The sequence below is a fragment of the Sorangiineae bacterium MSr12523 genome, from assembly GCA_037157775.1.
Classification (GTDB): domain Bacteria; phylum Myxococcota_A; class Polyangia; order Polyangiales; family Polyangiaceae; genus Pendulispora; species Pendulispora brunnea.
On the sequence record CP089982.1, the window covers coordinates 11,002,976 to 11,115,850 of the forward strand.

109 protein-coding genes (2 of these 109 only partly in view) are annotated in these 112,875 nt (G+C 64.9%); 58 read left to right on the forward strand and 51 right to left on the reverse strand.

The genetic code is table 11. The features are described 5' to 3' along the window. The 4 genes in view from LZC95_43420 to LZC95_43435 are tightly spaced (at most 33 nt apart) and all read left to right on the forward strand, a layout consistent with a single transcriptional unit that may run on beyond the window. Window positions 1–472, forward strand: the 3' portion of a protein-coding gene (locus LZC95_43420) for an ABC transporter permease (GenBank protein WXA93291.1). Its footprint begins 323 nt before the window's first position; the window shows 472 of its 795 coding nt (coding positions 324–795); its start codon lies beyond the left edge, outside the window; its stop codon occupies window positions 470–472. After that, window positions 469–1,263 carry an ABC transporter ATP-binding protein gene (locus LZC95_43425; protein ID WXA93292.1) on the forward strand — a complete coding sequence of 265 codons (795 nt, stop codon included), beginning with the start codon at window positions 469–471 and terminating at the stop codon, window positions 1,261–1,263. The genes LZC95_43420 and LZC95_43425 overlap by 4 nt, the downstream gene beginning before the upstream one ends. After that, a complete protein-coding gene (locus LZC95_43430) occupies window positions 1,260–2,030 on the forward strand; it encodes an ABC transporter permease (protein ID WXA93293.1) in 771 nt (256 codons plus the stop codon). Before LZC95_43425 ends, LZC95_43430 begins: the two co-directional genes overlap by 4 nt. 33 nt (window positions 2,031–2,063) lie before the next feature. Continuing rightward, entirely contained in the window at window positions 2,064–3,107 is a 1,044-nt protein-coding gene (locus LZC95_43435) for an ABC transporter substrate-binding protein (protein ID WXA93294.1), read from the forward strand. Window positions 3,108–3,118: 11 nt separating this feature from the next. Here the strand turns inward: LZC95_43435 and LZC95_43440 are convergent, their stop codons facing one another. Beyond that, on the reverse strand, window positions 3,119–3,880 hold the full coding sequence (locus tag LZC95_43440) for an anti-sigma factor (protein ID WXA93295.1): 762 nt from the start codon (window positions 3,878–3,880) through the stop codon (window positions 3,119–3,121). 2 nt (window positions 3,881–3,882) lie between these two features. Next, window positions 3,883–4,407: a sigma-70 family RNA polymerase sigma factor gene (locus LZC95_43445; protein ID WXA93296.1), complete on the reverse strand. Its 525-nt coding sequence runs from the start codon at window positions 4,405–4,407 to the stop codon at window positions 3,883–3,885. Between the two features lie 256 nt (window positions 4,408–4,663). Here LZC95_43445 and LZC95_43450 point away from each other — a divergent pair, with 256 nt between their 5' ends. Together LZC95_43450 and LZC95_43455 are read left to right on the forward strand one after the other, a co-directional pair. After that, window positions 4,664–5,290, forward strand: a complete 627-nt coding sequence (locus LZC95_43450) for a DUF1826 domain-containing protein (GenBank protein ID WXA93297.1) — start codon at window positions 4,664–4,666, stop codon at window positions 5,288–5,290. Between the two features lie 22 nt (window positions 5,291–5,312). After that, a complete protein-coding gene (locus tag LZC95_43455) occupies window positions 5,313–6,638 on the forward strand; it encodes an MFS transporter (protein ID WXA93298.1) in 1,326 nt (441 codons plus the stop codon). 304 nt (window positions 6,639–6,942) lie between these two features. Here the strand turns inward: LZC95_43455 and LZC95_43460 are convergent, their stop codons facing one another. The 3 genes from LZC95_43460 to LZC95_43470 all read right to left on the reverse strand — a co-directional run bounded on the left by LZC95_43460 (window position 6,943) and on the right by LZC95_43470 (window position 9,259). Further along, entirely contained in the window at window positions 6,943–7,155 is a 213-nt protein-coding gene (locus LZC95_43460; protein ID WXA93299.1) for a hypothetical protein, read from the reverse strand. Window positions 7,156–7,341: 186 nt separating this feature from the next. After that, window positions 7,342–8,373 (reverse strand): hypothetical protein, encoded by a 1,032-nt coding sequence (locus LZC95_43465; GenBank protein WXA93300.1) that lies wholly within the window; start codon window positions 8,371–8,373, stop codon window positions 7,342–7,344. Window positions 8,374–8,548: 175 nt separating this feature from the next. Then, the gene (locus tag LZC95_43470; GenBank protein WXA93301.1) at window positions 8,549–9,259 is read right to left on the reverse strand and encodes a queuosine precursor transporter; all 711 of its coding nucleotides are present in this window, start codon (window positions 9,257–9,259) and stop codon (window positions 8,549–8,551) included. Between the two features lie 167 nt (window positions 9,260–9,426). Between LZC95_43470 and argG the strand changes: the two genes are divergently transcribed. From argG to LZC95_43490, 4 genes are all read left to right on the forward strand, one after another. Continuing rightward, window positions 9,427–10,782: an argininosuccinate synthase gene (gene argG, locus LZC95_43475; protein WXA93302.1), complete on the forward strand. Its 1,356-nt coding sequence runs from the start codon at window positions 9,427–9,429 to the stop codon at window positions 10,780–10,782. A gap of 144 nt (window positions 10,783–10,926) precedes the next feature. After that, entirely contained in the window at window positions 10,927–12,795 is a 1,869-nt protein-coding gene (locus LZC95_43480; protein WXA93303.1) for an alpha-L-fucosidase, read from the forward strand. 273 nt (window positions 12,796–13,068) lie between these two features. Then, on the forward strand, window positions 13,069–13,608 hold the full coding sequence (locus LZC95_43485) for a hypothetical protein (GenBank protein ID WXA93304.1): 540 nt from the start codon (window positions 13,069–13,071) through the stop codon (window positions 13,606–13,608). Window positions 13,609–13,785: 177 nt separating this feature from the next. Next, window positions 13,786–14,235 (forward strand): hypothetical protein, encoded by a 450-nt coding sequence (locus LZC95_43490; protein ID WXA93305.1) that lies wholly within the window; start codon window positions 13,786–13,788, stop codon window positions 14,233–14,235. A 9-nt stretch (window positions 14,236–14,244) separates the two neighbouring features. Here the strand turns inward: LZC95_43490 and LZC95_43495 are convergent, their stop codons facing one another. Further along, window positions 14,245–15,435 (reverse strand): ROK family protein, encoded by a 1,191-nt coding sequence (locus LZC95_43495; GenBank protein WXA93306.1) that lies wholly within the window; start codon window positions 15,433–15,435, stop codon window positions 14,245–14,247. 117 nt (window positions 15,436–15,552) lie between these two features. Here LZC95_43495 and LZC95_43500 point away from each other — a divergent pair, with 117 nt between their 5' ends. From LZC95_43500 to LZC95_43535, 8 genes are all read left to right on the forward strand, one after another. After that, complete coding sequence (locus LZC95_43500; GenBank protein WXA93307.1) at window positions 15,553–16,626, forward strand: Gfo/Idh/MocA family oxidoreductase; 1,074 nt, start codon at window positions 15,553–15,555, stop codon at window positions 16,624–16,626. Beyond that, complete coding sequence (locus LZC95_43505) at window positions 16,623–17,543, forward strand: TIM barrel protein (GenBank protein ID WXA93308.1); 921 nt, start codon at window positions 16,623–16,625, stop codon at window positions 17,541–17,543. Before LZC95_43500 ends, LZC95_43505 begins: the two co-directional genes overlap by 4 nt. Window positions 17,544–17,545: 2 nt before the next feature. Next, the gene (locus LZC95_43510) at window positions 17,546–19,054 is read left to right on the forward strand and encodes a sugar ABC transporter ATP-binding protein (protein ID WXA93309.1); all 1,509 of its coding nucleotides are present in this window, start codon (window positions 17,546–17,548) and stop codon (window positions 19,052–19,054) included. Then, window positions 19,051–20,025, forward strand: coding sequence for an ABC transporter permease (locus tag LZC95_43515; GenBank protein ID WXA93310.1), 975 nt, complete (start codon window positions 19,051–19,053; stop codon window positions 20,023–20,025). The genes LZC95_43510 and LZC95_43515 overlap by 4 nt, the downstream gene beginning before the upstream one ends. Before the next feature lie 27 nt (window positions 20,026–20,052). Beyond that, complete coding sequence (locus tag LZC95_43520; GenBank protein ID WXA93311.1) at window positions 20,053–21,102, forward strand: substrate-binding domain-containing protein; 1,050 nt, start codon at window positions 20,053–20,055, stop codon at window positions 21,100–21,102. 56 nt (window positions 21,103–21,158) lie between these two features. Further along, window positions 21,159–21,368, forward strand: coding sequence for a hypothetical protein (locus LZC95_43525; protein WXA93312.1), 210 nt, complete (start codon window positions 21,159–21,161; stop codon window positions 21,366–21,368). A 66-nt stretch (window positions 21,369–21,434) separates the two neighbouring features. Next, a complete protein-coding gene (locus tag LZC95_43530) occupies window positions 21,435–21,578 on the forward strand; it encodes a hypothetical protein (GenBank protein ID WXA93313.1) in 144 nt (47 codons plus the stop codon). Window positions 21,579–21,650: 72 nt separating this feature from the next. Further along, window positions 21,651–22,472, forward strand: coding sequence for a tryptophan 2,3-dioxygenase family protein (locus LZC95_43535; protein ID WXA93314.1), 822 nt, complete (start codon window positions 21,651–21,653; stop codon window positions 22,470–22,472). Between the two features lie 157 nt (window positions 22,473–22,629). On the opposite strand, the gene LZC95_43540 is transcribed toward LZC95_43535, so the two are convergent. Continuing rightward, on the reverse strand, window positions 22,630–22,788 hold the full coding sequence (locus tag LZC95_43540) for a hypothetical protein (protein ID WXA93315.1): 159 nt from the start codon (window positions 22,786–22,788) through the stop codon (window positions 22,630–22,632). Between the two features lie 19 nt (window positions 22,789–22,807). Beyond that, a complete protein-coding gene (locus LZC95_43545; protein WXA93316.1) occupies window positions 22,808–24,400 on the reverse strand; it encodes an L-lactate permease in 1,593 nt (530 codons plus the stop codon). Window positions 24,401–24,863: 463 nt separating this feature from the next. Here LZC95_43545 and LZC95_43550 point away from each other — a divergent pair, with 463 nt between their 5' ends. Continuing rightward, a complete protein-coding gene (locus LZC95_43550) occupies window positions 24,864–26,546 on the forward strand; it encodes a DUF885 domain-containing protein (protein ID WXA93317.1) in 1,683 nt (560 codons plus the stop codon). Continuing rightward, on the forward strand, window positions 26,546–27,007 hold the full coding sequence (locus LZC95_43555; protein ID WXA93318.1) for a hypothetical protein: 462 nt from the start codon (window positions 26,546–26,548) through the stop codon (window positions 27,005–27,007). The genes LZC95_43550 and LZC95_43555 overlap by 1 nt, the downstream gene beginning before the upstream one ends. On the opposite strand, the gene LZC95_43560 is transcribed toward LZC95_43555, so the two are convergent. The 10 genes from LZC95_43560 to LZC95_43605 all read right to left on the reverse strand — a co-directional run bounded on the left by LZC95_43560 (window position 27,004) and on the right by LZC95_43605 (window position 38,121). After that, window positions 27,004–28,701 carry a hypothetical protein gene (locus LZC95_43560; protein ID WXA93319.1) on the reverse strand — a complete coding sequence of 566 codons (1,698 nt, stop codon included), beginning with the start codon at window positions 28,699–28,701 and terminating at the stop codon, window positions 27,004–27,006. The two genes, LZC95_43555 and LZC95_43560, sit on opposite strands and share 4 nt — an antisense overlap. Window positions 28,702–28,831: 130 nt before the next feature. Beyond that, a complete protein-coding gene (locus tag LZC95_43565) occupies window positions 28,832–30,121 on the reverse strand; it encodes a hypothetical protein (GenBank protein WXA93320.1) in 1,290 nt (429 codons plus the stop codon). A gap of 156 nt (window positions 30,122–30,277) precedes the next feature. Next, the gene (locus LZC95_43570; protein ID WXA93321.1) at window positions 30,278–30,898 is read right to left on the reverse strand and encodes a LysE family translocator; all 621 of its coding nucleotides are present in this window, start codon (window positions 30,896–30,898) and stop codon (window positions 30,278–30,280) included. A 132-nt stretch (window positions 30,899–31,030) separates the two neighbouring features. Continuing rightward, window positions 31,031–31,882, reverse strand: a complete 852-nt coding sequence (locus tag LZC95_43575) for a pirin family protein (GenBank protein WXA93322.1) — start codon at window positions 31,880–31,882, stop codon at window positions 31,031–31,033. A 45-nt stretch (window positions 31,883–31,927) separates the two neighbouring features. Next, window positions 31,928–32,386 carry a MarR family transcriptional regulator gene (locus tag LZC95_43580; protein WXA93323.1) on the reverse strand — a complete coding sequence of 153 codons (459 nt, stop codon included), beginning with the start codon at window positions 32,384–32,386 and terminating at the stop codon, window positions 31,928–31,930. Then, a complete protein-coding gene (locus LZC95_43585) occupies window positions 32,386–32,886 on the reverse strand; it encodes a gluconokinase (protein WXA93324.1) in 501 nt (166 codons plus the stop codon). The genes LZC95_43580 and LZC95_43585 overlap by 1 nt, the downstream gene beginning before the upstream one ends. Then, window positions 32,883–34,301: a Si-specific NAD(P)(+) transhydrogenase gene (sthA, locus tag LZC95_43590; GenBank protein ID WXA93325.1), complete on the reverse strand. Its 1,419-nt coding sequence runs from the start codon at window positions 34,299–34,301 to the stop codon at window positions 32,883–32,885. Before sthA ends, LZC95_43585 begins: the two co-directional genes overlap by 4 nt. 33 nt (window positions 34,302–34,334) lie before the next feature. Beyond that, window positions 34,335–34,772 carry a GatB/YqeY domain-containing protein gene (locus LZC95_43595; protein ID WXA93326.1) on the reverse strand — a complete coding sequence of 146 codons (438 nt, stop codon included), beginning with the start codon at window positions 34,770–34,772 and terminating at the stop codon, window positions 34,335–34,337. Window positions 34,773–34,918: 146 nt separating this feature from the next. Next, window positions 34,919–36,865 (reverse strand): glycoside hydrolase family 97 protein, encoded by a 1,947-nt coding sequence (locus LZC95_43600; protein WXA93327.1) that lies wholly within the window; start codon window positions 36,863–36,865, stop codon window positions 34,919–34,921. A 116-nt stretch (window positions 36,866–36,981) separates the two neighbouring features. Continuing rightward, entirely contained in the window at window positions 36,982–38,121 is a 1,140-nt protein-coding gene (locus tag LZC95_43605) for an NADH:flavin oxidoreductase (GenBank protein WXA93328.1), read from the reverse strand. A 103-nt stretch (window positions 38,122–38,224) separates the two neighbouring features. Between LZC95_43605 and LZC95_43610 the strand changes: the two genes are divergently transcribed. After that, the gene (locus LZC95_43610; GenBank protein WXA93329.1) at window positions 38,225–39,121 is read left to right on the forward strand and encodes a LysR family transcriptional regulator; all 897 of its coding nucleotides are present in this window, start codon (window positions 38,225–38,227) and stop codon (window positions 39,119–39,121) included. A gap of 145 nt (window positions 39,122–39,266) precedes the next feature. Here the strand turns inward: LZC95_43610 and LZC95_43615 are convergent, their stop codons facing one another. Next, on the reverse strand, window positions 39,267–39,626 hold the full coding sequence (locus tag LZC95_43615; protein ID WXA93330.1) for a four helix bundle protein: 360 nt from the start codon (window positions 39,624–39,626) through the stop codon (window positions 39,267–39,269). 219 nt (window positions 39,627–39,845) lie between these two features. Here LZC95_43615 and LZC95_43620 point away from each other — a divergent pair, with 219 nt between their 5' ends. Both LZC95_43620 and LZC95_43625 read left to right on the forward strand, forming a co-directional pair. Continuing rightward, window positions 39,846–41,090 (forward strand): saccharopine dehydrogenase NADP-binding domain-containing protein, encoded by a 1,245-nt coding sequence (locus LZC95_43620; GenBank protein ID WXA93331.1) that lies wholly within the window; start codon window positions 39,846–39,848, stop codon window positions 41,088–41,090. A 10-nt stretch (window positions 41,091–41,100) separates the two neighbouring features. After that, window positions 41,101–41,541 (forward strand): antibiotic biosynthesis monooxygenase, encoded by a 441-nt coding sequence (locus LZC95_43625; GenBank protein ID WXA93332.1) that lies wholly within the window; start codon window positions 41,101–41,103, stop codon window positions 41,539–41,541. Here LZC95_43625 and LZC95_43630 read toward each other — a convergent pair. Both LZC95_43630 and LZC95_43635 read right to left on the reverse strand, forming a co-directional pair. Beyond that, window positions 41,529–42,413 carry a PaaI family thioesterase gene (locus tag LZC95_43630; protein ID WXA93333.1) on the reverse strand — a complete coding sequence of 295 codons (885 nt, stop codon included), beginning with the start codon at window positions 42,411–42,413 and terminating at the stop codon, window positions 41,529–41,531. The genes LZC95_43625 and LZC95_43630 overlap by 13 nt on opposite strands. After that, the gene (locus LZC95_43635; GenBank protein ID WXA93334.1) at window positions 42,414–43,205 is read right to left on the reverse strand and encodes a GNAT family N-acetyltransferase; all 792 of its coding nucleotides are present in this window, start codon (window positions 43,203–43,205) and stop codon (window positions 42,414–42,416) included. It abuts the gene before it with no gap. 25 nt (window positions 43,206–43,230) lie between these two features. Here LZC95_43635 and LZC95_43640 point away from each other — a divergent pair, with 25 nt between their 5' ends. Next, window positions 43,231–44,208: an alpha/beta fold hydrolase gene (locus LZC95_43640; GenBank protein WXA93335.1), complete on the forward strand. Its 978-nt coding sequence runs from the start codon at window positions 43,231–43,233 to the stop codon at window positions 44,206–44,208. 16 nt (window positions 44,209–44,224) lie between these two features. Here LZC95_43640 and LZC95_43645 read toward each other — a convergent pair whose 3' ends face one another. Next, on the reverse strand, window positions 44,225–44,677 hold the full coding sequence (locus LZC95_43645; protein ID WXA93336.1) for a hypothetical protein: 453 nt from the start codon (window positions 44,675–44,677) through the stop codon (window positions 44,225–44,227). A 267-nt stretch (window positions 44,678–44,944) separates the two neighbouring features. After that, on the reverse strand, window positions 44,945–45,763 hold the full coding sequence (locus tag LZC95_43650; protein WXA93337.1) for a hypothetical protein: 819 nt from the start codon (window positions 45,761–45,763) through the stop codon (window positions 44,945–44,947). Between the two features lie 243 nt (window positions 45,764–46,006). Between LZC95_43650 and LZC95_43655 the strand changes: the two genes are divergently transcribed. Both LZC95_43655 and LZC95_43660 read left to right on the forward strand, forming a co-directional pair. Beyond that, window positions 46,007–46,846: a phosphate/phosphite/phosphonate ABC transporter substrate-binding protein gene (locus tag LZC95_43655; protein WXA93338.1), complete on the forward strand. Its 840-nt coding sequence runs from the start codon at window positions 46,007–46,009 to the stop codon at window positions 46,844–46,846. Continuing rightward, window positions 46,843–47,655 carry a hypothetical protein gene (locus LZC95_43660; GenBank protein WXA93339.1) on the forward strand — a complete coding sequence of 271 codons (813 nt, stop codon included), beginning with the start codon at window positions 46,843–46,845 and terminating at the stop codon, window positions 47,653–47,655. Before LZC95_43655 ends, LZC95_43660 begins: the two co-directional genes overlap by 4 nt. 162 nt (window positions 47,656–47,817) lie before the next feature. Here LZC95_43660 and LZC95_43665 read toward each other — a convergent pair whose 3' ends face one another. The 5 genes from LZC95_43665 to LZC95_43685 are packed head-to-tail and all read right to left on the reverse strand — an operon-like array spanning window position 47,818 to window position 50,888. Then, window positions 47,818–48,117 (reverse strand): antibiotic biosynthesis monooxygenase, encoded by a 300-nt coding sequence (locus tag LZC95_43665; GenBank protein ID WXA93340.1) that lies wholly within the window; start codon window positions 48,115–48,117, stop codon window positions 47,818–47,820. A gap of 16 nt (window positions 48,118–48,133) precedes the next feature. After that, a complete protein-coding gene (locus LZC95_43670) occupies window positions 48,134–49,231 on the reverse strand; it encodes an STAS domain-containing protein (protein WXA93341.1) in 1,098 nt (365 codons plus the stop codon). Next, a complete protein-coding gene (locus tag LZC95_43675) occupies window positions 49,228–49,719 on the reverse strand; it encodes an STAS domain-containing protein (protein ID WXA93342.1) in 492 nt (163 codons plus the stop codon). The genes LZC95_43670 and LZC95_43675 overlap by 4 nt, the downstream gene beginning before the upstream one ends. A gap of 24 nt (window positions 49,720–49,743) precedes the next feature. Then, window positions 49,744–50,319, reverse strand: coding sequence for a serine/threonine-protein phosphatase (locus LZC95_43680; GenBank protein WXA93343.1), 576 nt, complete (start codon window positions 50,317–50,319; stop codon window positions 49,744–49,746). Then, window positions 50,316–50,888, reverse strand: a complete 573-nt coding sequence (locus LZC95_43685; GenBank protein WXA93344.1) for an ATP-binding protein — start codon at window positions 50,886–50,888, stop codon at window positions 50,316–50,318. Before LZC95_43685 ends, LZC95_43680 begins: the two co-directional genes overlap by 4 nt. A gap of 284 nt (window positions 50,889–51,172) precedes the next feature. On the opposite strand from LZC95_43685, the gene LZC95_43690 reads away from it, so the two are divergent. Further along, a complete protein-coding gene (locus tag LZC95_43690; GenBank protein WXA93345.1) occupies window positions 51,173–52,024 on the forward strand; it encodes a thrombospondin type 3 repeat-containing protein in 852 nt (283 codons plus the stop codon). 106 nt (window positions 52,025–52,130) lie between these two features. On the opposite strand, the gene LZC95_43695 is transcribed toward LZC95_43690, so the two are convergent. The 5 genes from LZC95_43695 to LZC95_43715 all read right to left on the reverse strand — a co-directional run bounded on the left by LZC95_43695 (window position 52,131) and on the right by LZC95_43715 (window position 56,528). After that, window positions 52,131–52,337 carry a hypothetical protein gene (locus LZC95_43695; protein WXA93346.1) on the reverse strand — a complete coding sequence of 69 codons (207 nt, stop codon included), beginning with the start codon at window positions 52,335–52,337 and terminating at the stop codon, window positions 52,131–52,133. Window positions 52,338–52,680: 343 nt separating this feature from the next. Then, window positions 52,681–53,823 (reverse strand): hypothetical protein, encoded by a 1,143-nt coding sequence (locus tag LZC95_43700; protein WXA93347.1) that lies wholly within the window; start codon window positions 53,821–53,823, stop codon window positions 52,681–52,683. Between the two features lie 207 nt (window positions 53,824–54,030). Then, window positions 54,031–55,173, reverse strand: a complete 1,143-nt coding sequence (locus tag LZC95_43705) for a hypothetical protein (GenBank protein WXA93348.1) — start codon at window positions 55,171–55,173, stop codon at window positions 54,031–54,033. Continuing rightward, window positions 55,173–55,535 (reverse strand): MarR family transcriptional regulator, encoded by a 363-nt coding sequence (locus LZC95_43710; GenBank protein ID WXA93349.1) that lies wholly within the window; start codon window positions 55,533–55,535, stop codon window positions 55,173–55,175. Before LZC95_43710 ends, LZC95_43705 begins: the two co-directional genes overlap by 1 nt. 204 nt (window positions 55,536–55,739) lie before the next feature. Next, the gene (locus LZC95_43715) at window positions 55,740–56,528 is read right to left on the reverse strand and encodes a chlorite dismutase family protein (protein WXA93350.1); all 789 of its coding nucleotides are present in this window, start codon (window positions 56,526–56,528) and stop codon (window positions 55,740–55,742) included. A gap of 27 nt (window positions 56,529–56,555) precedes the next feature. Here LZC95_43715 and LZC95_43720 point away from each other — a divergent pair, with 27 nt between their 5' ends. The 5 genes from LZC95_43720 to LZC95_43740 all read left to right on the forward strand — a co-directional run bounded on the left by LZC95_43720 (window position 56,556) and on the right by LZC95_43740 (window position 60,851). Continuing rightward, window positions 56,556–56,879, forward strand: a complete 324-nt coding sequence (locus LZC95_43720) for a DUF962 domain-containing protein (GenBank protein ID WXA93351.1) — start codon at window positions 56,556–56,558, stop codon at window positions 56,877–56,879. A 107-nt stretch (window positions 56,880–56,986) separates the two neighbouring features. Beyond that, the gene (locus LZC95_43725) at window positions 56,987–57,865 is read left to right on the forward strand and encodes an SPFH domain-containing protein (protein WXA93352.1); all 879 of its coding nucleotides are present in this window, start codon (window positions 56,987–56,989) and stop codon (window positions 57,863–57,865) included. A gap of 6 nt (window positions 57,866–57,871) precedes the next feature. After that, the gene (locus LZC95_43730) at window positions 57,872–58,471 is read left to right on the forward strand and encodes a hypothetical protein (GenBank protein ID WXA93353.1); all 600 of its coding nucleotides are present in this window, start codon (window positions 57,872–57,874) and stop codon (window positions 58,469–58,471) included. Between the two features lie 272 nt (window positions 58,472–58,743). Beyond that, window positions 58,744–59,550 carry a hypothetical protein gene (locus tag LZC95_43735; GenBank protein ID WXA93354.1) on the forward strand — a complete coding sequence of 269 codons (807 nt, stop codon included), beginning with the start codon at window positions 58,744–58,746 and terminating at the stop codon, window positions 59,548–59,550. A gap of 428 nt (window positions 59,551–59,978) precedes the next feature. Further along, entirely contained in the window at window positions 59,979–60,851 is an 873-nt protein-coding gene (locus LZC95_43740; protein WXA93355.1) for a hypothetical protein, read from the forward strand. Between the two features lie 3 nt (window positions 60,852–60,854). Here the strand turns inward: LZC95_43740 and LZC95_43745 are convergent, their stop codons facing one another. Further along, window positions 60,855–64,088 carry an acetoacetate--CoA ligase gene (locus LZC95_43745; protein ID WXA93356.1) on the reverse strand — a complete coding sequence of 1,078 codons (3,234 nt, stop codon included), beginning with the start codon at window positions 64,086–64,088 and terminating at the stop codon, window positions 60,855–60,857. A 58-nt stretch (window positions 64,089–64,146) separates the two neighbouring features. On the opposite strand from LZC95_43745, the gene LZC95_43750 reads away from it, so the two are divergent. Further along, entirely contained in the window at window positions 64,147–65,079 is a 933-nt protein-coding gene (locus LZC95_43750; GenBank protein ID WXA93357.1) for an SDR family oxidoreductase, read from the forward strand. Here LZC95_43750 and LZC95_43755 read toward each other — a convergent pair. Both LZC95_43755 and LZC95_43760 read right to left on the reverse strand, forming a co-directional pair. After that, window positions 65,045–66,328 (reverse strand): hypothetical protein, encoded by a 1,284-nt coding sequence (locus tag LZC95_43755; protein WXA93358.1) that lies wholly within the window; start codon window positions 66,326–66,328, stop codon window positions 65,045–65,047. The genes LZC95_43750 and LZC95_43755 overlap by 35 nt on opposite strands. After that, window positions 66,325–66,744 carry a hypothetical protein gene (locus LZC95_43760; GenBank protein WXA93359.1) on the reverse strand — a complete coding sequence of 140 codons (420 nt, stop codon included), beginning with the start codon at window positions 66,742–66,744 and terminating at the stop codon, window positions 66,325–66,327. Before LZC95_43760 ends, LZC95_43755 begins: the two co-directional genes overlap by 4 nt. A 173-nt stretch (window positions 66,745–66,917) precedes the next feature. On the opposite strand from LZC95_43760, the gene LZC95_43765 reads away from it, so the two are divergent. Then, window positions 66,918–67,802, forward strand: a complete 885-nt coding sequence (locus LZC95_43765) for a GNAT family N-acetyltransferase (GenBank protein WXA93360.1) — start codon at window positions 66,918–66,920, stop codon at window positions 67,800–67,802. 4 nt (window positions 67,803–67,806) lie between these two features. On the opposite strand, the gene LZC95_43770 is transcribed toward LZC95_43765, so the two are convergent. After that, on the reverse strand, window positions 67,807–69,402 hold the full coding sequence (locus LZC95_43770; GenBank protein WXA93361.1) for a L,D-transpeptidase: 1,596 nt from the start codon (window positions 69,400–69,402) through the stop codon (window positions 67,807–67,809). A 79-nt stretch (window positions 69,403–69,481) separates the two neighbouring features. Between LZC95_43770 and LZC95_43775 the strand changes: the two genes are divergently transcribed. Both LZC95_43775 and LZC95_43780 read left to right on the forward strand, forming a co-directional pair. Then, window positions 69,482–70,498: a putative zinc-binding metallopeptidase gene (locus LZC95_43775; protein ID WXA93362.1), complete on the forward strand. Its 1,017-nt coding sequence runs from the start codon at window positions 69,482–69,484 to the stop codon at window positions 70,496–70,498. Between the two features lie 170 nt (window positions 70,499–70,668). Next, the gene (locus tag LZC95_43780; protein WXA93363.1) at window positions 70,669–72,303 is read left to right on the forward strand and encodes an alpha-L-fucosidase; all 1,635 of its coding nucleotides are present in this window, start codon (window positions 70,669–70,671) and stop codon (window positions 72,301–72,303) included. Window positions 72,304–72,310: 7 nt separating this feature from the next. Here LZC95_43780 and LZC95_43785 read toward each other — a convergent pair whose 3' ends face one another. Beyond that, window positions 72,311–72,976 (reverse strand): NIPSNAP family protein, encoded by a 666-nt coding sequence (locus LZC95_43785; GenBank protein ID WXA93364.1) that lies wholly within the window; start codon window positions 72,974–72,976, stop codon window positions 72,311–72,313. Window positions 72,977–73,074: 98 nt separating this feature from the next. On the opposite strand from LZC95_43785, the gene LZC95_43790 reads away from it, so the two are divergent. Next, window positions 73,075–73,680, forward strand: a complete 606-nt coding sequence (locus LZC95_43790) for a TetR/AcrR family transcriptional regulator (GenBank protein WXA93365.1) — start codon at window positions 73,075–73,077, stop codon at window positions 73,678–73,680. A gap of 146 nt (window positions 73,681–73,826) precedes the next feature. On the opposite strand, the gene LZC95_43795 is transcribed toward LZC95_43790, so the two are convergent. After that, window positions 73,827–74,186 carry a YkgJ family cysteine cluster protein gene (locus LZC95_43795; GenBank protein WXA93366.1) on the reverse strand — a complete coding sequence of 120 codons (360 nt, stop codon included), beginning with the start codon at window positions 74,184–74,186 and terminating at the stop codon, window positions 73,827–73,829. A gap of 38 nt (window positions 74,187–74,224) precedes the next feature. On the opposite strand from LZC95_43795, the gene LZC95_43800 reads away from it, so the two are divergent. After that, on the forward strand, window positions 74,225–75,088 hold the full coding sequence (locus LZC95_43800; protein WXA93367.1) for an alpha/beta hydrolase: 864 nt from the start codon (window positions 74,225–74,227) through the stop codon (window positions 75,086–75,088). Between the two features lie 5 nt (window positions 75,089–75,093). Next, window positions 75,094–76,074, forward strand: coding sequence for an ATP-grasp domain-containing protein (locus LZC95_43805; GenBank protein ID WXA93368.1), 981 nt, complete (start codon window positions 75,094–75,096; stop codon window positions 76,072–76,074). 141 nt (window positions 76,075–76,215) lie between these two features. Here the strand turns inward: LZC95_43805 and LZC95_43810 are convergent, their stop codons facing one another. Then, complete coding sequence (locus LZC95_43810) at window positions 76,216–76,761, reverse strand: HPF/RaiA family ribosome-associated protein (GenBank protein ID WXA93369.1); 546 nt, start codon at window positions 76,759–76,761, stop codon at window positions 76,216–76,218. 335 nt (window positions 76,762–77,096) lie between these two features. Between LZC95_43810 and LZC95_43815 the strand changes: the two genes are divergently transcribed. The 4 genes from LZC95_43815 (at window position 77,097) to LZC95_43830 (ending at window position 82,508) form a co-directional block, all read left to right on the forward strand. Then, complete coding sequence (locus tag LZC95_43815) at window positions 77,097–78,173, forward strand: YihY/virulence factor BrkB family protein (GenBank protein ID WXA93370.1); 1,077 nt, start codon at window positions 77,097–77,099, stop codon at window positions 78,171–78,173. 4 nt (window positions 78,174–78,177) lie between these two features. Continuing rightward, entirely contained in the window at window positions 78,178–79,203 is a 1,026-nt protein-coding gene (locus LZC95_43820; protein ID WXA93371.1) for an aldo/keto reductase, read from the forward strand. Between the two features lie 172 nt (window positions 79,204–79,375). After that, the gene (locus tag LZC95_43825) at window positions 79,376–80,782 is read left to right on the forward strand and encodes a hypothetical protein (protein WXA93372.1); all 1,407 of its coding nucleotides are present in this window, start codon (window positions 79,376–79,378) and stop codon (window positions 80,780–80,782) included. Between the two features lie 16 nt (window positions 80,783–80,798). Then, window positions 80,799–82,508, forward strand: coding sequence for a hypothetical protein (locus LZC95_43830; GenBank protein ID WXA93373.1), 1,710 nt, complete (start codon window positions 80,799–80,801; stop codon window positions 82,506–82,508). Window positions 82,509–82,514: 6 nt separating this feature from the next. Here LZC95_43830 and LZC95_43835 read toward each other — a convergent pair whose 3' ends face one another. Together LZC95_43835 and pgi are read right to left on the reverse strand one after the other, a co-directional pair. Further along, entirely contained in the window at window positions 82,515–84,923 is a 2,409-nt protein-coding gene (locus tag LZC95_43835) for a penicillin acylase family protein (GenBank protein WXA93374.1), read from the reverse strand. Between the two features lie 9 nt (window positions 84,924–84,932). Beyond that, window positions 84,933–86,603 carry a glucose-6-phosphate isomerase gene (pgi, locus tag LZC95_43840; protein WXA93375.1) on the reverse strand — a complete coding sequence of 557 codons (1,671 nt, stop codon included), beginning with the start codon at window positions 86,601–86,603 and terminating at the stop codon, window positions 84,933–84,935. Window positions 86,604–86,663: 60 nt separating this feature from the next. Between pgi and LZC95_43845 the strand changes: the two genes are divergently transcribed. From LZC95_43845 to LZC95_43875, 7 genes are all read left to right on the forward strand, one after another. Continuing rightward, complete coding sequence (locus LZC95_43845; protein ID WXA93376.1) at window positions 86,664–87,236, forward strand: cytochrome P460 family protein; 573 nt, start codon at window positions 86,664–86,666, stop codon at window positions 87,234–87,236. Between the two features lie 142 nt (window positions 87,237–87,378). Further along, a complete protein-coding gene (locus LZC95_43850; protein ID WXA93377.1) occupies window positions 87,379–88,230 on the forward strand; it encodes a hypothetical protein in 852 nt (283 codons plus the stop codon). Between the two features lie 18 nt (window positions 88,231–88,248). Then, on the forward strand, window positions 88,249–88,875 hold the full coding sequence (locus LZC95_43855) for a MotA/TolQ/ExbB proton channel family protein (protein ID WXA93378.1): 627 nt from the start codon (window positions 88,249–88,251) through the stop codon (window positions 88,873–88,875). Window positions 88,876–89,019: 144 nt separating this feature from the next. Beyond that, complete coding sequence (locus tag LZC95_43860) at window positions 89,020–90,588, forward strand: hypothetical protein (protein ID WXA93379.1); 1,569 nt, start codon at window positions 89,020–89,022, stop codon at window positions 90,586–90,588. Window positions 90,589–90,841: 253 nt separating this feature from the next. Next, the gene (locus LZC95_43865) at window positions 90,842–91,336 is read left to right on the forward strand and encodes an RNA polymerase sigma factor (protein WXA93380.1); all 495 of its coding nucleotides are present in this window, start codon (window positions 90,842–90,844) and stop codon (window positions 91,334–91,336) included. Continuing rightward, window positions 91,333–92,106 (forward strand): hypothetical protein, encoded by a 774-nt coding sequence (locus LZC95_43870; protein ID WXA93381.1) that lies wholly within the window; start codon window positions 91,333–91,335, stop codon window positions 92,104–92,106. The genes LZC95_43865 and LZC95_43870 overlap by 4 nt, the downstream gene beginning before the upstream one ends. An 18-nt stretch (window positions 92,107–92,124) precedes the next feature. After that, window positions 92,125–93,456: a sigma 54-interacting transcriptional regulator gene (locus LZC95_43875; protein ID WXA93382.1), complete on the forward strand. Its 1,332-nt coding sequence runs from the start codon at window positions 92,125–92,127 to the stop codon at window positions 93,454–93,456. A gap of 6 nt (window positions 93,457–93,462) precedes the next feature. On the opposite strand, the gene LZC95_43880 is transcribed toward LZC95_43875, so the two are convergent. Both LZC95_43880 and LZC95_43885 read right to left on the reverse strand, forming a co-directional pair. After that, window positions 93,463–94,278 (reverse strand): hypothetical protein, encoded by an 816-nt coding sequence (locus LZC95_43880; GenBank protein WXA93383.1) that lies wholly within the window; start codon window positions 94,276–94,278, stop codon window positions 93,463–93,465. Between the two features lie 77 nt (window positions 94,279–94,355). Then, the gene (locus LZC95_43885; GenBank protein WXA93384.1) at window positions 94,356–94,895 is read right to left on the reverse strand and encodes a hypothetical protein; all 540 of its coding nucleotides are present in this window, start codon (window positions 94,893–94,895) and stop codon (window positions 94,356–94,358) included. Window positions 94,896–95,023: 128 nt separating this feature from the next. Here LZC95_43885 and LZC95_43890 point away from each other — a divergent pair, with 128 nt between their 5' ends. Both LZC95_43890 and rnc read left to right on the forward strand, forming a co-directional pair. Beyond that, on the forward strand, window positions 95,024–95,329 hold the full coding sequence (locus tag LZC95_43890; GenBank protein ID WXA93385.1) for a 4a-hydroxytetrahydrobiopterin dehydratase: 306 nt from the start codon (window positions 95,024–95,026) through the stop codon (window positions 95,327–95,329). Next, window positions 95,326–96,114 (forward strand): ribonuclease III, encoded by a 789-nt coding sequence (gene rnc / locus LZC95_43895; protein WXA93386.1) that lies wholly within the window; start codon window positions 95,326–95,328, stop codon window positions 96,112–96,114. Before LZC95_43890 ends, rnc begins: the two co-directional genes overlap by 4 nt. Before the next feature lie 241 nt (window positions 96,115–96,355). Here the strand turns inward: rnc and LZC95_43900 are convergent, their stop codons facing one another. From LZC95_43900 to LZC95_43910, 3 genes are read right to left on the reverse strand one after another with little or no spacing between them, the layout of a single operon-like run. Beyond that, window positions 96,356–97,285 carry a peptidyl-prolyl cis-trans isomerase gene (locus tag LZC95_43900; GenBank protein WXA93387.1) on the reverse strand — a complete coding sequence of 310 codons (930 nt, stop codon included), beginning with the start codon at window positions 97,283–97,285 and terminating at the stop codon, window positions 96,356–96,358. A gap of 23 nt (window positions 97,286–97,308) precedes the next feature. Next, window positions 97,309–97,806 (reverse strand): hypothetical protein, encoded by a 498-nt coding sequence (locus LZC95_43905; protein ID WXA93388.1) that lies wholly within the window; start codon window positions 97,804–97,806, stop codon window positions 97,309–97,311. Between the two features lie 55 nt (window positions 97,807–97,861). After that, window positions 97,862–99,106 carry a hypothetical protein gene (locus LZC95_43910; GenBank protein ID WXA93389.1) on the reverse strand — a complete coding sequence of 415 codons (1,245 nt, stop codon included), beginning with the start codon at window positions 99,104–99,106 and terminating at the stop codon, window positions 97,862–97,864. A gap of 189 nt (window positions 99,107–99,295) precedes the next feature. On the opposite strand from LZC95_43910, the gene LZC95_43915 reads away from it, so the two are divergent. From LZC95_43915 to LZC95_43940, 6 genes are all read left to right on the forward strand, one after another. Then, on the forward strand, window positions 99,296–100,846 hold the full coding sequence (locus LZC95_43915; GenBank protein ID WXB00268.1) for a serine/threonine protein kinase: 1,551 nt from the start codon (window positions 99,296–99,298) through the stop codon (window positions 100,844–100,846). A gap of 107 nt (window positions 100,847–100,953) precedes the next feature. After that, window positions 100,954–101,688 (forward strand): helix-turn-helix domain-containing protein, encoded by a 735-nt coding sequence (locus LZC95_43920; GenBank protein WXA93390.1) that lies wholly within the window; start codon window positions 100,954–100,956, stop codon window positions 101,686–101,688. A 51-nt stretch (window positions 101,689–101,739) separates the two neighbouring features. Continuing rightward, on the forward strand, window positions 101,740–101,988 hold the full coding sequence (locus tag LZC95_43925) for a hypothetical protein (protein WXA93391.1): 249 nt from the start codon (window positions 101,740–101,742) through the stop codon (window positions 101,986–101,988). Next, complete coding sequence (locus LZC95_43930; protein ID WXA93392.1) at window positions 101,988–104,903, forward strand: ATP-binding protein; 2,916 nt, start codon at window positions 101,988–101,990, stop codon at window positions 104,901–104,903. The genes LZC95_43925 and LZC95_43930 overlap by 1 nt, the downstream gene beginning before the upstream one ends. A gap of 9 nt (window positions 104,904–104,912) precedes the next feature. Then, the gene (locus LZC95_43935) at window positions 104,913–106,295 is read left to right on the forward strand and encodes a sigma-54 dependent transcriptional regulator (protein WXA93393.1); all 1,383 of its coding nucleotides are present in this window, start codon (window positions 104,913–104,915) and stop codon (window positions 106,293–106,295) included. A gap of 111 nt (window positions 106,296–106,406) precedes the next feature. Further along, entirely contained in the window at window positions 106,407–107,402 is a 996-nt protein-coding gene (locus tag LZC95_43940) for a serine/threonine protein kinase (GenBank protein WXA93394.1), read from the forward strand. 21 nt (window positions 107,403–107,423) lie between these two features. Here LZC95_43940 and LZC95_43945 read toward each other — a convergent pair whose 3' ends face one another. The 4 genes in view from LZC95_43945 to LZC95_43960 are tightly spaced (each overlapping or abutting the next) and all read right to left on the reverse strand, a layout consistent with a single transcriptional unit that may run on beyond the window. Then, window positions 107,424–109,106 (reverse strand): ATP-binding protein, encoded by a 1,683-nt coding sequence (locus LZC95_43945; GenBank protein WXA93395.1) that lies wholly within the window; start codon window positions 109,104–109,106, stop codon window positions 107,424–107,426. Further along, window positions 109,103–110,419 carry an ABC transporter substrate-binding protein gene (locus LZC95_43950; protein WXA93396.1) on the reverse strand — a complete coding sequence of 439 codons (1,317 nt, stop codon included), beginning with the start codon at window positions 110,417–110,419 and terminating at the stop codon, window positions 109,103–109,105. The genes LZC95_43945 and LZC95_43950 overlap by 4 nt, the downstream gene beginning before the upstream one ends. Then, window positions 110,416–111,753, reverse strand: coding sequence for a hypothetical protein (locus LZC95_43955; protein WXA93397.1), 1,338 nt, complete (start codon window positions 111,751–111,753; stop codon window positions 110,416–110,418). Before LZC95_43955 ends, LZC95_43950 begins: the two co-directional genes overlap by 4 nt. Then, a protein-coding gene (locus LZC95_43960; protein ID WXA93398.1) for a PBP1A family penicillin-binding protein crosses the window boundary here: on the reverse strand, window positions 111,750–112,875 show its final stretch. Its footprint extends 1,358 nt past the window's final position; only the last 1,126 of its 2,484 coding nucleotides appear in the window; its start codon lies beyond the right edge, outside the window; it ends in the stop codon at window positions 111,750–111,752. Before LZC95_43960 ends, LZC95_43955 begins: the two co-directional genes overlap by 4 nt.

Genomic DNA, 112,875 nt, shown 5'->3' on the forward strand with positions numbered 1-112,875 from the left:
GCCGATGGTCGTCGTGTGGCTGGGTACCTCGTGGGTCAGCAAGGCGGTCATCGCAGCGTATTTGACGTTCTTCCCCGTAACCATCCACGTGCTGCGCGGGCTCAAGTCGGTCGAGCGCGATGCCGTCGCCCTCATGGAATCGTACGCGGCCACCCCGGCGCAGATCTTTTTCAAACTGCGCCTGCCCGCGTGCTTGCCGTACCTGTTCACCGCCCTGCGCATCTCGGCGACGGCCAGCGTCATCGGCGCGGTCGTGGGCGAGTTGCCCGTGGGAAGCCAATACGGCATGGGCGTGGTCATCATCAACGCCGCCCAATATTACAACTGGCGCCCGGCCAACCTGTGGAGCGCGATCTTGATTTCGGCTTTGATTGGTATTGCCTTTTACGCGCTCGTCGCCTTGGCGGAGCGCCTGATTGTCACGTGGAAGCCCCTTTCTTCCGATGCTTCCGAGGGTGAGGCCACGGTATGAGTTTCGTGATCGAAGTCGATGGCGTCAGCAAATTGTATGGCAGTGGCAAAAGCCAGGTTCGCGCCTTGGTCGATGCGACCTTGAAGATTGCCCCGGGCGAATTCATCTCCCTGATTGGCCCCTCGGGATGCGGCAAATCGACCTTGCTGCGGCTCATTGCCGATCTGCATCAGCCCACGCACGGAACGATTCGCATCAATGGCAAGTCCCCGCGCCAGGCCCGGCTCGATCGCGAGTTCGGCATGGTGTTCCAATCGCCGGTGCTCTACGAGTGGCGAACGGTTTTGCGCAACGTGCTTTTGCCGCTCGAGATCATGGGCGTGCCCGCCGCCGAAGCGAAGGAAAAGGCGCGGGCGATGTTGCGGCTCGTGGGGCTCGGCGCCTTCGAGAACCACCACCCGTGGCAGCTGTCCGGCGGCATGCAGCAGCGCGTGGCCATCGCGCGGGCACTCGTGTTCCACCCGCCCATTTTGATGATGGACGAGCCCTTCGGCGCCTTGGACGAGCTCACGCGCGAGCGCTTGAACAACGAGCTTTTGAATCTCTGGCAAAGCCAGGAAAAGTCGACCGTGGTGTTCGTCACTCACAGCATCCAGGAGGCCGTGTTCCTGAGCAGCCGCGTGGTGGTCATGTCCCCGCGCCCCGGGAAGATCGAGACCATCGTCGACATCGGTCTGCCGCGCCCGCGCACCGGCGAAATGCGCGATCAGCCGCGCTTTTTGGAGCTGGTGAAGCAAGTGCGCCAGGCGTTGCGCGAGGACGAACCGCTTGCCGTAGGGGCAGGAGCATGAAGAGCAACTGGATGCGGGAGTACCTCCCCGCGGCATTCATGTTCGTATTGGCCATCGCCGCGTGGGAGGTGCTGGTGTGGGCGCTGCACATCCAGTTTTATCTTTTGCCGGCGCCGCACGTCATCGTGGAGACCTTGACGGAGCATTATCCTTTGCTCGTCGAGGCAGGGCTTTTCACGTTTCAAGAAGCCCTGATGGGATTTGCCCTCGGGTGCGGGCTCGGTGTGCTGGCCGCCGCCGTCGCGAGCCGATGGCCCGCCGCGTCGGAAATCGTGCTGCCCTATGCGATTGCCACCAGCGCAGTGCCGGTGATTGCACTCGCACCGCTGGCCATCGTCTGGTTCGGCGTGGATCAAGGGTCCAAGGTCGCCATCGTCACCATGATGACGTTCTTTCCAACGTTCATCTCGGCGTTGCGTGGCTTTTTGAGCCCCTCGGCATCGTCCGTCGAGCTGATGCGTAGTTATGCCGCGTCGGACGTGGAAATCTTCCTGAAATTGCGACTTCCCGCGAGCTTGCCGTACATTTTCACGGCCTTCAAAGTGTGCACCACGCTGTCGATGATCGGCGCGGTGGTAAGCGAATACTTCGGCGGACGCGCCGCGTCGCTCGGTGTGTACATCAAGAGCCAAGCGAGCCTGTTTCACACCCGAGAAGCATGGGCCGCCATCTTCGTGGCGTGCGCATTGGGGATAGCCTTTTACTTATCGATGGCATTGCTGGAGCGACTAGTCGTACCGTGGCACGTCACGTTCCGGCGGAACTAACGTCGCAGGCGAAAATACCGGAGGGAGTACGCTATGAGTCGAGGATCCATTTTGTTGGCTGCATCGGTCGCGTTTGGCGCGATGGCCTTGTCGGCCGCCGGATGTTCCAAACAGGACAAGGCGACCGGTGAGAGCAGCAGCGCGGTCGACAAAGGTGACAAGGTTCGCCTGCAGCTCAAGTGGATGACCCAGGCCCAATTCGCTGGATATTACGCGGCCAAAGCCAAGGGCTTCTATATGGAGGAAAAGCTCGACGTATCCATCCTTCCGGGCGGCCCGGACATCGTCCCCGAGCAAGTCGTCGCCGGCGGCGGCGCGGAGTTCGGAATCGATTGGCTCCCCAGCCTTCTTTCCGCGCGCGAGCAGGGCACGCCGCTCGTGAACATTGCCCAAGTGTTTCAACACAGTGGCATGCGCGAGGTGGCCTTCAAGACGTCGGGCATCAAGACGGCCGCCGACTTGAAGGGCAAGAAGGTGGCCGTGTGGTTCGGCGGCAACGAGTTCGAGTTGCTCGCGACCTTGGACAAGTACGGCGTCGACCGCAACAAGGACGTGACGTTGGTGCAGCAGCCGTTCGATATGAACCTGCTGGTCACGAAGCAGGTCGAGGCCGCCGCCGCGATGACCTACAACGAATACAAGCAGGTGCTCGACACCGGCGTAAAGCCCGACGACCTGGTGGTCATCGACTTCAATCAAGAGGGCACGGCCATGCTCGAAGACGGGATTTTCGCCCGCGAGGATTGGCTGGCCAAGGATCCGAAACACAAGGACATCGCCGCACGCTTCCTGCGCGCGTCGCTCAAAGGCTGGGCGCACTGCCGCGACAATGCGAGCGAGTGCGTCGACGTCGTGCTGAAGCAAAGCCCCACCCTCGGCAAGGATCACCAGGCGTGGATGATGGCCGAGGTCAACAAGCTGGTGTGGGGTCCGCCGGCGGGCCCGGAGCCGGGCTTGATGGACAAGGCGGCGTTCCGGCAGACCGCGGACATTGCCTTGAAGTTCAAGGTCATCAAGAAGCCCGCCGAAGACAGCGCCTTCACCCACGAGGTCTGGGAGCTCGCGAAAAAGAAGTAGCGCGGGGCGCTCTAGATCTGCCGGCGGATCTGATCGGCCAGCGGATGCAGAACCCCCGCCGACGTGCGGCCGACGAGGCTGTAGCCCATACCTTTGTCGGCCCACGCGAAGCCGTTGACCTCGCCCACCGTGTGCTGCGACATCGGGCTGTCCTGCTCGAGGACCATCGGCCGCACGAGCATCACCAGGCGCGTGCCGTGGTCGTCGTCGTACATGAAGAGGCCCGCGGGCCCATGCGACGTGGCCACGAGCCGGCCGCCCATGAAGCGATACCCGGCTTTGGCGAGATCCGGCACGGCGATGCGGTGCTGCAGGCGCTGCGACACCCAGCCGAGGAGCTCCTCGCGGCCGTCGGCGCGGATCTCGACGGGGCGCACGGGATCCGGTTCGTAGACCGCGTAGCTCTCGGCGGCCTCGCGCGCCAACGACGCGACGCCCGCCGATCCCGGCACCACCGCGTCGTGCAGCGACCAGCCTGCTGCACCGCCCAAGGCGAGAAGAAAGACGGACACCGCCGCGAGCCGCCACGAGCCCGCGTACGAACGCCGCCGCGCTTCCATCAAGCGCGCGAGATGGAGCCGGGGCGGAATCGGTTCTTGGGCCACGGGAGCGAACGCTTCACGCAAGGCGTCGCGCTGATGCGAATAGCCCTCGACGCGCTGCGCGATATCCGGATGACGGTCGAGGTATTCGTTCACCTCGGCACGCCTCACCGGATCGAGCGCCTGGTCGACGTACGATTGAAGATCTTCTTCCGTGATCGGACGGCTCACGTTCATTTGATCCTCCGCAAATTCGAAGGGTGCTCCACGGGCGGCGCGGCGTCGCCCTCCATACTTCGTAACAACTTATCGCGTGCGCGCGACAAGCGCGACATCACCGTGCCGATAGGAATGCCCAACACTTGAGCCGCGTCCGCGTACGAGAGCTCCTCGACGGAAACCAGAAGCAGCACACTGCGTTGCTCTTCCGGTAACTCCGCGAGAGCACGCACCAAATCGCGATGGATCCATTGGTTTTCGTGCGTTGCGGGGGCATGCGTCATGGCTGACTCACCCAGGTCGTCATCCACCGGGCGTCGCACCTTCTGGCGCAGGCGGCTGATCACCAGGTTGTGCAGAATCGCGAATACCCACGTTCGGGTGTCGCTGTCGGCGCCCCGTTCATGCCAATGGGCGATGGTGCGCTCCAGGCAATCCTGCACGAGATCGTCCGCGAGCACGGCATCGCGCACCAGCGCCCGCGCATAGCGGCGCAACGCAGGAATCAATGGCTCGACCAGGAGCATGATGTCTGTCATGGATCCACCGCCGCCCAATCATCACGGCACCTGCACGCGCGCCGCGACGCCGATCCTCCTCACTGTACCGAGGCACGGACGAGATCGCGACGTTGGATCTCGCGCTCCGCTTGCAGCACCCGACGGATGGGCCCTAGTTGGACACCTGAAGCAAAGCCCGAGATGTGCCCCCTGCCCCACAACGCCAGGCGGCGCGTCATCGGCACACATGCAATCAAGTTGCATTAGAATCGGGTGTGCGGCTAAGGTCCGGCCGGTGAGTTACACGATGGTGGAGACCCCTGATGGGCTCGACGGGATCCTCGACGCGGGAATCAACGTCGCGATTTGGCGGCGCAGCCTCTCGAAACCGCTTCGAGCCTGGCTGCAGGACATCGCGTCCGTGCAGCCCTTTTCGGTGCAAACGGTTCTCGATGCGCGCGCGCCGCAATGGGAGCCGCTGCTCGCGCCGCTTCCCGAGGGCGCCCGGCGTGTGGAGTTGCAGCAGGATATTCGGCTGCTCTTCGAGCGATTCGTCGGGCTCACGCACACGAGCGCGGTGCGTGCGTCGTTGGCGGTGGTCACCACGAACAACTGCGGCAAGTTCCACGTGGACTACGTCGGACTGCGCCTCTTGTGCACCTACGCGGGCCAAGGCACCGAGTGGGTGCCCGAACACGCGGTGAACCGCTCGGCGATGGATCGACCGTGGGACGACCTCGCCACGATCAACCGCGCCATCGTGCCCGATGCGCGGCGCGTGCGACGAACGCAACCGGGGCAGGTGCTGCTCTTGAAGGGCGCGAAATTCCCCGGCAACGCCGCCCACGGCGCCGTACATCGGTCGGCGCCCATCGAACATCGCGGTTCACGCCGCATCGTTCTCGTGTTCAACGAGGCCTGAAGCGTAGTAGGCATTCCAGCCAATGAACGACGTCGCCGCGCGCATGGATCGATTGCCCATCACGCGGACGCACCGCATGGCCACGTTCGCCGTCGGGCTCGGCCTCTTCTTCGACGTGTACGAAATCTTTCTCGCGGGTGTGCTCAGCCAGGTGCTGGTGCGTGATTTCCACATGCCCAAGGACTGGCTCCCATGGCTTCTCGGCTCGGGTTTTCTCGGCATGGCCATTGGCTCCAGCACGCTCGGGCGCCTGGCCGATCGCGTGGGACGCCGGCGTGCATTCTTGCTCGGCCTCTGGGTCTATTCGCTGTTTTCTTTGGCCGGGGCGTTCAGCACGGGGCCGGTCATGCTCCTGGTGACGCGCTTTCTCGCCGGCATTGGCATCGGCGCAGAGCCTCCCCTCGCCGATGCGTACATGGGCGATCTGCTGCCGGCCAAGGAGCGAGGCCGCTACACGGCGTGGGCCTACACGTTGGCCTTCTTCGGCGTGCCCGCCGTCGGCTTTCTCGGGCACGGCCTGACGCCGCTCGCGCCATTGGGCATTGCCGGTTGGCGGTGGATGTTCGTCCTCGGCGCGCTGGGTTCGATTATTCTCTATCCGTTGCGGCGGCGCCTCCCCGAGTCACCGCGCTGGCTCGAATCGGTGGGGCGGCACGACGAGGCGCGCGAGCTCGTGGCACGCATCGAGGCCGAGGCCACGGGAGCGCTCCCCGAGCCGGAGGCGAGCCGCGGTGCCAAGCCCGAGGAGATCGGTCGGCTGCGCGATCTTTTGGTGCCGCCGTGGCGCCGCCGTCTGGGTATGATGACGATGTTTCAATTGCTGCAGCCGTTTGCCTATTATGGATTCGGCACGCTCGTACCGCTGGTGCTCACGGCGAAGGGATATCCCATGAAGTCGCTGCAGTTCAGCGCCGTCACGTTTCTTGGATATCCCATTGGCTCCGTGATTTCTCTTCCCATCATCGAGCGCTTCGAACGCAAATACGTGGTCGCGGGCGCCCTCACCTTGATGGCCATTTTCGGTATTGCCTTTGGCACTGCGGCGTCCACCGCCTGGGTGCTCGTTCTAGGATTTCTCTACACCACGACGAGCAACGTCTTTTCCAACGGCTACCACATCTACCAGGCCGAAATTTTCCCCACCAAGCTTCGCGGCGCGGCCTGCGGGTCCACCTACGCCCTGTCGCGAATCTCCAGCGCGGCCATGCCCTTCGTCCTCGTCCCCATCTTGGACGCACACGGTCCCGCCGTTCTCTTCGTGGTGGTCGCCTCGGTCATCGCGCTCAACGCGTTGAACATCACCGTACTCGGCCCCCGCACCACCGGCCGCGCCCTGGAGCATATTTAGCAATCCACCGTTCCGGACCTATGGAAGATAAGCGCGCAAACGTCGACTGATTTCGAGGAGGGTCGAACGCGGTACGGTGCCCGCTGGTTTTGGATCGAACCGGTCCCACGGCACGGCTCTGAGCAGATGCACCATTGCAAATTCGTCGTCGACGGGGATCGCGAGAGGGTGCGCCTGCTCGATGAGCGGGCAAACGATCACGGTTTCCGCTTGGGCGAGAATGCTCGATTGAAGCACGAGGAATCGTTCGCGCTTGCCTTTGACGAAACCAATCGGACGTGTCGAAACGAGGACGTCGCCGCGTTTAGCCATGCGCCTTTTCCCAAAGAGAGAGGATTCGGCGGTCCAGGGCGCGATCCTTGTCGGTCATCGCGGCCACCATTTCCTCGATGCGCCTGCGCTCGCGGACCTCGAGAGCCTCCTCGACGAGTTCACGAAGGATCGTGGCCTCGGTGCTCTTGGCACTCGTAGCCAATCGCTTCACACGGGCGCGCACTTCGGGCGTCAGGCGTACCATCGTTCGAGCGGTTTTCATCCTACCCATCGTAACATGAGCAACATACGAAGCATCAATTCTGTTGCTCGGTCCGACATCGCGAATGGCGGCGGTGCGGTCGCGGGCCCGCAGGCATTGCATGCGTATCGCGGCTTCGAGCGGCACGGCCTCGGAACCGTCGGGGCATCGCGCGATTTAGCCCGGCGCCTACTTCAGCGCGCTCTTCGCCTGTTCCGGTGGTTTCGTCTTGGTCAAATCGTCCATTGCCACCTTGGTGACCTTGCCCAGTTTCACCTTGATGGATCGCTCTTGGCGGAGGGTTCCCAATTCGGCCACCACCACGTGATGGCCCGGATCGAGCTCGATGAGGTCCCCGTCTTCGTAACCTTGGGGCAACGGCTCTTCGTCGACGGAGATCTTCGAGCCTTGGGCTGCCTCGACGAGAATGCCTCCCAGCTTCTTGCGCGCTTCGGCGAGGCGCTTGCTCGCGACCTTCTTCTTTTCCTGGGTCACCGAAGGGTCTTTCAACGCGGCGTAGGTGTGCAGGTGGCGGGCGGCGTCGAGGTTTCTTCCCGTATCCAATTCGGATAAGGCCAGATTCCATAGAATCTTTGGGCTCGGATAAATCGTATACGCCTGTTTGAACGCGAGCCATGCGCCGGCCACGTCCCCCACGGTGTGGCGCTTCACGCCCTCTTCCTGACGAGCCTCGGCCTCCGCACGGAGCTTCTCCATCGTATCGTCGCCGTGCGGCTGGCACTGCACACCGATATGGCCCGCGGCCGTCGGCGAGAACGTCTTCAGCACTTGCAGCCGGCTGGCCAGCCGCCCGAGGCCATCGATCGAGGCGAGAAGCACTTCGCTATCTTCATTGTCGCGGGCCTGGTTCACCGCGGCGATGTAGTCGTTGAGAGCCTCGCACGGATATTTGAGCTGCTCTTCACAAAGGGCGATGTGAAAGCGGATGCTCGGGGTCATCTTGATCGCGCCGGCGCGCTGAAGCTTCTCGCGTGCGCCCGCCCAGTTTTGGGCTTCTTCGTCCTTGATGGCATCGGCAAAGAGAGTGCGCGAGGTCTCCAGATCGATCTCCGAAGCCCCCGCCGCCGTCGCCGGGGGCCCTGCCGCGGGGGCGTGCTTCACGCAGCCCGCGATGGCCAGCGTGGCCAGCACCAAGGAAACGAGGCTCGATCCCGAGGAGAAGCGTCGCTTGTCGTGTGTCACGCGCTGGCGTTCGGGCATCGCGGCTACCCCTCCGAAGATACTTCTTTTGAATTGCGCGGAAAGTGACAGGTGAAGCTTATCCCGACGAAGCCGAAAAAACACAATTTTAAATGGGTAAGGACCGCGCCGACGCCGCGCAAGATGCGCCAGTGGTCACTGCGCTATCCGCGGACGCCCCGGCCTCGTCGCGCGTTCAGGCTTTCAGTGAGAACGGAGTGAAGTCCGTGGCCCGATCGTAATAGTCCTCGTCCTCGGCGCGTTTGAGCCAGGCCACGATCCGGTAGGTCAATGGGGTAAACACCACTTCGACCCCCACTTTCAGCAGGAATTGCACGGCCATGATCATCGGCAATTTGTCGTCGGGGATGACACCGCTTCCGTAAAAAGCCAATGGATAAAAGAGGAGGGAGTCGACCGCCTCGCCGCAAAGGGTGGAGCCGATGGTGCGCATCCAGAGGTGTTTGCCCCCTGTCCGAATCTTCAATTTGGCAAGAACGTACGAATTGACGAATTCCCCACACCAATACGCCACCAGCGACGAAGACGCGGTACGCCAAGTCGAGCCAAAGGCAATCTCGTAGGCGTCTTGGTTCTTCCAGAACGGCGCCGGCGGCAACTTCACGATCACGAAGGCCATGAATGACGCAAAGGCAAGCCCGGCGAACCCCGCCCAGATGACGCGCCGCGATCGCGCAAAACCGTACACCTCCGTGAGCACGTCCCCGAAGACATAGGAAACAGGAAAGAACAGCGCGCCGGCACTGAAGGTAAGCGTTCCTAGAATGGGCGCATCGACCTGCGCAATCTTGGCCGGGCCAATGAGGTTCGAACACACGAGGATGATCACGAAAGCGACCATCACGAACTCGTAGTAGCGGTAGCTGCGGGGTGTGGGGCTGCGCATGGCCAATGTCGGGAGGTTTTCCAGCCCACCCGCGGCCGGGGGTCAAGAAGAAGCTGAAGCGAGCACGGGCCTCGAACGCGGGCTTATGTAGGTGCCTGAATGCGATGCCGAGCACGACCAGGATGAGCCGCGTCAGCCCGCCCAAAATGATGTAAACAGGGCCCACCATGAGCCGCATCTATCGATCGCTGCCCCCCGCTGGAACCCGAATTGGCCTCGCATTCTCGGGCGGATTGGACACGCGCGCCGCCGTCGCGTGGATGTCGCGCCAAGGGCTCGACGTGTTCGCGTACACCGCGGACCTCGCCCAACCGGACGAGAAGAACTGTGCGGATATCCCGCCCATCGCCACGGAACACGGCGCACGCGCGGCCAAGTTGATCGACTGCCGCGAGTCGATGGTGCGCGAAGGGCTCATCGCCATCCAATGCGGCGCCTTCCACCTGTCCTCGGGCGGCAAGAAATACTTCAACACCACGCCGCTCGGCCGGGCCGTCACCACCACGGCCATCGTGCGGGCCATGCGCGAGGACGGGGTCAACGTCTTCGGCGACGGCAGCACCCACAAGGGCAACGACATCCAGCGGTTCTACCGGTACGGCATCCTCGTGAACCCCGAGCTGCGCATCTACAAGCCGTGGCTCGATCCGGCGTTCGTCTCGGCCTTCGGCGGCCGCACGGAAATGAGCGAGTACCTCATCTCGCTGAAGCTCCCCTACAAGATGGGGACCGAAAAGGCGTATTCGACCGACTCCAACGTGCTCGGCGCCACGCACGAGGCGAAGGATCTCGAACGGCTCGACGTGGGCATGAACATCGTGGAGCCCATCATGGGCGTCGCCCACTGGAAGAAGGACGTCGCCATCGAGGCGGAGAAGGTCACCGTCGAGTTCGAGGCGGGTTGGCCCTCGGCCATCAACGGCGACCGGTTCTCGTCGTCGTTCGAGCTCTTTGCATTGTGCAACCAAATCGGCGGCCGGCACGGTCTGGGCATGAGCGACCAGATCGAAAACCGCGTCATCGACGCCAAGAGCCGCGGCATCTACGAGGCGCCGGGCATGGCGCTGCTGCACATCGCCTACGAGCGGCTTTTCTCGGCGATTCACAATGAGTCGACCACGGATCTCTACATGACCTTGGGCCGGCGCCTCGGGCGTCTGCTTTACGAGGGCAAGTGGTTCGATCCGGAGGCGATGATGCTGAAGGACGCGCTCACGCGCTGGGTTTCGCCGACCGTCACCGGGAAGGTCACCCTCGAACTGCGCCGCGGCGACGACTACACCTTGCTGGCCACGCAGGCGCCGCACATGTCCTACGATCCGGACAAGCTCTCGATGGAGAAGGTCGCGGACCCGGCGTTCACGCCGGAGGATCGCATCGGCGCCCTCGAGATGCAGAACCTCAACGTGGGCGACAACCGCGCGCTCCTTCTGCAGTGGATGAATGCGACCCACGGGCTCTCGGCCGGTGAGGGGGACAAGGTGATCGCGCTGCTGGGCGGTGGCACGGACGAGACGAAGTAACACTCCGCCAACGATTCGAGCGAGCTCCCGCCGGTCTTGCACCGGTCGGGAGCTTTTTCTTTACGGTTGAGCTTGTAAAAGATGGGATGACTGCCGCGGCCTCGAGTATGGAGGGGAAAACCCATCCCTTCCGCGAGGTCACCCATGAAGCATGGTTTCTCGAGGTATTTTCGCGCATTAGGCTCTTTGCCCGCGCTGCTCGGCGTGCCGCTGCTTTTCTACGGCTGTCAAAGCGGTGCCTTCACAGAGGACGAAGGCGCCATTCATCCGATGAATAGGTCGCAGGAGCTGGCGGCCAGTGGACCGGGAACCAACTACGCCATCGACGATCCCTTCACCGCGGCACGCACGGCGTGGTGGCGACAGGATCGCTTCGGGATGTTCATCCACTTCGGCGCGTATTCTCACTACGAGGGCGAATACACGTCGCCGAGTGGAAGCGTTTGCAAGAACGCCGAATGGATCAAACGGGAGTGCAACATCCCGATGAGCGAATACGAGCAATTCGCGAAGACGTTCAACCCGAGCGGGTTCGACGCCAATGCAATTGCGTCGTTGGCCGCCGATGCCGGGCAACGCTACATCGTCATCACCTCGAAGCACCACGAGGGCTATGCGATGTGGCCGACCAAGGTCAACACGTGGAACCTGAGGGACCACTCGGCATTCGACAAGACACGCGACATCTTGGCCGAGCTGAAACGTGCCTCGGATGCTCGCGGGGTCAAACTCGGCTTCTATTATTCCATTTGGGATTGGCACGATCCCGATTTTCCGAATGCATCGACGTTTCCCAAATACAAAGAGCGCATGTATGCGCAGTTGAAGGAACTGATCACCAATTACCATCCGGCGATTCTCTGGTTCGATGGCGAGTGGGACACGACCAATCCGTACAATCCCTGGAAGGCCGAGGATGGCGAGCAGTTGGAAGCGTACTTGCGCGATCTGGATCCCAATTTGATCATCAACAACCGGGTCGGAAAGCGGCGCGTGGCGGACGGCGATACGGGCACACCGGAGCAGGAGATTCCCAATGAGCCGGTGCTCGGTCAGTTGTGGGAATCGTGCATGACCATCAATGGGAGCTGGGGGTACGCGCGGCACGATCAAAATTGGAAATCGGTGACCGATCTGACGCGCAAGCTGACCACCATCGCGAGCCGTAGTGGCAATTATCTTTTGAACGTGGGGCCCGATGCGCTCGGGCGGGTGCCCGCCGAGGCGGCAACCAGGCTGCGCGGTATGGGCAGTTGGCTACGCGCCAATGGGCAATCGAATGCGGTGTACCAAGCGGAAAGCCCCGGCGTGGTGGACGAGCCTTCGTGGGGCGTGGTGAGCCGCCGCGGGAACAAGCTTTATGCATCGGTGTACAATTGGCCGGCGTCGGGCGGCTCGCTGACCTTGCATGCGCGGACATCGTTCAACGTGACGGGAGCGCGGGTGCTGGGCAGCTCGCAAACGGTGAATGCAACGCGCTCGGGCGATACCGTGACGATTCGCCCGAACGGCGGCCGCGTGGGCGATCCCACGGTCATCGAAGTGGGGATTGCCACGGCCGCCCCAACGCCGGCCGGGAGCGGCACGGGATTGTCGGCGCAATTCTGGCCCAATGCGAACTTCTCCGGCGAGCCGACCGTGCGCCGCACGGATGCGCGGGTCAATTACAATTGGAAATTCACGGGTTCGCCGGCGTCCCAGATCCCCGCGGAGACGTTCTCCTCGCGATGGACCGGGAGCATCGAGCCACGCTATTCCGAAGCGTACACGTTCATCGCGATGTCCGACGATACCGTGCGGCTGTGGATCGATGGGCAGCTGGTCATCGACAATACGTCGCCGCACGGGCCGCAGATCGATCGCGGGACGGTGACTCTCCAGGCGGGGCACCACCACACGATTCGTCTCGAGCAGACGGAGCGCGGCGGCGAGGCATCGATGAAACTGCTTTGGATGAGCCCGAATACCCCGCAGGAGATCGTGCCGGTGACCCAGCTCTATCCGTCGCCGTAAGCTTTCTTTCGGCGCGCTTTTTTGAAGTAGCAGATGGGAGCTCGGCCCGGGTCGAGCTCCCTTTTCATTGACAATTCACGCCGTGCGCTGGCGCAAGATGACGGGACAGGTAACCACACGTGAGAACCTCGGCATGAACGCACGGATACGCCCGCGAGGTGGATCGCACCACGTCCCCTACGAAGTGCGACGTTCTTGGAACTTGGACATTCACTGCAGATTGGCTTTCGGCTTGCAGTACCGAAAAGCGACTTCTTAGGAGGCTTTATCTCAATGTCCATGTTCTCGCGCATTGCGACCATTTCTTTTCTTTTCGCCACCCTCGCTTCTTCGATCGTCGCCTGCAGCAGCAACGACGACGACGGTCCCGGTCAACCGACGCCAAAGCCCGATAGCGGGACGGATGCCGGGAGCGACAGCGGCGATCAAAAGCCCGACGGCAGCGGCGGCGGCAACCCTCGCGAAAAGATCGTGAAGGCTTGCACCGACTACACCGACGTGTTCGGCAAGGCCTACGCCCGTTGCGGTGGCAACTATCAAGAATTCTACGACTTGTTCATGGCAAAACTGGGCGGTCCTGGGTGCCCGAAGGTCGTGGGTATTCGCAACGAAACCGAACTTCGCGGGCAGTGCTTTCCTTCGTTGGGCACCGTATCGTGCTCGGATCTCCTGAGCGATCCCCCCAGGATCGACGCGAGCTGCCAGGGACAGTTGCTCGTGAATCAGAGATTGATGCAGGGAAGCCTCGCGCCTCAGGACGCGACGGAAGGGCTCGTGATGCCCTCGTTGGAGCGGCTCATCGAGGAGCGGTAACGAAGGAACAAGGACGTTGGCGCGTGCCGTCCTCGAAGGCGGCACCGCCATGCACACGTTCCTCGTCTCGACATGAACACGCGATTACACTGACGGCCCTTTTCGCGCTTTTCGTTGAATTACAATATGGCGTTCCAATTGCAGTACCGAGAGACACCTTCTTGGAGGCTTCTTTCAATGTCCACGTTCGTTCGCTTATCGAGTCTTTCTTTTCTCTTTGCAGCTTTGCTTTCTTCGATGAACGGGTGCAGCAGCAGCGATGACGATGCCAGCGTCCGGCGCGCATGCATCGATCTCGGCGACGCCGTCGTCGATGCGTATGTGCGCTGCGGGGTATCCCGCCAACAGGCTTACGATGCGTATTACCAGCAGGCCGGCGCGAATTGCTCGCGCGTGGTCGAGATTCGCGACGAGGGCCAACTTCGTCAGTCGTGTTTGCCCTATCTGCAGAAGATCACGTGTCTCGAACTCAGCGGAAACTACCCCTCCTCTTGTCAGGGGCAGCTGATGACGAATTCCGCCGATTTGCACGGGGGAAGCCTCGAATCGAGCGCCGTTTCCGTCGATGGCGGGCCGCTCTCGTCGCTCATGAGTAGCGCTTCCGGGGAGCTTCGGGCGAGCCCCTGAATCGGTGAATCACGCGCCCGCGGCGAGGGCGCGGTCGACGGCATCGGGCGAGAGAATGTGCTCGATGACCATGACGGCCGCACCGATCACGCCGGCGCGGTCTTCCAATTCGCTGCGCGCGATGCGCAAATGGCGCGTGGCCAGCGGCAGGGAGCGGCGATAAAGCTCCTCGCGCACGCCGGCCAGCAGCTGTTCGTGCGCGTGGGCCACGTCGCCGCCGATGACGATGACCCCCGGATTGACCAAGTTGACGGCGGCCGCGAGTACCTGACCGAGGGCGCGGCCGGCTTCGCGCACCAGCATGGCCGCATCGCGGTTGCCTCCGCGCGCGAGCTTCACCACGTCGCGGCTGGTGGCCGCGGGAATGCCCATGGCGGTGAGCGCGCGCGCCATGGCGAGACCGCCGGCAACCGCCTCGAGGCAACCGACGTTGCCGCAGTGGCAGGTGGCGTCCTCGCGATTCGTCACTTGAATATGGCCGATGTCGCCGGCGGCACCTTGCGCGCCGCGATGGATGGCGCCCCCTGCGACGATGCCGCAGCCGATGCCCGAACCGACTTTGACGAACAGAAGATGCGCGGCGTCGCGCCAGTGCATCCAGTGCTCGCCAATGGCCATGATGTTGACGTCGTTGTCCACGAGCACGGGCACATCGTGGTAACGCGAGAGCCAATTCGGGATGGAGAAGCCATCCCACCCCGGCATGATGGGCGGGTGCACCGCCTGCCCCGTCGCGAACTCGACGGGCCCGGGTACGCCGATGCCAATGCCGCGCACCTCGTTCATGTTACGACCGGAGCGATCGACCAAGTCGGCGAAGCGAGCGCGCACCCAGGTGAGGACGTGCTCCGGCCCCTTGGCAATCTCGAGATCCGTCGCCAGCTCGATGAGCGGGCGCCCAGCGAGATCCGCCACGGCCAGCCGGCAATGGGTCACGCCCAGATCGGCCACGAGCACCAGGCCCGCGTTCTGATTGAAGGCAAAGACCGCCGGGGGGCGCCCACCCGTCGACGGATTTTCGCCGGCGTCGACGATGAGATCGCGCGCACGCAAAAGATCGAGGCGCTGAGCCACCGTCGAGCGGGCGAGGCCGGTGACCTCGATCAACTCGGCGCGGGTCGTCGCACGACCTTGTCGAATGACCTGCAGGAGTGCCCCGGAGCCGGTGACCGGCTGATTGACTGAACGCTCCCGCAACATCGGTTCGAGGACATAAGCCAAACCGCGGCCGCGCTGTCAAGCCGAAGGTCGCCGCCTTTTGACTTAGCGCATCACAACTTATGCTTTACAACACGCAAAAGTACCAGTACGAGTAGCATGATGAACTCGACCTTTCGCGTGGCCATTGCCGGAGCAGGGTTCGTGGGGCGCATCCATGCACGGTCGGCAAGGCTCGCGGGGGCGCGCCTGGTCGGCATCTCGGCATCCAGCGCCGAACGCGCGCGCGCGGCCGCCACCGAGTTGGGCGTGGAGCACGCGTTCGGATCGTCCGAAGAGTTGGTGACCGCGCCGGACGTGGACGTGGTCCATATCTGCACGCCCAACCATCTGCACGTGCCCCTCACCGAGGCCGCCCTCGCCGCGGGCAAGCACGTCATCTGCGAAAAGCCGCTGGCCCTCGATGTAGCGGGCGCCGAACGGCTCGTTCTCGCGGAGAGCGCGAGCCGCATGGTGACGGCCGTCCCCTTCGTGTACCGATTCTATCCGCTGGTGCGCGAGCTGCGCCGCCGCGTGCAGACCGGCACCCCGGGCGCACTGCATTTGATCCACGGCACCTACCTGCAAGATTGGCTGCTCTTGCCGGGCGATTCCAACTGGCGCGTCGATGCGGAGCTCGGCGGCCGCTCGCGCGCCTTCGCGGACATCGGCTCCCACTGGTGCGATCTCGTCGAATTCGTCACCGGCCACCGCATCGTGCAGCTCTGCGCGGACATGGGGCGCGCCCACACCGGGCGCCCCACCGAGGACTTCGTCACCATGTTGTTCGACACGGACCGAGGCGCGCGCGGCTCGGTGGTGGTGAGCCAGGTTTCCGCAGGCCGAAAGAACCGCCTCGCGATCGAGCTCTCCGGGCAGCACGAGACGCTGGTCTTCGACCAAGAGGCGCCGGAGAGCGCGTGGATCGGCAGGCGCGACGGCGACCACGTCATCCGGCGCGATCCCGGACAGCTTTCCCCGGAAGCCGCACGCTACGTGGTGGCGCCGGGTGGCCACCCGCAAGGTTACGCCGACGCCTTCGATGGCTTCGTTCGCGACGCCTACCAAGCGATGCGCACGGGAGACGTACCCAACGGACTTCCGCGCTTTGCCGACGGCCTGCGCGCCGCACGCATCGTGCAGGCGGTCATTCGCTCCGCCGAGACCCGCACATGGCAAGAGGTACCCGTATGAAGCTCGGCTTTCTCACCGCCTGCCTCCCCGGCCTTTCGCTCGAACACATCGCCGCGTGGGCACAGGCCCATGGCTACGAGTCGCTCGAGGTGGCCGCGTGGCCGCTCCAGGGCGATCGTCCCTTCACCGCCACGCACATCGCGGCGGAGAACATGGGCGATGCGGAGATCGCGCGGGTGCAAGGCATCGCGCAGCGGCACGGACTGACCCTCTCGTCGCTCGCATACTACGACAACAACCTGCACCCCGATCCGGCGGAGCGCGCGCGCGTGCATGCGCACGTACGCTGTTGCATCGACGCGGCGGCGTCGCTCGGCGTTCCCACGGTGGGCACCTTCGTCGGGCGCGATCCCACGCGAAGCGTGAGCGAGAACCTGCGCGAAGCCGAGCGCGTTTTTCGTCCCTTGGTGGAACACGCAGGCGCGCGCGGCGTGAAGATCGTCATCGAGAACTGCGTCATGGAGGGCTGGCACCCGGACGGTTACCCGGGCAACCTCGCCTACTCGCCCGAGCTCTGGGAGTGGATGTTCGACGTGGGGCTCTACCTCAATTTCGATCCATCGCACCTCGTCTGGCTCGGCATCGATCCCATTGCTGCCGTGCGGCCGTACATCCATCGCATCGCGCACGCACAGGCCAAGGACATCGAGACCTTCCCTGCCCTGCAGAACCGCTACGGCTTCTACGGCAAGATGCGCGATCGCAAGGATGCGTGGGACATGGGCTGGTGGCGTTACCGCGTTCCCGGTTTGGGGCAGGTCGACTGGGTGCGCTTGGTCGATGTTCTCTATGAGGGCGGCTTCGACGGTGCGCTCTCCGTGGAACACGAAGACCCCGTGTGGGGCGGCACCGAAGACAAGGTGAAGACGGGGCTCGAGATTGCGCACCGCACGTTGCGCCCGCTGGTGGTGCGCTGAACATGGAACGCGCGGGAGGTCCCCTCCTCGAGGTTCGCGGCCTCACCAAGCGGTACCCGGGCGGGACCGCCCTCGATGGCGTCCATTTCGACGTTCACGCGGGCGAGGTGCATTGCCTCCTTGGCGCCAATGGCGCGGGCAAGTCGACGCTCATCAAATGCGTCTCCGGCGCCGTCGAGCCCACGAGCGGGGAAATCCTTCTCGACGGAGTTCCCCTGCCCGCGGGCAGTCCTTCGGCCTCGCTCGCGCGGGGCGTGGCCACCATTTACCAGGAGCTGGATCTCGCGCCCGATCTCACGGTGGCCGAGAGCATCTACTTCGGCCGCGAACCCTGCCGCGGTCCCTTTTTGGATCGCCGCGCCATGCGCGCGGGTGCAAAAGAGGTGCTCGCCCGCCTCCGGCACGAAGATATTTCCGTCGATGCGACGGTGGGCGAGCTCCGCCCGGCGTTTCAGCAGATCGTCTCCATTGCGCGAGCGCTGTCGGCCAAGGCGCGCCTGCTCATTTTGGACGAGCCGTCGGCCATCTTGGATGCGTCGGAAATCGAGGCGCTTTTCGCGGTGGTGCGAAGCCTCCTCGAGCAGGGGACGAGCGTCATCTTCATTTCGCATTTGCTCGGCGAGATTGCCACCATCGGCCATCGCGTGAGCGTCCTGCGCGACGGGCGCACCGTGGCATCGGGCCTGCCCGCGTCGACCCCGGCGAGCGAACTCATTTCCCTCATGGTCGGCAACGCGGCCAAACCGGCCATCGCCAACCGAGGCAGCGCGCTCCTCGAGAAAAAGAACATCGTGCTTTCGGTGCGGGACGTCCACCGCGCCGGCGTGGGGCCGATTCGTTTTGATCTGCACGCGGGGGAAATCCTCGGCATCGCGGGCCTCGTCGGCGCGGGCCGCACGGAGTTGCTTCGCTTGATTTACGGGCTCGATCGCACGGAGGGTGGCGAGGTCCTCGTGTCCGGCGCTTCGCTGCCGCGCGGCCGCCCCGACTGCGCAATCGATGCCGGCATGGGCTTCATCCCCGAGGATCGCAAGGCACAAGGCCTGCTCCTCGATTGGGGTCTCGCGGCCAATGCGTCGCTGGCGGCGCTCCCGCAGGTTTCGCGCTTCGGCTGGATCGATGTGGCCGCCGAGCAAACGCGCGCCCGGGGCCATTTGGACGGCATTGCGACCAAGTACGCCAACATCGAGCAGCCTGTACGGGAACTTTCGGGCGGCAACCAGCAAAAGGTCCTCTTCTGCCGGTGGTTGTTCCACGAGTGCCGGATTCTCCTGCTCGACGAGCCCACGCGGGGGGTCGACGTCGGCGCCCGCGCCGAGATCTACCGCGTCGTCGGCGAGCTGGCCGCGAAGGGCATGGCGGTCATCGTCGTCTCGTCGGACCTTTCGGAACTCGTTGCAGTATGCACGCGAATCCTGGTGATGCGGGAAGGTGCCGTGGTCGCCGAAGTGGACGGCGCCGAGGCGACCGAGCCGCTCTTGCTTCGTCATTGTGTGGAGGCCACGGCATGAACGCCGCCAACGCGATCGCACCGAGAAAACCGGCATCGAGGTCCGAGCAAGTTCGGCTCCGCCGCATCCAAGATTTCGCCCTCACGTTGGTGCTCGTCCTTCTCGTGGTGGCGGGTGGCGTGCTGCGCGGCGAGCGCTTTCTCAATTACGAGAACCTCAAGGCCACGGTCACCCAGGCGAGCGCCGTGGGCATCCTCGCCATCGGCATGACCTTCATCATCGCCACGGGCGGCATCGACCTGTCCGTCGGCTCGGTCCTCGCGTTCGCGGCCATCGCCGGCGGAAAGCTCGCCGGCGGGGGCGATCTCGCCTTCATCGCGGCAGCCCTTCTCGCGGGCACCGCCGCGGGTGCGGCCAATGGCATCGCCGTCGCTTACGGCAAGGTCGTTCCGTTCATCGTCACGTTGGCCATGCTCACGGTCGCACGCGGAACGGCGCTGTGGATGAGCGACAAGACGCCCATTCCGGTGGGCGAGCTCGAGACCCTCCGCTGGTTCGGCGCCGGCCAGGTACTCGGTGTTCCCGTGCCCGCGTGGGTGCTGCTCTTGGTCGCCGCCATCGGCTGGGTGATCCTCAATCAGACGCGCTACGGCCGCTACGTCGTCGCCGTCGGGAGCAACCGCGAGGCCGCACGTATCGGCGGCGTGCGCGTGCAGCGCGTGCTGCTCAGCGTGTACGCGATCACGGGGTTGTGCGCCGGGCTCTCGGCCACGCTCCTCACCGGGCGGCTCGCCTCCGCCTCCCCCATCGCCGGCAATTTCTACGAGCTCGACGCGATTGCCGCGGTGGTCATCGGCGGGACGAGCCTCGCCGGCGGGAAGGCCACCGTCGTGGGCACCGTGCTCGGTGTCCTCACGTTCGCGGTCATCTTCAACTTGCTCACGCTGCTCGATATGCGCATCGAGATTCAGCAAATCGTCAAAGGCATCATCATTTTTGCGGCCGTGCTGGTGCAGCGCAAGGGCGCGTAGCCAAAGGCCCCATGCGAGGAGACAATCATGCTTGCCCACCGTCGATTCTTGCTCACGGCTTTCGCATCGTTCGCCATCATGGGCTGCGACAAGGCGCCCGCCAAAGGCTCTCCCGAGGGTGAGCGCGTCGCAGCCACCTCGCCAAACGCGACCGCCGCGGTCACCGAAGAAAAGTCGGCACCGGGCAAGCCGGTGAAGGTCGCCTTCAGCGCACCGGGCGCCGACCACGGCTGGCTCGCGGCCATCGTCAAGAATGCGCGCGAGGAGGCCAAGCGCCTCGGCGACGTCACCCTGGAGGTCTCGGAAGGAGCCACCGATCCCGCGTCGCAGGCCTCGCAAATCGATGCCCTCGTGGCGGGAAAACCCGACGTGCTCGTGGTGCTTCCCACCGACGGACAAGCCCTCACGCCCGCCGCGCAAGCCGCGATGCGTGCGCACATTCCCGTGGTGGCCGTGGACCGCGAGCTCGCGAGCCCCTCGGCGTACCGCACCTGGATCGGCGGCGACAACTACGGCATCGGCTTTTCGGCGGGCAACTACATCGCCGAGCAACTCAATTGCAAAGGCAACGTGGTCGAGATCCAAGGCATCGCCGGCATTTCGGTGACCGAGCTGCGCACCAAAGGCTTCAACGACGCCATCAAGCGCTGCAACAACGGCGTCCAGGTCGTCGCGCGCCAGGCTGCGAACTTCCTCCCCGACAAGGGGCTCGAGGTGATGGAGGCTATCCTCCAGGCGCAAAAGAAAATCGATGCAGTCTACACACATGATGACGACATGGCGATGGGCGTGGTCTCCGCGATCCAGAACGCGAAGCGCGACAAGGAGATGTTCGTCACCGGCGCCGGCGGCTCGAAGCGGGCGATGGATCTCGTGAAAAATGGCAGCCTTTACCGTGCGACGTTCCTCTACAACCCGTCGATGGCCGCCTCGGCGATTCGACTTGCCCGTCTCATCGGACAAGGCAAAGGCCTGCGCGATCTCACCGAGCCCGAGGTGCCGAGCCGCATCCAAGTGCCGGCCACGGCGGTGACGAAAGAGAACGTGAACACGTTCCTAACGTTCGGTTACGAATAAAAAGGTACGTACGAAATTTTGAACGGAGCGCCGGGACGTGGGCACCTGTGCTCCCGATGGAACGTCACAAGCACCTTCTATGGATCGCACTGAGCCTCGTTCCTGCGCTTGCAGGCTGCCGCGTCAATGCCAGCACCGTGGAGGCGAAAGCTCCGCCGCCGCAGTCGTCCCACCGGCATGGGGTCGCCTCCCAGGTCATGCAAGCCTCGAACGACCAGTGCCAAGGGGAGACGCCCACGGGGCAGCCGCAAACGCCTGCGGAATGACGCGGCCGCAAGCGGTGCTACAGTTCGAGGATGTGTCTGATCTGCATCGAGTTCGACAAGCACAGCATGACCCTCAAAGAAGCGCGGCGCGCGCTCGGTGAAATGCGGGTAAAGCTCGACGCAGCGCACCTCAAAGAGGTGGAGTCGAAGCTCGACGAAGCCGAGGCCGCTCGCCCCACTCCAGCGCCAGCTTCGCGAAGCACGCCCTAGGGGCGACGCTCGATAGCGCGTCATGCGAAAGGGCTTGCCCACCTCCAAGGTGGGGTGGTTCCTTGCTGAACCATGACCGCTGAAAAGCCCCCGACCACGGCGCAAGATCCCTCGGCCTCCACGCAGGCGGCGCTGACGTACGCTTCGTATCTGGCACTGGACGAAGTCCTCGGTGCGCAGCGCCCGCGGTCCGACGAGCACGATGAGGTGCTCTTCATCGTGATCCATCAGGTCTACGAGCTATGGTTCAAGCAGATCCTGCATGAGTTGGAGTACCTGCAGGAGCGGCTCGAAGTCGGCGACACCCCGCATGCCGTGCGGACGCTGCGCCGGATTCTCACCATCCTCAAGGTGGTCGTTCATCAGATCGACGTGCTGGAGACGATGACGCCCAGCCAATTCACGAGCTTCCGCGCCCGGCTGGAGGCCTCGAGCGGCTTTCAATCGGCCCAGTTCCGCGAGCTCGAGGCGGTGCTCGGCCGCCGGGACGAGCGTGTCTTCAAGCATTACCCCGAGGGCAGCACCGCGCGCGAACGGATCGCCAAGGCGATGTCTCGCCCCTCGTTGTTCGATTCGTTCGTGAGTTACCTGGTCAACCAGGGCTACCCGCTGTCGACCGAGCGCGATGTCACCCAGCCGAGGCAGCCCTCGCCCGAGCTCCAGCAGGTCCTCTTGCGCGTGTACCGAGACGACGCCGGCCCGGCCAACGTGGCCGAGCTCTTGGTGGACTTCGACGAGGGGCTCCAAGAATGGCGCTACCGCCACGTGAAAATGGTCGAACGCACGATTGGCGACAAGGCGGGCACCGGCGGCTCCGCCGGCTCCGCCTACCTGCGCAAGACCTTGTTCACCCCCATGTTCCCCGACCTCTGGGCCGTCCGCAGCGAACTGTAAACCCAGGGAAGGATTCACAGGGAGGCGGGGAGGCGGGGAGTTTTTTTGTGTTCACTCGGCCCAGTGAGCGAAGTGAAACCCCAAAAAAGCCCTCTGCGCTGCTTCGCGCCGGAACTCCTTCCCGCCTTCCCGCCTTCATGTGAAATTTCTCTGGCTTCTAGAACGAGACGAGCGCCGCTCCGGCCGCGAGCGCGAGGATGAGCAACCCTGCGACGATCATGGCCGGTTGATTGTAGGTAACTGCGCCGAGATAGAGCACGGCAAAGTCGACCAAGATGGCACCCAATACGGTTTGCTGCATTTTGGCTCGGTTCATGGCCACCTCCGACTTTGGTTCATTGCAGGAAAAGCCGCACTTCCAGACCTGCCAGGAGCACGATGAGGAGGCAATACGGAATGGTACGCTTCATCACCTCGCCCTCCTTGCCGGAAAGTCCCACCATGGCCGTTCCGACGAGAACTTTCGCCGGGGCGATGGAGCTGCCCAGCGAGCCACCAATGGATTGAATGCTTGCGATGGTCACCGTTTCAATGGCCAATGCGCGGGCGCTCTCCATTTGAAGGGCGCCGAACATCACGTTGGAATTCGTATTGCTTCCGGTCATGAACGTGCCCAGCACGCCGATGAACGGCGAGAAAACGGCAAAGGCCGAGCCCGTACCTGATGCAATCGCGCGGCCGAGCAGGGCCGTCATGCCCGCGTCGGTCATGATGAGCGCCATCATCACCATAGTACAGATACCGACACTGGTACCGATGCATTGCTTGTACGTGAGTTTGGCCGCGGTCGTGAGCATGTTCGGACGCCAGCGACCACTTGCGCGGCAAATGGCATACGAAATGCCAATAGCCAGAAGAATGAGCGGCGCGGGATGCCGCATCAATTCGATGACTGCATAATTCTTCTGAGCTTTCGTGATGTAGCCGAGCGCTGTCTGCACGCCCGGATAATCGAGGCCCAATCCGAATTTGACCTTCTTGAGAGCGGGAATCTGCGAAAGCAGGCTCAAGGCGATAACGACGTAGTACGGCAAAAAGGCAAAGTGAAAGTTACCCTCCTCTTTTCCGCTCTTCGCCTCCTTAATGTCTTTATCGTCTTTGTCATTTTCGGAAGCAGTAATCTCGGCTCCGTTTTTACCAAGTAGCGCAAGGCGGGCCACGAACCAGCCGACGCCACATCCAACCAGCCCGGGAAGGATCGATGCCAATTGCGGAACGCCGCCTACGTTCGCCAGCCAGATGGCCAGCGCAATGCAGACTCCCATCACGGTGATTCCAAGGGCACCGCGGCGAATGGCCCCAAATCCGCCCTGTAAATGCGCGACGGCGAAGCCCGTGGCCACCACCGGCACCGCGAAAAGCATGGCCATGTGCGGCCCGATGACCTCGCCGTGGATACCGGTTACCAATTGAATCGTATAATACGACGACCCGAGCGAGCCGTACGTCACCGACCACGCATGGCCGACCAGCACAATGGCGACCGCGTGCACCGCAGGAAATCCCATTGAGACGAGGAGCGGCGTCACCACCGCCACCGGCACCCCGAAACCAGCGACGCCCTGCATGAAGCCTGAAAATGCCCAGCCCACGACGAGCGCTTGCCCGAGGGGATTGGACACCACGCGACTCATGGTGCGTCCGATGACCTTGATGCTCCCCAAACCGTCGACGACGTTGTAGAGGAGCACTGCCGCCCAAATCACGGTGAGCACGAAAAGGCTCAAACTTAGGCCTTTTGCGCTAGATATCGCCAGTGAGCGATAACTGGTTCCGAATTGACCGAGGGCGAGCGTCGCGGCGACGAGGCATGCTGCAGCCCCTGCGCGCGGCGCACTCCAACGGCGGGCCATGATGAGCACCAGCAAGACGCCAATCGGCAGCGAAGCCAGTGCAACGCCCAGTGCAGTCAGCGGAGGGCTTTCCATTTTGATTTATTGAACTCTAATCCCATATTGCGCACGCAAACAAGTATCGATTCCTTATTTACTTGTACGACGCATGGAGACGCAGCTCAGCGGATTGTGCGGCGCACACCGCCACGAATTCCAATCAGCATTGATGTGCGCCTCAGCGATTCCGGAATGCTCCTTTCGCCGAACAGTGAACCGAGCGCAGACTGAGAAATCAATGGCAGGATGAGGCTTTCGAAGACGCCAAAGCTTTCGCGGCCCGCAAGATCAGGCGCCTCTCGGCCAGTCGTGCGTTTGAGCCCATCAACGCCCAGCGGTCCGCGCAGGACGTGTGGTATGGGAGAGTCCGATGAGGTTATCAGGCCGTTCGCTTTGGATTTTCCCGCTTCTTTTCCTTGGTGCCTGCGCTCAGAGCTCTCCGCCGACGGCCCCCTCCTCGGCCACGTCCGCCACGACGCAGGGTGTTCCCACTTGGATTGTGCGCAGCAACGAGGCGGCGCGCCCCTTTCTCGAGGTGAGCGCAAAATACCGCCCCGAGAGGGCCACGTCCTATGGATTGGAAGGTTACGATGACCAGGTAACCGACCTGCTCGACAAGCACGAGGAGCGCCAGCGCGCGGACCTCGCCCGGGTGAAGACCTCGCTGCAGTCCAAGCTCGCCGCGGAAACCGATCCCCTGGTCAAACAGGATCTCGAGATCCTCGTGCGTGCCGCCGACCTGCGCATGCGCGCCTCGGAAACGCACCAGCGTTACGAGGTCCCCTTCTATCGCGTGACGGAACGCATCTTCGACGGGCTGCGCGTTCTTCTGGAGGACCGGATCCCGCCGGCGCGACAGAAGCTCGCATTGCCTCGTTTGCGCCGCTACGCGGGGCTCGAGCCGGGGAGCAGGCCCTTCACGGAGCTGGCGCGTACCGAGACATCCAACGCAATGGCCAACCAGGGGACGAGGCTTGCGCCGTCCCGCATCGACGTCGAGAAGGAGCTGCAGAACAGCCCCGTTCTCCTCGATGGAATCGAGAAGCTATTTCAAAAATACCGCATCGATGGCTATCAGCAGCCCTTCGCGACGCTGAAGCAGCAAATTGCGGCGTATCAAGATTACCTTCGCAAAGAGGTTCTGCCGCGCACGCGCACCGATTTTCGAATGGCACCCGAGGTCTACGCCGTGGAGCTGGAAGCCTTTGGCGTGGACATGAAGCCGGAGCAACTCATTGCCCTGGGGCATGCGGGGTTCGATGCGCTTCAAGCCGAAATGCAGAAGGTCGCCGCACAGGTCGCGCGGGCACGCAACCTACCCAGCTCCGACTACCGCGATGTCATTCTCGCGCTGAAGAAGGAACAGATTGCGCCGAACGACGTGCTGTCGACGTACCGAAAGCGGCTCACGGAGGTCGAAGCGATCATTGCGCGCGAGCACTTGGTCACGTTGCCGACGCGCCCGGCGGTCATCCGGCTGGGGAGCGAAGCGGAAAACGCGGCGCTGCCCGCGCCGCACATGAGCGCCCCGCGGCTCATTGGAAATACCGGTGAGAAAGGCGAATTCATTCTGCCGACCAGCGTCCCGCCGCCGCCGGGTGGCAAGGCGAGCGACGCGCGCATGGACGACTTCAGCTACGAAGCCGCGACGTGGACCCTCACCGCGCACGAGGCGCGGCCGGGTCACGAGTTGCAGTTCGCATCGCTGGTGGAGCGAGGCATCCCCGTGGCACGGGCCATCTTCGCCTCGAACAGCGCGAACGTCGAAGGCTGGGGCCTCTATTCGGAGTACATCACGTACCCGTTCATGCCGCCGGAGGGGCAGCTCGTGTCGCTGCAGTTCCGTCTGCACCGCGCGGCGCGCGTCTTTCTGGACCCCGAGCTGCAGCAGGGCAAATGGACACCGGAATCCGCGCGCGCCTTCTTGCAGAAGGAGGTGGTTCTCTCGCCCGGGTTCGCCAACTCCGAGGTCGAGCGGTACACGTACAAAATGCCGGGGCAGGCGACGTCGTATTTCTATGGGTACACGCGCATGCTGGAGCTCCGGCGCGAAGTGGAGACGCGGCTGGGCCCGAAGTTCGACGCGCAGAAGTTCCACGACTTCATTCTGCAGCAGGGGCTCTTGCCGCCGAACCTGCTGCGCGAGGCCGCGCTCAAGGAATTCACGGGAGGGCACGGCTGATGGTGCGCGCGTTGGGAGTCGCCGTCCTTTGTCTGGCCGGTGTGGGCTGCGTGAGGGAGGCCAAGCCGGTGACCTTCTCCGTCAACGCGGGGGCGACGTCCTTCGGTGACAAGGGACCGATTCGCATTGCCATCTGGGATGCGGAGCAGCTCGCGCGCGCCGAGAAGACGGGCGATTGCACCGTCTCGAACACGGGCGAGACGAACTGCCCGCCGGGGGTCGCCAAGGCCACCCCGGAGGAGCGCACGGTCACGCGCGAGGAGCTCGCGAAGGGCGTGACCATCGTCAGCAAGACGGTGACCGTCGGCGAACGCTACCGCGTCGACGTCCACGGCCCCGCGCCCGACGGCTGCAACACCACGACGGGCAGGGAGGGCGGCGTCGCCTCGAACGACGCCGTCCAGATCACCAAGCTGGATCTCGCGCAGACCGAAATGGCCTGCCGCCCGCCGCGCAATTAGATCCGCGACGTCAGAGCGCTCGCGGGCACGAGCTGCTTGCAGCGGTCGCCGCAGTCCTTTTCCAGGCTGCAGCACAAGGAGCAGATGGTCCCGGCGTGGAAGGTGCAACCGGCCATGTCGGGACGCTCGTACGCGCCACCGCAGACGGTGCAGGTCATGGTGACGCCGGAGAGCAGCCCGTCGACCATGAGCGGCTCGGGAAGATCGTCTTTGCGCGCGATGTAGTAGCGGCCCTTGGTGACGACGGCCGCGATGGGCGAGAGGACGAACGCGAGCCCCAGGGCAATGAACGGGGAGAAGGCCTGCGCCGTCTGACCGAAGACATTGAAGAACGCGAGGATCGAGACGATGGACGCGACCACCATGGAGCCGAAGCCCACGGGGTTGAAGTTGTAGAGGTGCGCGCGCTTGAACTCGATGAACGAGGGACTGAGCTTCAACGGCTTGTTGATCATCAAGTCGGCGGTGACCGCACCAATCCAGGCGATGGCCACGTTGGAGTAGAAGCCGAGCACGGCGTTGAGGAAGCCAAAGACGCCCATCTCCATGAGCGCGAGCGCGATGCCCACGTTGAGAAAGATCCAGATGACCCGGCCCGGGTGCCAATGCAGCACGCGCGAGAAGAAGTTGGACCACGAGAGCGAGCCGGAATACGCATTGGTCACGTTGATCTTGAGCTGCGAGAGCACCACGAAGAAGCCGGCCAAACCGACGGCAATGGGCGTGGCGAAGGTGCGGAACCCGGCAATGTACTGTTCGATGGGCTCGCCCGCTTTCACCAGCCCGACGCGATCGGCCACGTAGAACGCCAAGAACGCGCCGCCGAGCTGTTTGAACGCGCCGAGGAACACCCAGCCGGGACCGGCCGCGAGCACGGCCGCCCACCAGCGCACCGAGTTCTCCTTCGTTTTGTCGGGCATGAAGCGCAGGTAGTCGACCTGCTCACCGATTTGCGCAATGAGCGATAGGGCCACCCCGGCGCCGAGCCCGAATCCGAGCGTGCTGAAACCGCTACCGCTGGGCGAGTTGCCCGCGAAGTGCGTCCACTCCGCGTATTTGCCCGGCTCCTTGATGGCAATGGACACGAAGGGCGCGAACATGAGCACCAGCCATATCGGCTGCGTCCATACCTGTAGGCGCGACAGTGCCGTCATTCCATAGACGACCAATGGAATCACCACCACGGCCGCAATGAGGTACCCAATGGGAAGCGGAATGTGGAGTGCGGCTTCCAGTCCCTGCCCCATGATGGAGCCTTCGAGCGCGAAGAAGATAAAGGTGAAGCTCGCGTAGATGATGGACGTCAATGTGGACCCGAAATAGCCGAACCCGGTACCGCGGGTCAGAAGGTCCATATCGATGGAGTACTTCGCGGAATAATACGCAATGGGCACTCCGGTTACGAAGATGACCACGGCGGCCACGAGGATCGCGGCCAGCGCATTGGTGAATCCATGGGTGATGGCAATGGATCCGCCAATGGCGAAGTCGGCGAGGTAGGCAATGCCGCCGAGGGCCGTGGTGGCGACCACGTACGGCGTCCATGTGCGGAAGGACTTCGGCGCATAACGCAGGGAGTAATCCTCCAACACGGTATTTTCCGTCCACCCATTGTATTGGCGTCCCTTTTTTCCGGGCTCGGCCTTGGTGGTGGTGGACTCCCCGCCGACGAACGCGCGATCGACCTTTTGCATGTGCAATGCTCCCGTGAGATCCAACGGGGGAGCGTATGGGCCGGCGTATTTCTCGCTTGTTTCCTCCAATTTGCGCGGAGGTATTTCCATCGACGAATCGCCATCGAGTCTCGACGGCGCTCGGCCGGCGCTATTTCGCAGCGTCGAGATGATTGGCGCAGAACTTCGTCGCCTCGTCGAGCTGTTCGCCAAGGTGCGTGAAGTGGCCACCATGCGTGACCACCAGCTGGTTGCGAATCCCCACGGTCTCGAGCTCACGGCTGAACGCGACGGCTGGAGCGTGAAGATCGAACTCGTCGGTATCTCCCACGGTCAAATAGATATGGTCGCTGAATGGCCTCAGCGCGGCGACGCGCTGGGGATCGCGCAGCCAGGTCGCCGGGACATTCGGCAGCCAACGCTGGAACACGGAGTCGATGACCGCGCCCGACCCGTCGAACCCCCAATCGTAGCCATGCGCGTTGGGAGACCAATCCGCGGAATAGCTCACGAAGTTTCCCGGGCCGTCGAACTCGCGCTCGACACGCTGCCATCCCAGGATCCAGCGCGGCACGGTGTGGCCGATCCACACCGTGAAGTCGAGGGCGTCGGGGGATGATGCACCGATCGCGCTGAACAGCTCGGGGTGGCGAAGCCCGTAGGACATCGCATTGAATCCACCCGTCGAGTGGCCCACGAGCCCCCGGGCCGTCCTCCGCGGCAACGTGCGGTAGTGCGCGTCGATGTACGGGACCAGATCTTTGGCAAAGAACGTGTCCCAGGCACCGGTGATCGGGCTGTCGACCAGGTACGTCGAGCCAGTTTTGGTGCTGGTATCGACCATGACGACGATGGCGGCGTCCGAGGACACGGCGGCGCGCCCGAGGATCTGCTGGTCCGTTCCTCCTAGACCGGGCAGCGCATAAATCACCGGATAGCGTCGCGCCGGGTGATCGGCATAATCGCGCGGCACGCGGACACAGGCCCGGCGCGACGTTGGATTGCCGACCGTACCTGCGACCATCGGGGCCTCGATCCGCTCCAAGGTGAGCCCGGGGCCCTGACATCGTTCGGGTTCCGGCGGGTGCGCCACGGCGAGCGTGATCGGCGGAGCGGTAACCGCGGCATCCGTCACGTCGAACGGAGCCGAGATCCCCTGAAGCGCACCACCGCCGCCGAGGACCGCCATCACGCCGGCATGGCCGACGTCGAGGGTTACCGAGAGCAAGAACCGGCCGCGACCAGGGTGCACGGTGAATGTCGCCCCCTGGGCCGCATCGACGTCGCCGACCACCGTACCGCGAGCCGCCAGGTCGCGTATCAGGCGCACCGGCAACCGATCGGTATCCATCGTATGCTTTTCGTCGACGGTCATCCACGTCACGAACAGCTTGCCGCGCGTGGCCGCGACGCCCGGAGCGACCGTGACGTGACCGGTCACCGACGAGGGCGGGGGGGTAGCTGTGGGAGGCGAGTTGTGACAAGCAACGAGCAGAACAGCGAATAAGCTCCAACGAGTCATTGCGCGGGAGGGTCGCACAATCGTCGATGGGATTCTCGTAATTCCTTGTTAATTGTCGCTATCCGAGCGCGAGCGTCAACGAATCGCAATGAGGACGGCCGCCGTGGCCATCACGACGCCGCTCACGCGATCCACGATGCGCATGGCGGCGGGCGTTCGGAAGAACTTGCGCGCGTGGCCGGCCAGGAGCACGTAAAACACGTTGACCAGGGTCACGATGACCATCGCCACGGCGAGCAGAGCGCCGAGGTCGAACAGGGTCGCGTGGGAAAGGTCCACGATGCTGGGCAGCAGCGCCAAATAGAAGAGCATCGTCTTTGGATTGCTCAGCGAAAGCGAGAGCCCGGCAAAGACCAGCCGCGCGCCCTCCCCGGGAACGACTTTGCCTTCGGCCTCCGGATCCGCGGCCTCGCGGCGGGTCCCCCAGAGCTTCACGGCGAGATAGATCAGGTAGGCGATGCCCGCGTACTTGATGGCCATGAACACCGGCTGGGCCTTTTCGGCCAAGGTGGCCGCCCCCATGGCGGCGCACGAAAGCCAGACGACCTCACCGCAAAGGATGCCCAGGTGGAGCATGGGAGCACCGCGATAACCGCGACCGAGAACACGTGCGACGACGGTCATCGTCGTGGGACCCGGCACGACGGCCGCGACGCCCAGGGTAACCGCAAACAAAGCGAGCGAAGATCCGAGCATGAGAGCCTCTTTGTCGCCCAAGCTTTCCTTGGGCTCGAGGCAGACAATGAGGTTCGGCGCCTCGAGCGACAACGAAGAAACGTGGAGCAACACATAAGGTGGCCTTATGCGAAGCCGCGAACGAGCTCGGAATTACCGTGCACTCTGGAGCGCGGCCGCCACCCTGCGGATCCCTTTTTCGCCGTCGATGAGCGCCGAAACGCTCGTGTGCACCGAGTAAGAACCGCAGATCAACGGATAAGGATGCTTGGTGGCGGATCCGAGCACGAACTCCGTCTCACCCTCGGCGCGAAGCTCCAGGGCGCCATGGCCCTCTTCGAAAATGCCCATTTGGGGTGCAGCGGCGCGACGAAGCAGATCGCCGGCAGCGTGCAGCTTTCCTTCGTTGACCGCCACCCACACGACATCGTGACCGGTGGGCGGTTGATAGTGCCACGTCTCCCCGTCCTGCAGTCGAACATGCAGATAATGGATCGGGCTAACCTCCGCGATGGGACTTCGCAGCTGTTCGTGACGGCCAAGCAGCACTCGCACGCGACCGTCGGTCTCGATCGCGCTCGCGTCGATGTACTGACTCCGCGCGGGCTGGAGCTCGAGGCCAGCCGGCAATGCGACCCAAAGCTGGTATCCGCGAATCTTCCCTCCTGGATGAGGCTTGCCGCCATGCCAGACACCGCCTCCCGCTTGCATCCATTCGACGCTGCCTGGCCAAAGCTGTCCGGACTTTCCCGTGGAGTCCCAGTAGTCGACGCTGCCCTCCAGCAAGGTCGTGTGCGTTGCGATTCCGGAGTGCGGATGATCGGGCATGCCCGGAGCCCTGAACTTCTCCATCTCGAAGTAGTCGAGAAAGACGAACGGCTTGACGAGTTCGCCCAGGTCGCCCGGGCTCATGAGGCGGGTGATGGGCCCGTGCGTATTCCCCAAGGTGCGATGCACGATGCGCCGGGCTTGCGCCCGTACGGGTGTGACGTTCGACGAGATCATGACTCGAATATCTTGGTACCAAGATACTTGATGTCAAGATATCGGTCAGGTTTCGCCGTCGGGCGCGAGGACATCCACCGACGTGCCAAGCTTTTTCAGCAGGTCGATGATGCTCCGGCGTTCGGCTTTGGTCAGCCCACTCGCGGCGGCTTCCAGCGCAGCTTCATGATGGGCGAACACCTCTTCGATATGGGAACGGCCCTGGGGCGTGAGGCGAACGATGCGACTTCGTCGATCGGCCGGGTCGAGGCCTCGCGCGACCAGACCGCGCGCCTCCAGCCTATCGATGGCGATGGTGATCGAGCCGCTCGTGAGATCGATCCGGCGACCGATCTCGTTCACCTTCTGAGGACCTTTGTGGAGGAGAAGCTCGAGAATGGCAAAGTCGGAGATCCCCAACCCGAAAGGGACGATGCTCTTCGTTGCATACCGAGCAAGCGCGCGATGCGCCTTCATCAAGACGAGCCAGACGTGGACGCCCGACGTTTTCGAGTCTTTTCCCATTACGGGTTCACACCCAACGCGCGCACGATGCTGGAGACAATCTCGTCGGGCGTGCCTTGGATGGAGACATCCACGATATTTTCGTCGGCTTGGGGCGGCTCCAGATCGCGGAATTGGCTATCGAGCATGTGCTCTTTGAAGAAGTGCCCTTTTCGCTCCGACAATCGCTGCGCGATCGTCTCGCGGTCGCCGTTCAAGTAGACGATGCGCAATGCCGGGCGGCCCTGGCGCAAGAAATCGCGGTAGCGGCGCTTCAGGGCCGAGCAGGTCACCACCGCCGATTCGCCCTTGGCGATGCGCGCGTCCGCATAATCGGCAATGCGCTGCAACCACGGTTTGCGATCGTCGTCGTTCAGCGGGGTGCCGGCCGCCATTTTGGCGATGTTCTCTGGCGGATGGAATTCGTCGGCCTCGCCGTACGCGCAGCCCAAACGCTGGGCCAGGTTTTTTCCCACCGTCGTTTTGCCGCTGCCCGATACGCCTGCGACGATGACGATCATTCGGAGGGCTCCGTCACCGCCGCGTCCTCGCTGCGGCCCACTTTGTTGTACCCGTCGAGGGCGGCCACTTTGTAGCACTCGGCAAAGGTCGGATAGTTGAAAACGTTGCCCACGAAGTAATCGATGGTGCCCCCGAACGCGAGCACCGCCTGGCCGATGTGCACGAGCTCCGTGGCGCTGGTGCCGATGATGTGCACGCCGAGAAGGCGCCGCGTTTCGCGATGAAAGAGCAATTTGAGCAATCCCGAATCGTCGCCCAACATGACGCCCCGGACGATTTCGCGGTAACGCGCAATGCCGGTTTCGTAGGGAATGCCCTCGGCGGTGAGCTCCTCTTCGTGGCGGCCCACCATGCTGATCTCGGGAACCGAATAGATGCCGAACGGCAGAAGCTCCGGCATCGACGCCGCCGTGAGGCCGAAGGCATGGCACGCTGCGAGGCGCCCTTGCTCGGACGAGGTGGACGCGAGCGCGGGGAAGCCGATCAAATCGCCCACCGCATAGATGTGCGGCACCGTCGTGCGGAAATGCTTGTCCACCTTCACACGCCCGCGCGCATCGGCCTCGAGTCCAGCTTTGTCGAGCTGCAGGGTGGCGCTGGTGCCCACGCGGCCCACGGAATAGAGGAGCACCTCGCTCACGATTTTCTTGCCCGATTTGAGCGTGGCCACCGCGCGCTGCGGGCCCTCGACCTGCACTTTGTCGACTTCCTCGCCGAGGCGAAGGGTCGCGCCCATACCGCGCATTTGGTACGAGAGCGATTCGGCAATTTCGGAATCGACGAAGTCGAGCAGGCGCGGGCGCTTGTCGACCAAGGTGACCTTGACGCCCAGCGCCGCGAACATGGACGCGTACTCGATGCCGATGACCCCGGCGCCCACCACGGTCATCGTGCGGGGTAATGCATTGAGCCCGAGCACGTTGTCGCTGGTGATGACGGTTTGCCCATCGACGTCCACGTCCGGCGGGCGCGCGGCCTCCGTTCCCGTCGCGAGCACGATGAACTTGGCCCTCAGGTGCGTCGTGCCGTTGTCGCTCTCCACCTCGACGTCGTGCGGGCCGATGAAGCGCCCGCGCCCGCGCAGCACGGTGATGCCGTTGCGACGCAGTTGATCGCGCACCACCTCGGCCTGCGTTTTGAGCACGTGCTCGCAGTGAAAGATGAGGTCCGCAATCGTGAGGTCCTCCTTCACGTGGTACGACTGCCCGTAGAGTTGGCGCTGCCGCAGGCCGGTGAGGTGCAGCACGGCCTCGCGGAAGGTCTTCGAGGGGATGGTGCCGGTGTTCATGCACACCCCACCGAGCCGCGGGCTATGTTCGCAAAGGGCTACTTTTTTGCCGAGCTTTGCGGCTTGCACCGCGGCGCGCTGTCCACTGGGGCCGCTACCGATGACGAGCAAATCGAGGTCGAGCATCGCCGACCATTGTCGATGCGTTGCGGTAGCGGATCAACCGCCGCGAAGCTGTTTGATCGCCTTGGCAACGTCCGTCCCGGCCGCATTCGCGCCCGTCGATTTCAAATGTTTCATCGCCACACCGGTGGCCTGCCCCTCGCTTTTCGCGCCGCGGATCGCATCGAGAACCGGGGCCAGCGCCTCGGCGATGGCCTCGACGCTCATGCTCGCCGGCAAGAAGGACTGGAGAAGTGCGATTTCCTTCTGCAGGGTGGCCCGCTGCTCGGGGGCTTCGGCCATCGAGAGCGTTTCCTCGTTCGACTTGATGAGCTTTCGCAGCACGGCCACCGCATCGTCATCGGTGACCTCGCGCTCGCTTCGCACGCCAGCCATTTGAATCTCGCCGAGCGCCAGGCGCAAAATGTTGGAAGCTTCGGAATCCTTCGCCTTCATCGCCTCGAGCGCACGCGCTTTGATGGTGTCGACCAGCATGCCCCACGTCATAGCAGGGGTTAGGGGTTAGGGGTTAGGGGTTAGGGTTTTGGGAGGAGGCGGTTCGGGTAGGGGTTAGGTTCGATTCCCTAACCCCTTTCCCACCCACCAACCCATGCCCGTGCCCGTGCCCGTGCCCGAGCTCTCTACTTCGTGATCCGCGCCACGAAGCCCCCGCGGGCCAGCAGTTCCACGTCGATGACATCCGCCGCAGTCACCTGCCGCGTCGAGCTCGTGAGGTGGCGCGGCTCGGCTCCGTCATGGATGAGCGTAATCCCATGCGACCCTTCCCCCAGGAACGACAGGTCGAGCTTGAAGGTCTGCGGCGTCTCCAACCCGCTGATGCCGCCCACGTACCAGCCATCCTTCCCACGCCGCGCGAGCACGACGAGCTTGCCCGGCTCCCCGCCGAGCCACTTCGTGTCCTCCCACGCCGACGGCGCCGCCTTGAGGAAGTCGCGCGCGAAATCCGGAAGCGCGTGGTACGAGGCGACCGAATCGGCATAGTGCTGCAGCGACGACTCGAAGACGACCGACAGCGCGAGCTCGTGCCCGTCGGTGGTGAGACGCGGATAGCGATGATCGGTAAAGGTCACCGGCGTGTAATCCATACCGCCCACGACATTGCGCGTGTACGCGAACACGGTATTTTCCCAGGCCGCCTTTTGCGGATAATCGGAGCGGAATTTGTATTGCTCCGCACCGGGCACGCCCTCCATGGTCATCAAATTGGGATACGTGCGCGACCATCCACGCGGCAACGTGCAGCCGTGCACGTCGACCATCAAATGGTAATCGGCGGCGTCGCGCAGCAATTCGATGTATTGCTGCATGCGGTCCTGTTTGTCACTTTGCCAGAAGTCGACCTTGACGCCCTTCACGCCCCATTGCTGCAATTTGGCGAATTCGGCCCGTCGCACGTCGCGGATGTGCATGAGATCGCGCGGCTGCTCGGTGACGTCATTGTGCGGGCCACCGGAGTTGTACCAGAGCAAAATGCCAATGTTCTTCTCCTTGGCGTGCGCCAACACACGTTGCAGCGCGGCCGGGTCCATTAAGTTCCAATTCGCGTCGATGAGCGAATACTCCCACCCCATCTCCGCCGAAAGATCGATGAACGACTTGAGCGCAGTCTCGTTGCGGGGGCTATCGTCGTCGGACCACCAGCTCCAGGACACGCGCCCGGGTTTGATCCAGCTCGCATCACCGATCTTCGAGGACGCGGAAACGTCATCGATCAAGGTCGATTCGGCAATGGTCTTCGGCGAGGGTCCGGTGACCAGCACGCGCCACGGCAAGGTCCAGGGGAGCGTCGACTCGGGCTCCACCGCGCCGACGCCCTTTCCTTCGCCGGCATCGGAATAGCGAATGCGGTATTGCCCATCGGGCGCGGCCGATTGGAGACGCGTGCCCGCATTGGCCTCGGAGATGTCCGCCTCGCTGAGGAGCAGCCACTCCGAGCCGACCTGAAAGAGCGCGGGGAATGCCCATCCCGATTCGGTCGGCGAGGTCGCGCCCGCGGTGGTGCCGAGGTAAAGCTCCTCGTACGCCGGCGAATAGCGCGTGGGAACCTGCATGGGCGTGATCCACGCGTTCGAACCGGAGGGAACATGGAAGCCTGTGGTCTCTTCGAGGAGCTTGTGCGGCGTCGCATCCTGCTCGGGGAAGCGATAACGGAACGCGAGACCGTCGTTGGTGACGTGCACGACGATCTCGACGCGGGCCCCCTGCGCATTGGCAAATGCAAAGACTTGCTCGCGCGCCCGATGGTGAATCGCACGCCTCTTTCCGTGCGCCGCCGTGTAATCGTCGTTCGAGATCACGGCGGGGCCGGCATAGAGGAACTCCAAGCCGTCGACGAAGCTCTGATCATCGCGCCGAACCCCGAGCGGCGACGAAAGGAGCACGTCGTGACGTGCTCCATCGTGATGGCGGCTAACGGAGTACGTCAGCACGCCAGAGTCATTTCGCAGTTCGAATTTCAGCTCGCCGTTCGGCGACGACACCGTCCATTGATCCTGACGGGACGTGCACGAGGCAGCCGCACCAGAGACGAGGAGCGCGCACCCAACTACCCGAATGAAGGAATGCATGCGCGCATCCTAAAGCAAATCATCCTATCTTTAAGCTTCAATTAACGGCTGCGTCATCACGCAACACGTCAAAACATGCCGCGTCATTATCACAACCGCGCAACATCATCGGATGATTAGCGGGCTTCCAGTTGTGCCGCCCGCCATGACGCGGCGTTCTCCAACGAGGCGGCGGGGTGAAGGATCGCGGGGTCGAACGTGTCGAACGGTCGGCCTTGGGCGAGACGCGCGGGCCAATCCGGATTGGCGATGGCGGCCCGTCCGAGCGCGAGGATGTCGGCGTGTCCATCCTCGAGCGCGCGCGCGGCGCGGGTGCCGTCGTGCAAGCTGCCGTTGGCAATGACGGGGAGGTGCGTGGTTTCTCGCGCGAGCTGCGTGAGCGTGCGTCCCTCGCGCAGGCTCGCGGAGAAGGCGAAGTCGCGGCCTTCGGCGGCGATGTGAAGGTACGACGCGCCGGCGTCGCGCAAGGCGGCGAAGATGAAGCGCGCTTCTTCGGCGCCTCCGGGCCACGTGTACGATTTGTCGTTCACCTTGGCCTCGGAGAGGCGCACGCCCACGACGAAGGCGGGACCGACGGCGCGGACGATGGCGCGCACGACGTCGGCGGTGAAGCGAACGCGATTCTCGACGGGGCCGCCATACGAGTCGGTGCGGGTGTTCGTGTACGTCGTCAAAAATTGGTCGAAGAGGTACCCATTGGCGGCGTGGATCTCGACGCCGTCGAACCCCGCCTCGCGTGCTCGAAGCGCAGCGCGCACGAAGGCCTCCGTGATATCGCGGAAGTCGTCTTCCACCATGGGGCGCGGCGTGGCGTAGGGCCCTTGGCCACCGTATTCGGGCATTTTCTCGCCCTTTGGCGTGATGGCCGAGGGGGCCACGCTCTGCGTGCGGTAACGATTGCCCTGCACGAGCGCGCCAGCGTGCATCAACTGGACGAAGATCTTCGCCCCTGCCGCGTGGACGTCGGCCACGATGGGGCGCCACGCATTGGCCTGCTCGTCGGTCGCGAGGCCAGGCTGGCGATCGTAGGCTTGGCTGTGGGCGAGATCGGGGTAGTTGCCTTCGGTGATGATCAGGCCAAATCCGCCTTTGGCGAAGTCCGCGTAGTAACGCCTCATCGCGTCGGTGGGGACGCCATCGCCGGCCGTGCTGACGCGGGTCATCGGCGCGACGGCGGCGCGGTTGCGCAACGAGAGGCCGGCGAGCGCGGACGTAAAAGGGGCAAGGGCTGCGTGCGTGTTCGACGAGAGCGACATGGTTTCCGTTCCTCCGATGCCTGAGAAGGTGACGCTCGGAGACGCGGTTTACAATCGCGCCTATTGTTGACGTAGTGTTCGCAAAATGGAAACAGTGTGAGGTATGGATCGGGTTCGGGCGCTCGCATGGTTTTGCAAGGTGGTGGAAGAGGAGAGCATCTCCCAAGCGGCGCGCACGTTGCGGGTCTCGAAGGCAGCGGTCAGCAAGGTGCTGTCGTCGCTGGAGGAGGAGCTCGGGGTCACTTTGCTTCACCGCACGACGCGGACGGTTCGGGCCACGGCGACGGGGAGGGTAGTGTACACGCACGCGCGCACGGTGCTGGAGCAAATGCGTGAGCTCGAGGCTGCGGCCAACGCGGAAAAGGCGGAGCCGAGCGGCACGTTGCGCATCACTGCGCCCGTCGCCTTCGGGCATTTGCATTTGCGCGCGCACATCGCGGCCTTCATCGCGAAGTACCCCTCCGTTCGCATCGAGTTGGTTCTCACCGACCGTTATATCCGTCTCGCCGAAGAGGGCTTCGACGTCGCCATCCGCGTAACCCGTTCCCTCGACGACGAAGACGTAGTCGCCATTCCTCTCGCCCGCACGCGCATGATCGCGTGCGCCTCCCCCGAGTACCTCTCCCGCGCCGGCAAACCGCGCAGCCCGCGCGATCTGCCGCGCCACACGTGCATCAGCTACTCCGCCCCGGGGGTGACCGGTCGCCTCCCCTGGCACTTCGACGACGAAGCCGTCCTGCTCGATCCTGCGATTCGCGTCGACAACAGCGTCCTCCTCTGCGACCTCGCCCGCGCAGGAACCGGAATCGCGTTTCTTCTCTCTTTCGTGTGCGCGTCGGATTTGAAGAGCGGAAACTTGATTTCTTTGTTCCCCAAAGCGAAGACCGAAGAGAGCACCGTCTTCGCGTTGTACCCGTCACCGGGCCATGCGACGGCGAAGATTCGGGCTTTCATGGAGTATCTGAAGAGTGCTTATGGGGGAATGGGAGAATGGGCATGAGGCTCATCGTGCACGTGTCGCGTGATCGTGATCGTGATCGTTCCTCGTGATCGTGATCGTTCCTCGTGATCGTGATCGTGATCGTGATCGTGATCGTGATCGTGATCGTGCACGCGCACGCGCTCGTGCACGAAGACTCGACCGGTCATCGGCACATCTTCGTCAGCATCGCCACGATACGTACGAGCAGGTGCTTGCATTGCCGAGCGTCCACCTCGCTGATGTAGCCTGCGACCAGACAGACGTCTATCAAGGCCGCGCATTCCATCGCTGAACCTCGTGCGATGGCATGGAATCGGGCACGGTCCGCGACCGTCGGCTTTCCTACACCCTCCGCTACGTTCAGCGGAATCGACATCGCTGCCGTTTTTAGCTGTGCCTTCAGCTCACTCTCGCCTCGCGGGAGGGCGGACATCAATTGAAACGCCAGACGAAGGAAGTCCAAGGCGAGGCGGTAGACGTCTAAATTCTCATGGTCGAGTCGCGGGAGGCTGTCTTCGTTCATGGCTACTCCATCGACCGCGGTACTCGGCCGGTTGCCTCTTCGTGCACGAGCGCGTGCGCGTGCACGAGCACGAGCACGTGAGACGATCACGATCACGATCACGATCACGTGGTCGTGGTCGTGGTCGTGATCGTTCCTCGTGCGCGTGATCGTGTTCGTGGTCGTGCTGCGTGTTCGTGCCCGATTCACAGCGCGACGACTTCATGCGATACAAAAGGGATGGCCATTGACTCGGGAAGACGCTTCGATGTCGTCGTGTTCGGGGCTACGGGATTTACGGGGAAGCTCGTGGCGGAATATTTGGCGAGGGGGGAAAGAGCGAAGCGGCTTCGGTGGGCGATTGCGGGGAGGGATAAGAAAAAGCTGGAGAACCTGAAGGCGGAATTGGTGCGCGTCGATCCGGCGCTGGGGGATGCGCTCGGGATACTCGTGGCCGATTCGTCGGATCGTGGATCGCTCGATGAGATGGCGCGGCAGACCAAGGTGGTGGCCACCACTGTGGGGCCCTATGTGACGTATGGGCGGGAGCTCGCGTCGGCGTGTGCCGAGAATGGGACACATTATGCGGATTTGACGGGGGAAGTTCCCTTCATTCGCGAGAGCATCGATCGGAACCATGCGCGCGCACGCGAAACGGGGGCGCGCATCGTCCATAGTGCGGGGTTCGACTCCATTCCGTCCGACATGGGCGTATTCATGCTGCACCAGCATTTCGCGGCGCAGGACCAAAAGCTTGCGCGCGCGTGGTTCTTCGTCGAGGCGCTCAAGGGTGCCATGAGCGGAGGCACCGTGGCGACCATGACCACGATCTTCGAAGGAGCCTCGCGTGACCGCAACATGAGACGCCTTCTCATGAATCCCTATGCGCTATCCGATGGAGAACGAGGACCGGATTCGGACCGCTACAAGATTCGCTTCGAATCACGCATTGGCAAATGGGTTTGCCCTTTTCTCATGAGCGCCATCAATACACGCAACGTCCATCGCTCGAATGCGCTACTCGGATATCCCTATGGACGCGATTTTCGATATTCGGAGGAGATGAGCACCGGCAGTGGCCCCGCCGGCTTTGCGCGGGCCACCGCCATCTCCGGGGGAATGGCCACCTTTGCCACCTTGGCGGCGACCAGCGTCGGGCGGCGCGTGATCAAACCGTTTCAGCCCTCCCCCGGGGAAGGCCCCTCCGCGGACGCCAGGGAGGCGGGCTTCTTCAAGATTCGCATCATCGGCGAAAGCGAAGCGCGCTCGGGCGAGACGCCCGTCCGGGCCGATGCGGAGATCCATGGACATCGCGATCCTGGTTACGGCGAAACCGCGTTGATGCTCGCCGAATCCGCCCTTTGCCTGGCGCTGGACCCCTTGGAATCCAAGGGCGGGGTACTCACCACCTCGGCGGCCATGGGAACGCATCTTTTGGAACGCCTGCGTGCGGCCGGAATGACATTTCGCGTCGCCCCGCGCTAAGGGATCCACCATGCGATGCACGACGCTGCTCACGTCCCTCTTGCTTTCGTGCGCCGTACTCGCCACGGCGTGCGCCTCCACTCCATCGGCGACCTCACCCGGAACGGTCACCTCATCACCGAGCACCGCATCGAAGAGGCTCATCGCCCGCGTGTGGCACGGCCGAACGGCGGCGAACAAGGCCGACGAATACGCACGCTACCTCGATGAGAACGGCGTGAAAAAGATCCTCGCCATCGAGGGCAATCGTGGATGCCAAATGTTTCGCCGCATCGACGGTGAAGTCGCCGAGTTTTTCGTCATTTCCTATTGGGAAAGCCGCGATGCCATCAAGAAATTCGCGGGCGCGGACATCGAAAAGACGCACAATCTGCCGCGCGATCCCGAGTTCCTCCTCGAGCTCGAACCGCAGGTGCGGCACTTCGACGTCATTGTCGGTCAATCGCCATAGCGGTATGCCACGGTCCCGAACGCGTGCAGCGTCTCGCCCGTGCGCCCCAACAGCGCGACATCGGACCAACACATGCGCGCATCCGCCGCACGAACCGTGGCGCGCGCGAGCAAACCATCGCTCGGCAACGGCGCCACGAAATGGGCACTCAGTGAAACCGTAGCCCCCGCCGCGCGTGCCGATGGCGTGGCCACCGTCCACGGCGACGTAGCCCCCGCCACATCGAGCAACGTCAGCGCAGCCCCCTCGTGGATGGCCCCCGTGCGATCCCGGTTCGCCTCCGGCGCACCCAACGTCATGTCCACCCGCCCCGGCCCGGCCGCGGCGATGCCCAGCTCCCGCGATGCGATGAACGGAATCGTGCGGAGCGCCGAACGAAACGCATCCAACAAATGCGGATTCCCCTCCCCGATCGGCGCCACGATGCCGCGCCCGCCCGTCTCGCCCGCAGCGGGCCCCAGCCGCACCACCGACGAAGCCCGCGCCGTGATCGCGCCGTCTTCGCCCGCGATTTCCGTCTCCAGAAAGACCAACTCGCGCACATGCCGCACCGCACGCGTCGTCGCGGTGAGCGAGCTTCGCGTCGAGCGCACGTACGCGACGTCCAGCGAAACGATGCTCGACGGCGCGTCGAAATCCCCCGCCACGGAACGCACCACCGCCTGCGACCCCATGGTCACCAACGAAGCAATCGCACCACCGTGCATGCCCACCTTACCCGAAGCCGAGGACCGCAGAGCACCGCCCGCACCGTGGCGATCATCGTGCGGAAAGAGAAGGCTCACCGATTCGGAATCGGCCGCCTGCACCTGCACGGCTAGCTCACGCCCAAAAGGGCTTTCACCAATCCACGTGGCAATCCGCTCGATCATTTAGCCACTATAAGTCGATAAGCGCTCCACGGTGCGAAATCCCATGCGTTCGAGAATCGGTGCCGATGACTCGGCCCGGGCGAGGCTCGTGGCCAAACGGAGGCCGCGTGCGCGTGCGTCGCGAAGCCGTGCCGCCACCAGCGCGCGGTACAAACCGTGGCGCCGAAAATCGGGCAGCACCACCGCACCAAGCAAATACGCGGAGTGTCCCAAATCCAGATAACCCGCGACGGCGGCAGGCCGGCCCTGGTAGCGCCCCAAGTAGAAGCGTTGCGACCTGTCGTTCTCCTGCATGATCCGCCGGTGAGCTTTCTCGAGCGGCCCCTCCTCCACGTTCCATCCGGTGGCCATCACCCGCGTGTATAGCTCGAGGGTCGAGTCATCCACCTCCTCGATGGTTACATCCCGCGGCATCGGCACATCCTCCGCCGGAAAGGGCACCTCGGGGCGCGGGGTCTCGAGGAACATCGCGCACGATGCGGAGCGGATCAGACCGGCGCGTTCCAAACGCGCGCCCAGATCGGCCGGCCGCGACCGCGCGCCCACCAGCCAACGAAACTTGACGCCGAGACGCCGGTACTCGCCCACGGTCGCTTCGATGATGGAGTCGACCTCGTTCTCGGGAAGCTCCGAGCACACCACCTCGTTGAAGCCTCCCTGACGAAACGACGGCGTAATGAGCTGAAACCAGCCGGGTCGCTCGATCCGGCGCATGTCCGGCAGTTGCACGAGCGCCCGGCGTGGACCTTCGACAATCTCGCGCAGCAGCACATCCTCCGATCCGCCAGCCATGCGAGCAGCGTATCATGCAGGGAAAATGTCTCTTTCCGGCCACTACTGGACCATCGCCCCGTTCGTTTCGCACGTTGCCCGACGCCCCCGTCCCGTAGCGGCGGGTGCGTTGACCGCCGTCGAACCATGGAGCGCCGTCGTCGCGAACGATGCGTTCGGCGACATCCGTCTGCTTGGCGAGCTTCGCCGCGCTTCCCATCGCTCGCCGCGTCCTCGGGCGCTCCTGGTGGTGATTCATGGCTTGGGCGGCAGCAGCGAGAGCCACTACATCCGCCCCGCCACGCGCGCCGCGCAGGATCTGGACATCGCGTGCCTATGCCTGAATCTGCGCGGGGTGGGCGGAGGCGCCGCCGAGGACTTCTACCACGCCGGACTCTGGCAAGACGTGGACGCCGCCCTGGCCAACGGCACACTTGCAGAATACACGGACATCTACATGTTCGGCTATTCGATGGGCGGCCACGTCGGCCTTCGCTACGCCACCGAGAAACTCGACCCTCGCGTGCGCGCCGTGGCGGCGGTCTGCTCACCGCTCGATCTGGATCGCTCGGCATCGGCCATCGACCGGCCGGCGCGCTGGATCTACCGCCAGCACGTGTTGCGCGGGCTCAAGCGCATGGTCGCTCCGGTGGTGCGCCGCAAGAAGATTCCCATTTCGATCACGGAGATGCTCAGCATCTCCACCCTGCGCACATGGGACCGGCGCATCGTGGCGCCGCACCATGGATTCGACAGCGCGGAGGACTACTACGCCAAGGCGAGCGTGGCATCGCGCCTCGCGCACTTGCAACGCCCCGCACTGCTCGTGGCCGCGCCCGCCGATCCCATGGTGGAGTCCAACACCGTGCGGCCGGCGCTCGAACATGCGCCGGCGCTGCTCGATGTTCGGTGGGCCAGCCGCGGAGGCCACGTCGGCTTTCCGCGTTCGCTCGATCTCGGGGAGCGCGGGCCGTTGGGGCTCGAGCACCAGGTGCTTGCGTGGCTCTTACGCCAAGGCCCGTGATCGCGATTCAGCTTACTTAGACGGTGAAATCCCCGGTGAACGCATCGGGGCTCGACGCGAGCAGCACGTAGCAGTACCGAGCGCGGGATGGATGCGCGCAATGCTCGATGGCGTTCGCGAAGGCCTCGATGAGGGCAATGCCGCCCACGGGCCGAGGTGAACTCTCACTCCGGGTAGCCGCGCCCCGCAAGGCGTACGCGCGCTGCGCGGCGCGCTCCCAATCGGGCTTCCAGCCTTCCGCCTGATCGAGGTTGTCGGCCGTCGTGCATTCGATGCAATCGAAGCAGTTCATCCCGTAGTCGCGTTGCTGATCCTCGAAGTCTTGCGGGCTGCAGGCAATGGCATCCACCGTGCGGGCACCGCATCGGAAGAAGACATAAAGCCGGGCAGGTTCGAGGTTGGGCAGCTCATCTCCGTCCGAATCCGCGACGGAGTAGGCTTTTTTTAGATTGTTGGAGGTTGCAATCATTCGACTTTCTCCAGGTCGAGTACCTCCCAACAAGATGCATGACGATGGCTGGCGGCGGCAAGTCGCCCGCGCATTGCGCAGTTCGAAATGTCGCCGCGCATACGGCAATTTCCAATGGCATCATGCCGAGCCGCCATTCCGCCGCGTATTCCCAACATCGAACATCACGGCGTCGTTCGGGATGACATCGCACTTCAATCTACCGAACGATGCCCCGTTCTCCGTTCATTCGGTGGTCAGGCGCGAAATTTCCAAATCGAGTGACCGCTAGCCGACATTCACCGGATCGGCGGCCCACACACCGTGCAGCGTACAGTGCTCGTGCGCGGTCACCGACTTCACGCCCTGGGGCAGACGGAAATTGACCTTCGGCGGCGCGGGATCCAGCGGCCGGAACTCGCGCAAGCCGACCACCTCGCCGTTCTCGTTCTTGAGGTAAATCGTCGTCACGTAGTGCAGGCCCTGCTCGCCGCCGTCGATGTCCAAACCGGCGTCGATCACGCCGGAATCGCGGTCGCCGGCATCCTTGTCGATGCCCGCATCACGACGGCCCCCATCGCGACGTCCACCGCCCCCTCGGCCGGCGTCCTCCTCGATGTCCGCATCCAGATCGACGCCTGCGTCCTCGTCGATATCCGCATCGAAGCCGCCGCCTGCATCGAAGCGACCGCCCGCATCGTAGCCACCGCCCGTGCCCGCATCCAAAGGCGGAATGGACATCATGTGCTCGACCAAAACGGTCACGACATTGTCCTGGACCTCGACCTGCGGGACGTGGCTGCGTTCCTTGCCCGCCCATTTGCCGGGCGCGGCGGCCGTATAGACCGGCCCGAGCGACTCGAGCTCACGCACGAGCGCTTCCCATTTTGCCCTGCGCTCGGCAGAGAATTCCTCGCCATCGACGGCGGGCCCCGCATTGCCGCCGGGAATGTACTCGTCACCGTCGGTGTAGTCGCCACCTAGGGATGACGATTTGGTCGAGCATGCCGCAAGAAACCGGGCAATTCCCAGTGCTCCAAGTCCAAGGCCAACGCTGCCCCCGAAAAAGGCGCGGCGCGTGAGTGTAGGTTCGGTAGGACGTGCCATGGCGGGCAACTAGTTCATGGCCCATGCCACGACCGACGAATCGTCTCGCAGGCGCCCAAACGCCTTGTAACAACCGTGGCACCGGCATTAGAGGTAGCACACAGCGGCACATGACCCCCGGGGACTGGCAGCCCCCCCGAGGGGATATCGATCCATGAGACACGCACGGCCCTTACCCATCATCTCATACCGTTGTTACATGGGCCCTCGGCCGTCTAGATTCGCGCGGAAAAGTCGCGCACGATGAGCAATATGGTGTCCGGCACCGGGCAAAAAGGGCAGATGAAGCGACTGGTATTTGCCCTTGCTTGGCAGGGAAGCTCGGAGCCGGTGGGTGAACGATTCGGCGAGCTCACGACGTGGCTGAGTGAGCAGACCGGTTTTGCCATCACCCCGCGCATGTCGCTCTCGTACGTCGAGTTGGAACGAATGGTTCGCACTGGGCAAGCGCACCTTGCTTGGCTGCCGCCGCTCGTCTACCTGCGGCTCGAGCGCGAGAAGCAGGTCGCGCATCTGGTCAAGAGCGAACGCGCCGGCCACGCCAGCTTTCACGCGGCCATGATCGTGCGCGCCGACTCGCCGATTCGCTCGCTCGAGATGCTGCGCGGTTCGCGCGCGGCCTGGGTCGACCGCTGGAGTGCCTCCGGCTATGTCATTCCGCGCGCGACCTTGGCCGCCAAAGGCTTCTCCCCGCGCGATCTCTTCCGCGAGGAGCGCTTCTACGGCTCGCACGAGGCCGTGGTCGGGGCGGTGCTTTCGGGGCGCGCCAACATCGGCGGTACCTATGCGCAGCTCACCGAGCAAGGCCGGCTGCTACGCGGCGCCTGGACTCCGATTCGCGGTGGGGAAGCCGGTATTCGCGTGCTCATGACCGTCGGGGCGATCCCCGGCGACGTCGTCGCAGCCCACGCCTCCTTGGACGACACGGAGCGCGACAAGCTCACGCAGGCGCTCCTTGCCATGCCCAAGGACGCGCACATGGGTAAGATCATGCGCCGCATCTTCGGCGCCGAAGGGTTCCAGGACGGTCCACTCACGGGTTACGAAGTCTTACGGGGGGCCATCGAGGACGAATCGAAATGAAAACGATCGCGTGCGGGTTGGCTTTGACTCTCGCTCTGGTGGGTGCCTGCGGAGGTGCTTCTTCGCCGCCTCCCTCGTCGTCACCTTCGCAAACCTCCGCCGCGAACACGCCAACGCCGCCCGCTCCAGCGCCTGCGGAGCCCGCACCTGCGCCCGCAGCAACCGGAGCAGCCGTCGCGCCCGAGGAGAAACCCGATCCGCATGCGAAGATCGTCGACGCCATCCGCAAGGATGCCATCGCGTGTTACTCGGCCGGCAAGAAGTCCAACCCCACGATGAACGAAGGCCACGTCGTTCTCAACGTGGCCGCGCGCGACGGCCGCGCATCGTGCGTGATTCCCAGTGAAGGCGCCGGCCTCTCGAGCGAGGTCGAAGCCTGCCTCGCGACCCGCCTCTCCCGCGAACCGATGCCCGCAGGAGAAACGCGTTTGGCCATTCCCCTGGAGCTCAAAGACGGCGCCATCGAGCTATCCAAAGAGCAACCGCGCTCCGGCGCCGCGGGCATCGAGAGCCTCGAGACCCACGGCGTGGACCGCGCGGGCATCGTGGTGATGAAGCTCATGGAGCAAATCAACGAGTGCGTCCTCGACGGCATGGCCAAAAAGCCGGGCCTGGTGGGCTTCTTCTACGTCCACGCGAAAATCGACCCGCGCGGAAACGTGGCCTGCGCCATCGCCAATCGCGGCAATGACATTCCCGAGGACATTCTGACCTGCGCCACCGACAAAGTTTCCAAATGGCATTTCCCCAAACCGAAACACGGTTCGGGCAGTGTAACCATTCCAATCAAAGTCGGAAAAAAGCTCTAACCGCCGAAACGGCAGTCGCAGCGTTTCGACAGAGAGAGTTCACAGGGAGGCGGGGAGGCGGGGAGTTTTTTTTGTTGGGACCCGATGTCTCACGTTGGACGACGTGGATCTCCATGAACAACCAAATCTCCCCGCCTCCCCGTCTCCCTGTGAATCTCTTCTTCAGCCTTCGATGGACGCGAAATATTTGATGACGAAGGGCTCGGCGAGCCGCTGTTCGAGTGTCGAGGCGAAGCGCTGGAAGTGCGGCGTCTCGAAGTGCGCATTCAGCGCGGCGCGGTCCTTCCACTCCTCGACGACGGCAACGCGGTGCGGATTTTTGCCTTCCACGTACGGCTGATAGGAAATGCAGCCCGGCTCGGCAATCGAGGCTTCCTGCAGCGCGACCAGCTCGTCCAGCAGCTTTTTCTCCTGCCCCGGCTTGGCATGCAAATAAGCAATGACGGTCAGCGTATTGGACATGGCATTCCTCCGTGAATCAGCGCAGCGTATACCGAAGCGCCGACTCCAAGGTACTGAATGACGAGAGCTCCGCCAGATCGAGCTCGAGCCCCACGATGGTTTGGGCCATGTCCGGTGAAATGCCCGAAATTACGCAGCGGGTGCCCAAAAGACGCGCTGCCCGCACCACCTTGAGCAAGTGATCGGCTGCGCTCGTATCCATCGCATCGACACCGGTGAGATCCAAAATCGTAAAGCGCGCCTGCGTCTTCACGATGGCGTCGAGCAAGCTCTCCATCATTTGATTGGCGCGGACATTGTCGACCAATCCAATCACCGGAAGGGCCAACACCCCCTCCCAGAGCTGCAAAATCGGTGTGGACATGGCCCGGATCGAATCCTCCTGACGGCGGATGATCTCGAGTTTGTCCAACAGCGTTTGCTCGGCTTGCTTCCGATCGTGGATCTCTCGTTTGAGCCGTTCCTCGGCCTGTTTGCGCTCGTGGACCTCTTGCTTCAGCCGGTCGAGCGCCGCGTCCAGATCGGCACGCGTGGCCTTGTCGGCCGAGATCAGCGCCTCCAGCTGCCCTTCCACCGTGCGATCCGAAGGGCGCGCCACGAATTCGTCCCACGCATCGCCCTGCGTGGTGAACGCCGTCTGGTCGGCCCAACAATTCTCGCCGAAAAGGCGCTTTGCGTACGCGGCGAAGCGGCCGGCCAGGGAGCTCGAGCCCCAGGAGACTCCAAGCGCGCGCTGGTAGACGCTCTCCCAACTGTTCCTCGCGCGAAAGCGCAGCTCCTTCTTTTCGCGGTCGAGTGCGACGAGCTCCCAATGCCCGAGCCCCAAAAGAGGCGCGACGCTGCAGATGGCGCGCAATCCCTCTTCGAAGCTCGATGCGCGATCCATGAATTGGGACCACTCGGCCTCCGCCGTGGCCTCTCCCGATCCATACAGCGCGAGGTTCAAGCGATCCGTGCCGACCATCCTGTGGATGGCCGACATGAACCGAGCCATCGTCGTCTCGGTCCAGAGGGACATGACGGGATGGCCCGATGCAAGCACGCGTCCCCCATCCATGTCCCATTCGAAGCGCAGACCGCCGACGGAGATCGCGGGATGGCCGTTGTCGTTCATGGACGCGATGGCCTTCCTGGCCCTCGCCCGCCGGCCGCGAGATCGGCCAGCGACACAGGCTCCTCGATGTCGCGGCGGCGGGCCAGGGCTCGCACGTCGAGATCGTCGTCGGGGCGCTGCAGGGTGACCTTCACGCCGAGCATTTCCAACGCGACCTCCGCGCTGGGTGCCGTGCGCATGGTGCGCAAACGCACGCCCATGGTTTCCAACGTCTGCGCCGTCTGCGCGCTCATGCCCGAGATGACCGTGGGCGTGCCCATCAACTTGGCCGCCGACGCCAGCTTCGACAAAACGAAGCAAAGGTGGCTATCCAAGGTGAAGACACCGGTGATGTCCAGCACGAGGCCTTCGGAGCGCTGGCGGTGGATGATGTCGAGAATCTCCGACGTGGCCCGCTCGGCGGTCTCGTCTCCGATATCCCCTTGAAGGGTGACGAGGAGTCGATTCCAAACTTTCAAAATCGGAATTCCGCTCGGCGTGGCAGGCATGGCTCTCTCTCGTTGTTCCCGTTTTTAGGCCGATTTTGGCTCCGCGTCGACGACGACCACGGTGGCATCGTCGTGCCCGAGGCCATGGCGCATCATGATTTCACTGCAGGTTCGCTCGGGCGATAAGCCTTGGAAGTCCGTCAGCGCGTAGTGCGGGGCCACACCGTCCGACGTGAGGACGATGCGATCCGCACGCTGGAGCTTCGAGGTGAACGAGCGCACCCGGCGCAGCCGTGCACCGAGCACCCCCTCCCCGAGCACTGCAGGCACGCGCGTGGGACCGCAGCGGAAGAAGACGTGCCCCACGCCGCAACCCTCGAGGTCATCGTCTTTCAGAAGGCACAAAATGGCCGCGGCCCCCCGGGTGCCGGCGAGGCCCTGGTGTAGGTCGAGCATCACGGACTCGATGCCGCCGTCGAGCGGCGCCTGCTCGAGGTGGCGCGTGGCGATGTCGGCCACTCGCGCAGCAGCGCTACCGTGTCCAAGCGCATCGACGATGCCCACCAGGGTGACCCGATCCGTATGGCGCACGACGGGGCAGTCACCGTTTTGCGTTTCCCCGATACGGGGACGGGTGAGCGTGCCGATGCTCCACTTCACAAGGTCACCTCGACCGAGATCTTGGTGCCGGCCGCCGAGGTCTGAACGTCGAAGCCATCCGACAGACGCTTCACGCCGGTGATGCCCTTGCCCAATCCCGTCCGGCTTCGGTACCGGCCCGAGAGGATTTCTTCCAAATTGGGAATTCCAGAGCCACGGTCCGTTGCGAAAATCTTAATCTTCGGCCGCGGCACCCGCTCGCTGACCATCTCGATCTGCCCGCCCGGGGTGTAGTTCACGATGTTGCGCGCCAGCTCGCTCACGATGGTGACGACACGTTCCGTCGCCACCGGACGGGCGCGCATCCGCTCGCAGAGCAACCGTGCATGACCACGCGCCTCGGCGATGTCACGTTCCTGTGCGATGGCCACCAAGGTTGGCGTGTTGGGATGGTGCTCTGCAGCCAGTGCATCGAGCTCCGCCCATACCTTCTCCTGGAGCGATGGCTCGACGAACAACTTGATGCCCACCTCGAGCTTCGGATACAGCCCCATGAGGCTCGAGCCGTTGAGCGTCTCGGGCGTGAGTTTGCACTCCCGCAGCGCGCGCGACAAAACGCCTTGCGCCATGATGGGGGAGATGTAGCGAGTGAGAATCGCCACAACTCGATCGTGAATAGTCGGTGAAGGGGGCTCGCGCACAACCATGTCCCGGAATGGAAACGGTGCTCAAATCATGAGCACCCGTCCCTCCCGCCGACCGATAAGGGCAACCCGTCCAAGCCTTCAGTCTATGTATCACCACTTCACCGAATCAACTCTTCCTTTTTCGTCACGTTCTCCTTCGCATTTCGGAACGCCTTTCCTGGTGTAGTGTGCGCATTTCTGCTTGCATGTCGCTTCTGTAAGCTCACATGCTCGAATCTCGGTTTTCACCCATCTTCCCGGCCTCGCTTGGACTCTTTTTGATCGTTGGCGCGGTGGCGTGCTCGAAAGGTCCCGATGGCGCCAACCAAGACGGACCCGGAACATCGGAGGACCTCGATGGCGACGGCGTCGTCAACGCGCGCGACAACTGTCCCGGCGTTCGCAATGCCGACCAGGCGGATCGCGATCTCGATCGGATTGGTGACGCCTGCGACTGCGATCCCGGCGATGCGCAGCTGGCCAGCTACCGCATGGCAGCGGGGCCCGAGAATTTTTCGCCACCCGCGGGATTCGTGCGCGAACACTGGACGCTGTCCGATGGCGCGCTGCTGCAATCACGACTCGCGGCCGGCGCAAGCGACGTGGCGTTCTTGAAGGGCGGGCCGATGAGTGAGGTTTGGGCGCGCGTGACCTCCGCCTCGACGGAGATTGACAATTTTGGCGGGAAGAATTTGCGCCAAATTTTTCTTCTCTTCGGCGCCTCCGTCGACGCCTCGCCCGGCCACGCGTTCGAGGCGGAAGGATGCGGCATCGAGGTGGACAGCGCGCAGAATCCGCAGACGCAACTTTCCGTCCTTCGATTCGGTGGGTCGGCAGACGCCATCACCATCACGCCACTGGCCCGTGTGTCCCGTGCACCGGTGAACGTCAAAGAAGTATTTCAATTGGAAATGAACGTGCGCGCCGGCGCGATCGCTTGCAGCCTCACGTTCGGCGACGGCGGAACGGTCAGCGTTTCCGCGACCGGATTGAGCGCCGTGCAGGGCTCGGTCGGCCTTCTCACCCGCGAGACGAAGGCGCGGTTCACCGAACTGCGCGTCTGCCGCTACGACCAGTGATCCGGTCGTAGATGAAAACTCGGTTGCGAAACGTCACTGCGGCCCCCAGGCATCTCAACTGATGTCTCCCCGCCGCAGTACGAAACGCGTTATGGAGGATAAAGGCTCAATTCGGATAAAGCGCGACCACGTCCTTCGGGGGTCGCTCAATCGCTTTCACCGGGCTCGTGAGGACTTCCTCCTCGGGCTCGGGTTCACCTGAAATGAAGCATATCTGTTCGCCCACGTGCGGATCACCCGGCTCGGATATGGACGCGATGCCGCCGACTTCGGTGAATCGAATGCCGGAGCTTACGCGTTTTCCTACGGCCATGTGATCAGGGAGGAACCGTCGCGTGCGCAGGTCACGCACAGCCACACAAACGCCGTCTCGGCAGTGGTATTCGCTGTTGTGTGTGACGAAGACGCGATGGCGACGCCTTTCGAGGCCGCTAAATTTTTCGTATCTGTCCGGCTGACTCAACATGCTCACCTCCGTTCTCCCCGGCTGTTCCAGCCGCCCTTCGCGCCGAGATGAAGCAGATATCGATCCACGCGCATCGGCTACACGACTACATGGGAACGCCAAGGAAAATGGCGTAGAGCCCGTGACGATGTGCCGCAGTGGGGCATCGGATGCGCGCGGTCAGCGCAACGCTACTCTGATTTCGCCCGGATTAATTCCGGCTCGCGCAGCGCATCGCGCAGGCGAGATCGCCATTGCAATGGCAGGGATCGTTCGACGGCGCCGGCGCCTCGGTGGGCGCCTGCGCAGCCTTCGACCGGCGTGAGCCGTGGCGATGCTTGCGGCTCTTCGACTTCACCGCCTTGGTCACCGTCGCTTCGGACGCGGCGGCCGTTACCTCCGCAGCGGGCGGGGGCGCAGGCACCAAGCTATCGAGCTTGGGCTCCTCTTCGTTCGGCGCGGGCGCTGCGGGTGGCGAAGACTGCATGGCGGCCGCTTGCGCCGCAGCGAGGCGGCTCGCGTCCTTGGTGGCAGCCCACTTCAACGCGGAGCGCATGCCGAACGCGACGCCCACGAGTAGGAAAAGGCCCAATACGGCAAACACGACGACGCGCCCGGTTCGTGGTGCAGGCTTCGGAACGTCGCGGGTGACCGCAAGCGGTGGTTCGCTCGAGCTCACGGGCTTGACCAGCTGCACCGAGAGCTTCGAGCCGCTCGGCATGAGCCGATGCAGATCGATGAGGCCCGAGTGATCGCACTCGCCGTCGATCGCAGGAACCGCGGCGAGCTCCTTTTCGGAGCGCGGACCGATGGTCACGACCTGCGAGCGCTCTTTCTCGGCCAGCGCAGCCAGCGAGAACAGGATGGAGGTCGAGTTGCGCGCCCCCGTGGACGGATTCGATTCGGGCGCCGGAGGCACCGCGGGCATGCTTCCCGACGGCTTGCTCGCGGGCGGCGTGCTCGCAGGGGCCGCGGCCTCGGCGGGCTTCGCACCGGCATTGCCGAACATCGGCATCGTCGTCTTGCTGCTGAACTGCGCGGCCGGCGGCGGCGACTCCACCGGGCCAGACTCCCTGGGACTGGAGGCCTCTCCGTAACTCGGGGTCATCCGCTGCGCGAGCGCGCGAAGCTCGCTCACGTCCTCCATCGGCGCAGTGTTCTCGAAGGACATACGCCCCATACGCGACGTGTCCTCGGAAATGCGCTCCGCGGAGGTGCGCACCTCGGCCGGACTCGGACTGGAGGCGGGCGGACTCTCCTCGCTCGATGTCGTCTCCGTTTCGGCGGATTCGCCCGACACGAGCAACGATTCACCGCACACGCGGCATCGAATGCGCGCCGTTCGACCGCGCATCTTCTCATCCCGGATCGAATACTTTTGCCGGCAATTAGGGCATCGGATGATCATGGTGGTCCCAGGTAAGACCCGGGTGCAAAAACCATGTCCGGGGGTGCCAGGTGACCGAACCAGGGAAATCCCCGAGGATTTGCGCTTGCGCCGAACGAGCGCTCGATGCCTCCGAGCGACGATGAGGCGCGCGCGATCCGTCGCCCTTTCCGTTTACTTATCCGTGAGCGAAAGCGTCCCCTCGCCCACGTTGATCCAGTAGACGTGGCGCTCATCGACGGCGATGCGCTTGGGGTGCTTCTGCCCGCGAATGAGCGTGGCCGTCGTTCCGCCGGTCTTGGCCACCCGGTACACCGCGCCATCTTCCGCGTCGTAATTCACGAAGAATACCGATTTGTCGTCCAGCGCGAGGCCAACGGGAAACGAGAATCCACTGGCCAAGGTTTCCACCGCGGTCCCAGGGCCCGATGGGCCTTCCAGCTTGATGCGGCGAATGGTGCCCATATTCTCGCCCGGGCTATCGGACCAATAGAGATAATTGCCATCGCTCGCGGCCGCCCAGGCGTAAACGACTTTGGCAACTTCTTTGGGCTCGCCGCCACCGACCGGCGCCTTCACCAAACGACCCGCCTCGGGCCAATAGACGTATTTCGCATCCGCCGCGATGAACAAGACGCGCGCCGAGCGATCGCCGGTGGCCACCTTCGTGGGCTTTCCGCCCGCGGCCGGAATACGCATCACATCGACCTTCGCCTTGTCGTCGGCGGCCGCGAGGTAATACAGATTCGTGCCGTCGCTCGCCACCGCGGGATCCGCCAGCGCAAGGGCCTTCGGTGCAACCTGCGCCGCGGCCGCGCCGCTCGCATCCGCCCCAACTTTCACCAGGCGATCCGCCGCGCCATTCGGCTTGTCGCCCCCCGTGGCGAAGAACACGTCGTCCTTCACGATCACCGGGGTGCCGGCCGAGCGGAGCTTCGTCGCCACGCGCACCGGCTCACCTCCCGCGGGCACCGGCACGCGCAGAAGATCGAGAACCTCGTTCTGGTCTTTGTCGCCCGACAGCGCATCCATCACGAACGCGGAGCCGCCGGAAACCGCGAGACCTTTGGGCTTCTTGAAACGCGCAACCACGGTGCGCGTGTGCACCTTTTCCGCTTGGGCAGGCGACTTGGGGAGCGGGGTGGCCGATGCCGCATTCGTGCTGGCACTCGCCGCAGTACTCGCCTCTTTGGACTCCGTCGCCGCGGTCAGCTCTTTCTTTCGCTGCACTTCGTCGCAGCCTTCACTTGCGGCCGCGGACAACGCCAGCAGCACGGCTGCACCCGTCCAACCGCCAAACCACCCCCGAGCAAACATCAGTCGAGATCCTCCACCCGTAGCGCGGCGTCGGTCGCGCGCCTCAGAAATGTCAGCGCAGCGTTGAACTCGCGATCGCTGAATGACCCTTCGATGATCTTTTGTGCGTTGGACCATGCGGGATATGCCCGGGAGATAATACGCTCTCCTTTGGGCGTCAGCACCACCGGTCGCACGCGGCCGTCTTTTCCGCGGCTCTGACGCACGAATCCCTCTTTCGTGAGCCACGCCACGTTGCGGGACAGGGACGATGCGTCGAGAACCAATGTATCTGCAAGTGCGCTCATGGACGCCGGGCCCAGGTTCTTCAGCGCGACCAAGATCGCCAATTGCGTGGCCTTGATCCCAAAGGGTTGAAGCATGGAGTCGTAGTGTGAGGTCACTGCCCGCGCGGCTCTTCGGAGATTGAAGCACGCGCACAAGGTCTCCATCTCCTTGCACTGTTCTGGGGTTAGACCGGAGCTATTCGTAGCTGGCATGACGCGGAAGCTTACTCGCCCGCGCTGTGCGTGTCAGCGGGCGAACAAGCTTGGATTTTCGCGTGTTATGGCCACACCGCGGCGCCGTCAGCCGCTGCTTCGCTCGAGCACGTAGCCGACGAAAAACGGCCCCATCTTGGCAATGAACTCCGACGTCTGCCGAGTCTTTCGCATCGCCTGCACGAGGTGCGAAAGCGGGTGAAGCTCGGGTCCGACGAGCCCGATGACGAATTCGTTGTCCTGGGCGTCGAGTCCGTGGCACGCAAGGCGGATGTCGTGAGCGAGCTCCTGGGCACCGTAGGCCATGCCGATGGATGCATGCTCACGCAAAATATGGCTTTGATCGATGGGCTCTAGCCGCGCGAACTCCCCCGTCCGCCGAAGCGGATACCAGACGTGCCAGGGGTAACTTTCGCTGAGCACGTTGTTGATGGGACGTTTCAAAAGGGCGAACTCGAGATCGGGCTCGTGCCCCGTGCTGTAGCTGCGGCCAATCATGGCCATGTCCTGGCGCAATGTGACAGAACGGAGGAACTCCTCCGTGAAGAGCGGTCGCACATCGCGCACGAAGAGGCTCGGATCCTGGCTCCACGTGAGGAGGCCGAGGCCGCGCGGACTCATGGTATCGGCGTAGATCACGCCGGGAATGTTGCGGCTGCGAAGGAGCTTCCCCAGCTCGGACGCCACGTCGTTGGCATTGACGTTGACGGGCACGTCGAACGCGAGCAGCTGCATGAAGAGGCGGCGATTCATGCTCTGGCGCACGCCTTCTTTTTTGCCGCCGTATTCGTTCACGTCGATCTTGGGCAGCCCCGGTTGTTTCGCTTCGGTGGTTTCGCTGGTGCCGCCTTCGGGCCTTTGGGTGGTGGTGCTCATGCCAGGAAGAATGTTACATAGCGCCCTATGCAGCTCAATCGCGAATGGTCCCGTCTCTTGGAAAGCTACAAGGACGATCATCAGAACCCGAAGAACCAGGCCTTCCATTCCATCGGCATCCCCATGATCGCCGCCTCGATCCCCATCGGCGCCACGATCGTCGGACTGCCGCTGGCCGCGGGCCTCTTTACCGTGGGCTGGGGCTTCCAGTTCGCGGGACACGCGTTCGAGGGAAAGAAGCCCTCTTTCGTCGAAGACAAGCGCAGCTTGGTCGTCGGCCTCCTCTGGTGGGGTGAGAAGGTGGGGCTGGTGAAGCTGCAAACGACGTCGGAGAACGGCTCGGCCAGCTAGATCTCCTCGGTTTTCGGCCCACTCCTGCTCCCCCTCCCGATCCCGTCTTTTTCGTTTCGGGAGCGGGAGCGGGAGCGGGAGCGGGGAACAAGGCGCATACTTGGGGCATGGAGCTCGTCGCCCTTCTTATGCTTCTGCCGCTCGTGGTCCTTTATCTTCTGTCCGGCCTGCGCCAAATCGCCCAATGGGAAGCCCCGCTGAAGTTCACGGTGGGGCGCTACACCGGGCGCCTGCAGCCGGGGCTCACCTGGATCATTCCAGGTTTGCAGCGCATCGTGCGTGTCGACACGCGCATCCGCAACCGTGACCTGTTTCAGCAACAGGTGATCACCGCGGACAATGTGACCGCGTCCATCGACGCGGTGATTTATTACAAGGTAATCGATCCGGAAAAAGCGGTGCTCAACGTGGAGAACTACGACCACGCCGTGCGAGACCGCGCCAAGGTGGTGCTGCGCGACATCGTCGGCGAAACGCGGCTCGACGAGCTGCTCTCACGCCGCGAGGAGATTGCGCTCAAGATCCGCAAGGCGGTGGAGCAGTTCGTGTCGCAGTGGGGGCTTCACGTCGAAGCCATTGCGATGCAGGACATCCAACTTCCGCAACAGATGCAGGAGGTGATCGCGCGCGTGGCGATCGCGGAGCGCGATCGGCAGTACGTGGTGATCAAGAGCCGCGCGGACGTCGAGAGTGCAAAAAACTTCGCTCAAGCGGCGGAGATCCTGGCTTCGTCGCCGGGCGCGATGGAGCTGCGGCGGCTCGAAGCGCTGCAGAACATGTCGGGACGGACGAGCCGCGTGATCTTCGACCTCGCGAAGCCGTACGGCGACATGCGCACGCGCGTCGCCGCCACGGCCATGGGCCTCGTGCAGGGCGAGCCTGCGGACGAAGAACGCGAACGACGCGAAGAGCGCGAAGAGATGGAGGAGCTCGCGGCGGAGGAGCCGGCACCGGTTCAAAAGCCCGCGCGCCGCGCCGTGAGATGATGGTGCATGATCTCGGCTGAAGAATTGCGGCGCGCCGCATTTTCATCGGCTCAAATGGAGGATCGCTGGGTCGAGGAGGCGCTGCGAACGGGCGATATTTGGATTCGCCATGCGGTGGCAACATGGGAATCGAGTGAAGGTACGACATCAGGTCACTTAGTAGGCATTGGCCTGGACGCCGCATTGTTCGCCCATATCGCTCCAGAGCCCCCGGTGGTCGATGCACTGACCGTGGCCATTGCGGAATCCATCGCACTTCGCCCGCTGGAAAGCCTGCACGAGCTGCGCATACATTGGAACGGCGCGGTCCGAGAAAAAGGCCATTATCGCGGTGATTCGTTGCGCGGCGGCATGGCGGAAGCGCTGGAAACCTATTTGACGGAACGCGGCGAAGACGATGCCGCGCAACGCGCGCGTCATTTAAAGTTGGATATTGCGTCACGTGCGCGCGACATCACCGCAACGATGGATGTTAGTTCCGTAACGCGGGCGGATAGCGAGAGCCTGGAGCGCGATCTCCGAGCAATTTCCGAGGCTTTGTGCCTCTTGCTCGGGGGGCCGGAGAAGGCAAATGTGCGCGTGATCCGGAGCCGATTCCACTTGTAAAAGGGATATTTCGTATTCGCAACGGAGCCCATTTCGGAATCGTGACTATATCGCCAGCTTCAGTATCAATTTCGGCACATGGTCACTAATTCGGTCGTGCTCCCGCATAAAGTAATCTGGAAACCCACCGTGGGGGGTTCGCATCGTAGAACCCGGGTGACGCGTTGGACAGTCTCGACAGTGACGGTGTCCGAGCGCAGAGCACCAAGGGGGTATTAACGATGAATAGTGTTCTCATTTCTTCGGCGAAGCGTGCGGTTCTCGCTGGTTGCATGATCGGGTTGATTGCGGGTTGTGCGGCGGGGAACGATTCGTCGACAAGCGACGAAGGCAGCTTGACGGGTGACTCTTCACAAAATCATTGTGACCACTGCCCGCCGCCGCCTCCGCCTCCGGCCAAGTGCCAGTACGCAGGCATCTCGCGTGCGGTGGACATTCACTTGCTGCCCGGTCTGAAGATCCCTCTTCTCGACCAGAACGTTCTCGAGAACGGCGGCATTCACGTTCCCTTCAGCGATGCATCGATTGGCCCCTCGGGCGGGCATGCCAAGGCGGATCTCCTCGATCTGCAGATCCCGAATCTCCTCCGCGCCCGCGTCCTCGATGCGACCGTCGACGGTGCGAACTGCAGGACGGATTCGGTGGCGGAAATCGCCAACGTGGAAGTGGGCTTGAGCAAGTTGAAGCTGGGCAGCGTCGTGTCGCTGCAAGTTCTGAACGATCTTCTGAACAACCTGGGCCTGCAGGCCGACATCCAGGCCGACGTCCTCAAGGCAACGGCCAGCGCATCGTGCAAAGGCGGCAAGCCCGTGCTCGAAGGCGACTCCATCGTGGCCAAGCTGCGCATCGGAAACAACAACATCCTCGAAATCGTGCCGGGTAAGGCCAATCAGAAGATCGAGCTCCTCGGAGACGGTCTGGGCCACGGCATCACCATCGTCATCAACGAGCAACTCGTCGACAGCAAAGGAAACAGCGGAAGCATCCAGACCAACGCACTTCACGTCAACGTTCTCGACTTGGCCGATGTGGTCGTAGCGGGAGCCTCTGCGGGCATCACCTGCGGCGGCAGCACTTAGTAGTCGTTCAGCCGAATATAGTCATATCGGACTTTGCTTCTCGCGTGCTCCACGCCCGTGGCGTAGAAGAATGGGGAAGGTCTCCGCCTCCGGCGGGATGACTCGAAGGCAAAGTCCGATCTTGCGTGCCGCCTCCCTGGGGGAGAGCGGCACGTTTTCTTTTGTGCGCACTGGGCCCAGGCCCACGTGATCGTGATCGTCTCTCGTGATCGTGATCGTGATCGTGATCGTGCACGCGCTCGCGCTCGTGCACGAAGCGGCAAGCGAGCAGCGCTTCCGGGGGACTCTTCGAGCACGAGCGCGTGCGCGTGCACGATCACGACCACGATCACGATCACGAGAGACGATCACGATCACGATCACGATCACGGGGCACGATCACGATCCTGTGGGCTCATCATGACTTGGCTCGATGTATGCTCGCGGGCATGGATTTCGACCCGCTCTGGAGCGCATACAACAATGGGCCGTGGCCGATTTTCGCTTGTATGCTCGCGGCTTGGACGGCGCTTTTCGGCGCGATTGCGTTGGCCTTCGAACGGCGTGCCAAGTTCGCGCGGTACGTCGCGCTCATTGCGCTCGTGCTCTCGACCTTGCTTGCGGGCTTCGTCACGGTAGGGACGTTCATCGCGTTTGCGTCGCAACCCAAAGGGCCGGCGGTTCTCCAGCTCGCCACCCCCTTCGCCTTGGGGACGGTGCTCTTCATTGGATTTGCCGCGCGGCTCGTTCGAGGGGAGAGGCCGGTGCCGGCGCTCACCACTGCGGCGTTCTTCGCAGCCCAAATTGGCCTATGGATGGGCGCTTACATCACCTGGTCGATTCGAAAAGCGGCGGAGTCGAGCTTCGCGGAAAAGTGCTCGCTCCCTTCTCCACGATGGGGATGGGCCTTCGAAGGGCAATACCTCCTCGCGGTCACCTCCTCGAAACGGGCGCTCCTTCTCATGCTCGTGCCGGCGGCCATCGCGGCGGTCGTCGCCATCGTCGATGCGCGCAGGCATCGCGGCGCGAGCACCGATCGCTTCACGCGCGTGATCCAGGGCGCCTGCGTTCTCGCGGCCCTCGGTTGCGCAGGGATGGCCCTCGTCCCGACGAGCCCCGATCCTCACGCAAAACAGTGCGAGCCGGTCATCGATGCCCAGGAACGCATTGGTCGCGCATTGCTCGGGGCCGGCTGGGCCTTGCAGAACAACGAGGCGGAGAAGGCCTGCCAAGTCCTCCGCGATGTCCAGACCGATCTGGTCGTCGTGCGCGATGCGGCCATGCGCACCCGCTTCGACGAGCTCTTTGCCAAATGCAAATAGCCGTTACGACTCGTCCACGCGCGCGAGGCATTCGCGCAGAACCTGGGCCAGGCCCTCGACGTGCGGGTGCTCCAACATGGAAAGATGGCTACCCGGCACCTTGTGCACGTCCGCTCCGCCCTGGGCGAGGTTGCGCCATCCGAGGCGCGCGTCCAGCTCGGGCGACAATCCCGATTGCGACGTTCGCTCGGCCAAAAACAGCGTCACCTTGCCGGGATAAGGCGAGAGCGGGCCGCGGCTGTACACGTCGATGATGGCCCGGTTTTTCCGGTCCAATTCATCGAACACCGAGCTTGCCGCGACCTCGCCTTCGGGCGGCGGCGGCTCCGACGGGCTGCGTCCGAGCTGCCGCTGCACCTTGTGCGCGATCACCTCGGCGGCGTCGCTCACGTAGGAGAACATGCTTCGCGCGGGGAGCGCCCGCAGGTTTCGCCAATGATGGCGCACGCGCTGCGCCGCCGCCGTCACCTGCTGCACTCCGTTCAAGGTGCCCGGCACCGGCGTATCGAAAAGCCCGAGCAGCGCGACCTCTTCTCCGCGCTCGCGCAACTGCACCGCCATCTCGTAGGCCATCCACGAACCCAGCGAAAACCCGAGCAGCACGTATGGCCCGTGCGGCTGCTTTTCCCGAATCGCATCGATGTAATCGCGGGCCATGCTCGGCAGATCGTTCTTCGACCCATCGAGCCGCAGCTCGGCCTCCAGCCCATACACCGGTCGATCCTCGCCCAAGAGCAACGACACCTCGCGGAACGCGAGCACGCTCAACCCGCCACCACCGGGCAGCCAATACACGGGCCGCTTGCGGCCCTTCGGCTGAATCGCAATCAACGTCGAGCGATCGGCCGCGCCTCGCTGCAGAAGCGCCGCCATCGTCCGCACCGTTCCGGCGTGGAGCAAACTGGACATGGGCAGGCGACGCCCGAATTCCTTTTCCACCCTCCCGAGCAGCGACACCGCGAGCAGCGAGTGACCGCCCAATTGGAAGAAATTGTCATCCAACGCGACGGGCAACCCCAACACGGTTTCCCAGATTTCGGCCAATCGCCCTTCCAGCGAATCGGTCCTTTCGCCGAACACGTAACGCGAGACCACCACCTCGCTGGGCGTGAGCAGCGCCGAAACCTCCGCGCCATCGCCCGGCCCATCGAGTCGCAGCGCCGGATGCTCGCGCAGTGCGTGAAGGCACTCGGGATTGCGAAGCGCGGTGACATTGAGCACCGGTTTGCCATTGATGGCGTCGCGCACCGCACGATCCGAGCGCTTTCCGCTATGGGTCGTGGGAAGCTCGTCGACCTCCGCAATCACCGCCGGCGCGTGCGCCGCCGAACATTGCTCGGAAAGCGCTTTGCGTATCTTCCGCACGAGCGAGGAATCGAGGTACGTGCCCTCGCGAAGCACCACCACCAAAACGAGCCGGCTTCCCCCGGGTTCGTGCGGTGCGGTTTGCTCCACGGCCACCGCATCGCGCACTTCATCGATGCCAGTCAGCACGCTGTAGATTTCGGCAGGCCCGATGCGAATGCCCCTTATGTTCATCACACCATCGGAGCGGCCGTGAATGCGCCCCGTTCCCCTTGCCGTCAATTCGAGCAGATCTCCGTGCGTCCAAACACCAGGATTTTGACGGAAATACGCATCATGAAATCGACGTCCGTCGGGATCCCCATAAAGGCCCAATGGACGCGATGGGAACGGATTTTCACAAATTAGCTCGCCGAACGCGACGCAGTCTTTGGCCACCCCAGCCGTCGCGCGAAGTCCGACCGCTCGCACATCGAGCCCGAGACTCTTCGCTTGGAGCTCGCCCTCGTACACCGGCAGATGCGGGTGCCCCAGCAAAAAGCACCCGATGATATCGGTTCCGCCGGAGATCGACTGAAGCGGTACCGCTTTCACCTCATCGCGGGTCCAATGGAAGAACGCATCGGGCAGAACCGATCCCGTCGACATGATCGCGCGCAGCGCCGTCAGATCGTAGCGCGTGCGGGGGGTGATCCCCGCATCACGTGTATACTGCAAATATCCAGGGCTGGTACCAAAAACGGTAATTTGCTCGCGCTCCACGAGCTGCCACAGCGCGTCCGCCTCGGGGTAGGAAACGGAGCCATCGTAAATGACGATATGCGTACCGCTGGCCAGTGCGGACAATTGCCAGTTGTACATCATCCATCCACACGTGGTGTGGAAGTACATGGTGTCACCCGGCCGCAGATCCGTGTGCAACCGGTGCTCTTTTACGTGCTCGAGCAGCGTCCCGCCCACACCGTGCATGATGCACTTGGGCTTTCCGGTGGTGCCGGACGAAAACAGAATATAGAGCGGGTGGTTGAATCCAAATCGCGGCAACTCCTCGAGGCAGGTGAACACCGGCTCGTTTTCCGAGGCGAGCAAATCGCGAAACGACTCCACGGGCACGTCGCGTCCAGCCGGAATGGCCGGCTCGGGCCCCCGCAAGCACACGACGTGTTCGAGCGATGGAAGGGCCTCCACCAGCTCGGTGAGCTTCTCGGCCACGACCCGTTCGTAACCGTGATGAAAATAGCTGCCATGGGCGAACAGCCAAGAAGGGGTGAGCTGATTGAACCGTTCGACCAAGGCAGGAAGTCCGATATCGGGCGCAATGGAGGACCAAATCGCCCCCAACGCAGCCGTCGCCAGGCAGGCCACCACCGTCTCGGCGGTGTTGGACACCACCGCGACCACCCGGTCACCACTGCGTAGCCCACGACGGTGCAGCGCCGACGCCAGCCGTAGCACCCGTGCCGTCAGCTCGCCCCGCGTCCACACCGTGCGCTCACCGCGCTCGTTGCAGGCGGTCAGCGCGGGCTGGGCGAGCTGCTCCGAGGTGCGCGCGCCCAGGAGGTTCTGCACGAAGCTAAGCTGCAGATTCGGGAAAAACTCCGCGGTTTCGCACACCTGCCCCACGCACACCGGCTCGTAGGAGCCCTCCACCTCGAGCTCCGACCACTCGAGGAAGAGGCGCCAGAAGAGCCGGTATTCCTGCACGGAAAACCGATGAAATGCGGCGGGATCGTCGAAACGCCACCCGGTGGTCTCCTCGCAGAAGCAGATGAAGTCCGTCATCTGCGACTGCGCGACCGTGACCGTATGGGGGACGAAAATCGGCAGGTGGGCCGCCTGCTCTTCGCTGTCGAACCCATACGTGGTGCCCGGCGCAAGCAGGCCGATGGGGAACGTCGCACTGGCGAAAGCGCCGCCGTCGTCGGGTTTCATATCAGTCTTGGATGCAGCACGGCTCGGTGTGTTAGTCGTAGACGCGGGAGGTTTTTGCATGATTGCGCTGGTCACCGGAGGCGCAGGTTTCATCGGATCACACATCGTCGAGCACCTCGTGCGGAGCGGACATCGCGCGCGCGTGTACGACAACTTCTCCGCGGGGAAGCGTGAAAATTTACGCCACATCCCCGAGGACAAATTGGAGATCATCGAGGCCGACGTTCGCGATTCGCCTCGACTCGAGTACACCATGGCCGGCTGCGACGTGGTCTTTCACCAAGCGGCCATCGTTTCGGTTCCTTATTCGGTCGACCATCCTCAAGAGACCCATGACGTGAACCTGCAAGGCACGATGAACGTGCTTTTCGCGGCCAAACGGCAAGGCGTCAAGCGCATCGTCTTCGCGGGATCGGCCGCCGTGTACGGCGAAGATCCGGAATTGCCCAAGCGCGAATCCATGCGCGAAGATCCGATATCGCCTTACGGCGTCGAAAAGCTCGCCAGCGAATTGTACCTTCGCACCTATGCGCGGCTGCACGGTGTGGAGTCGGTCACGCTTCGCTATTTCAATGTGTTCGGCCCGCGGCAAGATCCGAAGTCGGCCTACAGCGGCGTGATCAGCGTTTTGGTCGACCGGGCGCTGCGCGGGGATACGCCGACGCTGTTTGGCGATGGGAACCAATCGCGCGACTTCGTCTTCGTGCGCGACGTGGCCCAGGCCAACTTGCTCGCGGCGACGGTACCGGGTATCGGCGGGCGCGTGTACAACGTCGGTCGCGGGCAGCGCACCACCTTGCTCGAGCTTACGGCCATGCTCGGACGCACCGTCGGACGCACCATCACGCCGGAGCACCAGCCGCCCCGTGCGGGCGACATCCGCGATTCCTTGGCGGACATCACGCGCGCTCGCACGGAGTTGGGCTTCGATCCGAAGGTCAGCGTGGAAGAAGGCCTCAGGGAGCTGGTCGCGTACACGCGAGGCGGGTGAAGTAGACGCGCCGCGGGCCGGAGCCGGCCCACGTATCGAGGGTGACACCGGCGGTGTCACCCTCGAAGTGCGCGGCCCGAATCGTCTGATGCGCGCTTTGGTCACGGGTCATCACCACGGTGCTCGGGCGGCACACCGCCCGGGCCTGCGTGTCGATGGGAACGAAGCTCCAACGCAGGGGTGACGATCGGCCCTCCAGCGAGCCACCCAGGGCCAAGGTGCCATTCGCATCGAGCAACTCCGTGGGATAGCCGGTGGGCCACTGGATGCGAATCGGCTCGTCCAACACGGCCAGCGTCGCCGGATCGATCTTTCGCAGGAGCACCGTCTGCACCGTCTGCGCCGTCTGCGGGCGAATGAAGGCGCCGACCCACCAATCGTTGCCCACCTTCACGCTCCGCACGATGACGAAGTTGTTGTCGGGCAGCCCCTCGAGGGCCCGGCTCGGGATGCCCAGGGCCCCATTGGGCCCGAGCTCCGCGACTTGGACGGCACCGTCGGCGACATAGGCCACGAATCGTTTGTCGCCGAAGCGCTCGACGGCCAGCCACCGCGACGTCGACGGCGCGTACCAATCGTACTGCTCGATGTTCTGCATCGCACCGCCGGCCGGATCGAGGCGATGGAGGCGCAACATCGGTCGAATGCGATCCAAAGAGCTCGTCCTCTCGAGCCGTGCGCCCTGGATTTCCAGCCGATCGTCGCCGTAGCGCAAACTCCGCACCTCCTGGATACGAAAGGCTCCCTCGAGGGGCACCAGGTTCGGGTCGAACCGCAGCCACGCGGCATCGCCCATGGCATCCTGGGCCGGCGACCACGCGCCGTACAGATCGAGCTCTCCTTGCCCGGCGGGATTCCACACGAGCTGCCCCGGGGCGGTGCGTTCGAGGCGCCGGGTCCTGCCCACCGGCTGACCATCCACGGTGAAGCGCTGCATCTGCGTCACCATGGCCTGGCCGCCTCCCCAAGCGACGTACCAGTGTCCTCGGCCGAACGTCACCGATGAGTACCCGGCCGAATCGTCGTAGGGCGCTGGCAACTCGACGACCGCCCCCGCCACATCGACCTGGGCGCAGGCCGCGGAACACGTGTCGGTCATCGGCGACGGATCGACACGCTGCTCCGGTTCCTCACGATTCGCCGGGGGCGGTCCTGCGTCTTTGTAGATGAACGGCGCGTCGAGTCTCTGCTTCCCATTGCAGGCCAAAAGCACGGCAAGCACCGCGATGGCCGGAGCGCGCGGCATCATCGGCCTCCCGGGCTTCGTTCGATCACGATGGGTGAGCCCTCCAGAACACGAATCGCAGGTTCCACCTCGGCGGAGAGCGGCTGCAACGCCACGAGCTTCGGAAAGTCGTCACCGGCGCCGCACGTCAGCGCCTGCGGCGGTGCGCCTGAAATGCATCGCCCTCCGCAACGCGGCTTCGTCGCCGACACGCTGCACGCGCCTTGGCCGTCCCGCGCGCACTCTTCGTTGCACATGCACGTCGGCATGGAGATCTCTGCGCGCTCACACCCTCCCGCAACGCAGCGGGTGCACCCTGGACAATCCGTGTCGACGTTGCATGGCGTGGGCGGCGGCGGCAGGGGCACTCCGCGGGCCGTATTCGTCAGGAGCAAACCCACCGCCGCGGCCACCGCCGTCCCTACCCTCTTCGCCAGCATGAGGCGGACTCGTGCAGAGGCGGTGCCAAAGGCAGAACCCGCAAAATCGCGGATAGATTGGCTCGGGGCCGGCGTTTTCCTGTGCCAGACTGCGTCATCCCGGGACAGAGCGCCGGCTTGCCTAAGCTTCAGTTACAGTTCGCGCGGTTTTGTCCTATTCTCACCCCGTCGGAATGGGGACAGACAGCCCGCGCATCGAACGGCTTCCCGAGGACGAGGTGGTGCACCGTGCGACCTCGGGCGCGCTGCCACCGCGATGGAAGATGCTCGTCTCCGAGGCGGGCATCCTCACCTTGGGGGCCGAGGAGCTCGTGATCGAACGCGGCGAGCCGCACGTGGGGCAGGCGGTGTGCCTGCTCTCCGGCAACCGCATCGCCTTCCGTCGCGTGCTCGAGTTGAATGGGACGTCCACGTCGGGCATGCGCCTTCGCGCCGACGTCGCGCCCTTCGAGGATCGCTGGACGGACGGCATCCTGGGCGTCGTTCAGCCGCGCAGCATCGATCGCGCGGCCGCGGTGAATCCCGTGCAGTTTACACGCGCTAGCTGGTACGCGGCGGTGGCCTCGGCGCACCTTCGCTCGGTGAAGCGCCGGCTGAAGAAGCCGCAACGCCTGCCCCTCACCACGCGGCTCTTGTCCGCGGACGAGTGGCCCAACGTGCGCACCTTTTGGCAAGAGACCTGTGGGCGCGGGCTGCCGGTGCAGGCCCACCCCAACCAGCACGTGGTCGGCCTGTTCGACGGAGCGAAGCTCGTCGGGGTGAACATCCACCTGGGTTTCGGCTCGACGGCCTACTCCGCCTTCACGCTCGTGGATCGGCGCTACCGGGGCGGCGGCGGCGGTCGCAAAATGATCGAGCACGCAGTCGCCATTTCGTACGAGCGCCAGTTCGAGAGCATTTACGTGAACATCAACGTTCGCAACCTGCCCTCGATCGCCGCGTACCGCGCCTGCGGCTTCCGCCCCACACGCTGGTGGTCCGACGAGGCCGACCCGCTCGCATCCGCCGAGCGCCAGCAAATGGTCTTCGAGTTGGATCTGACGAAGCGCCGTCCCTGAGCGCTCACTCGTGAACGATGACCCGGGCGCCCGGGTTCTTGTCGGTGGCGCGCACGCCATGCCAGCCCTTGGGCAGGGAGGGGCCGGCCCATTCGAAAATGTTCTTCGCGTCGTGCGGGGTCATGTTCACGCAACCGTGGCTGCGTTCGTGGCCGAAGCTCGAGTGCCAGAAGGCCCCGTGCAGCGCGTAGCTGCCGTGGAAGTACATGATCCAGGGGACGTCTTGGATCGAGTACGGCCCCTCGCTCGTGGCATCGTCATCCATCGTGGCCGACGTGTGCTTTTCGCGAATGCGGTACGAGCCCATCGGCGTGCGATGATCTTGCGATTTGTCTTCGTCGTTGTGGCGGCCGGTCGACACGATGGTTGCATACACCGGCTTGTCGCCTTCGTAGGCCACGAGCGATTGCGTCTTGAGATTGATATCGATCCACTTCTCGCCCTTGGCGAGATCCGACGGCGGCGCGCTGGCCATCACCGGTTGGCCGTCGAGGTCCTTCATCCAGTAGCCATCGGTGGTCTCGTAATAGGCGCGTTCCTCGACGATGACCTTCTTGCCGGTGAGCTGCACGATGGTAAAGCGCGGCACGTTCTCGTTGCGGCGCACCTTCTTTTCGGCTTCGTCGTATTGGTAGCGCCACGCGCGCGGGTGCGTGATGAAGCCCAGGGGGAGCTTGCGCTTCTCGTCGTCGTGGCCCACCCAAACGCCCTCGAACTCCGTCGTGGGCTTGTGCACGAGCAGGTGATCGGTCGGCGCGAAATAGCCATCCGTGGTGCGCCACATCTTGCCCGCGGGCAGCTTCACCTCTTTGTCGAGCGACAGATAAAACCCGCGGACCATGCGCCAGACGATGAGGCCCGTCTCGCCCTTCAACTCCTCGAAGGTGACCTGCGGCCGGCCGCCGTTGTGGCTCTTCAAGTACCAGGGCGTGTCCTGGCCCGAGGCGGCCATGGCCGCGGCCTCCGGCGTGGGGAGCGCCTTGCCATCGGGACCGCGCTTCGTTTTGCCGATGGCCAGCCCGCGCTCGGCATCCGTGCGCTCCTTGCGCGAAGGGGCGCGCCGGAACAGCGGAGTGCCATTGGTGAGGTTCAGTCCGTACTCGTAAGGAAGCGGCCCGTCGGCGTACGGCGTGTGTGCCGCATTGGCCAATTCCTTGTTGCTCATATCTGCGGTCACGTATTTGCCGCAGATGAAGCCGCCCATCACGAGCTCGTACCAGCCCTCGGCGCAGTTTCCCTTCTTGATGATCTGCGGCTTCACCTCGACGACCGCACCCTTGCGCAGGTAGCCAAGGCGGAAGACGCCCTGGCGCTCCTCGCTGGCCTTGTTCGGATCGCGCGGTGGAAATTCGGTCGCACTGAAGACGGGGGCGGGCGACACGATGGCGCCGACCTTGGGTGTCGGCGGCGGGCTACCCGGCGGGCCGGCGTCCGCGGCCACCGGCATGGGAACCACCGTGCCTTCAGCCGAGCCGTCGGCCTCGTTCGCGGGTTGCGCGTCGTTGGCGTGACCGCGGCATCCCGTCTCCCAAAAAAGCGAAGCGCCTACGAGCACGGCCGCCTTCGAAAACCGGGCTGAGCCGAACGACACCACCGACATGATTGCCCCGGTACCATAGCTGTCTCCGTCGTTCCACTTCGCCGCATGCCCCCCTCGGCGCTACGCTGGCGCCAGCATCATGATCCCGTTCGAGGAAGCGACCACAACGGCGCGAACCAAGAGCTCCACCCCCATCCGCGAGCTGGGCCTCACCATCGCGGGCACGGTCCTCGAACCCATCATTGCGCAGTTCGAAAAGGAGCGGCTCCGGGCCGGCATCCTCAAGCTGCGCCCGCGCTACTACCTGTCGACGGAGTGGGGCGTGCCCGAGGCGACGATTGCCATCGCCATTCCGTTCTATCTGGTGCGCCCCGAGCTGACATTGATCCACGCCGAGCACGCGTGCCATGTGGAGGGCTCGGGGCCGAAGGAAATCCTGCGCTACTTGCGCCACGAAATGGGGCACGTGGTCAATTACGCCTACCGCCTCCACGAGCGCAAAGATTGGACGGAGCGCTTCGGGCCCATGGCCCGCCCCTACGAGGAGGAGTACCGCCCGCGCCCGTTCAGCCGCGAGTTCGTGCACCATTTGCCCGGCTGGTACGCGCAAAAACACCCGGACGAAGATTGGGCCGAGACCTTCGCGGTGTGGATGACGCCGGATCTCGATTGGCGAAAAGAATATGCCAAATGGCCCGGCGCCCTTCGCAAACTCGAATATTGCGATCGCACGATGATCGAAATTCGCAGTCGCGATCCGGTCATCACCTCGGCGGAACTCGATGGCGACGTCGGCACGTTGTCGATGTCGCTGGAGCAGTTCTACAAGGACTACGAAGGCCGCCCCGCCGAGCGCGTGGCGGGCCTCGATCGCATGCTGGTGAGCATTTTCTCGGAGAGCCAGGAGATCGGCATCCGCCTCGCCGTTTCCGATTTGCTCCGGCGGCTCGAACGCGATCTTCCCGGCTCGGTCTACCATTGGACGGGGCACATGCCCGAACGCACCCTGGGACTCCTCGCCCAAATGGCCGAGCGAGCCGACGCCCTCGCGCTCACCTTCCGCGTCGAACGCGAGCAAGAGCTCACCATCGCCGTCACCAGCTTGGTCACCGCGCTGGCGATGCACTGGCTCCAGAGCGGGCGTTACGAGACGTAGCCCAAGCATAGATCCGATCTTTGATGTGCAAACATCGGCATCGCGCCGGTGGCTTGGTGCACAAGCGCCAAATTTTGCGAATTTGTAAACCCACGAGCACGCGTTCCGTGGCGTAGTCGTGACCGGTGCAGCCGTATACATCCGATGTATCACCTAACCGGAGGCGAACGATGGACACTCGGAAACTTGGGAGCGCATCGCTACTTGCCGCGATGACGCTATCCCTCCCACTCGCGGCGGAGACGGACGCCGTGAGGGCGAATCAGGTCGTTGCCATTTCACCCAACGATACGACGCCCCGCATCCTGGCCAAAGCCGGGATGGTAACGCCGTCGGCGCGGCAGATGGCGTGGCAGCGCATGGAGCTGACCGCGTTCTTGCATTTCGGGCCCAACACCTTCGACGATCGCGAGTGGGGAACGGGCACGGAGGATCCGAATCTCTTCAACCCCACGGCGCTGGACACGGATCAATGGGTGGCGTCGTTGCAGCGTGCGGGATTCAAACAGGCCATTTTGACGGCGAAGCATCACGACGGATTTCTGCTTTATCCAACGCGCTACAGCACGCAATCGGTGAAGTCGAGCTCGTGGCGAGGTGGGCGCGGCAACGTCGTGCGCTCGTTCGTCGATTCGGCGCACAAGTTCGGCATGAGGGTCGGCTTCTATCTTTCGCCGGCCGACATGCACGAAGCGTTGGACGGAGGGCGGTATGGCAACGGCAGTCGGGCGGTGACGGCGACGATTCCCGAGCCCGGGCTCGATGGTACGCGGCCGCCCGGCCCGGCGTTCACGGTGACCGCTGACGATTACAATCGTTACTACATGAATACGCTCTACGAGCTGCTCACCGAATATGGGCCGATCGACGAGGTGTGGTGGGACGGGGCCAATGCGGTCAGCGGCAAAGTCAACGCATCGGATTTCCCCGATTGGACGCGCCTGGTCCGCGGACTGCAACCAAACGCGGTGATCTTCCAAGACGGTGGCCCCGACGTGCGCTGGGTCGGCAACGAGGACGGCGTCGCGCGCGAAAGCGAATACAGCGTGCTGCCGTTCACCGGGAGTGCGGCAGGTGCCGTCGATCGCATCACCATCCCGGCCGACGTGACCGCAACGGATCTGGGGAGCGACACCTTGCTCGGAAAGCGCAACACCGACGGCACCAGCGCGTGGAACTTTTTGAAATGGCTCCCCGCGGAGTGCGACGCAAGGCTCGAACCGGGTTGGTTCTGGAGCACGAACCATCACGAGCCCAAGTCGCTGGCCGATCTGCAGTCGATGTATTATGCATCCGTAGGGCGCAATTGCGTGCTTCTACTCGACGTGCCGCCGGACAACCGGGGGCGTCTCACGGACGCCGATGTCGCTCGCCTCGACGAATTCGCCAGATGGCGGTCGCAGGTTTTCGGCATCGACCGGGCACAGGGCGCGCATGCCGCCAACGATGACGGCACGACGAACACGCCGGGCAATGCGCCCGCGCATGCATTGGACGGAAACGACGACACGCAGTGGCAGCCAACCGCGAACACCGGTGCACTGATCGTCGACTTCGGTGCGGCCCGGGAGGTGAATGCCTTCGGCTTACAGGAGAACATCCGCATGGGCCAGCGGGTGACCTCGTTCGTCATCGAAGCGTGGAAAGGCGGCGCGTGGACCACACTGACGTGGGGCACCGTCATCGGCTACAAGCGACTGGTGCGCTTGTCGACACCCGTCACGACGACCAAGCTACGTCTGCGCATCACGTCCGCTCGGGGTCCCGCCGCCATCGCCACCTTTGGCGCCTACCGCGACGGGTAACGTCGCCTTACCGCAAGAGCGAGCGCGCCGTCGGGGCCAATCTCAAGACGTGGGTGCGGCCCCAGGCGGGGAGTTGCGGCAGGTTGGCGGCGGCATCGTCGTAGCGCGCGAACCATACGAAGGCGTGCTCGCCTTCGCGCAGGGGAAGGCGGGGGTACGTGTTGGGGCTGGGATCGGTGACGAAATAGGCCAGGATCGAAGCGCCTGCGGCGGTGAGGGCGGGCTTGAGGCTTCGCTCGAAGTAGGCCACCTGATCTTCGCCGGGCTGGCCGGCGAAGTGATGGAGCGTGGCGGTGACGAGGCTCTTCGGAGCCGTCGTGGTGCGGGTAGCGCCTTCGAGCGCGAAGCCGGAGTTGGCCCGCGCGGGGTGAAGAAGAAGGGCGTCGTTCGTGTCGATCATGGTCGCACGCGCGGACTCGCGGTGGGTCTTCCAGGCGAGGCCCTCCTCGTAAAAGGCTTTGAGCGAGGTCGCGCGCGAACCCAAGTCGCGAAAGCCGCGGATCCAGACGAAGCGATTGGGATCGCTCTGGTCGCGGAATTGGCCGATGATTTTCATGCCCACGGCCTCCTGCGTCTCCACGAATTCGCGATCGAAAAGCTCGATCATCGTGTCGCGTGTGCCGGGACGAAGGGTGTACTGCCGCAGTTCGATGAAGGGTGAAAACGTTGCCATGGTCGAGCCTCCTGCAAAACAGACCGGATGTCCGGTTTTAATACCGACGGGTCGTCCGGTTTGTCAATGGCCGCCTTGCCGGCTAAGCTGCGCCGGGCATGGGACGCCTGCGCATGAACGATCCCGAGGGGATGCGAAACCGCATTCTGGACGCGGCCGCCGAGGCGTTCCAAGCGCGTGGCTACCACGCCACGAGCATGCAGGACATCATGAAGGCCGCCGAGATGAGCGGCGGCGCGCTCTACCATCACTTCCCCACGAAGAAGGACCTCGCGCTGGCCGTCATCCGCGAACGCGTCGCAGCCTCCGTCGAAGAAACGTGGATCGCACCCGTCCAGCGCGCGCGCCGCACGACCGATGGCATCGCGGCCGTGTTCGCGAGCATCATCGCCGAGCTCACCGAACGAGGCACCGTACGCGGTTGCCCGCTCGCCAATTTGGGCCTGGAGCTCTCCCTCGCCGATCCCGAACTACGCGCCGCCGTACAAACGGTCTACGACACATGGCGCACTGCCCTCGCCGAGAAGTTCCGCGCCGACGAGCTCGCGGGCGATCCCCACGCCCTCGCGACCTTCGTCATCTCGGCCTACTCCGGCGCCATGTCCCTCGCCAAAGCCGAACAGACCCCCACCCCTCTGCAAACCTGCATCGAGCACCTCTCGCGCAACCTTCCCCCACGCACACCAAGGCGCGGTAACGGCTAGAAGAGAATTCACAGGGAGGCGGGGAGGCGGGGAGGGATACGGCACGGCCAGCGCGGAACGCTTTTTTGGGGTTTCCAATTCGCCCAATGGGCTGATTGGAAACCAAAAAAACTCCCCGCCTCCCCGCCTCCCTGTAAATCCTTCTTCTAGCGCTCCGTGGGATCCGCTTCGTCTTGGGGGAGCTCGGGGCAGATGGACAAGTCGTATTGGTACGGGCCGCCCGTTTCGGGATCGCTCCAGGGGAAGCAGCGACACACGGAAGGGTACTCGGGGCGGTCGTGTAGACTGCATGCATTGTTCTTGAGGAACATGCAGCGGTCGCCATCGACGCGGGTGCGCCATTCGTTCTCTTCGTCGTCCCACACGATGGCGTCGGCGCCGTAGAGCGACTTGAGCGTTTCGGCCTCCTTCGTGTTGAGCGACGTGCCCCACGAGCAGCAGATGGAATCGTGCGGACACGGGAAGCATGGCAAGCTGCTCGGGATCACGGGCAGGAGGGTGCTCACGCTCTTCAATGTAATGCTAGTGTACTCTGCTCGGCAAAATGGGATCCGACCTCTCTTCTCCTTCTTCGCCCAGCCTCACCCATGCCTTCGTGACGGAGCCGGGCCATACGCCAACCCGCTGGATTCTTTTTCTTCACGGCATCCTCGGTAGCGGGAACAACTTTCGGACCCTGGCGCGACGGTGGGTGCAGGCGCGACCGCACCTGGGGCTCGTCCTCGTCGATCTTCGCATGCACGGGCGCTCGCAAGGTTTTGCGCCGCCGCACACCATCGAGGCGGCGGCGAAGGATCTGGTCACACTCGAAGAGGTGGTCGCGGCGCGTGGCGGGAGCGTGTGCGGTGTGGTTGGGCATAGCTTCGGTGGCAAGGTGGCGCTGCAATACGTCGCCAACAAAGGCGGTGAGCTCGACCGCGCATGGATCATCGACTCCACGCCCGGAGCCCGCCCCAACGCCGCCGGCTCCGAGTCCACGGTTCGCGTGTACGAGCTCCTTCGGTCCCTTCCCGCGCGGTTCGAATCGCGCCAAGCCTTCAACGACGCGCTGGCCGCGGGCGGTCTCGATGCGGGCATGATTCAGTGGCTCGCGATGAACGTCGATTCGATCCCCGGAGGAGGTTACCGCTTTCGCCTCGACCTCGACGCCATCGGCGCGCTGCTGGGCGACTACTTCGAGCGCGATCTCTGGCCGGTGGTGGAGAATCCGCCCGGCACCGTGTCGGTCGAGCTGATCATCGGCGGGCGCTCCAGGGTGCTCGACGAGGCCGACCGCGGACGCGCCGAGCGTGCCTCACGCCAGAGCCCCGGGCGGGTGGACGTGCACATCATCGCCGGAGCCGGCCACTGGGTGCACGTCGACGCGCCGGACGAGCTGTTCGAGCTGCTCGCGGCATCGTCGCATTAGACGAGATGCGCATCACCGTCCTCACGTACTTGGAAAAGAAGGGCGACACGGCATATGACCCCGTCGCCGATCAAGTGGCCAATGCACTGCGGGCGGAGAAGCACACGGTCAAAGTCTTCGCCGTGCACGGCGACATCGTCGCCTTGGTGGAAGGCTTGCGCGAACAGCGCCCGACCCTCGTGTTCAACCTGATGGAGGCCTTCGGCGGGAATCTCTGCGGCGAAATCGGTGTCGCAGGCGCATTGCAGCTCTTGAGCCTCCGCCACACCGGCGGCGGCCCCGGTGAATTTTACCTGCAACAGGACAAAGCCCTCACCAAGGAGCTGCTCGCCTTTCATGGCGTGCCGTTTCCCAACTATGCCGTTTTCCGCAAGGACCATTACCCCGATACGAGCGGGCGCCTGCGCATGCCGCTCATCGTCAAACCCTTGCGCATGGATGCCTCCATCGGCATCGAATCCAATTCGCTGGTGCGCAGTGCGACGCAGATGATGAAGCGCATCGTGGCGATCCACGAAAAGGTAAAGGACGCCGCCCTCGTCGAAGAGTACATCGAAGGTCGCGAGTTTTACGTCGGCGTCCTGGGCAACCGAAAGCCCATTGCCCTGCCGCCCATCGAAATGGACTTCTCCGGCCTGCCCGCGGGCATGCCTCGCGTGCTCGGCCGCCGCGCCAAATGGGTCAAGTCGAGCCCCGAATACAAGGGCACCCGCTCGAAGATCGCGGAGATCCCCAACGAGACCAAGTTGCAACTCCAACGCGTCGCCATCGACGCCTACCGCGCGCTGCGCGTACGCGACTACGGCCGCATCGACCTGCGCCTCACGCCCGCGGGCGAAGTTTACGTCATCGAGGTCAACGCGAGCTGCTACCTCGAGAAGTCCTCCGAATTCGCCACCGCCGCACAAGCCGCGGGCATCCGCTACGTCAACTTGGTGAACGCCATCGCCAAGCTGGCGCTGGCTCGCTTTCGGCGGCCATATTGACGGCTAGAAGAATGGGGAATTGAACAGGGAGGCGGGGAGGCGGGGAGATTTTTAGATTCCCGTCGCCCCAGTGAGCTCATTGGGAACCAACCCCAAAAAACTCCCCGCCTCCCCGCCTCCCTGTGAATTCTCTTCTAGCCGTTACCGTACGCCGACCGTGCTCGCTTGCGGGCCTTTGTCGCCGTCCTCTTCGGCATATCGAACTTCGTCTCCGATATGCAACTTGTGGAAGCGATTGTTCAGCACGCTGTTCTTATGAAAATAGATCTCGCGGCCGTCCCGTGTTTCGAGGAAGCCGTAGCCCTGCTCGGTGAATAGCTTTTTCACGCGGGCGCGGCTCACGCCGTCGTGCCGTTTGACGTCGCGACGTACCTTGCGGGCGTGCTCGTGAAGCACCCGTTCGGCGTCGTCGAAGGCGTCTTCGATGGCCGAGTACGCGTCCTGGTGGGCCGCCTTTTCCGGTGGGTCCCGACCGACGACGAGCTCGCCGTTGGGAACGGTGATGTCGATGCGTATGTGGTAATGCCGCCCGTTATGGTGATGCCGGTGCGGCGCTTCGACCACCACGCGACAACCTATGATGTGGTCGAACAGCTGATCGAGCTTATCGGCTTTCTTTTGTATCAATTCGGCCAGGGCCGCTGAGGGTGAGAAATCGCGGAACGTGATCTGACACGGTAGGATCATGAAGGCTCCTCCGTAGGATGTTCGAAACGCGAGCAGGATTCCTCGCAACATCGTAGCTCGCATGTCTCATGCCGCACGAAAGAAATGGTCCGAGGCGACAGCCGAGAAGCCTCTCCGCTTTAGCCGTGATGCCACGCGTGTGGCGAGATGGTCATGGGCTTCGTGTCCCACATGCCCCGTGTCCCACATGAGGGCCGCGCGTCGGGAAGACGGGCGACGAATGCCTTTGGCATTGTCGTTTTGAATCCCAAACAGACGCAGCTCGCCCGACAGCGCTGTTTTTATGCCGTTTTGAGCAGTGGGACGCGAGATCCTTCGGATATGATAGTCTGCCCGTGCCGCGACGTTCCGATGCGCCCACCAAGCCTCTGGAGCCACTCGACCAAGAGCGGATCCCCTTGGTCAGCGCCATTCGGCCCGCGCTCAAGAGCCCCGTCCGCGAGCCCTCGAGCAAGGCCGATGTCCTCGAGGCACCGGTATCCACACCGTCGCCGGCGAGCCAACAGATCTGGCTGCATGGTACATGGTTCGTGCGCACGAAAAAGCTCGTGCGCAACATCTTGCGCGGCTTGTACAAGCACCGCGCGCTCGACCATGCCGCGGCGATGGCCTTCTACTTCTTCCTGGGCATCATCCCGCTTCTCGTCTCCTGCGGGATGATCGTTGGACAACTCGTCCGGACCGAAGGCTCCGAGGCCTTTCTCGCGCCGCTCTACCGCATCATGCCGCCCATTGCGACGGATCTCCTGCGCGGCGAATTGGTCGACATTGCTGCGTCCTCGTCCACGATGACGTCGGTCGCGCCCTTCACCTTGCTGGCGTTCTTGTGGCTCACGTCCAACGGCTTCCACAACCTGATGGACATCTTCGAGACCTTGGCCGTCGCCCAACGCCGTTCGTGGTGGCAAAAGCGCTTCATCGCCATCGCATGGGTGCTCATGATCTTCCTCGGCGTCACGGTGGCGACGTGGATCCTGCTCAAGGGCAGCGGCATCCTCGCGGCGCTGGGCACCGGCGCCACGGCCGAGCGCCTGCCGAAGATGCTGCGCAACGCGCGCGAGTGGCTCGAGGAGGGCTGGCAAGCCCAGGGTGTCGTGCTCCTCTTCACGGTGCTTTCCTTCTTCGGGTTGGCCGCGTTTTACCGCATCGCCATCGTGCACCCGCCGGCCGTCAAACGGCACGTGTGGTCCGGAACCGTGGTGGCGTTCGTCCTGTGGAGCCTCGCGTCGTGGGCCTTCTCCGCGTACGTGAAAACGCTGGCCAACTACGCCCTCTACTATGGCGGTGTCGCCACCATGGCCACCACCTTGCTATGGCTCTATCTAACGAGCCTAGCCCTGGTGATCGGAGCTGAGGTCAACGCTCAGCTGGAAGGAATCCGGTCGCGCGGGGCACCACGCAAGGAGCGCTAAATTCATGGATTATCGGACTCTGGGGAAGAGCGGACTAAAAGTATCGACCCTTTGCCTCGGCTGCATGACGTTCGGCGAGGCGGACGACAAATCATTCATGTACGAGGTCGGCGCCAGCGAAGAGACGTCGCAGGCGATCATGAACCGCTCCCTGGAGAAGGGGATCAACTTCTTCGACGTGGCGGACGTTTACGGCCAAGACGGCTTGTCCGAGCGGGTCGTGGGCAAGTGGTTCGCACGGGAAAAGAAGCGCAACCAGGTGGTGCTCGCCACCAAGTTCCGCTTTCGCACTTGGGACGGCCCCAACGGGACCGGCGCCTCCCGGTACCGCATTTTGCGCACCGTGGAAGCGAGCCTGCGCCGCCTGGGCACGGATCGCATCGATCTGTACCAGATCCACATGCAGGACGCGGACACGCCCGAGGAAGAGACGCTCCGCGCCCTCGACGACTTGGTACGGCAAGGCAAGGTGCTCTACATCGGCGCGAGCAACTATGCCGCGTACCGCCTCACGGAGAGCCTCTTCGTCAGCGAGCTGTCGCGCTTGGAGCGCTTCATTTCCTTGCAGGCGCAATATTCGCTGCTGGTGCGCGATCTGGAGCGGGAGCACGTGCCGCTCTGTCAGAAATTCGGCCTGGGCATTTTGCCCTGGTCGCCTCTGGCGGCCGGGTTCCTGAGCGGCAAATACGACAAGACGCAACCGATGCCGCAGGGCACGCGCTTCACGAAGTGGAAGGAGCGCTGGCAGACCTTCGACAAGGAACGCAATTGGCGCATTCTGGCGGCGGTGAAGACCATCGCAACCGAGCTCGGGGCGACGCCGGCGCAGGTTTCGCTCGCGTGGCTCTTGAAGAAGCCGACGGTCACCTCGGTCATTTTCGGCGCGCGCACGCTTCAACAAGTGGATGACAATTTGAAAGCCGCCGCACTGGTGCTGCCGGACGAAGCCGTGAAGCGCCTCGACGAGGCCAGCACCTTCGAGATGGGCTACCCGTACGACTTCATCAAGAACATCCAGGGCCGCTGGTAAAGGCTCTCCTCTCTTCTCTTCCCGTACACGTTCCCGTTTCCGTCCACGTTCCCGATCTTCTCTCTGGGCATTTTCGGGAACGGGAACGGAAACGTGGACGTGTACGGGTTAATGAACGGAGCGCGTTGCAGAGAAGTTGCACCTCATCGCGCGGGGTTGATGCAATACGCCCATGCGAAAAATTGCCGCCGGGGGGCTGGCGCTTCTTCTGACCCTCGGTAACGCCGCCCCCTCCCACGCGGAGACCACTCCGCGCGAGGAGCTGACGGCATGGCTCAAACCGCGGATTCCGCCCGGCGGAAGCCTGGTCGACCGCATCGATGCCCCCGTCGAGGTCGTCCATACGGTGCGGGCCGGCGATACCCTCGAGAGCGTCGCCGACGCGTACATGGATCTGACCAACGTGTACCTTCGCGACGATCTCGTCGCCGCGATCGCGCGTGAAAATGAGACGGGGCGAAAGCCGCTGGCCGCGGGAACGAAGCTCACCATCCCGCGCATCGTGAGCGTGCCGCCGCACGCGACGGGAACACCGATGCCGCGTTTCACCGAGCCGATGCGCGGGCTGTACATGCGCGGGGACACGGCAGGGCGCGCGTCGTACACGCGCATTTTGGACCGGATGCTCCCCAACGGGGTCAACGCCATCGTGCTCGACACGAAAGACTACGACGGCGTGCTCACCTACCCGTCGCGCGTGGCGTTGGCCAGGGAGGCCGGCGCGGTGAAGCATCCGCCCATCGCCGACCTGGCGCGCACGATCCGTTTCGCGCACGACCGCGGGGTGCGGGTCATCATGCGTGTGAGCTGCTTCGACGACGAGCTCATGGCCAAGGCGCGCCCGTCGATGTCCGTGCAGTCCAAGGCGGGGCGCGCCTACCCCATTGGGTGGCTCGATCCGTCCAACGAGGAGGCGCAGGCGTACATCGTCGATCTCGTGGGCGAGGCCCTCGAGGCGGGCGCCGACGAGATCCAGCTCGATTACGTGCGCTACCCGGTGCTCGGGATCAAAAACGCCGACTTCAAACTTGCCGAGCGCAAGACCACGCAAACCGTCGTCATTCGCGACTTCGTTCGGCGCGTGCACAAGGTCACCCAGGCGCACGGCGTGCCGTTGTCGCTCGACATCTTCGGCGTGGTCGCCTTCGGACATCGCAAGGACATCGACGCCCTGGGGCAAGATCCAGCGATGCTCGCCCCCGAGTGCGAAGCGCTCTCGCCCATGGTCTACCCGTCCCATTACGCCAAAGGCTTCAACGGTTGGGACGAGCCGGGGGATCATCCCGAGATCGTGGGCATGGGGACGAAGTCGATCCGCGACCTCATTGCCGCGCACGGCGTGAAAGGCGGCGCGGCGATCCGCCCCTGGGTGCAGGCGGTGAACTACAAGTCACCTTCGTTTTCGCCCGCGTATTTGGCCGAGGAAATGCGCTCGGCGCAAACTGCGGGTGCGCTCGGTTGGCTGATGTGGAACCCCGGGCAGGACTACGGGTACACGTGGGGGGCCGCACGGTCGGCCGTGTTCGGGCCCACGCGGCGGGACGCAGAGAAACGCGGCCCGACCGCGCGTAAGCCGTGATAGCTTCTTAGCCGATATGGCCGACTTCGAGCTTGCGGTTCCCGGCGTGATCTACATCGGATCATCCACCGGCCGCGAAAAAGAGGAAGCTCCGGAAGGAACGCCGCCGTTGCACGTGGTTCACCTCGGTGCCTCGGCAGGGTGGATGAAGCCACGCGGCATCCGTCAGTGGACGCGTGAGGTCTCGGTCATCCGTCGCAGCGCGTTCGGTGAAGGGCTGCGCAAAGATTTGGGTGCCACCTTGCCGCAGGAGCAGGTGGCCCCCGCACGCATGCCGCTGACCAGCCGCGCTTCGCGCGAGAGCCCGTTCATTGCGGTGTCGCGCAACCTGGTCGAAAAGCTGGTGGAAAAAGGTGTGCGCGTTCATACCATCGGCTTCGACAAAATTACGGGCGGCTTCTACTACCTGGCCGAAGGCGGGCAGAGCCCGGCGGTCCGCATCGAGGGCGATCTCATCGAGATGGTCTCCCCGGCGCTCGAAGCGGCCGGCGACGGTGCCGATCTCGATTCGCTGCTCGAAGGGGTCATCGATCGCATTCTGCTGGATGTCTCCAAGGGCGATATCAGCGAGGGCGCGGTCGAGCTGGCCGCCGCCCTCCCGCGTCTCTGCACAGATGGCCGCGGAACGCAGGATTGTGATCTGGAATCGTTCGAACGCGAGGCCGCTGCGCTCGTCGGGAGCTCGGCGCAGTTCGAGACGCTGGCGCGTGTGCTCGCGAGCCGGCTTTCGTCGACGAAGCACAGCGACGTGGTGACGGTCCCGCTGTTCGGGGAGGCGCGGCGTGAGAAGGAGTCCGTGATCACGGTCAACTTCGGCTCGACGCACACGCAGCTTTCTGCGCGGGAGCGCTGGCTGGTGGCGGGTGCGCCCAACCGCGAAATCACGTTGGCACCTCAACGCGCCAACACGGTGCGGATCCCCACGAGTGGGTCCGCGGGACCTGCGTCGCAGCCCTCGGCCGATCAAGCGGGACCTCCGCCGAGCGGCAATGGGGGAGGCCGCGTGATTCCGACACGCGCCCCGACGCCGCGTCCCGTTCCAGCTGTGCCCGCACCGACGGCGAGCCCGGCGCCTGCGGCGGCATCCGCATCGCCGGTGGCGGCGGCATCGCCTGCGGCAGGATCCGTGTCGCCGGTGGCTCGCCCGCGGCCAACGCCGGGCCTCGCGCCCCTCGGGCGGCCCATTTTGCCGCGTCCCAGCTTGGAGAAAAAGGCACCGGTGGTCGAAGCGGCCCCCGTGACGCCTCCGGTGGAGGAGGTTCCCCCCCCGCCGGCGTTCGAACCGCCGCCACCGTTCGAGGCGCCGGAGCTGCTCACCGTGCCGGAGTCGATCCCTCCGGACGATCTGGAGGAGCGCATCTCCATTCCGGCTGCCGCCGACAGCCTCCCGGTCACGCATGAGGACCCGACGTCGGAGGACGCGCTCACGCCCGCCGCGCCGCCCGTGCTGCAGACGCCGCCGGCGCAGCCCTTGTTCGCAGCGCCACCGCAGCCCGTGGTGCGAGAGGCGCCCGAGAGCCCGATCTTCGCCCCCGCCGCTCCGCGGAGCGGTCGTTACGAAGTCGAGCCCGAGCCGATGACCCAGCCTTCGCAGCGGCGTCGCCGCGAGATGGAGGAGGCGCAGGCCCGCGCGGTCCAAGATGCGCGGAAGCTCGCGCTCTGGCTGGTCATCGGCGTCATCCTGATCCTCGTCGCGGTCTACGTGATCTGGAGCATGCGCTCCTAGCCGAAGTTACTTCGGAAGCAGCATGATCCGCCGCTCCGCGTTCTGCTCGATCGCGGGGCGGCCGTAGAGCAGCGGGAACGTCTCGCCCTTGCTCCAGGCGCCGGCCAAGTCCCGGTAGTGCGCACTCGAAGGCTGGCCCGATTGGCCCGGAGTATTGATCGCGCGCGATGCATCCCAATGGCCGACATCGAGCACGAGCCGCACCGAGGCTCCGCTCAGCGATTCGAAGGTACCGGTCGAGAACAGCGACGCGTTCACGGTGAGCTCGGAGCCTCCACGCGGCAGATCGCCCACGGTCAAACGCTGACGCGCCGTCTCCGAGACGGCCGGATCCAGCGGGTGACGAAACCGTGCATGCTGCAGGTTTCCCCATTTCCACGCGGCGGGGTTCGAACCGAGAAGCTTCATCGTGTCGGCGTACGCCTCACGCAGCGTGTTCTCCAGCAGCGCATCGCGCACGCGCACGCCGAACGACGCCTCCGGGTGCTCGAGCATGTCCACGAGCACCCGCGCATCGGGCTGCCCCACGCGGCTCGCCATCGCAGGTGCTGCCACCGGCACGAATGCGGGCCCGAGGTGGCGCGTACGCCACACCTCGAAGAGCGCCGCCGGCCCCGAATCGGCGTGCTCCACGCCGTCCCATGCCCGCAGCATGTCCGCCGCGGGATGCCCCGCGAGCACGTGCGGCAGCCGTTTCAACAACGCGACGAGGCGCACGGCCACGGGCGAGAGTTGGTCGAACTGCAGCCTCACCGAGTCGTCCACCGACCCGTGCTCCGTGGCCGATAGCACCGAGACAATGCGCTCGTGACGCCAGGAATCGGACCACTCGAAGCCGAGCTTCTTCTCTTTGTAGGGGAAATCTCCCGGCAGGTTCATCTCGTTCGCCGTAACCAGAAAGCCCTCGGGCGGATCGTACGCGCTCGGCAGATCGTCGCCGTCGTAGAACCCCGTCCACTCGTAGCGACCATCGCCGGGCACCGGCATCAAGCCGTCGTACCCTCGTCGCTTGGGCGCAAGCCCGCCGGGCACCCATCCAATGTGGCCTTGCGTGTCCGCGTACACCTGATTTTCCGTAGGCGCACCCCAATTGCGCATCGCCGCCTTGAACTCGGTGAAGTCGTGGGCGCGCATCAAGCGCAAGCTGCCGTAGTACGGCGCCATCCCCGGCTCGAGCCACGCCGTGCGCAGTGCGTAAGCCTTGTGGTGCGCAGGATCCATCTTGAGCACCGGCCCGTGCCGCGTGAACACGAGCTCCACCGACTTGGGCGACGTGCCCGCGATGGGCACCTGCTCGCTCAGCCGGCGAAACGGCTCCCATGCGTCACCGTAGCGGTAGCGCCCGGGATCCTTCGGGTCCAGGTCGTAGACGTACAGGTCCTCTTGGTCGATGGGAAAAATCGTGAGCCCGAAGGCCACCGTGCCATTGTGGCCGATGGAGATGCCCGGTAGCGCAGGCTCGCCGGCACCCACCACATCGAGCCCCGGCGCGGACAGGTGCACCAAGTACCGAAGCGACGGCGCCCCGTAGCCGCGGTGCGGATCGTTGGCCAGGATGGGCCGCCCGGTGCTCGTGCGTGCGGGTGCGATGACCCAATTGTTGCTGCCCTCGGTGGTCTCGTCGCTCTCCAGGTGCGGCGGGGCCGCTCCGCGCAGCGTGCCCCGCGTGAACGTCACGCGCCGCTGCGCCAGCTCGAACACGTGCAGCACGTCGTCCGGAATGGTGCACGGCTGCAGTCCCTCGGGCACGCGCGTGTGCCACTCGGGCTCCAGGGGAACGCGCACTTCGTCCAAGCGCGGATTGGCCACGCACGAGACCCACGCGCGTGCAATCTCGCTGCCCACATTGCGCGTGAGCCCATGACTGCGAATCCGCACCACGTCCTCCGGCTGCCAATGCGCGGGCCGGTAGCCGATGCGATGGAACTCCTCCGGTAACCGCTCCGGATGCTGCGCGAGCCAATCGACGTATGCATTGATGCCCACGGTGAACTGCGTCGCCGCCATGCGCGCCTCGGGCCCGTAGCTCGCCCACTCGCGATCCATATCGCCGCGATACAAGAAGAGCCGCGTGGCGGTGTCTTGCTCGAGGAACGCCGACCCAAACGCCTCCGAGAGCAAACCCAGCCCGCGCCGCCGCCATAGATCGATCTGAAACAGCCGCTCGCGCGCGGCGTTGAATCCCTGCGCGAGAAACACGTCGGGCGCACTCTCCGCAAAAAGATGCGGCACGCCCCAGCGATCCTGCACCAGCTCGACGGGCCGGGCGAGCCCGGGCACGACGTACGCCGAAATGGCATCGTCGGCCACGGGCTGCGCGAAATCACTCGAAAGCGGATCCGCATCGAGCCGCGGATCGCAGCTCGATGCGTACGCCGCCACCCCCACGGCGATCGGCGCCCAACGGGATCGCATCCGCGAAGTTCAGGTGCGCGTGCGCGCTCCGAGGAAGGCGCGATAATGATTAATGAGACCGCTCGTCGAAGGATCGTGCTTCGGCGGGCCCTCGTCCTTGCCCGGCACCAGCTCCGGCTCGATCTTCTTGGCCAGCTCTTTGCCGAGTTCTACGCCCCACTGATCGAAGCTGTAGATGTTCCACACGATGCCCTGCGTGAAAATCTTGTGCTCGTAGATGGCCACGAGCTTGCCCAGGGTGCGGGGGGTCAGCTTTTCGAACAGAATCGTGTTCGACGGCCGATTGCCCGGGAACGTCTTGTGCGGCGCCAACGCGGCAATCTTGTCCTCGGGCATTCCACGCGCCTGAAGCTCGGCCCGAGCCTGCTCCTCCGTCTTGCCGCGCATCAGCGCCTCGCTCTGGGCAAAGCAATTGGCCAGCAGCACCTTGTGATGCTCGCCTATCGGATTTTGCGACTCCAGCGGCGCGAGAAAGTCGATGGGCACGAGGCGCGTCCCCTGGTGCAAGAGCTGATAAAACGCGTGCTGCCCATTCGTGCCCGGCTCACCCCAGACGATGGGCCCCGTCGTGTAATCGGTAATCGGCCTTCCCTGCCGATCGACTCGCTTGCCATTGCTCTCCATATCGCCTTGCTGGAAATAGGCGGAAAAGCGATGCAAGTACTGGTCGTACGGCAAAATGGCGTGGGTTTGCGCGCCGTGGAAGTTCGAATACCAAACACCGAGCAGCGCCAAAATGACCGGAATGTTGTCCTCGAGCGGCGTCGTCCGAAAATGCTCGTCGATGGCGTGCGCTCCCCCGAGGAGCTCCTCGAAGCGATCCATGCCGATGACCGTGGCGATGGACAGGCCGATGGCCGACCAGAGCGAGTAGCGCCCGCCGACCCAGTCCCAGAAGGGGAACATGTTCTCGGTGTCGATGCCGAACTTCGCCACCTCGGCCGAGGCGGTGGAGACGGCCACGAAGTGCTTGGCCACCGCACGCGCGTCGCCGCCGAGGCGCTCGAGCAGCCACGCGCGCGCCGAGCGGGCGTTCATCAGGGTCTCCTGCGTGGTGAACGTCTTCGACGCCACGATGAAGAGGGTCGTCTCGGGATCGAGCGGTTTGACCGTCTCCACCAAGTGCGTGCCATCCACGTTGGAGACGAAGTGCGCGCGCAGTCCCTCTTGCCAATACGGGCGCAGCGCCTCGGTGACCATGACGGGGCCCAAGTCGGAGCCGCCGATGCCAATGTTGACGATGTCCGTGATGCGCTTGCCGGTGAAGCCGGTCCATGCCCCGCTGCGAACGCGGTCGGTGAAGCCGCGCATCTTGGCGAGAACCGCGTTGACCTCGGGCATCACGTCCTTGCCGTCCACCAAAATGGGGCGATTGGAGCGGTTGCGCAGGGCCACGTGCAGAACGGCGCGGTTTTCCGTACCGTTGATCTTCTCGCCGGCGAACATGCGGTCGCGCCAACCTTCGACGTCGGCCTGCCGCGCGAGCGCGAACAGAAGCTTCAGCGTTTTGTCCTGGATCCGGTTCTTCGAGAAGTCGAGGAACAGGTCCTCGTGACGTCGCGACAGCCGCTCGAAACGCTTTTCGTCGGAGAAGAGCGAGAGGATGGTCACATCGCGAATTTCGGCAGAATGCTCGGCGAGGGCGCGCCAAGCGGGGGATTCGGTCAGGCGCTCGTTCATGAGGGGCGATGCTAGTCGCTTGACGTAACTTGCGCGACAACCGTAGCCTCCCAAAAAGCCGTGAACCGCTCTGCTCGATGCCGGATCCGTTCTTCGATCGCCGCGCCCGCGTTGGCGGTGCTCTTGCCTCTGGCGACGTTGGCGTTGCAAGCCTGTGGCGGCGGATCGCGTGCGCCCGTCGGCGTTTCCACGGGCTCGACGGGGCCCGCGCAACCGGCCGTACGTGACGCGGGCGCTCCACGCGGCCCCAGCGGCATCCCGTCGGACTTCCGGACGAACCTCACGAAGATCAACCGCGCGCGCTTCGTCTCGAACGGACACGCCGGAGGTCGCTACGAGGTGGATGTTTACGCCAACGCTGCGGGCAAGGCGGCGGCCACCTCCAACAGCGGCGACGTGGCCGTGGGGGCGCGCTTGGTGAAGGAGCACTTCGAGCGCACGGGCGAGGGCGTCCAACCGGGCCCTGTCATGATGATGGAAAAGATGGAGCGCGGCTTCGACCCGGAGCACGGCGATTGGGCGTACCTCGTCGTGAATTCGGCCGGGCAGCCGGTTCAGAATGGTCGGGTCGAGGCATGCGTCGGGTGCCATGACGACGCACCGCACGACCACGTCTTCCGCGTGCAGGAATAAGTTCGAAAAAAAATCTGAACGGTGGCTCGACGTGCGGGCACGTAAGGGACGAGTCGGTGCGGCGCAGAGCCGTCGCCGCGCCCACCCTTGACGTTCGATCCGGCAACCGCGTCGTGCACGCCGCTTGCGCATGGAGACTCACGTGCTTCGTTCCAAGAGAACACGTCCTGTTCTCCTCGCGCTGCTCCTCGCGACCACCGCGGCGTGCAACGACGATTTCAATCAAGGATGGCGCATCGACAGGACGCGCGTCCTGGGGGCCAAAGCCATCGTGGACGGCGACATCTCGCGCGCGTCGCCTGCACCGGGTGAGGCGTTTCATGTCGATTGGTTCGTGGTGAGCCCGAGCGGCTCCGTCCCAACGACGTGGCGCCTCACCGCGTGCCGCCGAGCCGACAGCGGCCGCGGCAGCCAATGCGATGGACCCTCGTTGGCGGAAGTCTCCGGCACCGGGAACGTGCCCACGGTGTCGCTCACCGCACCGCCAGCGGGGGCGCTGGGAGATGCCACGCACCTCTTGGTGTGGGGCGACATCGACAAGACCAACGTCGACAACGCGGTGATGCTGCAAACCGTGAAGAGCGGGAGCAATCGCAATCCGCACATCGATGCAGCCGACCTTCTCTTGGATGGCCAGCCGTGGACCACCGAGGATGGCCTGTGCGAAGGCGCGCTCCCGCGCATCGTGGCCGACGATGCGAAGCACGAGGTCGCCCTGGTGGTGCGCGAGTCGAACCGCGAGACCATCGACGGCGGACGCGAGACGATGCAGCTTTCGCACTTCACCACCGCGGGCAGGCTCGATCGGCTCTATTCGGTGCTCGACGGCACCGATCCGGCCGTCGACAAAGCGCTCTCCGTATCGTGGGAAGCCAAACCCGACACCGCGCCGCCGGCGGGTGGGATGGTCGTGCACTTCTATTTCGGCCTTCGCGATTCACGCGGAGGGATGGATTTCGCGACGCGTGCACTTTGCATGCGTCCACGAGGTTAGTTCACAGAGGAATGGGTCATGGGAATCGATCATCGTCTTTCGCTCATCGTGCATGCGGGTGCGGGCTGGGTCTTGTGGGTCCTCATCGGGCTTTCGATCGTGGCCGTGGCCATCATTTTGGAGCGGGCGATCAGCCTGATGGCCTCGCGCGATGACGTGCGCACGATGAAGGAGGACCTTCTCGCGTACCTCTCGAATGGCGATCCTGCGGGCGCCATCGAGCGGCTCGAGACGTCGTCGTCCGTGGAGGCGCGCGTGCTCATTGCGGGGCTGGGCTGCGCGGAAAAAGGCGCGGCCGCCGCGGAGGAGCGCATGGCGAGCACATCGCAGCTGGCCAAGCTCTCCATGGAGAAGAACCTGTCGTTCCTGGCGACGGTCGGCTCCAATGCGCCGTTCCTCGGGTTGCTCGGCACGGTCATCGGCATCATCCGCGCGTTTCAACCGCTCGATGCGGCACACGGGCAGGTTTCCTCGCGGCTCATGGCGGAGGTGGGCGAGGCGCTGCTGGCCACGGCCCTGGGTCTCCTCGTCGCGCTGCCGGCAGTTGCATTCTACAACTTCTTTCAACGCATCATCGGCTCTCGTTTGGCGCGCGCCGATGCGCTGGGCCGTGAGGTGCTGGCCTACATGAAGGCGGAGCGCTGAAAGCGAGTCCGTGACCCTGGAGTGCCGCGTGGTCGCCCCCCATGGATCGCACAGGGCTTCCGGTCGGCACCGAGATCTCCTACACGTGCCGCTTTGACGTACGTGAATGACCGGCAAGGAGAACTGAAGCGGGCTCGACGAACGGTGGCGACACTCGCCATCGCGTTGGCGCTCGCGTGCGGCGTGCGCGCGGCCGGGGCCGAGCCGGATGCGCGGCCGGTCGTGGTCATCGTGGAGGGGGATGCGGGGGCGTGGTCGAGCGAATTGCGACAAGCCATCGCGCGGGAGCTGCGCGCGGAGGCGGTGGCGCCCGACGATCCCAAGGCCCAATCGGCACGCGGAACGGTGACGCTGTCGCTCTCGACGGCGAACGAGGAGCTGGTGGTGCGCTACCGGCCCATCCAGGGGAACGAGATTTCGCGCCGGGTGCGTGTGCCCGAGGATCGCGCGCGTGTGGTGCGCGCCTCCGCCTTGCTCACGGGAAATCTGGTGCGCAACGAGGCGGAGGAGATCCTCGCCGCAGCCCGAAGGCGCGGCCCCGGGACCGATGCCGCGAGCAGCCGCGATCCGAATGCGGAGCCCCCCGTCCCCGGTCCTGGAGACCCCGCCGAAAAACCTGTCGAGGCGACGGAGACACCCAAAGAGCCCGCGCCGCCGGCCCCGCCGGAGGTCCGCACGCTCAACACAGAGGAAGCGCGGGCGAGGGGAAACGCCGAGAAGCCCGTGCTCGTGAAGCCCCCGCGCCCCTGCCTCAAATTGCGGGCGAGCGCGCCCTTTCATCCCGTCGTCTTCTCGCTGTTCCCACCCATTGCGACGAACTTCCTCGCCCCCAAAACGCGAACCCCCTTCGCGTTGAACCTTCTCTACAGCGACGTGGGGCACATCGAAGGCGCCGACATCGGCGTCGCCAGCCACGTCGACTGCGACGTGCAAGGCGCGCAAGTCCAAATGGCCGTCGCCGATGCAGGCGGTGAAGTGCGCGGCGCGCAAGTGGCAGGCCTCTGGGCATCCACACGCGAAACCGTGTTCGGTATCCAAGGCGCACTCGTCGCCACCCGCGCCATGCGCCTCGAAGGTGCCCAATTCGCACTCGTCGACACGGCCCGTGACGTGCGCGGTGTGCAATTCGGCCTGGTCACCTACGCGCGAACCATGGATGGCATGCAGGCCGGCCTGGTCAACGTCGCAGGCGATGTGGATGGCGTCCAACTCGGCCTCGTGAACGTCGGCCGAAAGGTGAAAGGCCTCAACATCGGCCTCGTGACCGTTGCGGAAGAGCTCGACGGCCCCTCCCTGTCCCTCTTCCAATTCGCCAAGAACGGCTACGTCCGCCCCATCGCGTGGGCAGGCAGCTCCACGTACCTGAACGCAAACATAGGCGTCCGCTTCGACACGCGCTGGACCTACGGGCAAATCTCGTTTGGGTACGTCGAAGGCTCGGGGTTCGACGACGTGGCCCAAAGCACGCTTTTCGGCTTCCACGTGCTCAAGCCGGACGAGCCGGGGTTCCTTCTCGATGCCGAAATCGGCAGCCAGTACCGCATCGGCGCGAAAAACGAAGAGGACGACAAGACCCGCGGTCTCATCCACGCCATCGCCGGTTGGCGAATCGCCAAGCGGCTCGCCTTTTTCGCCGGCATGGGCATCGTCTACTCCCAGCGAAAAAAAGACGACTTCGTAGGCCCCGATGTCATCGCAGGGGCGATATTCTAGCGGATGTCGCCCGACTCGGCGCTCGTACGGGAGTCGACGTTCCGCTGCCGCTGTTCAACCGAGGCCCAAGGAGATAACGCGAGGCACTGAAGATATTTGAAACATTTTCGGAGGTGCCGGGCACCAAGGGGCAAGGACCTTGGGACCGGTGAAGGAACTCCTACTCAATCAATTCTCCCCCTTACCGATCACCGGTCCCGTGGTCGACAAAGACGAGCTTGTTTTAGCCTTACAACGTGGCGAGCGAGATGCCGTGGCGCGCGCCTATGAGCTGTTTCACGAACGCGTTCGAACCTTTGCCCGGCGGCTTCTCCACGACGAAAGCGCCGCGGAGGACCTCGTTCACGAAGTGTTCGTCACGCTGCCTTCTGCCATTCGGTCGTTTCGAGGGGAGTCGGCTCTCCCTACCTTTCTCGTCGGCATTGCAGTGCGTCACGCACGTCATCACGTGCGCGCTGCGGCCCGCCGTCGCGCCGCCATGGAGCGTCTTTCGCTCGCCCCCCCACCGGACGGGGCGCCCGATGCCGAAGATCGGGCGTACGCCGAGCAGCTTGCGCGCGCATTATCGCGTGCGATGGATAAATTGCCCGATGATCAGCGTGCCGTCTTCGTACTCTGCGAGATGGACGAGCGCACCTCCGCGGAGGTCGCGATGATCGTGGGAGCTCCGGAGGGGACAGTGCGTACGCGCTTGTTTCACGCCAAGCGCAAGCTGCGCGACATTTTAGAACGGGAGGGGTTCCGATGAGCCTCCACGAGACCGGGCAAAAGCCAGAGGGAGGCGCGGACGACATCTTATCGATGGCGACGCGCGCCCTGAGAGACCAATGCGATCGGCGCGATTCCCATGGTGGTTCGCGCGTCAACCCCGCCGCCACACGCAGTCGCGTGATGATGTCGCTGCGCCAGCAAGAGCGGCGCCGCACGGCGGCCGTTTACATCCTTTTGCCCGCCGCCGCGGTGCTCGTGGCTTCGACGGCGTGGGCTGCGGCGAATGGCCGTCTGCCCACGGTGGTGAAGACCATCGGCGAGAAGCTCGGGTTCGTGCAGCCACCCGCCACGTCGATGCCCGCGCCGCAGACCGTGCCGGTGCAGCAGGTGTCCGGGCAAGCCACGGCCTCCGCGTCGGCGATGGCCGCGGCGCCCGCGGCCGAAGAGCCGCCTGCCGAGCCGCCGGCCGCGATGTCGGCGCCCGCGGCGAGTGCCAGACCGCACACGTCCGCGTCGGCCACGCCGCGCCCTTTCGACGAGCGGGGCGAGAAACTCTACGAGGCTGCGCACCGCGCCCACTTTTCGGATCGCAATTGGACGGCGGCCCTGGCCGCTTGGGACCGCTACCTCGCGGCATCGCCGCACGGGCGCTTCGTGCCAGAGGCCCGCTACAATCGCGCCATCGCGCTGCTGCGCCTCGATCGGCGCGACGAAGCGGTGCGCGAGCTGACGCCGTTCGCCGATGGCAAATACGGCGGGTACCGGCAGGAAGAGGCGCGCGGTCTCATCGAGGCCATGCAGAAGTAGCGTATCCTCGTACGGGCCATGGACGCCCTTACGCTGAAGCACCTGCACGCGCCGCCGCCGACGCTCTCGTTTCGTCTCGTGGTGGCGGAGGGGCCCGATGCGGGCAAGGTCTTTCGCATCGATCCGAACCAGCCATCGCGCACCTTGGTCGGCACCAGCCCGACGTGCGTGATCCGCCTCGCCGATCGGCACGTCTCCCGCCGTCACCTGGCGTTGGACGCCGCGGTGAACGAGCTGGTCATCCAGGATCTGCGCTCGAGCAACGGGACGCGCGTCAATGGCGCACGCATCACCGAGGGCGTTCTCACGGGCGGCGAGGTGATTCGCATCGGCAACACGGTTCTTCGCGTCGAGGCGGGTGAACAGGAGACGCCCGATGCGCTCGCCGAGCGGACGTCGTTCGGGCGGGCGCTCGGTGTCAGCTTCGAGATGCGCAAGGTCTTCGGCTTGGCCGAACGCCTCGCCCAGGCGAACGTACCCGTGGCCATCGAGGGCGAGACCGGGACGGGCAAGGAGTTGCTCGCCGAGTGCCTGCACGAGCAGAGCGCACGCGCCGCGGGGCCATTCGTGGTCTTCGACGGATCCATCGTCGGCGATCGCTTGGCCGACGTGATGCTCTTCGGCTGCGCGGCGAACGTGGTTCCCGGCGTGGCGGAGGCGCGCGCGGGGCTCTTCGAGCAGGCCCATGGCGGGACGCTCCTCATCGACGAGCCCGCGGAGCTCTCGCCCGAGGTTCAACGCAAGCTCGTACGCGCCGTGGAACGCGGCGCGGTGCAACGCATCGGCGCGGATGCGGCGCTCGCGGTCGACGTTCGCATCGTGACGACCTCGCGCGCGGATCTCGACAAGGCGGTGGACGATGGGCGGCTGCGCGAGGATCTTTTCTATCGCCTCGTGGTGGCGCGCATCGAGCTTCCGCCGCTGCGCAAACGCCGCGACGATGTAGGGTTTCTCGCGGAACATTTTTGGGCGGCCCTGGGCGAGGCGGGGGAGACCATTCCGCCCGAGCTCCTTTCGCGCTTCGAGGCGCACGCGTGGCCGGGCAACGTGCGTGAGCTGCAAAACGCGGTCGCACGGCATCTCGCCACGGGCGAGCTCGATCCGCGAAAGCGCCCCATCGAGACCGCGCCCGCCGCACCGGCGAGCCCCGAGCCCAACGTGCTCCTCGAGATCCTCGAGCAGGATCTGCCCATGGCCAAAGCCCGCCAGCAACTTCTCGCCGAGTTCGAACGGAGCTACGTCGCGCGCGTTCTGGCCAAACACGGCGGCAACGTCACGCGCGCCGCCGCCGCCTCGGGCATCGCCCACCGGTATTTCCAATCGCTCAAAGCGAAGTACACCGCGAAGTAGCCGGCTCTATGCGAAGGCGAGCGCGATCAAAAAGACGAGGACCGCGAGCGCCACGAGCACCGAGAAAATCGCCGCCGTGAGGTAAGCGACCCGCATCGACGCGTCGGCGGCGTTGCCATACAGGTGGTACGCGCCGCGGAGAAAGGCGCGGGCGCTCACGCCGGGCAGCTTCATGCCCTGACGGCCAAGGGCGATCGCGGAGGAGACGCCTTCCGTCAAGGCGACGATCAACGCGCCGAGCGGACCGAGGACGAGGTCCCACCCCGTGGCGTAGAGACCGAAGCGAAGCGCGCGCGTGCGATCGCCGCGGGCACCGCTGCGGCGTGCACCCACGTCGAGCGCGAGCCCGTGGGCCGCATGGGCCATGACGAGCATCGACGCCAGAATGGGAATGCCCACGACGAGCGCACGAACGGCCAGCGCACGCGAGGCGCTGTCCTGCACGAGCTCCCTGGCCCAGAGGGGCGACACCAGCGCCACCACCGGAAGCAGCGCGAAAATCATCGCGGACGCGGCGAGGATCTCGCTCGTCAGGGCGAAGCTCAGTGCGGGTGTGATCGGCCCGTCGGGAAGCGCTTCGAAGAACGAATCGGGATCGCGCGTGGTGGCGCGGGCTGTGGTCCAGAGGCGGCGGAAGAACGGAGCCTCACGCCGTTCCCAGGCCACGAAGGCGATGACGCCGGACAAGGTCTCGTCGAGCTCGCAACCAGGGCAGTCGACGGAGCCGCAGCGTGCGCACACAACGGTCGCCGGAACGTCGACCTGGTCGAGCAGGTCGTCCGAAGGCCGTGAATTCTGGCTGTTCGGTACGGGCAAGCCCATCGCCATGTGATCATGGCACGGCCTCCCCCGAGCTTCCACTTTCTCGAAGTCAGCGGCGGCGACGACGCAGGCAGCGGTCAATGGACATGCTGCCCAACCGATGTGCCTCGCGTGACCGGCATGTCGTCGAGTCGACCACCCAAACGAAACGCCGCCACCATCGCCGCAAACGACAGCACCAGCGTCGCCCAGAAGGGCCACTCGTACTCGAAGCGCACGGGGACGAGTCCGCCTTTCTGCGGAAACGCTAGAAAAATGCCGACGGTCAGTCCCGGGATGGCGGAAAGAAACGCCGCGACCACACGCGCCCCGCGCATCTTGGCAATGCTGCGCCGGCTCAGAATGGTTGGAACCAGAACCATCCAGGCCACGAAGGCCCCGAACTGCCAGCCGCGGATGCGCGCGAGGTCGAAGCCCGACAGGATGTACGCATCCGGCAGGGTGACGTGGATCCAAGGCAGAAAAAAGAGAACCATGCCGCAGAGCCCGAAGAGCGCAAGGATGCCCTTTTGGCGGCCCACGTATGTCCACGGCAACGCTTCGTGCTCGGGCATGGTCGGAACGCCGTCGTCGTCGCGCAGTGGCGGCGGAAGCTTCTCGAGCGGCCTGAGCTCCATGCCGCAAACTGGGCAGAGCGAAGCTTCCCCTCGTTCGAACATCTCGCGGCAGAACGGACAGGCGACGAGCGACACATCGGCAAGGATAGTCGAGACAACCCGTTCGTACCGTGGCAATGTCGGGCGGCATGAGGCCCGACAAACTCGACGACGCGGCAGTTGATGCTTGGCTCGGAAAACACGCTGGATGGCAGCGCGCGCAGACCGCGAAGGACGCAAAGAACGCCATCGTGAAGGAGTTCGGCTTCAAGGATTTCACGACCGCGCTCGGCTTCGTGGTACGCGTGGGGTGCATCGCCGAGCGGCGCGATCATCATCCGGATGTCGAGCTGGGCTGGGGGCGTGCGCGCGTTCTCTGGTCGACGCACGATGCGGGCGGCATCACGCGTCTCGATCTGGAGCTCGCCGAAGCGACGGACGGGCTGCTTCCTTGAAGCGCGACGTCGAAGAGCGAATACGCTGCCGCGCCGCCCTTCTCGTCCGCATCAAGTCGCTGGTCGGCGACATCGAGATTCCGCGATTCGACGAAGCGCTGACCCATCCGAGCTACGCCAATGAAGCGGGGGGCGCCCCCGATTACGAGCGCCTCGAGTTCCTGGGCGACGCCGTGTTGGGTCTCTGCGTGAGCGAACTGCTCGTGGCAAGCCATCCCGGCGCCGACGAGGGCACGCTCTCGCGCATGCGCAGCGCGTTGGTGAACGCGGATGCCCTCGCGCGCTGGGCGCGCGCGGAAGGCATCGGTCCGTCGTTGGCACTCGGCCGAGGCGCCGCCGCCGCCGGCGAGCAGTTCCGCACCAACGTGCTCGCCGACGCGGTGGAAGCCTTGGTGGCCGCCGTCTACACCGCCGGCGGCCTCGATGCCGCCCGCGGCTTGGTGCAAGAGGTGGTGCGCGAACCTCTGGCCACCGCGGCCGGTGCCCTGGGCGGACGCGATCCGAAGAGCGCACTCCAGGAATGGGTGCAGGCACAAGGAAACCTGCCGCCCGCCTACCGCGTGGTGGCCACCCACGGCCCCGCGCACGAGCGCGTCTTCCGCGTGGAGGTCGCCGTCGGCGAACAAGTCCTCGCCCACGGCGAAGGCCCTTCGAAGCGCCTCGCCGAACGCGCCGCCGCCGCCGCCGCATTGGAAAACCTCGGCGGCTCCGAATCGGTCCCCGTCACCGTTCCGGTCCCCGGCTACCAAGCCGGCCTGCGCGACACCGGCGGCGAGAAGGGCTGACAGCACTTCTCGCTGGAAGGGCTATACTCGTAGTACGCAAAGGTCGTCTCGTCATCGATGAACCGACCGAGCTACCCGAAGGCGAGATCGTTTATTTGCATCCTATCGAGGAAGTCGTACGCCGGCTCCTTCTCGGCGGGACGAAGAATCACATCCACTACGAGATCGATCGCGACCAGGACACCGTCATGATTCTGGCCGTTTGGGAGCGCCCAAAGGCAAAGGACCAGAGCTGTAATCGCTAAGGCCGTTTCCGCGGGACGACGGTTTCCTTGTCGGCGACGGGGAGGCCCGGGAGGAGGGACTCGTTGAGATCGTGGACGTCGCGGGTGCGGAGATCGGTGACGAGTTTGGAGACCGCCGTGTCGAGGCGTTGACGGAGGATCATGTCGCGGATGCGCGGCGTGAGCTCCTCCAGCGTGCGGCGGGTCGCCCCGACGGTGCCGCGGCGCCAGATGACCGCCCACGCGCCCGCTTCTTCCACGGGGGAGGGCACGAATTCGCCGTCTTTGACCGGCATCGCCGCCTTCACCAGGGCCGGCTCGACCCGTAGGCCCGCCTCGTTGGACACGCCCTCCGCGTTGACGAAGCCGAGATTGCCGCCGCGAAGGTACGTCGCCTTGTCGATGCTGTGCGACTCGGCCAGCGCTTGGAACTTCGCGAGCTGCCCGTCCTTCTTCGCCTCCTCGAGCACACTCAGCGCTTCCTCCCGCGTTTTGCAGAGGATTCGCCACAAATTGTAACTCTCCGGAGCCTCGAAGCGCGCGCGGTTCTCCTCGAAGTAGCGCTTGATCTCCTCCGCGGAAACCTCCGTCCCCACCTGCGCGCGCAGCGCACGCACCGTCGCCTGTGCCTGCGCGCGCGAAAGGCGCTCCGCCACGCCGCGGTCCATCTCCAGGTGCTTTGCCTCGGCGCCTTGGTCGAGCAAAAGCTCCGGCACGATCACGCGCTCGAGCACGCCCTTTTTGATCGCCTCGGGCGTCTCCCCGAAGGTGCGCAACTGGAACGCCGGAATCGTCGCCAGGCGCGCTTCGAGCTCCGCGGCGGTCACGGTGCGTGCGCCCACCTTCGCCACCACGGCATCGGGCTTCGGCGCATCCGGCTTCGTCGCGTGCGAAGGCGTCGCAACGAACAGGACCAATAAGACCGCGGAGACGAAACGAGAGCCCATCGAGGGCCCACTCTTAGCGCAATTCAGCGCGCTTTGCGGGCCCTTCGGCGCGGGGTTTCGTCGCTCAACACGCCGGCCTCGCGCAGCACGTCCTCGCCGATGCCCACGAAGCGGTACGCCTCCGGCCGAAAGCCGTAGGCCTTGTGCAGCCGCTCGACCACGTCCACCACGCCCTCGGGAAAGGCGGGGGGTTTGCGCATTTTGGAGACCTTGCGGATCGACGCCAGCGGCTCGCCGAGCTCGAGCAGCTCCTCGACGCGCTGGAGCACGTCGAGCGGCTTCAGCTCGCGGGCGCCCCGGGCGGTGCCGTTTTCCAGCTCGCGAAGCAGGCGCTGACGCCTCTTCTCCGTACGCCCATCGAGCTTTTGCGCCGAGAGACCGCGCCCGCCGAGAACATCGTTGAACATGCGCGCCGCGCGGCGCTTTTCGATGGCCTCGGGACTACCACGGCGATTCGGTGCGCGAGGTGGTGCAGAGGCCCGACCCCGCCCCGGTTTCGCCGCTGTCTTCTCTTTTGGCATCGCTAAAAAGTTAGCCCTCATCAATGAAACTTGTCAAACGGCATACCTGCTGCGCTCAATTCCTACTCCATGTGAGCGCAGCCATCGCGATGAGAGCGAGGATCCAAAAGAACCAGGTCCTTCGCCAGAAGTCCAACAGGTCCTGACCGAATGCCGTGACACCGCGCCGAACCAAGGTGCGTCTTCCGTGGATCCGGACGGCTTCGATGTCGATCTCCGCACGCTCCTCTTCGTCCTTCGGATCGCTCCCGCGGAGAAAGCCGATGTGATGCTCGAACTCGTGCTCGATGGTCTCCTCGAGCTCGTCCTCCCAGTCGAAATCGCCTTCGTCTTCCCAGACTGCGCGGAATGTTCGGTAAAATACGGAGATTTCGCCCTGCCGCGACGGGTTCATGTCATCGCCCGGGTGCGGTGGCACGTAGCTTCCGAGAAGCGGGTCGCCGCCGTCGTCGCAGGCGGGCGTTCCACCCTCCACGAGGAACGTGAGCTCGCGTTTGGCTTCATCGGGAACGATGTCCGCGTAGATCTCCTCGGCCTTCACGGCAAAATCGTCGAACGATACGAAGGCAGCTTCCTCGTTTGATCGCAACGAATTCGCGAGCTCGGGCGGTGCTTCGTCGACGGCGAATTCGCGTTCGTAGGGCGCATCCACATCGTTGCGAGCGCCGCAGTTCGAACAGCGGGCCATCGCGAAGAGACGCGGGGGATAATGCGACATTAAGAAGAAGCTCGTCAGCGCTTGAAATGCGTGGTCCGAGCACGTGCGCAGTTCGGCCGCGATCCGCTCGGGTGCGCGATCGTTGCCGAGGGCCTCGATGCCCATCGCGGTGACGACGGCCGCCGTGATGCGAAGACGCGATCGCGCCAAGGCCACGTGCAGCGGAGCGGCCTCTCCCAACGTGATGGGGCGGAAGACGACGGTGGACGGTTCGTACCTGTCCGCCGAAAGCGACGGGAGCGGATGCACCGTCCCAAAGGCGAGTGTGGTGTCGAGCTCGGCATCCGAGAGGGCGCGCTCCTCGAAGGGACCGAGGGCGAAGGTCTCGCAGGGCGTGACCCGCATGGGCTGCTCACAATTGACGCACTCGATCTCGATGGGCTCCTCGTGCAGCCAGCCGAGGCGGGCGGCGATGGCCCGAATGGCGTGAAAGTCCCCAAGCGCGAGCGTCTCCACGTCCACGGGGGCGTCTTTTTCGAGGATGGTGACGTCCCCCGAGGTGAAGAGTTTTCGGGCGCCATTGAACGGCAGGGCAGAACTTCGCGGGACGATCGTTCCGTCGTCTTTTGCACGGAGCGTCACCAAGCGGTGGCTCGGGAGCTCAACCCGGATCGACCGCGGGCTCACGTCAAGAATGCTGTCAGAACGCGGCCCACTTGTCAGTGTAACTCGTTCCCCAGGGCGGAAAGGAGGGCGGCCTGGGTGGTGGAAAGCCCTATCGACCGGGGAGACTCGCGCGAGCCTGGTGGCGTCGTGTATCTTGTGCGACGTATGGCGGAAGAGGTGACCGCAAGCGGCCCAGTGGTGCCCCTGCCCAAAGAGGGGGACGTGATCGCGGGGAAGTTCCGCGTCGAGCGGGTGCTCGCGGTCGGCGGCATGGGCGTGGTCTTCGCCGCGCAGCACATGATCATGGGCCAGCGCGTGGCCGTGAAAATGCTGCTTCCCGACGCCCTTTCCGTGCCTTCCGCGGTCGAGCGTTTCCACCGCGAGGCCCAGGCCGCCGCCAACATTCGCAACGAGCACGTCGTGCGCATCATGGATGTGGGCCACACGGACACGGGCGCCCCGTACATCGTGATGGAGTTCCTCGTCGGGTCCGACCTCGGCGAACTTATCGAGCGCCGAAAGAATATTCCAATCGAGGAGGCCGTCGATTACCTGCTGCAAGCGTGCGAGGCCATGGCCGACGCGCACCGCATCGGAATCGTCCACCGCGATCTGAAGCCCGGCAACGTGTTCCTCACGCGCCGCACGGACCACACGCCGCTCATCAAGGTGCTGGACTTCGGCATCTCGAAGATCGGCGAAGAGATCATGGGCCAGAAGCAGTGGCAGCTCACGCGCACCCACGTGATGATGGGGTCGCCGCTGTACATGTCCCCGGAGCAAATCCGGAACGCGAAGACGGTGGACCGCCGCTCGGACATTTGGTCCCTCGGGATCATTCTGTTCGAACTGCTCACCGGGCAGCTTCCCTTCGACGGTGAGACGGCGATTTCCATCTGCGCGCAAGTGGCGGCCGACCCACCGATTCCTCTGCGCCTTCTGCATCCGGAAATGCCGGAGGCCCTGGAAGACGTCATTCTGAAGTGCCTCGAGAAAGAGCCGGAGAACCGCTACGACGACGTGGCGGCGCTGGCCGAGGCCCTCGCGCCCTTTGGTTCGGAGGCCGCCCGCACCTCCGCGGCGCGCGTGCGCCGTACCTTGGCCGACGAGTCGCGCATGCCCACGCTGCACGCGGCGCGCATCAAGCCGGAGATCCGCAAACAGACGCCACGGCCCCTGACGAAGACGGACCCCTCCTGGCAGAAGAAAGCGGCCGCCGAAGCGGGCATCCCTCCCAAGCGAAGCGGCTTCGCGCGCGTGTTCGTGGGCCTCGCCTTCCTCGGTCTCTTGGGCACCGGCGGTTGGGTGATGCGCGACAAGCTGATGTCGGCAGCGAAGAGCAACGACCTTCTGCCGGATCCCGAGACCGTCAAGAGCGCCGCATCCACCGCCGCATCGACCTCCGAGCACGTGGTGAAAGAGGTGGAGAAGGCGATTGCGAATGCGATCCCCACGACGGGAGAATCCGTCAGCGCGGACGCGAGCACCACCACCAGCGGCGGCCGCGTCGAAAGCGTCCCCGCCGGAAGCGTTGCCACCGACGCGGGTGTCGATGCAGGTGATGCCGGCGAAGAAGAAGAGGAAGACGAGCCTGCCGTCGCCGGCCGCGATGGCGGGGCCTCCCCTGCCCGACCGGGCACCGCCGCAACGCACCGCCCAGGCACCCCGACGAAACCGGGCGTGAAGAAGAAGAAGCCGCCCGTGCGGCACAAATAGAAATCCGCCGCTCTTCTCGAGTTACGCACTTTTTCGAGCTACGTGCGCGAGTGCCCGAAAGCGGTCATTGCGAGGGGCAAAGCGCGCGCGATACCCTGGGTGATTTCATGGGCCACTCTATCGTCATTGGGCAAGCGCGGGCGACGCGTTTCGCGCCTTCGCTCGGGACGACGAACCATCGGTCGCACGCGGTCAAGTTGCGCGTCTCCCTCGAATCGGAGCTCACCATTCGCGAGCCCGGCGGATGGACCGTGCGGGCGCCGGTGCTTTTGAGCCCGAGCGATATGCCGTCGCTCGTGACCAGCCGGAGCCCGGTGGTCACCTTGGTGCTGGACCCCGAAGAAAACCGGGATGCCAGTCGCATCGCGCGGGCCATGGGACGCACGTCGGCGGTGGACCCCGCGGTGGCGCATCGGCTGCGCGAAGCGGTTCGATCGGCGCGGCATCACCTCGAGAGCAAAGAGCAGCTCGTCGGATTGGGGGACGAGCTGCATGCGATTGCGTTTCCGCGATCGTTGCAACCTGCACGCTTCGACCGGCGCGTCGAGCGCGCGCTCGACTATTTTCGCGCGAACCTCGGCGAGAGCGATGATGCGGCCACTGGCCTGCCCCTGAACATCACCGCCCAGCATTTTCGCGCTCTCTTCTTGCGCGACGTCGGCATCTCGCCGCGGGCGTGGCTCCTGTGGAACCGGTTGGTCCACTGCCTGCGCATCGCCGTGTCCGGCGTCTCGCTTTCCATGGCCGCGGCGCTCGCCGGATTTTCCGATCATGCCCACTTCTCGCGCACTTGCCGCCGCCTGATTGGCTACACGCCGAGCGATATCCTGCGCACGCATTAGACGTGCCGCGACGCTGCTTCGTTCGCCATCGAACGCATCGCGAATTGCCGCTTGCGCCTTCGACGGCACATCGGGAAACTTGAGGCAAGGGGGCGGGCCGCCGCCGCAGTTGCCATGGCGCCCATCAATCCAAAGTCCCGACCTGGGGTAGCCGGCCCTGCGCTGGCAGCAGGCATGTTCTTGCTGTTCGGCACCCCGCTGCGCTTGCTCTGGATCGACGCACCCGGCTCGTGGTGGCTGGTCTACGGCCTATGGCTGGCTGCGATCGCGGTCGCCTTCGCCCTGCGGCGGGAGTCCTGATGCTCAGCACGACCACACTCGTCGGACTGGCGGTCGGCTACCTGGGCCTCTTGTTCCTCGTCGCCGCGCTCGTGGATCGTGGCCACGGCCTCGCCTGGTCGCGCCATCCCATGGTTACCGCACTGGCCCTTGGCGTGTACGCCACCTCGTGGACCTTCTTCGGATCCGTGGGCTTCGCGGCCGTCGAGGGCTGGCGCTTCCTCGCCATCTATCTTGGCGCGACCGCGTCGTGCCTGCTCGTGCCGCTCGTCTGGGCGCCGCTCTGCCGCCTCGTCAAGGAGCGGCAGCTCGCCAGCCTGGCCGACCTGTTCGCCTACCGCTATCACAGCCACGCCGTCGGTGCGTTGGTGACCGTGTTCTTGCTCGCGGGCAGCCTGCCGTACCAGGCATTGCAACTAAAGGCCGCCGTCGAGGCGGTCTCCGTGCTGGGCGGTGAGGAAACCCGCGGGCCCATCGCGCTGGTCACGAGCGGCTTCCTCACCGTTTTCGGTGTGCTCTACGGCGCGCGTCACCTCTCGGTGCGCGATCGCCACGACGGCTTCGTGGCCGCGGTGGCGCTCGAGTCGATCATCAAATTGATCGGCCTCGCGGGGGTGGGCGGTTACGCGCTGTTCTTCGTACTGGGCGGGCCACATGGCCTGCGCATCTGGCTCACCGACCATCCCGAGGCCCTCGAGCAGCTGGCGCGCCCGGCGCGCGATCACTCCTGGCTCGCGCTCCTCTTGCTGAGCGCCAACGCGATCTTCATGCTGCCGCGGCAGTGGCAAATGGGCTTCACCGAGGGCAGCCCGGCGGGCCTGCGTGCGGCCTCGTGGGCGCTGCCGCTCTACCTGCTCCTGCTCAACCTCGCCGTGCCACTCGTGCTCTGGGCAGGCCGGGCGCTCCACCTCGGCGGGCAAGCCGACTATTTCGTTCTCGGGGTGACGCGCGCATCGGGATCCACGGCGCTGGCCGCGGTGGTGTTCCTCGGCGCGCTCTCGGCGGCGGGCGCGATGATCATGGTCACCACCGTGGCGCTCGCGGGCATGGTGCAGAACCACATCATCGTCCCCATCACCGGCGTGACCGAAATGGTCTATCGGCGCCTGCGATGGGTGCGGCGCTGCCTGGTCGCGGCCATCGTGCTCGCCGGCTACGGCGTGTACCTCTTGGTCCGCGACAACACCCGCCTCGTCGAAATCGGCTTGGTGTCCTTCGTGGCGGTGGCGCAGCTCATACCGGGCCTGGTCGGCGTGCTCATTTGGCCGCGGGCCACCGCGCGCGGACTGGTCCTGGGCCTGAGCGTGGGCATCGTCGCCTGGGTGGCCACGCCCATCGTGCCGCTGCTCGCGTCCTCCCGAGTGCTGCCGGCGAGTTGGAACTGGCTGGCGCGCCTGTCGCACGGCGGCGACCCGTGGGCCTTCACCACCGCGTTCACGCTCGGTGCCAACTCCATCGCGTTCGTGATCGGCAGCAGCCTGCGTCAGCCAACCGCCGCCGAACGAGAGGCGGCCGAGATCTGTCGGCGCCGCTCGAGCGTCGCATTGGCCGCACCCGTCGATGCCACCTCGCCCGCCCAGTTCGCGGCCCGTCTCGCGCCGGTGCTGGGCGTGTCGGTGGCGCGCTTCGAGGTCGATCACGCGCGCCGCGATCTGGGCCTGGAGGAAGGCGAGAACCGCGCCGATCGGCTGCGCCTCCTGCGCGATCGCGTCGAGCAAAACCTGTCCGGCCTCGTCGGCCCGGTGACGGCGCGCATGATCGTCGACGAGCGCCTGGCGCTCGAGGCAACCTTCCAGACCTTGCTCTCGGCGCAGTTGCGCTACGTGGAGGAGCGCCTGGCCGCGGCGCGCCTGGAAGGCCCGGCACATGCGCTCGAGGAGGCCCGCCGCTTTCTCCGCGACGTCCTGCAGGAGTTGCCCGTGGGCGTGTGCGTGCTCGGCCCGGCGGGGGATGTCGCCGTCTGGAACCAGGCGATGGCCGGCATGAGCGGGGTCGCGCCCGAGCACGCACTCGGCCAGCGCCTGCACGAGCTACCCGCGCCCTGGGGACCCATGCTGGGTGGCTTCGCCGAGGGTGGTCCCGCCAGCGCGGAACTGGAGAGCGAGGCCGGCGGACACGTGCGCCAGCTCGCACTGCGCCGCGCGGCCATCGCATCCAATGCTGCGGCCGCGAAGGACGGCGGGTTGGTGCTGGTGATCCAGGACCGCACCGAGCAGAAGGAGCTCCAGGCGCGCGTGGCCCATCAGGACCGACTGGCATCGATCGGCCGGCTCGCCGCGGGTGTGGCCCACGAGATCGGCAATCCGCTGACCGGCATTGCATCGCTGGCGCAGAACCTCGAGTGCGAGGCCAGCGAAGCGCATCTTCCCGACCATGCCGAGCGCCTCAAGCTCATCGTCGAGCAAACCCGGCGCATCGATCGGATCGTGCAGTCGCTGGTGGGCTTTGCGCGCGCGGGTGGTGCGGCAGGACGGCGCCAGGCGGCTGCGCCCACGGCGGTGCCCATTGCCGACGTGATCTCCGATGCGCTGACCTTGACCCGGTTGGGCCGTTCGGGGCGCGACATCCAGTTCGACGTCGACGTGCCCCGCGACCTGGTGGTGCCGCGCGATCGCCAGCGCCTCGAGCAAGTCATGGTCAACCTCCTCACCAACGCCTGCGACGCGTCTCCACCGCATGGGCGGGTTCGAGTCGATGCGGAGCGCGGCGACCAACGCGTGCGCCTGCGGGTCCGCGACCATGGCACCGGCATGTCTCCCGAGGTGCGCGGGCGCATCTTCGAACCATTCTTCACGACCAAGGAGCCCGGACACGGAACCGGCTTGGGCTTGACCCTGGTCTACAGCATCGTGATGGAACAAGGTGGTACCGTGGACGTGGCGAGCGCCCTGGGCGAGGGCACCACGGTCACGGTCGAGTTACCCGAAGGTCCGTAGGGAGGGCGCATGAGCAGGATCCTCGTGGTCGAAGACGAACCCATCATCCGCGGCGAAATCCACCGGCTGCTCGCGCGGCACGGTCACGACGTGAGCGAGGCCGGCTCGGTCGCGGAGGTCACCACCGAACGCGATCTCGACGCCTTCGATCTGGTCATCACCGATCTGCGTCTGCCCGGCGCGCCGGGGACAGACCTCATCGAGCGCGCGGGCGCGACGCCCGTTCTGGTCATGACCAGCTACGCGACGGTGAAGTCGGCGGTGGAGGCGATGAAGCTCGGCGCGGCGGACTACGTGGCCAAGCCCTTCGATCACGACGAGCTGCTCCTGCTGGTCGACCGCCTGCTCGCGCAGGGGCGCCTGCAACGGCAGGTCGCCGCCCTTCGCAGCGATGTGGAGCGCAGCTTCCCGGTCTCGGGGATGATCGGACGCAGCCCCGGCATGCAGGACGTGTTCGCGCGCATCACCAAGGTCGCCCCCACCGACGCGACGGTGCTCATTCGCGGCGAGTCGGGCACCGGCAAGGAGCTCGTCGCCCGCGCCATCCACGAGCAGAGCCCACGCCGCGACGCGCCCATCGTGGCGGTGAACTGCGCCGCCATCCCCGAGGGCCTCATCGAATCGGAGCTGTTCGGGCACGAGAAGGGCGCGTTCACCGGCGCCGCCGGCACCCACACCGGCCTGGTCGAGGCTGCCGCCGGCGGCACGCTGTTCCTGGACGAGATCGGGGAGCTGCCCGCGGCCGCACAAGCGCGCCTCCTGCGTGCACTGCAGGAGGGCGAGGTCCGTCGCGTCGGCGCGACCCGCACCCGACGCATCGACGTGCGCATCATCGCAGCCACCCACCGCGACTTGCCCCAGATGGTGCAGGCCGGCCAGTTCCGTCAGGATCTCTACTTCCGGCTGCGCGTGGTCGACATCCTCCTGCCGCCGCTGCGCGACCGCGGCGAGGACATCGACGATCTGGCCCAGCATCTGCTCGATCAGGCCATGCGGCGGCTCGGCAAGGCCGGGCTCTCGTTCACGGCCCCCGCGCTGAGCGCCATCCACGACTACCACTGGCCAGGCAACGTGCGCGAACTCGACAACGCGATCGAACGCGCGGTCATTCTCTGCGACACGGGCCGGATCACCCCTGAGCTGCTCGCGCTCGACGAGCCAGGCACCTTCGCCGACAGCGCAAGCCCAAGCGAAGACCCGATCCAGACGCCCGAGGAGAGTGCGATTCTCCCGAACGGTGGCGAGACCCTCGAGGATTACTTCCGTCGTTTCGTGGTCGAGCACCAGGACCGTATGTCCGAGACCGAGCTCGCGCGCCGTTTGGGCATCAGCCGCAAAGCACTTTGGGAACGACGCTCCCGCCTGGGCATCCCACGCTCGCGCCCGGCGTGACGGGAGGTGACATTCCCCGCGCGCAGTGTTTCGAGAAGTGACCCCTCCATTGTAAGTCCCAAGTAGTTTCGCCTAGTTAGCGCGAGCACGTGGCTTGCTCTTAGCCCTCGCATGCGCACGGGATTGACCTTCCACAACAAGAGGTCGCTCCAAACCGACTGCGACGTGGTGCGGTCCGGTCAGCGCCTGGTGCTGGACGAGCATTATGTGCTCGAGCAGCGTCTCGGGCGCGGAGGAATGGGCGACGTCTGGGCAGCGCACCGCGAACGCGATGGCCAGCCGGTGGCCATCAAGATCCTCCACCCTCACCTCTTGGATCTCGTGGGGCGTGTCGAGCGCGAGGCCGAAGTGCTGATGCGACTGCCCGAGGGCTGCGCGCCCTCCCTGTTCGCGTACGGGTGCAGCGAGAACGGCGAGATTTGTCTGGTAATGGAGCGGCTCTACGGCGAAGACCTGGCGCGGCGACTGACCCGCCCGCACGTGATGCCGGTCTGGGAGGCGCTGACGATCGTGACCGGGATCGCGCACGTGCTCGATCAGGCCCACGACATGGGCATCGTGCACCGCGATCTCAAGCCGTCGAACGTGTTCCTCTGCGAGAGCTCGCATAGCGTGTTCACCTTGCGGGTGCTCGATTTCGGCATCGCGCACCTGACCACGGCGTCGATGAACGAGCCGCTGACCCATGACGGGGAGTTCGTGGGCTCGCCCGGCTACCTCGCGCCCGAGCAGGTGCTCGACATGGATTGCGAGATCGGACCGCACACCGACGTGTTCGGGCTCGCCGCACTGGCCTACCGGCTCTTCACCGGCCATCCCGCGTTCCGCTGCCGTTCTTACGCGGAAGCCGCATTCCAGGCCGCCTACAGCCAGCCCGCGCGAGCGAGCGGCGTGCGCGAAGACCTGCCCGAGAGCCTCGACGAAGTGCTCGGCCAGGCGCTGTCCAAGTCGCCCTCCGAGCGGCCCGCGCGTGCGGGCGCCCTGGCAGCCGCTCTCGCCGACGCACTCGCCTCGACGGACGATGCGCCAACGTTGGTGCGCCCGACGACCCAGGCTGCGTTTCGCTGCACCGACGTGGCGCGCGACCGCGGGAGGGCCGCTTCTTAGGCGCGCGCGCTTTCCTAGCGGTTACGAGGTCGGAGGGGGGAGTTCGCTGATGGCGGGAGGGCCTGCGACGGGAAGCGCCAGACGGAATACGGCACCGCGGCCCGGGGTGCCGATGTACGAAAGCTCACCGTCGTGTTCGATGGCGATGCGCTGCGCGATGGCGAGGCCTAGGCCCGTGCCGTGCGGCTTCGTGGTCGCGTAGGGCTCGAAAAGGCGGGCGGCGATGTCGGGAGAAATACCGGGGCCGTTGTCCGCGACGGTGATGACCACGCGGGCGCGGCCGGTGCGGTTCGTCTCGACGGTCACCGTCACCCGCGGCGAGGGCGTCTCTTTCACGGCATCGAGCGCATTCTGCAGCAGATTCGTTGCAACCTGCACGATTTGATCGCGGTCGGCCATCACCAGCGGCGGCGTCCCGCGCACGCTGATGTCGATGGCCGTCGTCGGCGCATTCGCCTTTTGCAAGGTGATCACCTGTTTCACCAAGTCGACGAGATCGACCTCGGCAGGTCGCGGCGGCGGCAGCCGCGCGAAACGCGTGAACTCGGTGACGATGTTGGCGATGCGATGGACCTCGTCCAGTACCGTGCGCGTGGCCTCGTCGAAGTACTCGTCGAACGCCGGATCGTCGCGGGCCCGCAACCTGCGCAACGTTTCCACGGCCGCGCGGATCGGCGCGAGCGGATTCTTCACCTCGTGGGCCACGCGGCGTGCGACCTCACGCCACGCCGCCACCCGGCTCGTGGCCGCGAGGCGGCGGCGTGTCGTTTCCAGATCTTCGATCATGCGATCGAACGCCGCCGAGAGGTCCGCCATTTCACCGGAGCCGCGCACCGACAGAGGTTGCGCTTCACCGGAAGCCACCTTGCGCGCCTGCGCCGCCAGCTCCTCGATGGGCCGGCTCAAACCGCGCGCGAGCAGCACCGCCAAGAGCAACGCGCCCGTCGACGCGAGGACCACCGCGATGGCCACGGTGCGATCGATCTGACGCAGATGCTCGAAGAGCTCCGCGCGCGACTTGGCCACGGTGATCGAAATGGGCTTGCCGCCTCCGTCGTCCAGCACGCACGACGCGCGCGCCATGTCGGCGTGATTGCCCGAGATCAGCTTTTCCGCCGCCGCGCCCGAGGCGGCCGACACGTTGATGGTCTTGCCCAGCCGGTCGAGCAGCGGATCCATTTTTCGCATGCCGATGACCGTGGTCGTAACCTTGCGGCCTTTTCGTCGGCAGCGCGAGACGATGCCGTCCACCGCGGGGGATCCCTGCAAATAGTGCTCGGGCTTTTCCTTGGCGAGCGCGATGACTTCCGCCGTCGGGATGCCGGCAAGCGCGCTTGGAGCCACGCCCAACACGTCGCCCTTGTCGGTGACGAGCAACAGCGCGTCCAGGTCGAAGGCCGTGCGCTGGTTCGGGACCAGCTGGGCGAAGGCCAGCCGGCGATCCTCGAGGCCCTCGCGCTCCATGGCGACGAGCGTGCGATCGGCCAGCTCACCATCGCCACAGACGCCGCCGATCAACTTGCGGTCGTTGTCCGCCTGCCGTTTCACCTCGTCGCGAATGCGCTCGCACGCCGACGACACCTCGGCGTCGAAGTGCTGCGTTTCCTCGCTGCGCCGGCCTTCGCGCAGGGCCCAGCCGAGGCCCACGGTGGAGAGGGCGCCCACGAAGCCGAGGGCGATGCCGAGACGGGGTGCGATTCTCATCGACGACTCCGAGTAGAGAGGCCGAGGTCCCAACCGCGCGAGGCGGAAGGGGCCAGCCCGAGGTCGGCCACGCGCGAGCCGAAGATGCGGATCTCGCCCAAGATGCCCACGCGCATCGTGCGCGTGAGCGTGCGCGGGGACACGTTGCCGAGGCGCGGGGGGTGCCGCATGATCTCCACCGCGGAGGCGGGGCGGTCCGCCGTGGCGAGCCCCACCAACGCCCCGAGCGCGCCCGGCGCCACCGGTCGCGTCACATCGATGGCCAGCGCGAACGAGCGCTGCACGCGGCGGTTCGCGAGCTCCGTCGCCGACACGGGACGCACGTTGAGCTCGTGGCCCGGTCGCGACAAGGTCGCCGACACCGCGCGCGCGAGCTCGACCAACCAGGGAGAATCCTCCCGGACCAAGAGATCGCTCGGCGGGCCGCTCCAGCCCTCCTCGCGCTCCGCAGGCCACGCCGCACCAAGCCCGAGGTAGGAAAGCCGCGCATGCGGAATGCCGTCGGCGATGCGCTGCGGGAGGCCGGGCGAGTCCCAGGTTCCGCCATCGCGCCCCGAGCGCAGGATGGCCCAGGCCACCGGTCCCAGATCGAACGGACGCGCGCCGGGCCGCGGCTCGTGAAGCCCCGAACCGAGCCATCCCACGTCGTCGGCGCCCGACTCGAAGGCCCGCAGCGACGCCGACAGATCGGGCGCGGCACGCACCACGATTTCGTCGAGCAGCGCCGGACCGCGGGCCGAGCGCGGATTGCGCACGAGCACGAGCGCGTCGCCGCGTCGATCCGCACGGAAAGGCCCCGTGCCGTCGGGACGCTCCGGCGTGAACGACAGCGGCACGATGGGCACGATGGGCGAGGCCAGCACCTGCGTGAGCTTCACCGCGTCCTTCGTCGGGAAGCGCACCGTCACGTTGTCGACGCGCGTGGGCATCGGCGCATCGGCGAGCCACCCCGCCCCGCTGTTCGAGCGCGCGCGCCGCAGCGAGTTCACCACTTCGCGCGCGTCGATGGGCTTGCCGTACGCGGTCACGATTCCGGCGCGCACCCGCACGCGCAGACCGTCTTTGTCGGGCTCGGGATCGCCCTCGGCAAGCGCCGGGACGATGGCACCCGAATCATCGCGCGTATACAGCGTGTCGAACAGCGCATCGCCGAAAAGCGCCGCCGCCACGTCATCGAGCCGGTGCGGATCGAGCGCGCCAATCGGCCAAGGAACGCGCAGCACGAGCCGGCCCCCCACGGGCAGCCGCCCCCTTGCGTGCGCCCAGGAAGGAAACGCGAGCACCGCGGCGAGTACCGCACGGCGCGAGATCATCGGACGACCCACACCTCGGGACCGACGACGGCGACCAATGCGGGAACACCTCGCGCCTCGGGCGGGCAAATGGTCAGCGCCCGCACGCCACCCGGCGCGGGGATCTTCTTTCGCACGACCGGATCGCTCCCGTCCCCCGTCCAGCTCAGGACCTGGAGCACGTCGTCCGCCTCGACGCCCGAGGTCACGATCTCCGAGGCACCGTCGAGATCCAAATCGCCCACGGCGAGCTGCGCGCCGACGACATCGCCCGTGCGCACCTCCCCGCCATCGAGCCGCAGCCGCAGCTTCCCACCCGGCTCACGTGCGGCCACGACCACGTGGCTCGCGCCATCGCGCGAGGTGATCTCGCCCGCCGCGACCGCATCGAACCGAGCCACGGGGGCCGCGAGGCGCACCGGGCGCTCCTTGCCACCGAGCGCGCAACCGGTGACGTCGCCCTCGAACGCGCTGGCCTCCGGGTTCACCGTCGCGCACCCGTCCACGTCGCCGACCGCCAGCGGGATGCCCGGCAACGTCGCCCGCACGCCGAGCCCCGCATCGAGCGCCACCGCTTCGCGCTCCGTCGTGCCCACGAGCAACCGCGGAGCCCCAGTCCCGACGAGCCCCGCGCGAACGAAGGCCGCCCCGGCCAGCGGCTCACGCAGAGGAACCGGCAGGCGCCGGGCAAGCTGCGGCCACGACGCGGCCTTGCCCACGACGAAACGCCCGCCGCGCAACGTCCCCACGGCCACGCGCGTCTTCGACACGAGAACGAGCTCCATGCCTCCGTCGCCGTTGGCATCGCCGCACGCGACGGCGAGCACGTCGCCCTCTTCGTGCCGCGACTTGCGCACGCTCGCCTGCTCCAAGGAAATCGACGGGAAGAACGCGCGTACCTCTGCATCGATCGGCACGCTCGTGTACGTGTGGGCACGCGGCGGCGGCGCCGGGATGCGAATGCGATCCCACCCATTGGACATCACCGGATACAGATCCGCCGTCACGCGCAGCTCCCCGCGCGCGATCTCCACCGACAGAAAGAGCAGCGCCCCACCGCGCCCGGCCACCGCTCGCGCCCCCGAAAGGTGCAGCGCCCGCTCGTGCGCCCGCGTCGTGCCCCCGAGCTTGCCCGCGATCACCCCGGCGATGCGCACGCTCAGCTCGTCCATGCGCGCCGGCGTCGCTCCCGCCATATCGCTCACCGCGGGCGCCGCGATCACCACCGTGGCGGGCGGAATGGCCGTCAGCCCCTTCGCCACCTCCGTGGCCACGTTCTGCAGCGCGCTCGCGGCCTGCACATCGCGCGCAGCCAGCAAAAACAGCAGCAACGCGACGACCCGAACGAATCTCATTGAGTCTCCGACGCGCTCGGATCCGGACCTGGGACGCCGCCGTCGCCTCCGACGAGCACGTTCGCGGGGCCCGATTCGGTCGGCTCCGTGCCGGCGAGGAACACCTCGTCCATCGTGTTCGCGTCGTTGCCCTCGGTGGGAAGCTTGCCCGTCTGCTTGTCGATGCGCACCGACACCACGCCAGCGGGGCGCGGGAACTCGCTCGGCGGCTTGTTTTCGTGCGCCACCTTCATGAACGAGATCCACGCGGGAAGCGCCGTTTGCGCACCGCTCTCGCCGCCGCCCAGCGGCTTGCCATCGTCGTAGCCGACCCACACCACAGCCGCAATTTCCGTCGAGTAGCCGGCAAACCACGTGTCCTTCGACTGGTTGCTCGTTCCGGTCTTGCCCGCGAGCGGCCTTCGTAGCTCCTTCGCGCGCGCGCCGGTGCCGTGATCGATCACGCTGGTCATCATGTTCGTCGTCACGTACGCCTCGGCATCATCGAGCACGCGCCGCGGCGGTGCCTGCGGCTTCAGCGCGACCTCGCGCCCATCGGGCCCCGTGATCTTCGTGACCAAGCGCGGCTCCTCGTACATGCCACCCGCCGCGAACGTCGCGTACGCGCCACACAGCTCGATGGGCTCGACCTCGTAGCTGCCGAGGGCCAGCGACAGATCCGGCTTGAGCACCGATTGGATGCCCAGCGCATGCCCCCACTCCACCACATTGGCCGGCCCCACCTGCTCCAGCACCCGCACCGCGCCCACGTTCACCGAGTTGGCCAGCACCTCGCGCAGCCGCAGCGGATCGCTCGCCGTCCACCCTTCGTAATTCGACGGCTTGTAATTCCCGAACGCCGCCGGCGTCACGTCGATCAAGGTCGCCGGCGTGAAAATCCGCGAGTGCAGCGCGTACGAGTACACAATCGGCTTGAACGTCGACCCCGGCTGCCGCCGCGCCTGTGTAGCGCGATCCAGACCGCCGTTTTGCGCCTCGTAGTTCCCCACGATGGCCAACACGTTGCGCGTGCGCGTGTCGATGGCCACCAGCGCGCCCTCCGGCCCCGACTCGAGCCGCAGCGGCACCTTGGCCAGCGGCGTCGACGTCGTCGTGGTCGTGATGTTCGTGCGCGCTTCCTCC

Excerpts from the sequence above, each read along its gene's own strand:
- LZC95_43525 (WXA93312.1), top strand. The coding sequence starts at position 21,159 with ATGGAACGTCACAAGCACCTTCTATGGATCGCACTGAGCCTCGTTCCT.
- sthA (WXA93325.1), bottom strand. The coding sequence starts at position 34,301 with ATGCTCGACCTCGATTTGCTCGTCATCGGTAGCGGCCCCAGTGGACAG.
- LZC95_43555 (WXA93318.1), top strand. The coding sequence starts at position 26,546 with ATGGTGCGCGCGTTGGGAGTCGCCGTCCTTTGTCTGGCCGGTGTGGGC.
- LZC95_43750 (WXA93357.1), top strand. The coding sequence starts at position 64,147 with ATGATTGCGCTGGTCACCGGAGGCGCAGGTTTCATCGGATCACACATC.
- LZC95_43935 (WXA93393.1), top strand. The coding sequence starts at position 104,913 with ATGAGCAGGATCCTCGTGGTCGAAGACGAACCCATCATCCGCGGCGAA.
- LZC95_43430 (WXA93293.1), top strand. The coding sequence starts at position 1,260 with ATGAAGAGCAACTGGATGCGGGAGTACCTCCCCGCGGCATTCATGTTC.
- LZC95_43765 (WXA93360.1), top strand. The coding sequence starts at position 66,918 with ATGGGGACAGACAGCCCGCGCATCGAACGGCTTCCCGAGGACGAGGTG.
- LZC95_43460 (WXA93299.1), bottom strand. The coding sequence starts at position 7,155 with ATGGTACGCCTGACGCCCGAAGTGCGCGCCCGTGTGAAGCGATTGGCT.
- LZC95_43885 (WXA93384.1), bottom strand. The coding sequence starts at position 94,895 with ATGGAGCTCAGGCCGCTCGAGAAGCTTCCGCCGCCACTGCGCGACGAC.
- LZC95_43665 (WXA93340.1), bottom strand. The coding sequence starts at position 48,117 with ATGTCCAATACGCTGACCGTCATTGCTTATTTGCATGCCAAGCCGGGG.
- LZC95_43775 (WXA93362.1), top strand. The coding sequence starts at position 69,482 with ATGATCCCGTTCGAGGAAGCGACCACAACGGCGCGAACCAAGAGCTCC.
- LZC95_43830 (WXA93373.1), top strand. The coding sequence starts at position 80,799 with ATGGCCGACTTCGAGCTTGCGGTTCCCGGCGTGATCTACATCGGATCA.
- LZC95_43880 (WXA93383.1), bottom strand. The coding sequence starts at position 94,278 with ATGGGCTTGCCCGTACCGAACAGCCAGAATTCACGGCCTTCGGACGAC.
- LZC95_43455 (WXA93298.1), top strand. The coding sequence starts at position 5,313 with ATGAACGACGTCGCCGCGCGCATGGATCGATTGCCCATCACGCGGACG.
- LZC95_43545 (WXA93316.1), bottom strand. The coding sequence starts at position 24,400 with ATGGAAAGCCCTCCGCTGACTGCACTGGGCGTTGCACTGGCTTCGCTG.
- LZC95_43510 (WXA93309.1), top strand. The coding sequence starts at position 17,546 with ATGGAACGCGCGGGAGGTCCCCTCCTCGAGGTTCGCGGCCTCACCAAG.
- LZC95_43585 (WXA93324.1), bottom strand. The coding sequence starts at position 32,886 with ATGATCGTCATCGTCGCAGGCGTATCGGGCAGCGGCAAAACGACGGTG.
- LZC95_43770 (WXA93361.1), bottom strand. The coding sequence starts at position 69,402 with ATGTCGGTGGTGTCGTTCGGCTCAGCCCGGTTTTCGAAGGCGGCCGTG.
- LZC95_43635 (WXA93334.1), bottom strand. The coding sequence starts at position 43,205 with ATGGCTGGCGGATCGGAGGATGTGCTGCTGCGCGAGATTGTCGAAGGT.
- LZC95_43600 (WXA93327.1), bottom strand. The coding sequence starts at position 36,865 with ATGCATTCCTTCATTCGGGTAGTTGGGTGCGCGCTCCTCGTCTCTGGT.
- LZC95_43500 (WXA93307.1), top strand. The coding sequence starts at position 15,553 with ATGATGAACTCGACCTTTCGCGTGGCCATTGCCGGAGCAGGGTTCGTG.
- LZC95_43485 (WXA93304.1), top strand. The coding sequence starts at position 13,069 with ATGTCCATGTTCTCGCGCATTGCGACCATTTCTTTTCTTTTCGCCACC.
- LZC95_43435 (WXA93294.1), top strand. The coding sequence starts at position 2,064 with ATGAGTCGAGGATCCATTTTGTTGGCTGCATCGGTCGCGTTTGGCGCG.
- LZC95_43495 (WXA93306.1), bottom strand. The coding sequence starts at position 15,435 with ATGTTGCGGGAGCGTTCAGTCAATCAGCCGGTCACCGGCTCCGGGGCA.
- LZC95_43640 (WXA93335.1), top strand. The coding sequence starts at position 43,231 with ATGTCTCTTTCCGGCCACTACTGGACCATCGCCCCGTTCGTTTCGCAC.
- LZC95_43950 (WXA93396.1), bottom strand. The coding sequence starts at position 110,419 with ATGATCTCGCGCCGTGCGGTACTCGCCGCGGTGCTCGCGTTTCCTTCC.
- LZC95_43780 (WXA93363.1), top strand. The coding sequence starts at position 70,669 with ATGGACACTCGGAAACTTGGGAGCGCATCGCTACTTGCCGCGATGACG.
- LZC95_43630 (WXA93333.1), bottom strand. The coding sequence starts at position 42,413 with ATGATCGAGCGGATTGCCACGTGGATTGGTGAAAGCCCTTTTGGGCGT.
- LZC95_43570 (WXA93321.1), bottom strand. The coding sequence starts at position 30,898 with ATGCTCGGATCTTCGCTCGCTTTGTTTGCGGTTACCCTGGGCGTCGCG.
- LZC95_43800 (WXA93367.1), top strand. The coding sequence starts at position 74,225 with ATGGGATCCGACCTCTCTTCTCCTTCTTCGCCCAGCCTCACCCATGCC.
- LZC95_43755 (WXA93358.1), bottom strand. The coding sequence starts at position 66,328 with ATGATGCCGCGCGCTCCGGCCATCGCGGTGCTTGCCGTGCTTTTGGCC.
- LZC95_43920 (WXA93390.1), top strand. The coding sequence starts at position 100,954 with ATGGGCCACTCTATCGTCATTGGGCAAGCGCGGGCGACGCGTTTCGCG.
- pgi (WXA93375.1), bottom strand. The coding sequence starts at position 86,603 with ATGAACGAGCGCCTGACCGAATCCCCCGCTTGGCGCGCCCTCGCCGAG.
- LZC95_43610 (WXA93329.1), top strand. The coding sequence starts at position 38,225 with ATGGATCGGGTTCGGGCGCTCGCATGGTTTTGCAAGGTGGTGGAAGAG.
- LZC95_43720 (WXA93351.1), top strand. The coding sequence starts at position 56,556 with ATGCAGCTCAATCGCGAATGGTCCCGTCTCTTGGAAAGCTACAAGGAC.
- LZC95_43730 (WXA93353.1), top strand. The coding sequence starts at position 57,872 with ATGATCTCGGCTGAAGAATTGCGGCGCGCCGCATTTTCATCGGCTCAA.
- LZC95_43465 (WXA93300.1), bottom strand. The coding sequence starts at position 8,373 with ATGCCCGAACGCCAGCGCGTGACACACGACAAGCGACGCTTCTCCTCG.
- LZC95_43575 (WXA93322.1), bottom strand. The coding sequence starts at position 31,882 with ATGATCTCGTCGAACGTCACACCCGTACGGGCGCAAGCCCGGCGCATC.
- LZC95_43700 (WXA93347.1), bottom strand. The coding sequence starts at position 53,823 with ATGCGCGGTCGAACGGCGCGCATTCGATGCCGCGTGTGCGGTGAATCG.
- LZC95_43875 (WXA93382.1), top strand. The coding sequence starts at position 92,125 with ATGGACGCCCTTACGCTGAAGCACCTGCACGCGCCGCCGCCGACGCTC.
- LZC95_43945 (WXA93395.1), bottom strand. The coding sequence starts at position 109,106 with ATGAGAATCGCACCCCGTCTCGGCATCGCCCTCGGCTTCGTGGGCGCC.
- LZC95_43900 (WXA93387.1), bottom strand. The coding sequence starts at position 97,285 with ATGGGCTCTCGTTTCGTCTCCGCGGTCTTATTGGTCCTGTTCGTTGCG.
- LZC95_43645 (WXA93336.1), bottom strand. The coding sequence starts at position 44,677 with ATGATTGCAACCTCCAACAATCTAAAAAAAGCCTACTCCGTCGCGGAT.
- LZC95_43660 (WXA93339.1), top strand. The coding sequence starts at position 46,843 with ATGAAAACGATCGCGTGCGGGTTGGCTTTGACTCTCGCTCTGGTGGGT.
- LZC95_43655 (WXA93338.1), top strand. The coding sequence starts at position 46,007 with ATGAGCAATATGGTGTCCGGCACCGGGCAAAAAGGGCAGATGAAGCGA.
- LZC95_43505 (WXA93308.1), top strand. The coding sequence starts at position 16,623 with ATGAAGCTCGGCTTTCTCACCGCCTGCCTCCCCGGCCTTTCGCTCGAA.
- LZC95_43625 (WXA93332.1), top strand. The coding sequence starts at position 41,101 with ATGCGATGCACGACGCTGCTCACGTCCCTCTTGCTTTCGTGCGCCGTA.
- LZC95_43675 (WXA93342.1), bottom strand. The coding sequence starts at position 49,719 with ATGCCTGCCACGCCGAGCGGAATTCCGATTTTGAAAGTTTGGAATCGA.
- LZC95_43825 (WXA93372.1), top strand. The coding sequence starts at position 79,376 with ATGCGAAAAATTGCCGCCGGGGGGCTGGCGCTTCTTCTGACCCTCGGT.
- LZC95_43835 (WXA93374.1), bottom strand. The coding sequence starts at position 84,923 with ATGCGATCCCGTTGGGCGCCGATCGCCGTGGGGGTGGCGGCGTACGCA.
- LZC95_43805 (WXA93368.1), top strand. The coding sequence starts at position 75,094 with ATGCGCATCACCGTCCTCACGTACTTGGAAAAGAAGGGCGACACGGCA.
- LZC95_43605 (WXA93328.1), bottom strand. The coding sequence starts at position 38,121 with ATGTCGCTCTCGTCGAACACGCACGCAGCCCTTGCCCCTTTTACGTCC.
- LZC95_43530 (WXA93313.1), top strand. The coding sequence starts at position 21,435 with ATGACCCTCAAAGAAGCGCGGCGCGCGCTCGGTGAAATGCGGGTAAAG.
- LZC95_43615 (WXA93330.1), bottom strand. The coding sequence starts at position 39,626 with ATGAACGAAGACAGCCTCCCGCGACTCGACCATGAGAATTTAGACGTC.
- LZC95_43690 (WXA93345.1), top strand. The coding sequence starts at position 51,173 with ATGCTCGAATCTCGGTTTTCACCCATCTTCCCGGCCTCGCTTGGACTC.
- LZC95_43535 (WXA93314.1), top strand. The coding sequence starts at position 21,651 with ATGACCGCTGAAAAGCCCCCGACCACGGCGCAAGATCCCTCGGCCTCC.
- LZC95_43685 (WXA93344.1), bottom strand. The coding sequence starts at position 50,888 with ATGGCGCAAGGCGTTTTGTCGCGCGCGCTGCGGGAGTGCAAACTCACG.
- LZC95_43620 (WXA93331.1), top strand. The coding sequence starts at position 39,846 with ATGGCCATTGACTCGGGAAGACGCTTCGATGTCGTCGTGTTCGGGGCT.
- LZC95_43930 (WXA93392.1), top strand. The coding sequence starts at position 101,988 with ATGCTCAGCACGACCACACTCGTCGGACTGGCGGTCGGCTACCTGGGC.
- LZC95_43595 (WXA93326.1), bottom strand. The coding sequence starts at position 34,772 with ATGCTGGTCGACACCATCAAAGCGCGTGCGCTCGAGGCGATGAAGGCG.
- LZC95_43870 (WXA93381.1), top strand. The coding sequence starts at position 91,333 with ATGAGCCTCCACGAGACCGGGCAAAAGCCAGAGGGAGGCGCGGACGAC.
- argG (WXA93302.1), top strand. The coding sequence starts at position 9,427 with ATGAGCCGCATCTATCGATCGCTGCCCCCCGCTGGAACCCGAATTGGC.
- LZC95_43820 (WXA93371.1), top strand. The coding sequence starts at position 78,178 with ATGGATTATCGGACTCTGGGGAAGAGCGGACTAAAAGTATCGACCCTT.
- LZC95_43695 (WXA93346.1), bottom strand. The coding sequence starts at position 52,337 with ATGGCCGTAGGAAAACGCGTAAGCTCCGGCATTCGATTCACCGAAGTC.
- LZC95_43470 (WXA93301.1), bottom strand. The coding sequence starts at position 9,259 with ATGCGCAGCCCCACACCCCGCAGCTACCGCTACTACGAGTTCGTGATG.
- LZC95_43905 (WXA93388.1), bottom strand. The coding sequence starts at position 97,806 with ATGCCAAAAGAGAAGACAGCGGCGAAACCGGGGCGGGGTCGGGCCTCT.
- LZC95_43560 (WXA93319.1), bottom strand. The coding sequence starts at position 28,701 with ATGCAAAAGGTCGATCGCGCGTTCGTCGGCGGGGAGTCCACCACCACC.
- LZC95_43705 (WXA93348.1), bottom strand. The coding sequence starts at position 55,173 with ATGTTTGCTCGGGGGTGGTTTGGCGGTTGGACGGGTGCAGCCGTGCTG.
- LZC95_43810 (WXA93369.1), bottom strand. The coding sequence starts at position 76,761 with ATGATCCTACCGTGTCAGATCACGTTCCGCGATTTCTCACCCTCAGCG.
- LZC95_43790 (WXA93365.1), top strand. The coding sequence starts at position 73,075 with ATGGGACGCCTGCGCATGAACGATCCCGAGGGGATGCGAAACCGCATT.
- LZC95_43425 (WXA93292.1), top strand. The coding sequence starts at position 469 with ATGAGTTTCGTGATCGAAGTCGATGGCGTCAGCAAATTGTATGGCAGT.
- LZC95_43725 (WXA93352.1), top strand. The coding sequence starts at position 56,987 with ATGGAGCTCGTCGCCCTTCTTATGCTTCTGCCGCTCGTGGTCCTTTAT.
- LZC95_43540 (WXA93315.1), bottom strand. The coding sequence starts at position 22,788 with ATGAACCGAGCCAAAATGCAGCAAACCGTATTGGGTGCCATCTTGGTC.
- LZC95_43520 (WXA93311.1), top strand. The coding sequence starts at position 20,053 with ATGCTTGCCCACCGTCGATTCTTGCTCACGGCTTTCGCATCGTTCGCC.
- LZC95_43670 (WXA93341.1), bottom strand. The coding sequence starts at position 49,231 with ATGAACGACAACGGCCATCCCGCGATCTCCGTCGGCGGTCTGCGCTTC.
- LZC95_43650 (WXA93337.1), bottom strand. The coding sequence starts at position 45,763 with ATGGCACGTCCTACCGAACCTACACTCACGCGCCGCGCCTTTTTCGGG.
- LZC95_43785 (WXA93364.1), bottom strand. The coding sequence starts at position 72,976 with ATGGCAACGTTTTCACCCTTCATCGAACTGCGGCAGTACACCCTTCGT.
- LZC95_43445 (WXA93296.1), bottom strand. The coding sequence starts at position 4,407 with ATGACAGACATCATGCTCCTGGTCGAGCCATTGATTCCTGCGTTGCGC.
- LZC95_43740 (WXA93355.1), top strand. The coding sequence starts at position 59,979 with ATGGATTTCGACCCGCTCTGGAGCGCATACAACAATGGGCCGTGGCCG.
- LZC95_43715 (WXA93350.1), bottom strand. The coding sequence starts at position 56,528 with ATGAGCACCACCACCCAAAGGCCCGAAGGCGGCACCAGCGAAACCACC.
- LZC95_43955 (WXA93397.1), bottom strand. The coding sequence starts at position 111,753 with ATGAGATTCGTTCGGGTCGTCGCGTTGCTGCTGTTTTTGCTGGCTGCG.
- LZC95_43890 (WXA93385.1), top strand. The coding sequence starts at position 95,024 with ATGAGGCCCGACAAACTCGACGACGCGGCAGTTGATGCTTGGCTCGGA.
- LZC95_43940 (WXA93394.1), top strand. The coding sequence starts at position 106,407 with ATGCGCACGGGATTGACCTTCCACAACAAGAGGTCGCTCCAAACCGAC.
- LZC95_43710 (WXA93349.1), bottom strand. The coding sequence starts at position 55,535 with ATGCTTCAACCCTTTGGGATCAAGGCCACGCAATTGGCGATCTTGGTC.
- LZC95_43580 (WXA93323.1), bottom strand. The coding sequence starts at position 32,386 with ATGGGAAAAGACTCGAAAACGTCGGGCGTCCACGTCTGGCTCGTCTTG.
- LZC95_43515 (WXA93310.1), top strand. The coding sequence starts at position 19,051 with ATGAACGCCGCCAACGCGATCGCACCGAGAAAACCGGCATCGAGGTCC.
- LZC95_43735 (WXA93354.1), top strand. The coding sequence starts at position 58,744 with ATGATCGGGTTGATTGCGGGTTGTGCGGCGGGGAACGATTCGTCGACA.
- LZC95_43490 (WXA93305.1), top strand. The coding sequence starts at position 13,786 with ATGTCCACGTTCGTTCGCTTATCGAGTCTTTCTTTTCTCTTTGCAGCT.
- LZC95_43745 (WXA93356.1), bottom strand. The coding sequence starts at position 64,088 with ATGAAACCCGACGACGGCGGCGCTTTCGCCAGTGCGACGTTCCCCATC.
- LZC95_43855 (WXA93378.1), top strand. The coding sequence starts at position 88,249 with ATGGGAATCGATCATCGTCTTTCGCTCATCGTGCATGCGGGTGCGGGC.
- LZC95_43760 (WXA93359.1), bottom strand. The coding sequence starts at position 66,744 with ATGCTGGCGAAGAGGGTAGGGACGGCGGTGGCCGCGGCGGTGGGTTTG.
- LZC95_43480 (WXA93303.1), top strand. The coding sequence starts at position 10,927 with ATGAAGCATGGTTTCTCGAGGTATTTTCGCGCATTAGGCTCTTTGCCC.
- LZC95_43915 (WXB00268.1), top strand. The coding sequence starts at position 99,296 with ATGGCGGAAGAGGTGACCGCAAGCGGCCCAGTGGTGCCCCTGCCCAAA.